This is a genomic window from Streptomyces sp. NPDC005281 (assembly GCF_040607495.1).
Lineage (GTDB): Bacteria > Actinomycetota > Actinomycetes > Streptomycetales > Streptomycetaceae > Streptomyces.
On sequence record NZ_JBEXGX010000019.1, the window covers coordinates 112,733 to 202,140 of the forward strand.

Genomic DNA, 89,408 nt, shown 5'->3' on the forward strand with positions numbered 1-89,408 from the left:
TGTCTGGGGCGACGGCACCCAGAGCGACCGGCAGACCGCCGGTGTCGACGTCGCCTACGGAGCGGCGGCGACCTGGGACTACTACAAGGAAGTCTTCGGCCGCAACGGGATCCGCAACGACGGTGTGGCCGCCTACAGCCGGGCCCACTACGGCAACAACTACGTCAACGCCTTCTGGTCCGACAGCTGCTTCTGCATGACCTACGGCGACGGGACGAACAACGCCAAGCCGCTGACGGCGCTGGACGTGGCGGCCCACGAGATGAGCCACGGCGTCACCAGCGCCACCGCGAACCTCACGTACTCGGGGGAGTCCGGCGGGCTCAACGAGGCCACCTCGGACATCTTCGCCGCGGCGGTCGAGTTCCACGCGAACCTCGCGGCCGACGTTCCCGACTACCTGGTCGGAGAGAAGATCGACATCCGCGGCAACGGCACCCCGCTGCGCTACATGGACAAGCCGTCCAGGGACGGTTCCTCCCGCGACAACTGGGACTCCTCGCTGGGCGGCATCGACGTCCACTACTCCTCGGGGCCGGCGAACCACTTCTTCTATCTGCTCTCCGAGGGGAGCGGAGCGAAGACGGTCAACGGGGTGTCGTACGACAGCCCCACGCATGACGGGCTGCCGGTGACCGGCATCGGCATCGAGAACGCCGCCCGGATCTGGTACCGCGCGCTGACGACGTACATGACGTCGACGACCGACTACCACGGTGCCAGGACCGCGACCCTGCGGGCCGCGGGCGATCTCTTCGGGGCCTACAGCCCCACCTATCTCGCCGTCGCCGACGCCTGGGCGGGCATCGCCGTCGGCGACCGCATCGCCCTGGGGGTCAACGTCGCCCCCGTCGCCGACCAGACCTCGGGGGTCGGCCAGGAAGTCTCCCTCCAGGTGGACGCGTACACCACCAACACCGGCGCGAGCCTGGCCTACACGGCCACCGGTCTGCCCGAGGGCCTGGCCATCGGCGACACCGGACTGATCTCCGGGGTCCCCGTCACCCCCGGGACCGGCGACACGACGGTCACGGTGACCGACAGCACCGGCGCGGCCGTGTCGGTGGCCTTCCACTGGCGGATCGCGTACGTCTACGCCAACAGCACCCGGGTGGACATCCCCGACCTGGGCCCGGCGGTGGAGTCGCCCATCACGATCACGGGCCGGCCCGGCAACGCCTCGGCGGCCACCGAGGTCTACGTCGACATCGTCCACACCTACCGCGGTGATCTGACGGTCGATCTGGTCGGCCCCGACGGAACCGTCTACTCGCTGCTGAACCGCAGCGGGGGCTCGGCCGACAACGTGGACCAGACGTTCACGGTGGACGCCTCCGCGCAGCAGGTCGACGGCACCTGGAAGCTGCGTGTCCGCGATCTCGCGTCGATCGACGTGGGCTATGTCAGGCAGTGGCGGCTCACCCCCTGACCCGGGCCGCCAAGAACCCCTGATCCACGCCCGTCCGGACCGCCGTCGCGGTCCGGGCGGGCTTCTCTTTGTCCTTGCCGTGCCTTCAAGCCTTGACGGATCAAGGTGGACTCCGGCCCGTCCGTGACGCCCCCCGTCCAGGTCACAGCCCTTGGGTACCCCGCCAACGCGGGCGAAGCGCACACGAGTTGAAGAAACTCGTGTCACGGGACTTGCCACCTTGATGGTTCATTACTTAAATCAAAGCGTGAACTAAGAGCGCAGCAAAGCCGGTTCACGGTCACCTTCCTGCAAGCAGCTGTCCCCTCAGCTGCCGATCACGTGTGTCCACTCCCGCTCGTCACCCCACCCGCATGGAGTCACGGCATGAAACTCAGAACCCTGGGTGTCGCGCTGGCCGCAATGGCCGCGCTCATCACCCTGCCCTTGCAGAGACCGGCCGCCGCGGCCGATCTCCCGCTGTCCCAGGGCAAGACGGCCGCGTCCTCGTCGGACGAGAACGGCGGCACTCCCGCCGCCTACGCCGTCGACGGCGACACCGCCACCCGGTGGTCCTCGGCCGCCACGGACGCCCAGTGGCTCCAGGTCGACCTCGGCGCCTCGGCGACGATCACCAAGGTCGTCCTCAACTGGGAGACCGCGTACGGCAGTGACTACCGGATCCAGACGTCACCGGACGGCAGCACCTGGACCGACATCAAGACGGTGACGGGCGGCGACGGGGGCACCGACAGCCTCGACGTCTCCGGCCAGGGCCGCTACATCCGGATGTCCGGCGTCCACCGGGCCACCCAATACGGCTACTCCCTCTGGGAGTTCCAGGTGTTCGGCACCAGCGGGACCACCACGCCCGCGACCTGTGACACGTCCGACGCGGCGCAGGGCAGGACGGCCACCGCCTCCTCCACCGAGAACGCGGCGAGCCCGGCCTCGGCAGCCTTCGACGGCGACACGGCGACACGCTGGTCCAGCGCCTTCGCCGACCCGCAGTGGGTCCAGGTCGACCTCGGGGCGACCAAGGACCTGTGCCGCATCGACCTCAACTGGGAGGCCGCGTACGGCAAGGCGTTCCAGCTCCAGGCGTCCACGGACGGCCAGAACTGGACCGTCCTGAAGTCCGTCACCGACGGGACCGGGGGCACCGCCTCCTACGACGTGTCCGGCCAGGGCCGTTACGTACGCGTCTACGGGACCACCCGGGGGACCGCGTACGGATACTCGCTGTGGGAGGTCGCCGTCCACACCGGTACGGGGAGCAGCACCCCGCCCGTGCAGGGCGGCGGAGACCTCGGGCCCAACGTCATCGTCGTGGACCCCTCCACGCCCGATCTCCAGGGCAAGTTCGACCAGGTCTTCAGCCAGCAGGAGTCGAACCAGTTCGGCGCCGGCCGCTACCAGTTCCTGATGAAGCCCGGCACCTACAACGGCATCAACGCCCAACTCGGCTTCTACACCTCGGTCTCGGGCCTCGGACAGAACCCCGACGACGTCCACATCAACGGCGACATCACCGTGGACGCGGGCTGGTTCAACGGCAACGCCACCCAGAACTTCTGGCGTTCGGCGGAGAACCTGTCGATCACCCCGTCCAACGGCACCGACCGCTGGGCGGTGGCCCAGGCGGCTCCCTTCCGCCGTATCCACGTCCAGGGCGGGCTCAACCTCGCCCCGGCGGGCTACGGCTGGGCCTCCGGCGGCTACATCGCCGACTCCAAGATCGACGGTACGGTCGGCCCGTACTCCCAGCAGCAGTGGTACACCCGTGACAGTTCCGTCGGTGGCTGGACCAACGGCGTCTGGAACATGACCTTCACGGGAGTCCAGGGAGCACCGGCGACGAACTTCGACTCCGGCCCGTACACCACCCTGGACACCACCCCGGTCTCCCGCGAGAAGCCCTACCTCTACCTGGACGGCAGCACCTACAAGGTGTTCGTGCCCTCCAAGCGCACCAACGCCCGTGGTGTGTCCTGGCCCAACACGGCCGGTACGTCCATCCCGCTGGACCAGTTCTACGTCGTCAAGTCCGGCGCGACCGCGGCGACCATCAACGCGGCCCTCGCCCAGGGTCTCAACCTGCTGTTCACCCCGGGCGTCTACCACCTCGACCAGACCATCAACGTGACCCGGGCCAACACCGTCGTCCTGGGCCTCGGCCTCGCGACGATCGTGCCGGACAACGGCGTCGACGCCATGCACGTGGCCGACGTGGACGGCGTCAGGCTCGCCGGATTCCTCATCGACGCCGGGCGGTCCAACTCCGACACCCTGCTCCAGATCGGCCCGGCGGGTTCCTCCACGGACCACTCCGCCAACCCCACCACCATGCAGGACGTGTTCGTGCGGATCGGCGGCGCGGGCCCCGGCCTCGCCACCAACTCGGTCGTCGTCAACAGCGACGACGTCGTGATCGACCACACCTGGCTCTGGAGAGCCGACCACGGGGACGGGGTGGGCTGGGACACCAACCGCGCCGACTACGGCCTCGTGGTCAACGGTGACGACGTCCTGGCGACCGGCCTGTTCGTCGAACACTTCAACAAGTACGACGTGCTGTGGAACGGAGAGAACGGACGCACGATCTTCTTCCAGAACGAGAAGGCTTACGACGTGCCCAACGCCGCCGCCGTCACCCACGACGGCATCGTCGGATACGCGGCCTACAAGGTCGCCGACTCCGTGGCCGTGCACGAGGCCTGGGGTCTGGGAAGCTACTGCAACTTCACCACGGACCCCTCGATCGTCCAGGCGCACGGCTTCCAGGTCCCGGTGAAGACCGGGGTCAAGATGCACGACATCCTGGTGATCTCGCTGGGCGGCAAGGGTCAGTACGCCCATGTCATCAACAGCACCGGTGCGCCCACCTCGGGCACGGACACCGTCCCGTCCAAGGTCACGCAGTTCCCGTGATCCTGAACGGCGCCGGCTGATACACACGGGTGCCGGCACTCCACCCTGGTCCGGGGGAGTGCCGGCACCCGTGCGCTGTCCCCGTCACGCGCCGGCGGCGGCTCCCGGCGGCCGGCGCCCGTTCAGACGGAGCGGTGTCCCGAGCGGGAGTCCGGCACGGACCGTGCCGGACCGGGAGTCGTGCCGAGCGGCAGGTCATGACCTCGGGGCGCCTCCCGGTCGGGCGGCCCGGCCGGTTCGACCCCGGCGGCGTGGGCGATGAGACGGTGGGCGAGTTCACGTGCCTCGGCGGGGGTGAGCGAGGCCCACACCCCGTGCTCGTCACCCTGGTCGGGACCCACGTCCAGGGTCACGCGACCGATCGGCCGGCCCGGCGTGGGCAGCCGAAGTTCCTTCACGGAGATCCTGCGGCCGCAGGACGTCACCAGGGGCAACTCACCTGCCCCGGCAGCCCGAGGCCGCCACTGTCCGGACGCCGTCATCGCTCTCACGCCTTTCCACGAGCAGCACCGCCGGTGGGTCCACCGCACCGGGTGGAACTCCGTGCTCCGGCATCTGCCGGACTGCTCACGTCAGCGTCAGGACGTACGGGTTTGTTCCCGGTCCCGGGGTGCCCGGCGTCCTCGCGGCGGGTCGCCGCGAGCCGTGTGCCGGTCCCGTGCGGCTTGAACACGGCTCGGTGTCCGGGCGGTTGACGCCTGCCCGGCCGGCAGGCGGAAGGGAACGTCCCGCAGACCGACAGACCGACAGACCGACAGACCGGTGACCGGTCCGCGTCAGAGCTGTACGGCGCCGGCGCTCTTGGTGCGCAGGGCCCCGAGGCGCTCCAGGAGCAGGCCCTCCCTGGTGGACCAGGGGGAGATCTCCACGCTCGTCGCCCGGCACGCCTCCATGAGGGCTTCCGCGACGAGCGCCCCGGCCAGGGACTGCCCGGCCCGGTGCCGGGAGATGCCGGGCAGACGGCCGCGGCCCGCGGACCCGTTCTTGGCGAGAACGCGCACCGCGGCCCGTACCTCGTCGAGGGTCAGCCGCTGCGAAGGTGCGGAACGATCACGGCCGGCGGTGGTGTAGCGGGCGAGCTGGGTGAAGGTCTTGGAACAGGCGAGGACGCGCCCGTCCGGATCGGCGCGCGGCAGGTCGGCCACCTCGGCGAGGCGGTCGCTCAGATGGTCGCGCACCTCGGCGAGCCGTCGTTTCGAGGACACGGCCTCGTCGAGTTTCCAGGCGCGGGTGACCGTCCGCGCGCCCAGCGGCAGTGAGTGGGCGGTCCGGGGCTGCTTGGACATGCCCGAAGCGACCTCCACCGTCCCGCCGCCGATGTCGAGGACCAGCAGCGAACCGGCCCGCTCGCCCGCCCAGTGGCGTGCGGCCACATAGGCCAGACGGGCCTCCTCCTCGCCGGACATCACCCGCAGCCGGGTGCCGGTGGCGCTGGCCACCTGGGCGAGGACCTCGTCGCGGTTGGGCGCGTCGCGGATCACCGACGTGGCGAACGCGTACACCTCGGGCAGGGCCCCCCGGTTCTCGGCGAGCGTCTCGGCCACGGCCCGCTGCACGCTGCGTACACCCGACTTGTCCAGCCGTCCCGTGGCGTCCAGTGTCTCGTGCAACTGGAGCCGTACCTTTCGGGACAGCACCTCCTCCATGGCCACCCCGGCGCGGCGCCGCGCAACGGTGAGCAGAGCGCTGTGACACCCGACGTCTAGTACACCTGCCTGCCGCACTGTGTTAACCACCCGTTTTCCTGCCGAAGGAGATCCGCGAACTCACCATTGTCCCGCAAGGCGGCCACAGTGACGCGACACGATTTCGTTTCGGCTCGTCAAACGCCCGTCAAGGGCTCGGCGGGCTCCCGTCGGGGTGCCGCGGCAGCGCCGGGCGGCCGCCCAGGGCGAGTTGGGTTGCGGCCGGGTGCCCGCGGCCGCTCGGGTGACGGGGGTCGGCGTCAGGTGACGGAGTGGCTCATGTCACTGTCCGGGCGTGTCGGCCAGCGTCACCACTGCGGTGATCCGTTTGCCGACGGGTTCCCGGTGCACCTCGAAGGCATGGCACACGGCCATGACGATCTCCAGCCCGTGCTGCCCGACGCGGCCCGCTTCGGCGGCGCGCGCCACCGGAAGGGTGGGGTCGGAGTCCCACACGGTCGCCTTGACAACCCCTTGGCCGACTTCGAGCGACAACAGGCACGGTCCGCCCGCGTACTTGACCGCGTTGGTCACCAGTTCGCTGACGACCAGCGGGACCATGCCCATCACCCGTCCGGAGACGGGCAGCCCGGCGACCGCCTGCACCCGTGCCAGGAAGTCGCGGGTGAACGCCCGCGCCTCGGCGATGCACGCGGAGTCACCGTCGTACGCGACTGATGCCTCGATCAGTGCACCCCGCTGTCCCTGCTGTCCTGCTTCGCTCACCCACTGGCTCATACAATCCGTCCCGCGTCCACCTGTTCGACGTTGCCCGTCTGCCCCGGAAACCGGACTCCACTCCACCCTGTCGCGCGATCGTCCGCGGGGTACGGCTCCGGTCCCGGCGCGGTCAGACGTCGGCGACCGTCACCGTGACGGGAGTACCGGCCTCGATCGTGCGGCTGACCGTGCAGAGCCGGTCGTGCGAGCTCTTGACGGCCCGGGGGAGGATGGCACGGGCGCGGTCGCCGGGCTCGCCGTCCGGGAACGCCACGGAGAAGGTGACCGCGAGGTCGGTCATCCGGTTTCCGTGCTCGTCGCTGATCTTGTCGCCGGTCACGGTCAGGGTGAAGCGCGTGGGCTCCACGTGGCGGGCGGTCGCGACATCGACATCGGCCGCGGTGCAGCCCCCGATGGCGGCGAGCAGCAGCTCGACCGGGGAGAACGCGTCCTCCCCGCCCGGCCCGCCCGTACCGAAGGCGATCGTCCCGCCGCGGGCGTTCGTCCCCGTGAAGTGCCCGGTGCCGGTCCGCTCGACGGTGACGCGGCGCAGATTGTCGTCAGTCATACCGCCGACCCTAATGTCGCGCCGCCCCGCCCGCCTCGGACGGGCCCGCGCCGCGGACGCCCCGCCGGTACGCGGGGCCGTGGTGACCGCGCCGATCGCGTACGGGCCGCGGGGCGTGCGTCAGTCGGGCGGGTTCGGGCGGACGACGCCGAGGTCGTAGGCGAGGATCACCGCCTGGACGCGGTCGCGGACGCCCACCTTCGACAGGACGCGGCCGACATGGGTCTTGACCGTCGACTCCGCCACGACGAGACGCTGGGCGATCTCGTTGTTGCTCCAGCCTTCGCCGATGGCCACGAAGATCTCGTACTCCCGCTCGGTGAGCGCGTGGACGCGGGGGTCGTCCTGGGGCCTGGCGCCCGACGGGTCGTGCGGGAGGTGTTTGGAATAGGCGTCCAGGAGACGCCGGGTCAGGGCGGGGGCGATCACCGCGTCGCCCGCGGCGACCGCACGGATCCCGGCGAGCAGTTCCTCCGGATGGGCGTCCTTGAGGAGGAATCCGCTGGCTCCGGCACGCAGCGCGGCGTAGGCGTACTCGTCCAGGTCGAACGTGGTCAGGATCAGCACCCGCGAGCGGCCGCCGGAGGCGACGACCCGGCGGGTGGCCTCGATGCCGTCCATCCCGGGCATCCGTACGTCCATGAGGATCACGTCCGGGCGGAGTTCGGCGGCCCTGCGGACGGCGTCGCCGCCGTGGGACGCCTCGCCCACGACATCGGTGTCCGGGGTGCTCTCCAGGAGCATGCGGAAGCCGAGGCGTTGCAGCGGCTGGTCGTCGACGATGAGGACGCTGGTCACGCCGCACCGCCCGAGACGGCCGACGGAGCGAGGTCGGTCCCGGCCGGAGGGGTGAGGTCCAGGGTGGCCCGCAGAGTCCATCCGCCGTCGGGGCCGGGCCCCGCGACGACCGTCCCGTCGTAGAGCGCCGCGCGTTCTCTCATGCCGGGGATCCCGTGTCCTTCGTCGTCGTGCGGCCGGGGGCGGGCGGTGCCGCTGCCCGGGCCGGTGTCGTGGACGTCGATGCGCAGCACGTTCTCCTCGACGCTCACCGCGAGATCGACGCGGGTCTCGGGGCCCCCGTGTTTGAGGGCGTTGGTGAGAGCCTCCTGGACGATGCGGTACACGGCCAGCTGGACGCCCCGGTCCAGGGTGCCCAGTTCGCCGCTGCTGCGGTGGACGACCCGTGGGCCGGCGGCCCGGATCCGCTCGCACAGGGCGTCGATGTCCCCGATCCCCGGCTGCGGGCTCAGCTCGGGCGTGCTCGGAGTCGTGGGCTGCTCGCGCAGGACGCCGAGCATGCGGCGCAGTTCGCCCAGCGCCTGGCGCCCGGTGTCACCGATGAGCAGCAGAGCCTGCTTCCCGCGTTCGGGCGCGACGTCACTCGCGTACGCGCCGCCGTCGGCGAGGGTGATGATGACGGAGAGGTTGTGGCCGACGATGTCGTGCATCTCGCGGGCCACACGGGTGCGTTCGGCGGCGGCGGCCAGTTTGCTGCGCTGGTCGCGTTCGATCTCCAGGCGCGCCGCGCGGTCCCGCAGGGCGGCCAGCTGGCCGCGCCGGATCCGGACGGCCAGTCCGAGCGCGACGGCCGCGACTATGGTGTTGAACAGGAAGAACAGCGCGTCCAGGGAATGCACTTCGGGCGGCAGACGCACGGCGACCAGCCCCGACGCGCCGGCCGTGATCGCGCAGGCGGCGGGCAGCCGTCGCAGCTCCCCGTGCAGCACCAGGCTGTAGAGGGCGATCAGCACGGCGACGTCGGCACGCAGCCAGACACCCAGCGCCAGCTGGAGGATGAAGACCGCGGTGATCACGGCGAAGGCGAGAGCGGGCCTCTTGCGCCGCCACAGCAGAGGCAGTACAAGACCGGCCTGGAGCGCGAGTGTCCAGGGCCAGGCCAGGTGGGTGAACTGGCTGTCGAACGGATGGTGCCGGCCGTCCTGGTCGTGCACCAGGTCCGGCACGCAGAAGAGCAGCGCCACGACCGCCGTCACCGAGGCGTCGAGGATCCAGGGGCGCTTGCGGTCGCCCTGCTTGAGCCGGCGGCCGAAACGGGACAGCGCGCGGGCCAGCGGGTGGTTCCACGGCAGTTCCGCCTCCGCGAAGGGCGGTTCGTCCGCCGGCTCGCGCGGGGCGGTGTCGTCGATGTTCATGGGGTCACCGGTCCGCGCTCATGGGTCTCACCTGTCCATTGTGGGTCCGCCGCGTCCTCGTACGCGGCTGCGGGCTTCCTCGTAGGGGTGGCACCACGGGTTCTATGCGGTGCCCGGCGCCGGTGCCCGGACGGCACGGCACCGGACCGGTGATCCGGTCGGGTGCCGTGCCGTCGTGGGACATCGGACGCGGGGTCCGGCGTGCGGTGTGTCAGGCGTCCGTGCGGACGAGACGGTAGGCGGCACCCGCCAGCGCGAGCACGGTCCAGCCGAGGAAGACCACGAGACCGGCGGTGGGTGACAGCGAGGTCGAGTCGTGGGTCAGGGCGAACATGGACTCGCCCGCGTTGCTCGGCAGGTACGGGCTGATGTTGTCCTGCCACGAGCTGGGCAGCAGCGAGATCAGGCCGGGCACCAGCATCAGCGAGGCCACCAGGACCGAGATGCCGCCGGCGACCGAGCGGAGCAGGGCGCCCAGGGCGGTGCCGATCACGCCGACCAGACCGAGGTAGAGGCCGGCGCCCAGCAGGCTGCGGACCACGCCGGAGTGGGACATGGTCAGCGCCGCGGGCGTGCCCGAGACGATGCCGCTGTCGATCGTGAAGGCGACGAAGACGCCGACGGTGGCGACGACCAGCGCGACCAGGCCGAACACCGAGGCCTTGGACCACAGCACCGGCAGGCGGCGCGGCACGGCGGCCAGGGTGGAACGGATCATGCCGGTCGAGTACTCGCCCGCGGTGATCAGCACGCCCAGCACGCCGAGTGCCAGCTGCGCGAAGTTCGTACCGAACACGGAGAGGCTGAGCGCGGTGGCCGCGACGTCGTCCCGGTGCATGGGACGCCCGGAGTTGAGCTCGGACTTGTAGTGCGCGGCGGCGATCACGCCGAAGGCGACGAGGAACAGCAGCCCGAGGCCGAGGGTGATCCAGGTGGAACGCAGGGACCACAGCTTCGCCCACTCGGAGCGCAGCACACGGCGTCCGGTGACCTTGTACGCAGGACGGGCCGCTTGTACGGGTGCGGGCGCGGGGCTGTCGGTGACGGTGACGGTGCTCATGCCGCCCTCCCAGGGGCCTCGACGGTGACGCTGGCGTGGTACTCGACGGCGTCGCGGGTCAGCTCCATGAACGCCTCTTCGAGCGAGACGGTCCGCGAGGTCAGCTCGAACAGCGGGATGCCGTGCTCGGCGGCCTTGAGGCCGATCGCCCGCGGGGTCAGACCCGTCACCTGGAGCTCTTCGGATCCGGCCGCGCCGGTGATCTCGACGCCGGGTCCGGCCAGCACCTCGCGCAGCCTGGACGCCTGGTCGGTCGCCACGGTGACGGTGTCACCGCCGGCCTGCTGGACGAGATCGCGCACGGTGGTGTCCGCCAGCAGACGTCCTCGTCCGACGACGATCAGGTGGTCGGCGACCAGCGCCATCTCGCTCATCAGGTGCGAGGAGACGAAGACCGTACGGCCGTCCGCCGCGAGCCCGGTCAGCAGGTTGCGGATCCACAGCACGCCCTCGGGGTCCAGTCCGTTGACCGGTTCGTCGAGCATGATGGTGGCCGGGTCGCCGAGGAGCGCCGCGGCGATGCCCAGACGCTGGCCCATGCCGAGGGAGAAGGCTCCCGCGCGCTTCTTGGCCACCGACTGGAGGCCCGTCAGCTCGATGACCTCCTCCACCCGGCGGCGCGGAATGCCGTGGGTGTAGGCCTGGGCCATGAGGTGGTCGAAGGCGGAACGGCCCGGGTGGATCGACTTGGCCTCCAGCAGCGCGCCGACCTCCTGGAGCGGTGCGGTGTGCTGGGCGTAGTGCTTGCCGTTGACCGTGACGTTGCCACTGCTCGGCGCGTCCAGGCCGACGATCATGCGCATGGTCGTGGACTTGCCTGCGCCGTTCGGGCCCAGGAAGCCGGTGACGGTGCCGGGCTTCACGACGAAGTCCAGCTGGTCCACCGCCGTCTTCTCCCCGTACCGCTTCGTCAGCTGATGTGCCTCGATCATCGAAGTTCCCTTGCTTTCGGGGGCAGGCCCCCCACCTGAACTGCTCACCAACCACGCTAGGAGATGTCTGTCCCGGATCCGTGGTACCGCAGAGCTCGGTTCAGGTGAGGCGCGTAGTACCGAGGTATCACCCGGCTACGGCGCTCGGATGACGGGACGGGGCAGATGCGGCTCCCGCACGCCGGCGAAATGGCAGGGGTGACAATTGACAGACCCGGCGCCAGTGGTGAGGGTGTCACCATGCCAGAGAGAACCGAGAGGCCCGGTCTGCGTGAGCGGAAGAAGGAAGAGACCCGGCGCGGACTGCGTGAGGCCGCCGGACGGCTCTTCGCCGAGCGGGGTTTCGCGCAGACGACGGTGGCCGACATCGCCGCGGAGGCGAACGTGTCGGAGCGGACGTTCTTCCGCTACTTCGACAGCAAGGAAGCCCTGCTTCTCCCGGACGGGATCGAGCTCTTCGCGCGCATAGAGGAGGCCTTCCTGGCCCGGCCGGACGGTGACACCCCGCTGGAAGCGGCCTGCGGCGCCATCACCGACGCGGTCTCCTACTTCGCCTCCAGCAGTCTGACCGCGCTGGCCCATCCGCTCGGCGAGATCCGCGAACAGGCGCGTGAGGGCCTGTCCCGGCAGTTCCAGCAGTTCGAGGCCCGCCTGACCGCACTCGTCCTTGAGCGCCTCCCGGCTGACGCGCCGGACGCCGACCTCCAGGCCGCCGTGATCGCCAACTGCGCGCTGTCGGCCGCGCGCGCCGTCCTGCGCACCCTGCGCGACCGCCGTACGGCCGGAGTCCCCGTGGAACCCGACCGGCTGCTCCCGCAGGCGTTCACCTTCCTGACCATGATCGGAGCCACCTCCTCGTGAGCCATCGCCGTCGCGTCGCCCTCACCGCCATATGCCTGACCGCCGTGGTCGCGGCTGCCGTGACCACCGACCTCGTCGTGGAACACCAGGTGCGGGGGCGGGTCGCGAAGACCGCCGCGTGCCGTCTCGGCGCGGCCGAAGGGGTACAGGTCGACCTCGACGACACCCTCGCCGGACTCGAGGCGCTCACCGGCACGGTCGGCGCCGTCCATGTCAGCGCCGAGGGCGTGCGCCGTCAGGGCACCGACATGGACGTCGACGTCCACCTGCGTGACGTGTCGACCGGCGGCGCCACCTCGGGCGGGACCGCCACCGCCACCATCGCCTACGACGCCCTGGACCGGAGCGAGGGTGTGCGGAGCGGCTCCGGCGCGGGCGGGCTGAAGACGGGCACGGACGGTACCCGCCTCACGCTCACGGGCGCGGCGGGCGGTGCCGGCCTGCCCGTCACGGTGGTCACCGGGCTGTCCACCACGTCCCACAGCCTCACCATCACCCCCGCGAGCGTCCTGATACTCGGCCGCGAGGTGCCGGTGTCGGAGCTCTCCGCGCTGCCGGGCGCCGCTGCACTCTCCGCGAAGCTCAAGCCGCGCACCATCGACATCCAGAAGCTCCCGCAGGGCACCACGCTCGTCGGCGCCCACGCCGAGAGCGCCGGTCTGGTCCTGGACTTCAAGGTGGCCGCCGCCGGTGGGGAGCGGGCGGTGACGACGGCGCGTGCGGCGTCCGTCTGCGCGTCGGGGCGGGGGCGGGCGGACAGCTGACCGCCGGTGCTCCACGGCGCCGTTGGGCCGGCGGTTGAACGTCGGTAATCCACCGGGCTGTTGGGTCGGCGGCTGAACGTCGTTATTCCACCGCGCTGTTGGGCCGGCGGCTGACCGCCGTCGGCCCATTCGTCGGCGGTTCACCGGGGCGTGGGGCGACTTCGGGTCGCCTCAGACTGCCTCGGTTTGCCTCGGTTGCCTCAGGGTGCCTCGGTCGCTTCGGTTGCCTGGGTCGCCTCGGGGCGTCCCGGTCTCGTTGGGGCTCTTCGGGCTGCCTCGATAAAAATGGCATGACTGTCAATTGACGCCACTGCCATCTTCCCGGTTAAGTTGTGGCAGTCCTGCCACTTCTTCTGGAGGCTCGGTGTCCCTTCCCCCTGCTTCGCTTGCCCCGGCGCCTCTTCCCGTCGCGCCGCGCCCGCCCGCGCTGCACCGCACGGGCGCCTTCTGCGCCCGGCACCCCGTGTGGGTGATCGCCGTCTGGCTGCTGGTGCTGGCGGCCGCGTTCGCGGGCCGGCACGCGGTCGGAGCGACCTTCGGCGACCAGGTCAGCCTTCCCGGAAGCCAGACGGGCACCGGCGCGGACCTGCTGGAGAAGTCGGACCCGGCCGCGGGCGCGGCCGGCGGGAAGGTGGTCTTCCATGTGGGCTCGGGCAAGGCGTCCGACCACGCCGCCGCACTGGAGACGAGCCTCGCCCTTCTGAAGGACCTGCCCCATGTCACCGCCGTCGCCGCGCCGGTGACCAGCTCCGACGGTGCGACGGCGTACACCGCGGTGTCCTTCGACCAGAAGCTCAAAGCCCTCGGCCACGGCTACACCGACCGCCTCGACACGGCGACGGCTCCCGCCAGGGACGCCGGAATCGGCGTCGGCTACGGAGGCGATCTGCACGACATCGTGCGCGCCCCCGCCGACGACGCCGTCGCCGAGGCCACCGGCGTCGGCGCCGCGCTGATCGTGCTGCTGCTCGCCTTCGGCAGCGTGGCAGCCGCCCTCATGCCCCTGGTCACCGCCCTGATCAGTGTCGGCGTGGGTCTCGGGGTGGTCGGCGTCGTGGCCGGCACTCTGACCTTCGCCACCTCGGCACCCACCCTGGCCACGATGATCGGGCTCGGCGTGGCATCGACTACGCGCTCTTCCTGATCACACGATTCCGCCAGTACCTGATCGACGGGGACGATCCCCGGACGGCGGTGGGCCGTACGACCGCCGTCAGCGGCAAGGCCGTTCTGGTCGCCGCCGTCACGGTGGCCGTGGCCCTGCTCAGCCTGTACGCGTGCGGACTGACCATGATCGGGCGGCTGGGTCTCGCCGCGACCATCGCGGTGGTGGTCACGGCCGCCGCCGCGCTCACTCTGGTGCCCGCGGCCATGGGGCTCGTGGGCCGCCGTGTCGACGTACTCCGTGTCCGGCGCACGCCGGTCGCCGAGAGCGCCGGTCACCACGACGGATGGCACCGCTACGCACGCCTGGTCGCCCGGCACCCGTGGAGGTTCTTCACCGCCGGTTTCACCCTCGTCGCCCTCTGCGCGATACCGCTGTTCTCGATGCGCCTCGGGCACATCGACGACGGCGCGGATCCGGCGGGCAGCACCACCCGCGAGGCCTACGACTGGACGGCCCACGCGGGTGGTCCCGGATTCGGGCCGGGTGTCAACGGCCCCTTCACCCTGGTCGTCGACCTCGCCCACGCGACCGTGACCGCCGACCGGATCGCGGACCGGCTCACCGACGTACTGACGAAGACGCACGGCGTCGCCCACGTCACCCCACCGCGTACCGGCCCGGACGGCGAGGTCCTCGTGACCACCGTCGTCCCCACCACCGGCCCCCAATCGGCCGGGACGGCGGCCCTGTTCGCCGATCTCACCGACACCGCCGTGCCCGACGCACTCGAAGGCACCGGCGCGAGAGGGTACTTGACCGGCAGCACCGCGGGTCAGATCGAGTTCCGTGACACCGTCGGCGAACGCCTGCCCCTCATCATCGGCATCGTGCTCGTCGCCGCGTTCCTGCTTCTGACGGTCGTCTTCCGCAGTCTGGTCATCCCGCTCAAGGCGGTCGCCCTGAACCTGCTCACGACCGCGGCGTCGTACGGCGTCCTGGTCGCCGTCTTCCAGTGGGGCTGGGGCGATCGCCTGCTCGGCCTGGGCGAGCCCGTGCCCATCGAGTCCTACGTGCCGATGATGATGTTCGCCATCGTCTTCGGCCTGTCGATGGACTACGAGATCTTCCTGCTCTCGCGCATCGCCGAGGAATGGCGCGCGACCCGCGACAACGAGCGGGCGGTCGGCACCGGACTCGCGCTCACGGGACGGGTCATCACCTGCGCCGCGCTCATCATGACGGCCGTGTTCCTCTCGTTCACCGGCTCACCGGCCGTGGTGGTGAAGATGCTCGCCCTCGGCCTCGCCGTCAGTGTCGTCCTCGACGCCACCGTCGTACGCCTCGTCCTGGTGCCGTCCCTCATGTTCCTCATGGGGCGGGCGAACTGGTGGCTGCCGCGCTGGCTGGACCGCCGCCTGCCCCACACGACCGTCTGACGCCGGAGGAGAGCCGCCCCGCGGAGGCGTCGTCCGTGCGGCGGCGCATGCCCGACCCGATCGGCGACGGCCTCCGCCGGCCGCGCCCCGGGCCCCGGCGCGACGGACCCGGTCCCGCCGATGTCGGGTCCTGCCCCCTTGCTCGCTATCATCCGATAGTGGCGTTTTCTTGACATTTATTTCATCTACGGCTTTTCCTCCGGGGTGGTCGATGTCCCGCAAGCTGCCGACGGGCGACGACGACGAGCTGCTCACCAGGCTCGGATCGCTGACCTCCCAGGCACGTGAACGCGCGGAGTTCCAGCGCTCACAGGTCGAGCTGGCCATCGCGCTGCAACGGGGCATGCTCCCGGGCGACCTGCCCTCGGCCCCGGGATTCGACGTGGCCGTCCAGTACGCGCCGGCCTGCTTCGGCCTCAACGTGGGCGGGGACTGGTACGACGCCTTCCGGCTGCCCGACGACCGTATCGGCCTGTCCATCGGCGACGTGCAGGGCCACAACATCGAGGCCGCCGCGTTCATGGGACAGGTCAGGGTCGGTCTGCGGGCCCTCGCCTCCGTCACGAGCGAACCCGGAGAGCTCCTGGCCCGGACCAACGACCTCATCCTGTCCATCGGCTCCGATCTCTTCGCGACCTGCACCTTCATGCGGCTCGACCCGGCCACCGGCATGCTGGAGAGCGCGCGGGCCGGGCACATACCGTGCGTCTGGGCGTCGGCGGACGGGAAGTCCGGCATCACCGAGGACGAAGGGGGACCGCCGCTCGGCATCGAGGCCGGGCTGCGGTACCCGGTGACCCGGCACCTGCTGACCACCGGCGGAGTCTTCGTCCTGCTGACCGACGGCGTCGTCGAGGGTCCTGCGATGAACGTGGACGAAGGGCTCGACCAGGTCGTACGGCTCGCCGGAATCGCCGCCGTCGCGGGCCTGTCGGCCGGGTCGCTGGCCGCCGCGGTGATCAAGGGCGCCGAGCGCGTGGGGCACGAAGACGACGCGGCCGTGCTCGTGGTCCGCCACGGCGCGCCGACCCTCCGGCTCCCGTGACGAGCCTGCCCCCACCCGCGGCGCGGAGGCGGGCGCTCGCCTCGCCGACGGGGCCCGGGCGGTGTCTGATGGCTCTGTGGTGGCTACACAGGAGATGCGCCGACCGGCCGTCTTGGCTCTTCAGACGCTGGTGATCGCCGCCTGCTACTACGGAGCGGGGCGGCTGGGACTCATGCGGCGGCTCACTGTCGAAGGAGCGGTGTTCACGCCCATCTGGCCGCCCACAGGCGTGGCCGTCGCCGCCCTGCTGATCCTGGGGATCCGGGCATGGCTCGGGATCGCGATCGGCGCCCTGCTCGTCGTCCTGTCCCTCTCCTCGTTCTCCACGCTCCAGCCCTCCGCGACCGGCATCGTCGCGGGCAACACCGTCGCCCCCGTCTGCGCGTACCTCCTTCTGGTCGCCGTGCACTTCCGCACCGATCTCAGCCGGTTCCGCGACGGACTCGCCCTGGTGTTCCTGGCGGCCCTGGGCGCCATGACGATCAGCGCGACCGTGGACGTCGGCCTGCTGGTGGTCACGGACAAACTCGCCCTGGGCGATTTCTGGCCGGTCTGGCTGGCGTGGTGGGTCGGTGACGCGATGGGCGTCCTGATCATTACGCCGATCATCTTGATGCTGTACGCCGTACGCACCCCGTTGAGCCTGACACGGTGGAAGGAGGCCGCCCTGATCCTCGTCGCGGCCGTGATCCTGGTGCCGATCGCCACCCGCAGTTCCATCAGTGTCCTGTTCCTGATCTATCCGCTGCTGATCTGGGCGGCCCTGCGGTTCGAGCTCGCGGGCAGCCTGGTGTGCGCCCTCTTCGCCTCCGTCATGGCCACCGTCGCGGCCACGGATGCCGTCGGTCCGTTCTACCGGCTGAGCCATACCGAGGTCATGATCAAACTCCAGGCCTTCAACGGAACCATGGCCCTGACCGCCCTCCTGCTGTCCGCCGTGATCACTGAACAGCGCAACACCAGGCGTTCCGTGGAACTGGCCTGCCAGGAACTGGTGGAGGTCCTCGAACATCTGACCGCGGGGAATCCCACGCCCAGACCGCCTCCCGCTGAGGAAGAGGGCTACGGCTGAAGGCGAGGCACCTCCGCGCCGCTGTAGCCGTCTCCCCCCGGCTGCCCGGCTGCCTGGCTGCCTGGCCGTCCGGCCGTCCCGTCGGAAGGACCCGGTCCGGCGCACGGTTTCGGCCGTGGTGGCGGCACAGTGCCGCAGCGCGGCTCCGTGGGGAAAGATGGGACCACCAGCGATGAACCACCGACGTGGAGGTGCGGGTACATGCAGCACGAGCGAGCGGGCCGTCCGGCCGGCCCCGAGGACCTCGTCGACGTGGCCCGGTTGGTCACCGCGTACTACGCGCTCCACCCCGACCCGGCCGAACCCGGCCAGCGTGTCTCCTTCGGTACCTCGGGGCACCGCGGTTCGTCACTGGCGACCGCGTTCAACGAGGACCACATCGCCGCCACGAGCCAGGCCATCTGCGAGTACCGCGACGGCCAGGGCATCGACGGCCCGCTCTTCCTCGGCGCGGACAGCCACGCGCTCTCGGAACCCGCCAAGGTCACCGCCCTGGAGGTGCTCGCGGCGAACGACGTGTCGGTGCTCCTCGACAGCGCGGACGGCTACACGCCCACTCCGGCGGTCTCGCACGCCATCCTCACGTACAACCGCGGCCGGTCCTCGGGCCTCGCCGACGGTGTGGTGGTCACCCCCTCGCACAACCCGCCCGCCGACGGCGGCTTCAAGTACAACCCGCCGAACGGCGGCCCCGCGGGCTCCGAGGCGACCTCCTGGATCCAGGACCGGGCCAACGAACTCATCAGGGACGGCCTGAAGGACGTACGGCGCATCCCCTACGCCCGGGCGCTCGCCGCTCCCGGCACCGGCCGCCACGACTTCCTCGGCACCTATGTGGCCGATCTTCCGCAGGTGCTGGATCTGGACGCGATTCGCGCGGCCGGGGTCCGCATCGGCGCCGACCCGCTGGGCGGGGCCTCGGTCGCCTACTGGGGGCGCATCGCCGAAGTGCATGCGCTCGACCTGACCGTGGTCAATCCGCTCACCGACCCCACCTGGCGATTCATGACGCTGGACTGGGACGGCAAGATCCGGATGGACTGCTCCTCGCCCTACGCGATGGCCTCGCTCATCGAGACGCGCGACCGCTTCCAGATCTCCACGGGCAACGACGCCGACGCCGACCGCCACGGGATCGTCACGCCGGACGGCGGACTCATGAACCCCAACCACTATCTCGCCGCCGCCATCGCCTACCTCTACTCCCACCGGGAGCGGTGGCCCGCCGGGACCGGTATCGGCAAGACCCTGGTGTCGTCCGGAATGATCGACCGGGTCGCCGACGATCTCGGCCGCCGGCTGGTCGAGGTGCCCGTCGGATTCAAGTGGTTCGTGGACGGGCTGGTCGACGGCTCCCTCGGGTTCGGCGGGGAGGAGTCGGCGGGTGCGTCCTTCCTGCGCCGCGACGGCTCGGTGTGGACCACCGACAAGGACGGCATCATCCTCGCCCTGCTCGCCTCCGAGATCACCGGCGTGACCGGGAAGACGCCCTCCGAGCACTACGCCGGACTCACCTCGCGCTTCGGAGAGCCCGCCTACGAGCGCATCGACGCCCCCGCGTCGCGCGAGGAGAAGGCCCTGCTGGCCAAGCTCTCGCCCGCGCAGATCACCACCGACACGCTCGCCGGCGAGACCGTCACCGCGGTCCTCACCGAGGCGCCGGGCAACGGCGCGCCCATCGGCGGCATCAAGGTGACCACCGAGAACGCCTGGTTCGCGGCCCGTCCGTCGGGCACCGAGGACGTCTACAAGATCTACGCGGAGTCGTTCCTCGGAACCGATCACCTGCGCCAGGTGCAGGACGAGGCGAAGGCGGTGGTCTCGGCGGCACTGTCCGGCTGAGACCCGCCACCGGCACCGTGGTCTCCGGGCTCCGGCGCCTGGGTGCGCGGTGTTCGGCGTCCGCAGCGCGATGTCCGGTGTGCGGCGCGTTGTTCGGTGTGAGGCATGGAGTCCGGGGGTGGCACGGAGTCCGGGGTGCGGCGGCACGTCTCGCGAGTCTCGCCGCCGGGTGGTTCGGCGGCATGATGGCCCGCATGCGCATCCGTATCGACGCCGTTGAACTGCCCGGCCTCACGTGCCCGGCCCCCGAGGGCCGCACCGTCTCGGTGTACGACAACATCCACGTGGCCGTGCAACGGCGCGACCGCCCGGCCGAGCTGCTCGACCCCCAGCCGGGCGACGGCGCGTCCGCGACCTGGACCCTCGAATGCACCGCGACACCCTCGCCGGAGGGGGTCGAGGTGAAGGGTCCCTACGTGCAGGACCGGCTGGGTCATCGGTTCGTCTATCTGTCGTGGGGAACCGTCGATCAGGCGGGCGTCTTCAGCATGTTCCGCCGCGCCAAGCTCATGCTCGACGCCGTGCCTTTTGACGTCCTGGCAGCGGCAGCGCGCGAGGGTGTCCTCGTCGGGCGCCTGGGCCTGACCGACGAACACGGCAACCCGCGGTGCGCCCGCGTCACGCCGCCGGAGATCGAGTGGAGCGCCGAACCAGCGGCGTAGGCCCCGTAGGCCGCTGTTTCGGCGCTCCACTCAGAGGTGATCGCGGGCCCGCCCGGCATGTCGGCGCCATCGCAGTTAGAACCTATAACGAAAGCTCTTGACGTTCACGCCCATGAGTTATAGCTTCTAACTAAAGCGATAGTTAATAACGGTCAGCGCGCGGAGCGCAGTGGAGGTCGTCATGAACGCCGAAGGGCTCGTCGAGGTCGTCCTGCCGGGCAAGGTGGAGCCGGAGGGCCTGGAGATCCGGACCGGCGCCGTGCCCGTGGCGGGCCCCGGCCAGGTCGTCGTCCGGATGGAGGCGACCGGCGTCTCCTTCGCCGAACAGCAGATGCGCCGCGGTCGGTACTACGACCAGCCGCCGTTCCCGTTCGTGCCCGGCTACGACCTGGTCGGCACGGTTCTCACCACGGGCCCGGGAGTCGACCCGGGACTGTCAGGCACCCGGGTCGCCGCTCTGGTCAAGGTGGGCGGCTGGGCCAGTCATGTGCGGGTGGAGGCGGCCGACGTCGTACCGGTGCCCGACGGGGTCGGGGCGGCCGAGGCGGAGACCGTGGTCGTCAACGGCATCACGGCCTGGCAGATGCTGCACCGCAGGGCGCGGGTCCGTGCCGGGCAGACGGTCCTCGTGCACGGCGCCAACGGCGGCGTCGGTTCGGTCCTGGTCCAGCTCGCCCGTGCCGCGGGCGCCAAGGTGATCGGCACGGCTTCGGCACGCCACCACGACGCCCTGCGGGAACAAGGCGTCGTCCCCGTCGACTACCGCACCGAGGACGTGGCCGCACGCGTACGAGAACTCGCGCCCGGCGGCGTCGACGCCGTGTTCGACCACGTCGGAGGCCGCAGCGCCGTCGACTCCTGGCACCTGCTCGCCCCCGGCGGCACGCTCGTCTCCTACGGCAGCGCCTCCACCCGCGACGACACCGGGTCCAAGCAGTGGCCCGTGCTCAAACTGCTCGGCCGGGTCTGGCTGTGGAACACCCTGCCCAACGGCCGCCACGCGTACTTCTTCAACATCTGGGCCGGCCGGGCCCTGACCCGCAACCGCTTCCGGGCCCGGCTGCGTGCCGACCTCGGACAGGTCTTCGACGCCCTCCAGCGCGGTGACGTCACCGCCAGGATCGCCGCCCGGCTGCCGCTGACCGAGGCCGCCGCGGCACTGCGCCTGGCCGAGTCCGGCACCGTCGCGGGAAAGATCGTCCTCAACGCCTAAGGCCGGACCACCCCTCCGCTCCTCGCCGTGCCGCCCCGACGGGGTACGCCTAGGGCTGTTCCTCGACGACCATCTCGCCCAGCAGGGACCAGTCGTCCTGGGGGATCTTCACGTTCACGATGCGCGGCGTCGCGGTCAGATGGCGGGGCAGGGTCTGCTGAGCGGCCTTGAAGTGCGCGGACTGGACGTGGGACGCCCCGGCCTCGTCGTCCCGGAAGGCCTCGACCAGGACGTACTCCGTCGGGTCGTCGAGACTCCGGGACCAGTCGAACCAAAGGCAGCCGGGCTCGGCGCGGGTGGCGGCCGTGAAGTCGGCGGTGATTTCCGGCCACTTCTCCGCGTCCTCGGGGCGGACGCGGAACTTGACGGTAATGAAGATCATGAATGCTCCTCGGGTCGGTTCCGGGCCATTGTGTGCCGTCCGCGCCGGTTCAACACCATGGGCCCACAGGCCGTTCGGGGGAAGCGTCGCGGCGAGGTCTCCCCTTTCCGGCGCCGACTCTCGAACTGTGGGGGAGACAGGGAGCATGTGAGCCTCAGGGCGGCTCCGGGAGCCGGAGTGGGCCTCGACGCCGACCCGACCTACTGCACCGACCGTCCAGGCACCGCTCGGAGCCTGCTCGACACCGCGACCCGAGGCCCTGATCGACTCCCTGAGCCGGGGCGGCGACGACGGCGCCCTGTCCGGGCTGGTGTCGCGGGACGCCCCCTCACGCCGAGGTCCCCGCTTCCGGTCGATCCTCGGTGAGTTCGGGCTCCAGACCCTCGCCGACGGCGGCAGGAGGCCTGCCCGTGTCGGCCCGCCAGGCCTCGAACGCCCAGGCGGTGAGGGCGACGACGGTCAGACCGAGCAGCCAGCCGCCCAGCACATCACTGAACCAGTGAACGCCCAGCGCGACGCGAGTGAAGCCGACGCCGACGACGGACAGCACTGCCGCGCCCCAGCACAGCGGGCGCCAGGAGCGCGGCACCAAAGGCAGCAGCACCAGCAGCATGACGGCGAACGAGGTGGTCGCGGTCATCGCGTGCCCCGACGGAAAAGAGAACCCGGGCGCCCGCGCCACCGGATCCTCCAGCGACGGACGTGCCCGCTCGACGACCGTCTTCACCAGGAGCCCGATGAATCCACCGGCCACGGCCGTCACCGCGGACCACGCGGCCAGACGCCACGCCCGGCGGTACACCAGCCAGAGGGTCAGCAGCGCGACAGCCGTACGCAAGGTGACCGGGTCCCAGACCCGGTCGGAGAGGAAGCGCAGCACACTTGTCCAGGCGGGATGCTCCAGGGCGGTCCCGTGCAGCCGGCGGGCCGCGCCCGCGTCCAGTCGGCGAAGGGGCCCCCACTGTCCCTCGATCAGGACGAGGAGCAGGCCGAACGGCACCGCGGTGATCGCGGCGGCCGCGGCCGAGCCGAGCAGCCGGGCACCGAATCGACGGTCGGCCGTCGCCCGGCGGCGGTCCCGCAGGCCTTTGACCGTTGCGCGCGCCGTCATTCAGACCCCCGGGTCTCGTCGGACCGGACCGGGGCGCCGGGCGCGCGCAGCCTCCAGCTGCGCGGCGAAGGACAGTCCGAGGAACAGGGCGATCGAGGTCAGATAGGCCCAGAGAAGCAGTGACATGAAGGCGCTGAGGGGGCCGTAGACCGTGTCGAAGTTGCCGCTGACCCTGAGATACAGGCTCAACAGCCAGGTCAGCGCCGTCCAGAGGACCAGGTACACGGCGGCGCCGAAGGCCAGCCAGGTGTAGCCGGGCTGGCGACGACGGGGCGAGCGGCGGAAGATCGCGCTGGCCGAGAGGAGGGCGAGGAGGAGGCCGGAGGGCCAACGCAGTACGTCCCAGGCGGTCTTGGCGGCTCCGTCGAGGTGGTAGACCGTCACGACGGCGGACGCCAGGTCGCCGCCGGCCACCATCAGGACGAATCCGAGGCCGAGCGGGATTCCCGCGCTCAGGGACATCACCAGGCCGCGGAGATACTTCCGGTGGAAGACGCGGTCGCGCTCGTTCCCGTAGATGCGGTTGGCGCCGCGCTCTATCTGGCACATCGCGGTGGTCACGTTGACCAGGGAGAAGGCCAGTCCGAGCCACAGGGCGACCTGCGCCCCGTCGCCCGCCGTGTGCCGGCTGCGGCGCAGCGCGTCGTCGACGACGTCGGCGCTCGGACCCGCGGTGATCCGGCGGATCGTCAGCTCGGCGACTCTGCCGATGTCCTCGGTGTGCAGCGCCGAGGACAGGCCCACGAACGCGATGGCGAGCGGGATCAGGGCCAGCACGGTCTGGAGGGCGAGCGCTCGGGAATGGCTGAACCCGTCGGCGTAGCGGAACCGGATGAACGCGTCGCGCACCAGGGGCCAGCCGCCGTACCGCCGCAGCGACGCCAGGGCCTCGTCGGCGGAGAGCTCGTCGCCGCTCATGGCACGGGTCTCCGGGACCTTGGTCGCGGTACCCATGTCACTTCTCCCTGGAGGGCAGCAGGACGGTCAGCGCGCCGGGCCTGACCTCGGCGGTGAGACGCCGGCCCGGGCCGACCGGATCTCCGTCGAGTTCCCGGGACTGCGGCGTGTCGAAGGTGAGTTCGGCGCGCCGGAAGGCGAAGAACTCGACGGGGACGCCGTCGTGGTCGTCGCCATCGGCCGCGAGGGTGCGCACGACGGTCGGTCTCGGCGGGGTCGCGCGTCCGCGCAGCAGGGTCCGTACGGCCTTCAGCCAGCCGCCCGGTCCGCGCGGGTCGAGGACCAGGAGGTCGAGCAGCCCGTCGTCGGGCCGGGCGGCGGGCAGGAGGGTGACCCCGCCCTGCACGGTTCCCACGTTGGCGACGAGCACCATGCGGGCTGTGCGGCGGAACGCGGGGGAGCCGTCCAGCCGGATCGTCACCCGCATACGGGGTGTGCGCAGTGTCCCGATCCCGGCCAGCGCGTAGGCCGGCCAGCCGAGGGCGGACTTGGCGCGCGGATCGGTGTGCTCCATCATCGCGGCGTCGAGGCCGGCCCCGGCCATCGCCGCGAACCGGGTGGCCGGCAGGCCGTCGCCCTCGATGCTTCCGAGGTCGAGCCGACGCGGAGCGCCGCCCAGCGCGGCTTCGAGCGCGGCGACCGGGGAGAGCGGCAGACCGAGGTTGCGGGCCAGCAGATTGCCGGTGCCGCAGGGGACGACAGCCAGGGGTACGCCGCTGCCGGCCAGGGCGTCGGCGACCGTGCGGACTGTTCCGTCCCCACCGCAGACCACGACGAGCGTCGCGCCCTCGCGGACCGCGCGGGCCGCCTGCCCGGCCCCGGGATCGTCCGCGGTGGTCTCCAGGAACACGGGTTCACGGTGGCCGTGCCGTTCGAGGGTCCTCCGCAGTTCCTGGCGCTCGGACTCGTCGGTCACGGTGGGATTGAGGATCACGGCGGTCGAACCGGGCGGACGCTCGTCGGCGGTCCGGGCGGCGGGAACGCCGCCGACGGACGGTGCCGCGGTCACGGACCGGTCGACCAGCAGGGCCCGTCCCACGATCAGCAGGGACAGCCCGCCGTTGGCGAGGCCGCCGAGGACGTCGGTGGGGTGGTGCATGCCCCGGTAGAGCCGGGCGGCGCCGACGAGCAGCGGCAGGAGCAGCAGCAGCCCGGCCACGACCCTGCGCCACGGCCCGCGGATCCGGGACAGCGCGAGGACCGCCAGACCCGCGTACAGCGCGGTCGCCGCCCCGGTGTGCCCGGAGGTGTAACTCGACGTGGGCGGCGAAGCGTCGAGGCGGTCCACGTCCGGCCGGTGGCGGTCCACCGACTCGGTGATGGCCAGGAAGACCAGTGACTGGAGCGAGACGGCGACGGCGAGGAAGATCGCCTGACGCCACATCGGGAGGCGGGGTATCAGAAGCAGACCCAAGCAGGCCACAAGCGTGATCGAGACGACCGTGAGGGTGTTGCCGGCCTCCGAGGCGATGGACGACAACGTGGTGAGGGTTCCGGTGCGGACCCGTTCGAGGTTCTCGTTCACGGTGTCCTCGGCCGTCAGCGGCCACAGCCCACGGGCGGGACCGGTGATCAGCAGTCCGAGGCCCACCATCGACGCCGCCTGGCACGCGGTCAGCGCGGCGACGCGAGCCGTGGTCCGCCCCGCGCCCCGGGGCAGCCGGCGCGAGGAGCGGGCGGAGCCCACTGTTTCGGTCCGGCTCCCGGTCATTCCGGCAGCTTCGTCCGGTACGGCGGTCGGCATCGGGGACTCCCAGGGGCAGCGCGGTGCGGCCGGATCCGCCCGGGCCGCGCTTCCTCCCGGGTCCAACGCCGTCTGCCCCCGATCCCCTCGGACAGGCCTGGCACGACGTGGATCCGGACGAAAGCCCCCGCCCCCTCGACTACCCCGCCCCCTCGGCCGCCGAGCCCCGGCGAACGGCCGGCGCCCGGCAGCCTTCCGGAGCCCGGTCAACGGGCTCCGGGGCCCCGCTCAGCCGTGGTACGAGATGTAGCCGTTGCCGTCACGGTCGTTGGCCGACTTGGAGTACGAGTGGACGTCGGCCCGGGCGCCGGAGGACTTGTACAGGTAGATGGTGTCCTTGTCGTTGTTCCAGATGAAGTTGCAGTTCTTGCGGTAGACGACGTTGCCGGCGTCCGAGTCGGTGCCGTGGCCGCCGCGGAGCTTGATGTAGTCCCCGGGCTCGAGGTAGTGGTTCGCCGGGAAGGTGAACTTGTTGCCCGTGGCGTCCTTGACGACGTAACCCTTGAGGTTGACGGTCGTGCTCGACGAGTAGTTCTTGATCGTCAGGTATTCGTTCCTGGTGTTGCCGCTGGAGCAGCTGTTGGAGTCCCGGCCGGGCGCGTCGTACTGGACGCCCTTGATCTTCAGCGCGGACGAGTACTCCGTGGCCTGGGCCGGAGCCGTGGCGATGGCGGCGAGCGTGCCGGCAGCGGCGGCGGTGACAGCCAGGGCAGTGCGGATACGCATGAGGAATCCCCCCTCGGTGGTGCGGATGGAGCTCCAGGAGCATAGCGATGATGTGATCAACAGATGGTGGAGATGTGAGGGATGCGTAAGCGTCGTCCGGCTGTGAACGTTCCGTACGGTCCCTGGGGGCGGGCTTCTCGGGTTGCCGCGAGACCTGTCACCACGGCCCCGACCTGCTGTGACTTCGCCCACCTCCTCTTGTCCCGGCAAGAAAGGCATACCTAAGTTCTCACCCATGGCCCCACAAAATCCCCCGCTGCCCGACGGCCCCGACGAAGCCGGAGCCCCGCATTCCGCCGGTCACGGCCGGCCCGACGCCCCCGCGCTGGTCGAGTTCACCGTCGACCTCACCGCCCAGGAGGTCCTGCGACAGGCCCAGGTCCTGACCGTCCTCGGGCCCGACTGGGACCCGATCGAGGTGATGCGCCAGGAGGAGGCCGCCTACGCGCTCCTGTACTCCGGTCTGGACGAGCGGCAGCAGCGCGTGTACGACGACCTCGTCGCGGCCGGAGTGCTTCCCCGCCGTGGAGACGGCCGTGCTGCCGCTTGACCCGCAGGCGGACATCGGGAGGCGCGCCTGGGTGACGTGTCCGAACTGCGCCGACAGCCGCGGATGCGTTTCCTGCGAGCAGCGGAGGTCGTGCTCCGACCACTGGCGCTACCTGCTCTCCACCACTGGAAGTCTGCTCCACCTTCAGTGCCCGTCCTGCACGCACGTCTGGGCCCACGAGACCGGATTCGGTGCCACCCGCTCCCTGTGGAACCGCATCAAGGGCGGCCGTCCCGGCCGCTGACCCCGCGAGCCGGCATCGCGGGAACAAACTTCGCGCACCCCAGAGGACCCGCACGTCACGGCGGGGTTATCCTCAGGGCCCCAGGCGGGTTGAACGCGTCCGACGCGCCGCTGTGGGAAGATCGCAACCCCGCACGGCAGCAGTCCGGGTCCGCGCAAGCCATCGCTCGTAGATTCGAGGACGCTCGCGGCCCACCGGTGAATGACTGACCGGCCTGCGCGGGTAAGAAACTCCATGCGCATCTGCGCGAACATCCCACTGCCGAAGGACTGCCGGTCTTGGACCTCCCACACTCCGAATCACCTGCCGCGCGACGTCCGGGACGCACGTGGACCGTCCGCATCTCCGGCCACAGCGACCGCACCGCTTCGGTCACCTGCTCATCTCCCTGTGCCATGCCGCCGCGGTCCCGTGACCTCGTGGCGCTGCGCCGCTTCGCCGAGGCCCATGTCGGGGCGCACGCCCGCGCGGCGACCGTCCACGCGGACGCCGCCTGCGCCTGCCGGCAGACGCAGTGCGCGTCGCACGAGGGCAGCCAGGTGCACTGCATGGGCAGTGTGCTGCTGGTGCTGCGTCATGATCCGGCCATTGCCCAGGTGTGGGCCCTGATGGAAGTCTGCGCCGCCTGCGCCCCGTTGATGACGCACACCCGCGTCGTGGGCCGTGCGGTGCCCCGCACCCGCACACCGTCCACGCCCTCCGCTCCCACGGCCACCGCCGGTGCCCCCGTGGTCGCTCCCGCGGTTCCCGGCGGCTTCAGCGCCCCGAGCGGGCCCGGTTTCAACAGCGCGGACGCGCCCCCGGCGCCGTCACGTCGCAGTGGCGCCGGACGAGGCCGTACCCAGCCACGACAGGGCCGTCGGGACCAGGGCAGATCGCGCGGCTGACCTCGGTGACGTCCGCGCCTAGCTGACCGGCGGTCCGTCCCGCGCCGGGCCGCCCACGGCCCGGGCCCACCGATCACGCCCCTGGTGTCCGGCCGGGCGGGGTCCGTGCGGTGCCGGTGGCGGGCACAAGGCGCGGATCGGGGCATTTTCATGAACAGCGGTGATTCGGTTGAGAGTTCATCATCGACTGAAAGGTGTTGCATGACTTTGCGCAAGTCTTGCAGGCGTTGCAAGGTGGCATGCGTCGCGGCTCCACGGCCGCCGCTTTCGCCGACATGAAGGACGCCTCCATGGTCACCGTCAGCCGCTTCGTACATCCGCACGGGCTCAGGACGGCTCTTGGCCTGTCCGTCGCAGTTCTGGGGCTGTTGGGCGCCGCCGGCGCACCCGCCACCGCGCGAGAGTCCGGCCAGGGGGTGCTCGCGGGCGATGCCGTCGACGCGCCCACGGTCCCGGACTGCGTCCACTACTACAGCGACTGGCGCTACACGACCGTCGTCGACGACTGCGACACCACCGTGAACGTCACCGTCCAGTACACCGACGGCCAGGACGCCCCCTGCCGCACCCTGCTTCCCCGGGCGATCGCCACCTTCGCCGGTTACGGCCCCCAGCTCAACTACGTCATCGGACTGAGCGGGTGCACGCCGCCGAGCGTCTGAAGTCACCGCTGAAGTCACCGCACGCCGGGCAGGTCCGGACGGGGCCACGCCGCCGAGCGCTTCCTGCGGATCATGGGCAGTGGTAGGTGAGCCTGGTCGAGACGGTTCGGCGCACCGGTGACAGCAGGTGGAGCTCGGCGCGGGCCGCGTAGCGGCCCTCGCCCTGGAACGTCCACAAAAGATGCAGCCGCGCACGTTTCTGATTGTGCGTCAGGTCCTCGTGCAGGATCTTCGATGAGGTGCCGTCGCTGCGGACCCAGCGGTACGTGATCTCGCCGGGTCTGCCGTTGGTGGTGACCGTGCCCGTGATGTCGGCGGTCTCGTCGCAACCGGGGGTGGGCGACGCGGCGGAGACAGTGACGTCGTCCACCCCGAGGGACGGCCCGGTGCGGTGCCACAGGAGGAACGCGACGACGGCCAGCAGCACCAAGGCCGGCAGGACATGCCGCCGCCAGGTCCTGCGGCGTACCGGCACGGCAGAGGGGACCTCGCCGAGGCGGCGCATGGTGTCGGCGTTCACCCCGGGGCCGAAGCGCAGCAGGGTGCCCTCGACCCGGTCGGGCCGGACCTCCCCGGCCGTGGTGTCCGACAGGACGAGGGTCTCCGGACCGCCGGTGAGGGCAAGCGTGTCGGAGGTCTCCGGCCGCTGGATCCAGTGGCTGCCCAGCACGGTCGCGCTGTAGTCGTCGTCGGGGGAGGTGGCGCCCTCGGCGCTCTGGTTCTCGTTCATCCGATCGTGCACCGCCGCGTCAGAAGCTGCTGCCAGGCGCCGCCGTCGGCGGAGGCGGGCTGGGTGCGAGCCTGGACGCCCCAGTAACAGCCCGTCCCCAGGAACGTGTGGTCGAGGGCGATGGTGTACTGGGTCGAACCGCTGCGCCGGTACGTGTCCGCCGCCCCGTCCTGGGTCCCGGCCTGGCCGCTGACCTCACCGGTGAACCACGCGACCGTGATGGTGACCGGCCCGGTTCCGTCGGTGGTGACGGTCGCCGTCGCGGCCGCCGTCGCCGTGCCGGTCTGGCGGAAGCCGCTGAACGCCACCGACTTGACGCCGACCGTGACGCTGGGCGACGGGGACGCCGAGGTGGGCTCGGCCGTCGGTGAGGCCGGCGGCGTCGGAGGTGCCACGGTGGTCGAAGGCGAGGACCCGGCCGTCGCGGACGCCGACACCGACGGCTGCGTGGTGGCGTCCGTCCCCGAAGCGGACGGCGTGGGCGAGGCAGACACGGACGAGGAGGAGGACGGCGTCGGGGAGCCGGGGTCCGGCGTCGCCGTGGGACCGCTGTCGCCGGCCGGCTGCGCGCTGGTGGTGGCCAGTGCCTCCGCGGCCCTTCGGGGAGTGCCGAAGTCCGGGGCGTGCCGGTCGATGCCGTAGGTCAGCAGCAGGGCCGCGACAAGGGCGGCCCCGGACACGAGCAGTCCGCGAAGGCTCGGCCGCCAGGCCCGTAGCCAGTCGGGCGCGCCGCCGAGGACCGTGCGCGCCGCGTCCGTCGCGTGGCGCGGCACCGACGGGGTGGAGGGGAGCAGCAGCAGGGCCAGCGCCGCGAGCGCCGCGAGCCGGCCACGGCCGCGCTCCTCCCAGTCCGGGCCGTACGCGCCGCCGGCCGTCGCCTCGAGTTCCGCGACGAAGTCCTCGGCGTGGGCGGGCCGTTGCTCCGGCTCCTTGGCGAGGCCGCGCAGGACGAGGGAGCGCACCGGCTCGGGGACCTCGTCGGCGGGGATGGCCCCGTCCACGTGCTGGAGGGCGAGTTCGGCCAGGTTCTCGCCCGTGAAGGGCTTGCGGCCGGTCAGGCACTCGAAGAACGTCGCCGTCGCGGCGTACACGTCGGCGGCCGGCGAGGCGGGTGCGCCGGTCCACTGCTCGGGCGCCATGTACGACGGGGTGCCCGCGATACCGGCGGTGGTGCCGTCGGTGGCGGCGATCCCGAAGTCGACGAGCTTGGAGGTGCCGTCGGGGCGGACGAGCACGTTCTCCGGTTTGTAGTCACGGTGGACCACACCGATGCGGTGGGCGTCGGCGAGGCCGAGCAGTGAGCCCTTGAGGAGGACGAGAGCGGCCTCCGGATCGAGCGGGGCCTGCCGGGTGAGAAGGGCTCGCAGACTGACGCCTTCCACGAGCTCCATGACGATGGCCGCGCCCTCCGGTCCCTCCACGTACTCGTAGAGGCCGGCCACATGGTCGCTGCGCAGCCCGCCGAGCAGCCGCGCCTCCGCCCGGAACTCCTGCACGAAGCCCGGACGGGTACGGAGCGACTCACTCAGGTACTTGACCGCGACCGGATGGCCGGTCCCCTCGTGGACGGCCAGCGCGACGCGACCGCTCGCCCCCGAACCGAGCTCGCGGGACTCGGCGTACCCCGGTACCGCCCATGTGCTCATGACCCCATGCCTCCCCAAGACGTGGGCGCGTGAGGGCATCGCGGCCCCCACGCGCTCCAGTCGTGTGCTGTGAGACACGATCGGGGCCGCTTCGGTTGCAGACGGCGCGGAACGGTTCCCCGGGCGTTCGTCACCCCAGTTCGGCGAGGTCCTCGGCGGTCAGTTCGAGTGTTCCGGCGGCGATGTTCTCCTCCAGGTGCGCGAGGGAGCCCGTGCCGGGGATGAGGAGGATGCCGGGCGACCGGGCCAGCAGCCAGGCCAGGGCCACCTGAGGCGTGGTCGCGCCGTGGCGCGCGGCCACGGACTCCAGGTGCTCGGCGGTTACCGGCTGGAAGCCGCCGACCGGGAAGAAGGGGACGAAGGCGACGCCGGCCTCCGCGCAGGCGTCGACGAGCGGATCGTCATCGCGCTGCGAGAGGTTGTAGAGGTTCTGGACGCAGGCGATCGGCGCGATCTTGCGGGCCTCGGCGAACTCGTCGGCCGAGATGTTGGAGATGCCCAGATGCCGGATCAGGCCCTCGTCGCGAAGCGCCAGCAGCGCTTCCAGCGGCTCGGCCAGGGACGCCCCGCCGGCCTCGCCCACATCACCCATCCGGAGGTTCACCACATCCATCCGGTCAAGACCGAGCGAGCGCAGGTTCGCCTCGACGCCACGGCGCAGGTTGTCGGCGGTCAGGCCCGTCTTCTCGGCCGCGGGCAGGGCGATGTCGGCGCCCTCGACCAGCGCGCCCACCTTGGTCACGATCACCAGGTCGTCCGGATAGGGGTGCAGCGCCTCCCGGATCAGCTCGTTCGCCGAGACCCCGTCACGTGCGTAGTAGTACGAGGTGTCGATGTGGTTCACCCCGAGTTCCACGGCGCGGCGCAGAATCGCCAGTGAGGTGTCCCGGTCCGGCCGCTCGCCTCTCGGCCAGCCGGTCAGTTTCATCGCGCCGTAGCCGATGCGCGCGACGCCCAAGTCGCCGCCGAGGTCCCATCGTTCAGTCGTCACGACCACCACCATAGACGTCGGGCGCAAGGCGATATCGGCGGCGCGGGACGGGCTGCTGAGGTGCGGGGCACATGGGACACCGCGCGGTGTACGCCGTACGGCGCAATCCGCGGCGGCGACGCGGCGGTATGCGTCCCGGGTGACGTGTTCCCGTGCGTCGTTCGGGGTCAAGCCGGGGTCCGCGGGAGACGCTGCTCCCGAGCACCTCGCCGGGACCCGACACCGAGTCACCCCCGTCCCCCGGTCTCCACCGCCGCTGCCCCGCACGAAGGAGTCTCCCCGTGACCGAGTCACCGTCGACCCCGGCCGCCGACGACGCGTACCGCTTCGAAGACCTGCGCGCGCTGTTCATCAACTGCACCCTCAAGCCGGCACCCGAGCTGAGCCACACCGAGGGGCTGGTGGACAAGAGCAGCGCGATCATGGAAGCACAGGGGGTCACGGTCGAGGTCGTACGAGCCGTCGACCACGACATCGCTCCGGGCGTCTACCCGGACATGACCGAGCACGGCTTCGCCACGGACGACTGGCCCGCCATTCAGGAGCGGGTCATGGCCGCCGACATCCTCGTCCTCGCCGGACCGATCTGGCTCGGTGACAACAGCTCGGTCACCAAGCGGGTCGTCGAAAGGCTCTACAGCGGTTCGGGAGTGCTCAACTCCGATGGTCAGTACGCGTATTACGGACGCGTCGGGGGCTGTTTGATCACCGGGAACGAGGACGGGGTGAAGCACTGCGCGATGAACCTCCTCTACAGCCTCCAGCACCTCGGCTACACCGTTCCGCCGCAGGCCGACGCGGGATGGATCGGTCCCGCGGGACCCGGACCTTCGTATCTCGACCCCGGTTCGGGCGGCCCCGAGAACGACTTCACCAACCGCAACACCGCGTTCATGACCTGGAATCTGATGCACATGGCAGCGCTGCTGAAGCGGTCCGGGGGCATCCCGGCGCATGGCAACCAGCGTTCGCTCTGGGACGCGGGCTGCCGCCCCGACGCCCCGAACCCCGACTACCGCTGACTCACAGGCTCCGCGTGGGCCACTCCAGCAGCCGGGCGCCGATGACCGCCGTCTGGAGCGTGTAGCGGTGCGCCGGGTCGGCGGGGTCGGCGCCGGTGAGCTGGTGGATGCGTTCGAGGCGGTACGTCAGCGCGCGCACGCTCAGCGAGAGCCGGCGGGCCGCCGCGGCGGCGACACAGCCCGTGTCGAAATACGCGGTCAGGGTGTCCAGGAGCGGCTGGGCGCCGCCGCGGGCGCCGGTGAGCGGGCCGAGCGCGACGAGGACCAGGTCGGCCATCGCCTGGCGGTCGCGGGTCAGTACGGGGTACACCAGCAGGTCGGCGGCGCGCAGCACGGGTGCGTCCAGGCCCAGCCGCTCGGCGAGTTCGAGGGCGTTCAGCGCTTCCTCGTAGGACTGGACGACCCCGCCCGCTCCGGGCTGGGGCCGGCCGATCGCCACCTGTCCGCCGTCGGTCGCCGCGTGCGCCTGCTTGGCGAAGTGGGCGAGGACGTCGTCCTGGTCACCCGGCGCGATGCACAGCATCCGGCCGTCCTTGGTGGTGAACAGGACACTGCGGTCGCCGAACCGGGCGATCAGCGCCCGTTCCACCTGGCGGGTCACGGGCGCCGACTCGTCGTAGGCCTTCGGGCCCTGCGCGACGGCGACGGCGTGAGTGGGGGAGAGCCGCAGACCGAAGCGCTCCGCGGGCTCGGCCAGCCGGCCCAGGTCGCTGCGCCCGTAGAGGAGGTCGTCGATGAACTCGCGCCTGGCGGCCTCCTCCTTGCGTACGGCGAGGAGCTGGGCCCTGCCGTAGCCCTCGGCGAAGGCGTCGACGACCTGCTGGACGGCGGCCAGTGCGCGGTCCGCCGAACCGGGGGAGGGGGGCCAGGCGCCGCGCGCGGCGGAGAGGTGTGCGCTGACGAGGGCGGGCAGTCCGTGACCGGCGTCGGCGGCCCGTTCACCCAGGGATCGCCGGGACTCGATCTCCTCCCGGGTCAGGCGTCTGCCGGTGACGGAGACATCGGCCAGTATCCGGGCATAGCCCTCCAGATACTGCTCGGGTATCTGCCGGTCCATCAGTTCGTCCCCCGGTTCCTCGACGGCCCGGTGACGACTTCTCGGCGGTGACCGGCACGCAAAGCCTAAGCAACACTGCCGGGAACCGGCAATGCGCATGCCACGTACCGCGATGGACGATGTCGGCATGGGAGCACGACGGAGGTCCTGTCCCGGACAGCGGCAGAGTCGCCGGTGTCCGGGACAAGGCCCGTAGGTGCCGGGCGCGGGACCGGGAACGCGGGTGTTCTTCGTGCCCGGCCGGTGGAGGTGCGGGACTCAGGGCGCGGGCCAGGTGCGCAGGAGGGCGTCTAGAGCGTCCAGGACACGCGCCCAGCTTTCCCCCGAGTCGGGGGCGCTGTGGCTGAATCCTCCACTCATCTCCAGGCTCACATAGCCGTGGAACATACTGCCCAGCATCCGGACCGCATGGGTCTCGTCCGGTTCCGTGAGGTCGTAGCCCCGCAGGATCGCTCGCATCATCCGCGCGTGCCTGACGCCCGCGCTCGCCGCCGCCGTCTCCGGGTCGAGCCTCAGCTGCGCGGCGGCGTATCGCCCGGGGTGTTCCCGGGCGTAGTCGCGGTAGACGTTCGCGAAGGCGGTCAGGGCGTCCCGTCCCGCGCGTCCGGCCAGCGCCGCGGAGCCCCTCTCGGCCATTTCGTCCAGCGCCAGCAGGGCGATCCGGGTCCTGAGGTCCTGCGAGTTCCTCACGTGCGAGTAGAGACTCGCCACCTTGACGTCGAAGCGCCTGGCCAGCGCCGAGACGGTCACCTGATCGAAGCCGACCTCGTCGGCCAGCTCGGCTCCCGCCCGCGTCAGGCGTTCGGCGTTCAGTCCCGCGCGACCCATGGCCTACCTGCCCTTCCTCTCCTTGGCATAACCGATTATGCATTTGCCTAAAGTGTTTAGGCAAATTACCGTGAGGCTTATGAAGCCGTTGACCGAGCAAGAGATCCGTGCCGCCTTCGTGAACTGCACCAAGGGTGAGGCCAAGCGCCTCTCCGTCCCGCGCGACCTGGCCGACCGGCCCTGGGACGACCTGGACTACCTCGGCTGGCGGGACCCCCAGGCGCCCGACCGCGCCTATGTGGTGGCCGAGCTGGACGACGGCCTGAAGGGCCTCATGCTGCGCTGCCCCAGCGCGACGGTGGGGCAGCAGCGGCGCAGCATGTGCTCGATGTGTGTCACCACCCACACCGGAGGGGTCTCACTGATGGTCGCGGCCAAGGCGGGAAAGGCCGGGCAGCAGGGCAACTCGGTCGGCGCCTACATTTGCAGCGACCTCGCCTGCTCGCTGTATGTGCGGGGGAAGCGGGACGCGGGCATGGGAGGGCGGTTGCACGAGTCGCTGACCCTGGAGGAGAAGATCCGCCGGACCGTGGCGAACCTCGCGGCGTTCATCGACAAGGTGACGGCTTGAGCGTTGCACCAAGACCGGGGGCCTGAGCGGTGCGTCACGGCTGGGGCCTGATTGGAGCGTCAGGACGGGGGCCTGAGTGGTGTGCCGAGGTGACGGGCTGATCTGTGCGCCGAGGGACAGCCTGAGCGCTGCGCCCAGGTGACGGCCTCAGTGGTGTGTCACGGCGGCGGGCCGCGGCGCGAACGCCGCGGCCGTGGCACCGCACCTCACCGGCTCCGGCGGACCGGGGCCGACCGGTTCAGGCGCCGGCCGTCTTCGCCTCCGCCTTCACCTTCGCCTTGGTCTCCGCCTTCGTCTTTGTCTCCGCCTTCACCGGCTGTTCCACGACGGGCGACGCCACCGACGGCTCTTCGGCGTCGACGGCCGTGTAGAACACGGAACTGCCCTGCTTCGCGCGGTGGGCGTGGCTCTTGGCCACCAGGTTCTCGAGGGTGGTCCGGACGACGTTGGTCTGGATGCGGCGGTCGGGATGGGTCTGGCCCAGGGCCGTCGAGACCTCCGCGGCGGAGCGCGGTTCCCGCTGCTCCGTGAGGTAGCGGCGGATGAGCTCGATGAGAGAGGGGACGGTCGAGGAGGGCTTGGCCGGAGGCTTCTTGGCCGCGGAGGCCCGCGCCGCCGTGTCCTTCCCGGTGTCGGCCTTCCTGCTCCGGACGCGCTTGCCTTCGGCGGACTTGGCGGGAGCCTTCTGACGGGGCACCGAGGCCGCCGCCGTCGGCTCGGGGCCGGTCTCGGCGAGCGCGCCCGTGGCTCCCAGCGCCTGACGAAGGTTGGTGAGGACGGAGTGGTCGTGCCGCAGAGCGTTCAACTGCTCCTGCAACGCCTCCATTTCCGCACCGATGCGCTCCTGCTCCTTGGCGTTGCGCTCCAGGTCGGCGACCACCTGGGCCGTGTACTGCGATGTCAGTTCGGTGGGATTCTTGGTGTCGGGCACGACGGGACCTTTCTTCGGTGCGCGGTCGGTACATGAACACACCGGCAAGGTGCCTCGGGGCATGGCGTGTTGGTGTTGACCGGGCTGTATGGCTGGGCGACGCACTCGATGCGTGTGCCCCGGCTTACAGATAGTACGGACACTGTTGGCCCGTTGTTCCTTTCGCGTGCGGGTTCGCCCCAAAGGGGAGTTCGGGTCGTGCCGCGGAATTGACTCCCGCACATGTCGCGCGGGCTCCGTTCCGGGCACATGAACTCCTGCCCCAACTCGTCCGTGGCGCGGGTGAGGAGGGCCGTCGCGATGTGTGCGGGGCCCTTGGGCGGTGGTGACGACTGTACGGACGGCTTGCGGGTAGACGGGCCGGTACGAGAGAGCATGGACGCCCACGAGCGGAAGCGAGGTCGGGCGATGGCGGTCAAGGCGATGGGCTGGGCGCACTCGTTCCCGGTTTCCGGAGGGGTGAGCGCCGGGCGACGCTGGACCCGCGAACACCTGGAGTCCCTGGCGTGGACGGCGGAGGAGTCCGAGACGGTGGACGCCGTCGTACTGACGGTGTCCGAACTGCTCACCAACGCCCACATCCACGCCCACAGCGACGCGCATCTCGTACTCACCTGGGACGGCGACTGTCTGCATGTGAGTGTCCACGACGAGGACCCCGCACTGCCGCTCCAGCGGGACCCGGAGCCGGGGGCGGTGTCCGGCCGAGGGGTGGGCATCGTGCGGATGCTCGCCGACGAGTGGGACATGAAGTGCCAGCGGCACGGGAAGACGGTCACGGCATGTTTCCGCCCGGCCGGCACCCGGCGGCGCGGCCCCGGCGGCTGAGGCCCCCTGTCTCCTCGTCACCGGCCGCCCGTGCCCGGCGGGCCCGCCCGGACGGCCCACTGACTGCCCGTGCCCGGCGAGTCCGCCCGGCCGGCCCACTCGTCGGGCGCGGCCATGCCCCGCCGCCTATCTTGAACGGGTGAGTGGCTCCAGCGTTCCGCCCGAGGCCGGACATGGCACAGACCGGCCGGCAAGCCACCGAACCGACTACGCGGGCGCCATCTACGGCTCGATCCTCGCCGCCTCCGTGGTGGCCACGGCGGGAGCGACGGGGGAGTACCCGCGGCTCGAGACCGTCGTGCTGCTGGTGATCACCGGAGTGGTGTTCTGGGCGACCCATGTGTACGCGCAGATCGCCGGGGAGCGCATGGTCGGCCGGCCCTGGTCCATGCGCCAGATCCGCCGGATCGGCGCGCACGAGTGGTCCATCGTCGAGGCGGCAACCCTTCCCGCCGTCGCCGTGGCCCTCAGTGCCGTGTTCGGGACGAGTGTGAACACGGGCCTGTGGATCGCCCTGGCCGTCGCCGTGGCCCAGCAGGTCATGTGGGCGTGCCTCGGAGCCGCCCGGGCCGGCGCTCCCCGCGGGCTGGTCGTCGCCGAGGGCTTCGTCAACCTGGCCCTCGGACTGATCATCGTGGCCGCCAAGGTCGTCCTGAAGCACTGATCACCCGGCCCCGGAGGCGCGGCTCGGCCCGGATCCGGGTGCTCGAACACCCCGGACCTCGGCAGAGTCGTTAGCCTGGAGCGGAGGGGGAGGCTCGGGTGACGGCCCAGAGGAGGCCGGTATGGCCGGTACGGCAGACACGCATTCCGGGGTCGGAGCCGACGACGCCACCCATGGCGCGCCCGGTGGCCCGTACGGCACGGGCAGTCCCCGCTACCTGCCGATCGCCGATCACGGTCTGATCGGCGACCTGCGCAGCGCGGCCCTGGTCGGCACCGACGGCACCATCGACTGGTACTGCTGCCCCCGCTTCGACGCGCCCAGTGTCTTCGCCTCGATCCTCGACGCCGACCGGGGCGGCTGCTTCGAACTGGCCGCGGACGTTCCGGCGCGTACGAAGCAGTTCTACTTCCCCGACACGAATGTGCTGATCACCCGGTTCTTCGCGGACGACGGGGTCGGGGAGATCCAGGACTTCATGCCGGTCTTCGACGACTCCCGCGAGGCCGACCGGCACCGCCTGATCCGCCGTGTGGTGTGTGTCCGTGGAACGCTGCCCTTTCGCGCGCGAGTGGCCCCCCGCTTCGCCTACGGTACGGTCCCGCACACCCTGCGCATCGACTCCGGCCAGGCCGTCTTCGCCACGCCGGCGCTCAAGCTCGCCCTGACGGCCACGGTGCCCATCGAGGCCGCGGGGCACGACGTGTGGTCCCTGTTCAAACTGCGCGAGGGACAGTCCGCGGTCTTCGCCCTCGACCAGATCAGCGACGAGGTGGGCCCGCGGTTCTGCGCCCTGACGGAGGCCGAGGAGGGCTTCAAGGCCACCGTGCGCTACTGGCGGCGATGGCTGTCCCAGTCGCGCTACCGGGGCCGCTGGCGGGAGATGGTCCACCGCTCGGCCCTCACACTGAAACTGCTCACCTACGCCCCCACCGGCGCCATCATCGCCGCGCCGACCACCAGCCTGCCCGAGCGGATCGGCGGCGAGCGCAACTGGGACTACCGCTATGTGTGGATCCGCGACGCCGCCTTCTGCGTGTACGCCCTGCTGCGCCTCGGCTTCAAGGACGAGGCCAGGGCGTTCATGGACTTCCTCTGCCGGAACGTCCAGTGCGACATCCCCGCGGACGTCGGCCCCGAAGGCCCGCTCCAGATCATGTACGGCATCGACGGACGCCGTGACCTGCCCGAACGCGAGCTGACCCACCTCGAGGGCTACCGTGGATCAGCGCCCGTACGCGTCGGCAACGGGGCCGTCGGCCAGCTCCAGCTGGACATTTACGGCGCCCTCGTCGACTGCCTCTACCTCTACGACAAGTGGGGCGAGCCGCTCTCCAGCACGCACTGGGACAGCGTCGGCCGGATCGTCGACTGGGTGTGCGAGCACTGGGACCAGCCTGACGAGGGGGTGTGGGAGACCCGAGGGGGCCGCAAGCCCTTCCTCTACTCCCGCCTCATGTGCTGGGTGGCCATCGAACGTGCCATGCGACTGGCCCGGCACCGCGGCCTGCCCGGCGACGTCATCCGCTGGGGCACCGTCCGTGACGAGATCTACCGGCGGATCATGAGCGAGGGATGGTCCACCACCCGCAACGCCTTCACCCAGTGCGAGAACAGCGAAATCCTCGACGCGTCGCTGCTGATGATGCCGCTCGGGAAGTTCATCTCCCCGACCGACCCGAAATGGCTCGCCACCCTCGACGCCCTGGGCGAGGACCTGGTCTCCGACTCGCTGGTCTACCGCTACGACCCGCAGAGCAGCCCCGACGGGCTCAAGGGTGAGGAAGGCACCTTCTCGATCTGCTCGTTCTGGTACGTCGAGGCACTCACCAGGGCGGGCCGGCTCGACGAGGCCCGGCTCGCCTTCGAGAAGATGCTCACCTACGCCAACCACCTCGGCCTGTACGCGGAGGAGATCGGCCACACCGGCGAACAGAGCGGCAACTTCCCGCAAGCCTTCACCCACCTGGCACTGATCAGCGCCGCCTTCAACCTCGACCGCAGCCTCGGCTGACCCTCTCGGCTGTCCACCTCGACGGCCCCTCGGCGACATACGACCGTGGGCTCGGCCCGGCCGCCGGGCCACGCCCGAACCCCTCACGACCGCCGCGAAGACGCGGTCCGCGCGCTCAGGGAGCGGTGAACAGTCCGGGGAAGCGGGGCGCGAGCCACGGTTTGCGGCCCCGGACGAGGATGCGGCCGCGCAGCAGAGGGCTCACCTGGCCCTGGCGGCCGAGCGCCATCAGGAGGAAGGTGACCGGCTCGATGGAGATGGTGCAGTCCGGTCCGGCCGTCGGTCGCTCGTCGACGGTCACCACGCCGTCGGTCAGCGTCACGCCGAACGAGCCACCGCCCCACAGGCGGATGGCATAGCGGGCGTTCATGCCGGCGGTGTTGCGCGGTTCGGTCACGCGTGGCATCGCCCTGAGCAGGAACGGCAGGGCCAGCGCGACCCGGGCCCGGTCGAGCATGTGCGGCCGCCCCAGGGCGCGTGCCAGGTCGTAGCCGTGACCGAGCATGTGCGTGAGCAGGTACGCCCCGAGCTCCGGTGGACTCATCGTGCCCAGCGGAGTGACCACGGTCCCCTCCGGGGCGCCTTCCTCCAGGGCCTTCGCGCAGACCTCGGCGTGCTCGACGATCATCGCGGCCAGGGGTTCCGCCCGCCGCTCCGTGAATTCCGTAAGGGACCGCTCGTTGGCCTCGGCGAGGCTCTGGGGGGTGCCGTCCCCGTAGGGGCGTGGCTGTCCCGCGGCTATCTGGGCCATCAGTTCGTTGGCCAGGGCCAGATGCGCGGCCGCCTCGCCCGCGCTCCACTCGGCCCCGGGGATCCGGCGGACCATGTCGGCGTCGGTCCGCAGCAGTGCGGCGATGTCCTCGGCGGTCCGGCGTATCGCCGAGCCCAGTCCATCGGGCAGCGCCCTGCGCACGTCCTGCCCAGCCACTGAGTCCACGTCGTTCACCTTTCCCGCCGGCCCCGTGTCACCTCGGGCCGTGGGTGGACCGCGATGAAGCGAGGCGCCATGTGCACACCCGGCGTACAGAAGACCAGGCATCTGGAGCAGCGACAAGACCCTGAGCAGGGAGAACGCGTGTGGACGGCGTGACTTCGAGGGATAAAGCGGTCATTCGCCCCAGGGTCGGGACCCGGTGGAGCCGGCTGCCCGGGCGCCGGTGGAGCTGATGGAGCCGGACGGGACACTTGTGGGTGTCCCGTCCGGAGCCGGTCGGATGTCAGCAGGTGCCTTCGTCCTGCCACGGACCCCAGTCGACGCCGGTCGGCGTCTCGTTCTGGGTCCACCACTTGGCCTTCCAGTTGTGGTGGTTGTACGAGGCCTCGTCACCGGCGGTGTAGACCGTGGCCGAGCTCCACGCCGTCTTGCAGCCGCTGCTCGGCGGAGTGGGCGTCGGAGTCGGGGTGGGCGTCGGGGTCGGTGTGCCGGTGGGCGGGGTGGCGCCGGCGAACTTCACCGAGTACTTCGCGAAGTCCCAGGAGTTCTGGGCCACGCTGGAGCAAGTGCCCGACGTACGGCCGCCGTTGTCGGCGGGGGAGCACTGACGGTCGCGGTTGAGGGACCAGAAGGTGAAGCGGTCCATGTTGTGGCTCGTGGCGAAGTCCAGCACCGTCTGGAAGTCGGCCTGGGAGAAGTACTCGCCGCTGTCGCTGCGGCCGTTCATGCCCGAGAAGCCCTCGTGGGCGTACGCGGTCGCCTGGTCCCAGCCGAACGTCGACTGGAGAATCGTGTTGAAGTTGGCGAGCGCGCTGGTCTGGGACGCGGCGCCGTTGAAGCCGCCGTCGAACGGCATGATGGAGAAGTTGTTCGGGGTGAAGCCCTGCGACTTCGCCTCCAGCAGCATCTGCTTGCCGAACCAGCCGGTGCCGTCCGCCGTTCCGGCGGTGGTGACCGACACGTACAGGCCCGGGTTGTTCTGCTGAAGGATCTTGGCGGCGCCGATCTCGTTCTTGATGGCCGCGGTGTTCTCGTACTCCGGCTCCTCGAGGTCGAAGTCGATCGCGTGCAGGCCGTACTTGGTGATGACCTGCTGGTAGGCGGCGGCGGTGGCGGCCGCGTCCGAGCAGGTCTGGCCGAGCTTGGTGCCGCCGTAGCCGCCGATCGAGACGGAGACGTCGCCGCCCTTGGCGCGGATGGTGTTGATGACCGACTGCACGGCGGTGTCCGAGGACACGGCCGACGTTCCGCCCCAAGTGGGCGAGCAGCCGCCGCCGTTGGGGGCCAGGACGAAGGCGAGTTGGAACGCCTTGAGGCCGGTCGCGTCCATGATGGCGCCCGCGTCCGGCGGGTCGTTGTCGGTCGGCATCAGGTAGGGGGCGGCGGCGTACCACCGGTTGCTGAGTGCGGTGGTCGCGCCCGAGGCGCTGCCCGCGACGAGGGCGGTCGTGCCGACCGCGGCCAGGCTCACGGCGGCTGCCGCGCCCAGGCATGCGCGAAGACGTCTCACTGTGCCTCCAGAGGGGTGGGGGAGTCCCCAGCTTCCGGGCTCTGTCGCGATCACGTCAATATGTTGGACTAGACCAAATGGGTCTTTGGACTAGACCAGGCGAACTCTTTACCCGGCCGCACGTCCAGCGCCGATCCCACGCCGATCCCGCGTGGCCGGCGGCTCCAACTGACGTGTCCCGACGGGTGGTTGCCGGTGTCAGTACGGCAGGCCCTCCGACGCCGCGTGAAGGGCGGCGTGCAGGCATGCGGCCAGGTCCTCCTCCGAAGCCCGTGTCTCGTCGGCGAAACGTACGGCGAAGTCCTCCGCCGCCGCGCGTAGCGCGCCGTTGACGGTGGCCGCGTGCACCTTCACCCGCAGATCGTCGGCGCTCCCGCCACAGCGCCGGGCGAGGGCTTCGGTGAGGACGGGCAGCGCGTCGTCGTGCGCCTGGAGCCAGACGGCACGCAGTGCGGGCTCGGTGGGGGTCATGCGGATCAGGTCGAGCACCGCGGGGTCCGCGGACGGCAGGGTCCCGCGGCGGCAGGAGCGGATGAGGAAGTCCAGCAGGCCGGTCTCGGGCGGCCAGTGCCGCAGCTGATCCGTGGCGGCGTCGAGGCCCGCCGTGAGTAGCGGGCGCACGCAGCTCTCCTTGGTGGGGAAGTGACGCCACAGCGTGCGCGTCGATACCCCCACGGCCTGCGCGATCTGGTCCCCCGTGGTGCTGGTGACGCCCTGTGAGACGAACAGGCGCACGGCCTCGCGGGCTATCTCCAGACGAAGGGCTTCCTTGCGTCGTTCGCCCAGTGGCCGCCTCGCGGCCGCCGTGGCCCGGTCCGTGGGTGCAGCATCGCGCACCTCGCCCCACCACCCCTGTCTCTTCGACCGGAGGCAGCATAGCGAGCCGCTCGGAAATGACGCACGCAGACATCTTGTCACTGAGTGACATCCGCTCCTACTCTCCTGATGTGACTCGAGAGTAACTAGCGGGTGTCGAACGGGACTTCGACGTCCGCGGCTACCGAGCGCACACAGGAACAAGGCGGCACGGGACAGCGGGAGACAGCACCGAACGGCGGGGCCGCAGCCACGAGCCCCGGGCTCCGCCGAACAGAACCCAACCCTCACGGCCATACCGCCTCGCCCGGCGTCGTACGACGTGCGGGCGTACACCGAATCGCGCGCCGCCCAGCCGACGGCGCGCGGGCGGTCCCTTCGTCCTGTCCACCTCCGCGACGCGGCTGGGTGCGGTCCCGTGCTGCCCAAATCCGTGTCCGTGCACCGCACTTCCCCCCTCACCGGCCCCGAACCGTCACCGGCAGTCCCGCGGTGACGGCTCGGCCGGCTCCCCAGCCGCACCCGGCGTCACGCCATTGACGCCGAGACCCCAGCCATCACCGGCGTCGCGCCATCGACGCCGTCGGCCACCCGCACGACCCCCACGTTTTGACGAAGCAGGGAGTGAGCCGTATGGAACGACCCCACAACACCCGTCAGCCGCAGCCGGTGTCCGGCCGAGCCCCTCGCGCGGAGCGGCCCTCGTCCTCCACGCGCCCCGGACCCGCCGCACGCAACCGCGGCCGTCTCCTCGCCACCGCGCTCGCGGTTCTCGCCTGCCTGAGCGTCCAGGCGCTCCCCGCGGCCGCCGCGGGCACGGCGGACGTGGTGTCCCGAGGCGTGACCATCCCCTCGTTCTACACCCCGCCCGCGAGCCTCCCCGCGGCCAACGGCGCCCTGATCCGCAGCGAACCCCTCCCCCTCGCGCTCAGCCTGCCCGGTCTCGACGGCCCCCTCCCCGGCACCGCGACCCGCCTGATGTACAAGTCGACCGACTCCAACGGGCAGCCCGTCGCCGTGACCGGTGCCTACATCGAGCCCTCGGCCGACTGGAAGGGCGGCGGGCCGCGCCCCCTGGTGGCCGTGGCCCCCGGCACCATGGGCCAGGGCGACCAGTGCGCGGCCTCCATGGGCCTCCAGCACCCGATCACCTTCAACGGCCAGACGGTCTCGGTCGGTTACGAGGACCTCGCGATGTACCGGCTCCTGGCCTCCGGCGTGGCGGTGGTCGTCACCGACTACGTCGGGCTGGGCGCGACCGACCGGCTCCACACGTACGTCGACCGCCTCGACGGCGGCCACGCGCTGCTCGACGCCGTCCGCGCGGCACGCGGGCTGACCGGGGCATCGGTCGCCGCCGCCTCACCCGTCGGCCTCTTCGGCTACAGCCAGGGCGGCGGCGCCAGTGCGTCCGCCGCCGAACTCCAGCCCACCTACGCGCCGGACATCACGCTGGCCGGCACCTACGCCGGCGCACCGCCCGCCAACCTCACCGAGGTGATCAAGGGCATCGACGGCAGCGCCCTCGCCGGCGCGCTGGGCTGGTCCCTCAACGGCTTCATCCAGTCCGACCCCGACCTCCAGGCCTTCGCCGACGCCCACATCAACGCCGCCGGGAAGGCCGCGCTGAAAGACCTGTCCACGATGTGCGTCGGCGACGCGATCCTCGGATACGCGTTCAAGCGGAGCAACTCCTGGACCACGGACGGCAAGTCCGTCAGTGACCTCGTCGAGAGCACGCCGGCCCTCCGGGCCACGCTCGCCGACCAGCGCATCGGCAACCTGAAGCCGACCAGTCCGGTGCGCCTGGTCACCGGCGTCCAGGACGACATCGTCCCGCACGCCCAGGCGCGTCAACTCGCCGTCGACTGGTGCCGCAAGGGCGCCGATGTCACCTACGACGCCATCATCCTGCCGAACCTCGGCGACAAACTGGTCCTCAACCACGTAGCCCCTCTCATCACCGACCAGGGCGACGCCATCTCCTGGCTGACCGACCGCCTCTCCGGCAAGCGCGCCACCTCCAACTGCTGGACGATGCCCCTTCAGCCCTGACGCACGCGGTGCGGGCCCGGCGCCGAGCCACGGCGCCGGGCCCGCACCACCGCGCGTGTCCGATCCGAAAGACAAGCGGTCGTCATCGCTCAAGGAGTGCCTTTTAGTAGCAAAGCACCGTGAAAACGCCCGGAGATTCCTAGGCTCGCCTCCTGTTTCTCAGCAGCCGGGAGGACCCGCGTGCCACATCCCCATCGGACGAACGAGAACGATCTCGTCCTCCCCAGCGGTTTCGACGACATCGTCCGAGTGATCGACCGGTACGTCATCGACCGCCGGACCGGCGTCCAGCACAGGCGGCAGAGCCCGAGACACCGCCTGCCCGCCCTGCTCCTCACCCGTGAGCCCGCGGCAGAGGCGGCCACGCAGGGTGCGACGGCGACCGGCGCCGCGGCGCCGGACACCGGACAGGGCGAGCCCGACCCGGGACTTCCGGGCCTGGTGCACGTCTACCACCACCGCCTGGTGCGCCTGGACACCGGCGGGGCGGGCCACCTGGCCAGCCTCGCGCCCCACGCGATCGTCGACGAGGAACTGCTCGCCTGCGACCACCCCGCGGAGGACGCCGAGGGGCGCGACGGCCCCCACGTACGCCTGCTCGACCGGGTGGCCAGGCAACTGCGCGCCACCATGCCGGACGGGTCCGGCACCTTGCGGCTCACGGAGTTCGACGCCTGTCTCTCGGTGCTGCGCGCCGCCATCGTCGACGGGGACGTCAGGGACGAACGGCGGGCGCTGCGCGACCGGATCTACGACAAGTACGCCTGGAAGTTCGGGTTCGCCGCCGAGGTCACCGCCCTCGGCGAGGAACTCGGCGCCCGGCAGTGGTCGGCCATCACGAGACTGGTGACCACACCGCTGGCCTGGCTGTGGCGCTGGTCGTACGGCGTACGCGTCGACCGCGGTGCCCGCTTCCGGTGGGTCGGCGGCATGCTGGACGAGCCCGGGCGCAGCTTCCTCAACGCCGCCCTGTCCCTGCGCGACGCCCATCTGCGTTCCCGGGCCCAGCACAGGGCCGACCGGGAGGCACCGGCCGGCGCGGGGGACCCGGCGGCCTCGGCCAGGTCCGCGGCGTCCGCCGTGTCGGCCCGTGACGAGGCCGTGGTCCGACAGGTCCTGCTGACCGCGCTCATCCACGACCTGGCGCGGGCCGCCCGCCCGCCGGTATGGAGCGCCCGCAGGCCACGGCGGCGATGGCCGTTCGTCCTGCTCCTGCCGACGGTCGGCGGCGACGACTCCCCGAGCCGCAAACTCCTGAACTCCTTCTCCGCCGTGTCCGAGGAGACCGCGAGCTGCCCGATGCTCGTCCTGGGCGCGGCCACGGCGGACATCCCGCCGTACGCCGTCGGCCTGCCCCGGCCGGGCATCCCGGGCCAGAACGCCCGGCCGAGCACCTACGGCGCGACGGCTCAGGCGGTGGCCTCAGTGCTCGCCGCGGGTGCTTCCGGGCAGCCGGTCGAAGCGGTGCGCGCGGTGCCGCTGTCCCGGGTGCCCGACAACGGGACGAGCGCCGAACGGCCCGCGGTGCAGCGGACCGTGCGCTCCCGCGAGCGGCGTGGGAGCGACTGGCTGCGGCCCGCCGTGGCGGCCGTGGCCGTGCTGGCGGTGCTGGCTGTGGTCGCCGCCGGACTGACGCGGGTGCCGGGGCTCGGCGGGACCCGGCCCCGCGCCGGAGCCGGGCCCGCGTCCCACGCCACCGACACCTGGTGTCCGCGGGTCGGCACGGGCGAACGCGTGGGGATCACCGACGGCAGCGACGGGTGCGAGCTCGCCCATGGCCTGTACGCATCCGAACTGCGTTCCCTCGAAGCCCGGTTGGGCCGCCAGAACGCGGAGGTCGACCGGACCGGGCCCTATCGCACCCTGGTCTTCTTCGCTCCGCTGAGCGTCGGCTCCACGTCACGCCGGACCGTGCCGACGGGCTTCCAGATGCTGCGGGGTGCCCTGCTCGCGCAGAAACAGGTGAACGACCTGAACCTCAAGTCCCAGATGCCGATCCGGCTGCTCGTCGCCAACGCGGGGGAGTACTTCACGTTCGGATCGCACGGCGGACTGAACAGGAACAACCACACGCGTGTCGACGTGGCCCGCATGATCGTCGACCGCATCCACCGGGACCATGTCGCCGGGGTCATCGGTCTCACCCAGAGCCGTCCGGAGTCCCTTCAGGCCGCCATCGAACTCGACGCCCAGGGCGTCACGGTGCTCGGCACCGGTGTCTCGGGCCAGCCCATGGTCGAGGGCGACTCCCCGGTGTCGTACTTCCAGCTCTCGGCACCGGACGAGCGGGTCGCGCGCGTCATGGCGTCCTTCGCCCGGCGCTCGCCCCGGCTGGCCGCCCTGACCAAGATCCCCCGGGGGCACACCGCCCCCGCCGCGGTCCTGGTCTTCGACCCGCACGACACCTACTTCAGCGCGGACCTGAAGAAGCGCTTCACCGACGCCTACGGTTCGGCGGGGCCGGTCTATCCGGTTCCGTACAGCGAATCGGGCATTGACAGCCAGACGTCCTCCGTCGCGGCCGGTATCTGCGCGCTGATCCACAGGACCGACGGCTTCATCCTCTACGCGGGCCGGGCCGGCGTGATGTACGACCTGTTCTACAACCTCCAGAACGACAAGCAGTGCAGTACCCACCGGGGCCGTATCGCCGTGCTGTCCGAGAGCGCCGCTCCCAGTCTGGTGCTGCATCCGGAGCTGATGGCGCAGCAGTACGGCTCGCTCGCTCTCTTCTACAACCAGTTCAGCCTGCCCGGCGACAAGGGGGCCTTCGGCACCGACTTCCGCAAGGCCTACGACGTTTCCCCCGACAGTGACGCCGCCGCCGGCTACGACGCGCTGAAGGTCTTCTTCAAGGTGATGAACGAAATCGCCGTCACCGACCCGCAGTTCACCCCCAGTGCCGTGGTCACCTTCCTCCAGTCGACCGGAGTCACCGACTACGTGGGCGAGTCGGGGATCATGACCTTCGGAAAGGGCCACAAGTATCCGGTGAACAAGGAGATCGACGTCCGGGAGATCACCGGGAACGGCACCAGGATCACCGACCTGAGGTGCGGAGCCGTGGCCGCGGAGGAGGACCCGGTGACGCGCTGGGGACCCTCCGGCGACTTCCTCTGCCCCGAGGACGACTGAGGACGGCCACACGTCACACGTCCGGGCAGGGACATGAGGCAACCCTCCGGCTTTCTCCTCCGTCCTCGTGGGACGGGGGGAGCGCTTCGGGACCAACGGGGCGACGGGGGTGAATGCCGACCAGGAGGAGAAGAAACTTGTTACGTGCCCGGCGAATAGCGGTCGCCGCTGCGGTGTTGCTCGCGGCGTTCGCAGGATCACCAGGACCGACCCAGGCACAACAGGCACAGCAGAACACGGCCGGACCCGTGCGGTCCGCGGGACCGGCACCGGACGCGGACACCGACGACGCGCTTCCCGCCGGGTGGAGCGTCACCGGCGAGGGAGCGGCGCGACAGCTGGTCTGGCGCTCGGACAAGCCGGTGCCCGTCAGCGACTCGGGCGTGGCCTTCTATTCCGGGGACCGGCTCCTCGGCCGGCCCGTCGGCGCGCCGGACGGCCGTTCCTTCCGGCTCGCTCTCGGCCCGGAGCGGATCGGCAAGGGCTCCGGACTCCAGGCACGGACCGGCGGAAGGCGCCTGGACGCGGCGGGCGCCGGGCAGAACAGGCCCGACCGGCCGGAGGGTCCCGGGGAACGGCCCGGACTGTCGGCCCGGCCCTCGGCCCGGCTTCCCGTGAACGCCGTGGACCCCGGCAAGGCGGGCTCCTACCGGACGGCCACCGGTGACTACAAGCTCCCCTCGGTCCGTCTGCCCGGCCTCGCCCAGCGCGTGGAGATGCGCGCCGTGGTGGTCGCGCCCGTGAACGCCCGGGGACACCGGCCGCTGGTCCTGTTCCTGCACGGCCGCCACGCCACCTGCTACACCGGCCGAGGCCACGACACGAGCGGCGATTGGCCCTGCCACGCGGGTGCCCGGCCCATCCCGAGCTACCGGGGGTACCTCGCCGACCAGAAGCTGCTGGCCTCGCAGGGATATGTGACCGTCTCCATCGCCGCCAACGGCATCAACGGGCAGGACTACGCGGCGGAGGACGGCGGCGCACAGGCCCGGTCCTCCCTGGTGCGGCAGCACCTGGCCCGCTGGGCCGGCTGGTCCGCGCGCCCGTCCTCCGCGCCCCCGATCGTGCGGCGGACGGCCTCCGCCGACCTGTCGCGCGTCCTGCTGGTCGGCCACTCGCGCGGCGGCGAGGGCGTGAACCGAGCCGCGATGGACAGCCTGTACGGCGCCCCGGCGGACCAGGACGGCTATCGCGGGCCGGTGCGCTGGCACATCCGCGGCACCGTCCTCATCGGCCCCACCGTCTTCGGGCAGAACCCCACGCCCGACGTGCCCTCGGCGACGATCCTGCCCGGCTGCGACGGTGATGTGTCCGACCTCCAGGGCGAGATGTACCTCGACGCGACCCGCGGAGTCAGCCGAGGCGCCGCCCTGCACAGCGCCGTCTACATGGTCGGCGCCGACCACAACTTCTTCAACAGCGAGTGGACACCCGGCCAGGCCCAGGCACCGGCGGAGGACGACTTCTGGAGCGGGGACCAGCCCGACCGGGTCTGCTCGCCGGGCACCGCGACGAGGTTGACGGCCCGTCAGCAGCAGACGGCCGGCGCGACCTACATCGCCGCCGCCGCGCGGCTGTTCGTGGCCGGTGACGACCGGGTGCGGCCGCTGCTCGACGGTTCGGGCCGGCGCGCGCCCTCCGCCGGTCCCGCGCGGGTACTCACCCACGCGGTCGGCGGACGCCGCACTCTGGCGTTCCTGCCGGACGGGCGGGTGTCCGTCGACGGGGCCAGGCTGTGCGAGGAGGTGACCGAGGTCGTCTCCGCGGCCTGCCTCGGCTCCGGCGGGGGCGGTGTCTCGCCGCACTTCGCCTCCTGGGCGCCGTCCAAGGAGCCCGCCAGGCGTGCCGTGGCCCTGCGGTGGACGGCGGCCGGCTCCACGGTCAGGGTCCGCTCGGCGAGCCCCGTCCGGATCGCCGGCTCCACGGCTCTGGCGATGCGGCTGATCGTTCCGCCGAACACCGGGGGCACCCGCCTCGACATCGGACTCACCGACACCTCCGGCCACCGGGTGAACCTGGGACAGGTCCGTCTCGACGGACTGCCCGGAACCGACCGCACCGCCTCCTACTGGGGCCAGGAGGTCCGGCTGCCGCTGGCCCCCGCCCTTCGCGCGGGAGTCGACCTCGGCCGGGTGAAGTCCCTGGAGATCGTCCCGCGCACCGGCTCCGGGCGGGCGTGGCTCGTCGACTCGTGGGGGTGGCGCGCCGGAACCCCCGCGGTGAGGGCCGCGGACCTGGCACGCGTCGACATCGGCCGGCTGACCGTCGCCGAGGGCGACACCGGGGTGCGGACGTACCACGTGCCGGTCACGGTCACCGGGCACGGGAGCGGAACGGTGCGTCTGTTCGTCGCCGATCCGGACACGGGCCGGACCACCTCGCGCGAGGTGACCGTACGTCCCGGCGGACCGGGCCCCGATGTACGGGTCGAGGTCAGGGGCAACACGCGCTACGGCTACGACGTGTCCCACGACATCTTCGTGAAGGCGGTCCACGGCGCGGTGACCGGTGCCTACCGGGGTGGTGTCACCGCGCGGAACGACGATCCGGCGCCCACCGTCGAGGTGACCCCGGCCGCCGCCGAAGCCACCGAGGGCGGGCACCTGACCTGGCGGATGTCCCTGTCCGCGGCGGCAGACGTGGAGGTCTCGGCCGGGGTCGTCGTCCTGCCCGTCACCTCCGGTGCCGAACTGTCCACCACCGACGTCGATCCCGAGTGGCTGATGCTGAACTCCGGCGAGGGGCCGCAGCCCTCACGGCCCCTGTCCCGGCTGCGCGGGCTCTCCCTCTACGCCGCCGTCCCGCCCGGCGACACGAGCGCCGAGATCACCATTCCGGTCGTCTCCGACACCGTGACCGAGCCGGCGGAGACGGTACGGCTGCGGCTGCGGTTCTACGACGACGCGACCGGCACGCGCCACGACGGGCCGGAGTTCACCGGCACCGTGCACGACCCGGCGTAGCCCGCCGCCCCGCCCGCCGGCCGGATCGGGTCCCTCCGGGGAACGCCCGTACTCCGGACGGCGGGCCTTGGCGGGTGCACCGGCCCGCACGGCGAGCGTGCGGGCCGGTGTTGTCGGGGCAGGTGGTGTGCAGTGTGAGCCCGTAGCGGTTCAGGATCTCGTTCACGGGCTGGTACCAGGTCTGGCCACCGCCGGTGCGGTCGCTCGACGCCGCGTGCGGCCGTCTCCCGGGCGAGCCGGGCGGTCGCCTGCCGCCTGGTCGGTCCGCCGTGTCGTCGGTGAAGGCCCTGGAGCGGCTTTCGGGGTCACGTTCGGTCAGAGTCCGGTGGCACACCGAAGGGTTCTCCGCGATCTTGTGGTCGAAGGTGAACAGCGTCTGATCACCGTCGTGTTGGCAGTAGGCTCAACCTGCTGCGGCGCCCCGATGATCACTCATGCTCGGTAGGGAATCGACCCGTGGCGTTCGATGAATTCCCAACGGCGTGAGGACGAAGCACAAGTGCTGATAGCGGGGCGGTATCGGCTCCAGACCACTCTCGGGCGGGGTGCGATGGGGGAGGTGTGGCGTGCCTACGACGAGATGATCGGCCGGTCCGTAGCCGTCAAACTGCTTCTCTCCCAGGACGCCGACCCGACGGCCGCGGCCCGGTTCCGTCTGGAGGCCCAGACCGCGGGCCTGCTCAACCATCGTCATGTGGTGGGCGTTCTGGACTTCGGGGCCTATGAGAACCGGCTGTTCCTCGTGATGGAGCTGGTCGAGGGCGACAGCCTCGCCGGTGTCCTCACCGGCGCCGGGACGCTCCCCGCCGACCGGGTCGCGCGGATCGCGGCCGAGGCCGCCGCGGGGCTGGCGGCGGCGCATCAACAGGGCATCGTGCACCGGGACATCAAGCCTGGCAATCTGCTCCTGGACGCCGAGGGAAGTGTCAAGATCGGCGACTTCGGGATCGCCCGCTTCATGGACGATCCGGCGGGCGGTCTGACCGCGACCGGGCAGATCGTCGGCACCAGTCTCTACCTTGCTCCCGAACGGGCCCTCGGCAAGACCGCCGGGCCGCCGTCCGACATGTACTCCTTGGGCTGCGTGCTGTACCAACTCCTCACCGGGCGGCCGCCGTTCCAGGCGAACAGCCCCGTCGCGGTCCTCCATCACCACCTCGACACCGCCCCCACCCCGCCGAGGGAGCTCGGCGCCGATCTGCCGCCCGCCTTCGAGAACTACCTGCTCGGCCTTCTCGCGAAGCAGCCCGGGGACAGGCCCACCGCGCTTCAGGCGGCCGCCTGGTACAGCTCGGGCGCCTGGCAGGGGCGTCCCGAGCCGCTCCCGGCCGCGCTGCCGGAGCCGGGGCGTCACCGGCAGGAGACGAGGGCCACGGGGCCCGCGACCACGTACGCCCTGCCGTCGGTCATGCGGGACACCGCCGGTGGCGGCCACCGGTCGCGCCGGCGCCCGCGTTCGGGGGTCGGCGAACTCCTCGCGGACCGGAGGCGAGTCGTGGGAGCGGCCGCCGGAGCCGTGGTCTTCCTGCTGGCGGTGCTCGTGGGTGTGGCGATGTTCTCCCCCGACAGCAGTTCCGCGGAGACCCCGGAGCCCGGTTCGACCGGCGGGGTCAGCACGTCAGCGCCCGCAGCCACGGTGCCGGCCGGCTCTCCGGCCGGCTCGTGATCCTGGCCGTCGGGCAGAGGCAGGGGGCGGCGGGGGCAGGGGGCGGCAGGGCGGACCGAGAGGTGGGCCGGGGCCGTGGACCGGCGGGGCCAAGAGGGCGGCGAATGAGATAACTCCCCTGTATTTGTGGGGAGTTCGTCGATCTGGCACATGTGAGACGTGGCGCTTTCGTGCCATCGGCCCGCTGTTCCCTCCGCAGGTCCGGGCCGGTAGAAAACGCTCCATGATCTCCCGCATACCTTCCCGCCGAAGAAGCCGAAGGCCGCTCGCGGCCGCGGCCGGCACCCTCGCGGTTCTGACGTCCCTGGCCTCGCCACCCGGCCTCGCACAGGCCGACGTGCCATCAGCCACCTTAAAAGCGAACCCTGTTGCGGCCGCCGGCTCCGGGCAGCACACCGTCACCCTCCTCACCGGTGATGTCGTGCACGTCACCGGCCCCGCCGGCGGCGAGCAGACCGCCGACGTGACCCGCCCGCCCGGCGCTCTCGGAGGCGTGCGCACCGAGACCGTCGGCGACGACCTCTACGTCTACCCGGACGAGGTACTGCCCTACCTGGCCGCGAACCGGCTGGACCGGCGGCTGTTCGACGTCACCGCCCTCATCGAGCAGGGCTACGACGACGCCAACAGCGACGGCATCCCGCTGATCCTGGGCTACGGCTCGAGCACGGCGCCGTCCACCCAGGTCACGCCCGGCGGCGCCACGCGCCTGCGCAACCTTCCCGCCATCCACGCGACGTCCGTCCGCGCCGCCAAGAAGCAGACCCGCAAGCTGTGGCGGTCCGTCGCGCCCGCGGCCTCCGCCGGCGCCACCGCGCAAGCCCCGAACGGTGCGGCGTCCGCCGCTCCCCGGCTCGGCGACGGCCTGTCCAAGATCTGGCTGGACGGCCGGGTCGAGGCGACCCTGAAGGACAGCACCACGCAGATCGGCGCCCCCGACGCCTGGGGCAAGGGCCTCGACGGCAAGGGGGTCAAGGTCGCCGTGCTGGACACCGGCGTCGACACCCACCACCCCGATCTCGCCGACCGGGTCGGTGAGTCGCAGAGCTTCGTGCCCGACGAGACCGTCGAGGACGGGCACGGCCACGGTACCCACACCGCCTCCACCGTCGGCGGCAGCGGCGCCGCGTCCGACGGCGCCGAGAAGGGCGTGGCACCCGGCGCCGATCTGATGATCGGCAAGGTGCTCTCCGACGAGGGCTACGGCCAGGACTCCTGGATCATCGCCGGAATGGAGTGGGCCGCCGGGCACGGCGCCCGGGTGATCAGCATGAGCCTGGGCTCCTCGGAGCCTTCGGACGGCACCGACCCGATGAGCCGGGCCGTCGACCGCCTCACCGACGAGACGGGCGCGCTGTTCGTGATCGCGGCCGGCAACTCCGGCGGCGAGGGAACGCTCGGCAGCCCCGGCGCCGCCGACGAGGCGCTGACCGTCGCCGCCGTGGACTCCGCCGACAAACGGGCGTACTTCTCCTCCCAGGGCCCGCGCTACGGCGACTACGCCCTCAAGCCCGACATCTCCGCCCCCGGTGTGGACATCCTCGCCGCCAAGGCGGGCGGCAGCGCCGCGACCGGCTGGTACCGGACGATGAGCGGCACCTCCATGGCGACCCCGCACGTCGCGGGTGCCGCCGCGATCCTGGCGCAGGAGCACGCGGACTGGAAGGCGCGGGAACTCAAGGACGCGCTGATGAGCACCTCCAAGGAGCTCCCGTCGTACACCGCCTACCAGGTGGGCAGTGGCCGCGCCGATCTCTCCGCCGCCACCGCCGCCACGGTGACCGCGACCGGTTCGGCGTACTTCGGCATGGACGCCTGGCCCCATGGGGGCGAGCGGCCGGTCGACCGCACGGTGACCTACCGCAACACCGGTGACGAGCCGGTGGAGCTGAACCTCGCGCTGACCGCCTCGGTGGGCGGCGGCCCGATCGACGTCGATCCGACCGCCGACAAGGGCAAGCCCGCGCCCGAGGGGATGTTCGCCCTCTCGGCCGACACCGTTACCGTGCCCGCGCACGGCTCCGCCGACGTCACCGCGATCGCCCGGCCGGACCTGGGCGCCGACGGCCGCCGCTACCTGGGCCAGATCACCGCGACCGACTCCACCGGAACCCCGCTCGCCCGCACCCGGGTCGGCCTGTACCGCGAGGACGACCGTCACAATCTCCACCTGACCCTGAAGGACCGTTCCGGCAAGCCCGCCGCGGGGTACGTCGAGTTCCAGCGCCTCGGCGACGAACTGGGCCCCTGGGTGCAGTACGTGGACGACAGCGGCGTGCTCGACCTGCGGCTGCGCACCGGCACCTACAGCGTGCTGACCTACCTGGACGTGTCCGGCGCCCACGGCCCCGACTCGGCCGGCATGGCGCTCATGGGCGACCCGGAGATCGTCCTCGACCAGGACCGGGACGTCGCGCTCGACGCGCGTCTCACCCGTGAGGTCCGCGCGGAGGTCCCACGCCGGACCGAGGACCGGACGCTGTCCATGAACTGGTACCGCGCCGCCTCCGCCGACGACTACGGCAAGGTCGACGAGCAGTACCTCCTCTCCGCCAAGTACGACACCATGTACGTGCTGCCGACCCGCGAGGTGACCCGGGGCGACTTCGAGTACGAGACCCGCTGGCGCAAGGCGTACCCGCTGCTGTCGCTGTCCGACGACGGCCGGCCGGTCGAGCTGGAGGGCCAGGGCGGATCCTCCCTGTACGACGGGAACAAGCGCCTGGACGTGGTGTACGCGGGCACCGGCACCCCCGCCGAGTACGCCGGACTGCGCGGCAAGGGCAAGATCGCGCTGATCACCCGTTCGGACGGGCTGACCGGTTCGCAGCGGGCCCGGGCAGCGGCCGACGCCGGTGCCGCGCTGCTGATCGTCGTCAACGACGGCCCCGGCAAGCTCTTCGAGTACGTCGGCACGGGCGACGGCGGCTACAGCGCCGTCCCGGTGGCCACCGTCACCGCCCGCACCGGTGCCCCGCTGATCGCGGACGCGAGGAGCGGCCGGCTGCGGCTTCACGCCGAGGGCGTGCCCGACTCCCCGTACGTCTACGACCTGTCGGCCCCGCACCCCGGCCGGATCCCGTCCACCGGGCTGACCTACCGGCCCCGCCCGTCCGACCTGGCCACCGTGGACATGCGGTTCCATGGTGGCGCCGGCACGCCGAGCGGCGAGTACCGGACGGGCTGGCGCCCCTACCGCCAGTACGGCTCCGGCTTCCTTCAGCGCCTGGACATCCCCGGCACCCGCACCGACTATCTCTCCGCGCAGCCGGGCACCGCGTGGTCCGAAGGCGTCAACACCGGCCCGCAGCTGGTGCTTTCGTCGCAGGAGGTGCGAACCGCGTACGAACCGGGCTCGTGGCAGGTCCGCGACTGGTTCGGGCCGGTGACGCGTCCCGCCAACGGCGGCACCTACTGGTGGTCGCGTCGTGACAAGGGCTCTCTCGCGTTCAACGTCCAGCCCTGGTCCGACGGCGTCGCGGGGCACGGCGGCGTCATGCAGACGGGTGACAAGCTGAGCCTGAAGGTCTATCAGGACGGCATCCTGCGCAAGACCACCACCTCGCAGGCAGCCAATCTCTACCCCGTCCCGACCACACCGTCGGTCTACACCTTCGACCTCACCGCCGAGCGCGCCGCGGACACCTACCGGCTGTCCACCCGCACCCACTCGGTGTGGCAGGTGAGGTCCGACCCGGTCACCGACCCCACGAAGATCGACCGGATGGCCGTGCTCCAGATGGACTTCGGCATCGACACCGATCTGGCGGGTGACGCTCGTGGCGGCCGCCAGACACTCAGGCTCACCCCGCGTCACCTCGACGGCGCGGAGGGCGCCGGGAAGATCCAGGGTGCCACGCTGTCGGTGTCCTTCGACGACGGCGCGACCTGGAAGCCGGTCACGGCAACGGGCAAGTCCGGTACCTGGAGCGCCTGTTACGACGCCCCCCACCACGGCTATGTCTCCCTGAGGGCCGAGGGCTGGGACGACGTGGGCAACCGCATCAGCCAGGAGGTGATCCGCGCGTACGGCCTGAAGTAGTCCGCGAACGGAGGCTGTCGAGCCCGGCCGCCGGTCGCCCGCCGGCGGCGAAGGGGGGTGACAGCCTCCGTACGCGTGGGCGGTCAGGGCCGTACGCAACCCGATCGACGGCCGGTTTTCGTACTTTTGGGGCAACCAATACGGGTGCTCGGTCGTCCTTTGGACGAGGATCCCGGACGGGAGGCGCCGATGGGCCTGGTGCGTGCACTGCTGCCGTTGTCGCGGGCTGCTGCCCGGCTCGGCCCGGGTCCGGGGCGGCGGCTGCTCGGCGCCGCGCTGACGCGCTGCCTGGCCCCGGACTGGGTGCTGCTGCGGCCACCCCCGCCGGGGCGCCGGCTGGCCTGGGCCGAGGAGGCGACGGCCGTGTACGGGGCGCTGGCCGCGGCCGAGGGCGCCCGTCCGCGGGACCGGGACCTGCTTGCCCGCAGTCTTGTCTGGCACGCCTACACACTGATGCTCGTCAATCGCTGCGAACAGGCGTATTCGGTGCTGGACGCGTCTTCGGCCGTACCGGGCGCGCGATGGCCGCCGGCGCAGCGGGCTCTGCGACTGCATCTGCGGGCACAGGCACAGTTCGGCCTGGTGCGACTGGACGACGCGCTGGGCACGGCGGGGGAGTGCGTGGCCGCCTACCGCGGTCTCGTCCCCACCCGACGGGACCGGACCCTGGGCGGTCTGCCGGGCGCGTTGCGCACCCAGGCTCTGGTGCTGGCCGCGTTGCACCGTACGGAGGAGTCGGTGGTCGCGTACGAGGAGTGCGCCGGGCTGGTGCGGGACATGTCCTTGCGCGATCTGAGCCACACGTTCCTGGTGCGTGTACGCGCGCTGTGTGAACTCACCTCCGGACTGGAGGCTTTGGGCCGGTACGAAGAGGCACTGTCCGTCGGCCGCGAGGCCCGGGACGCCGCCGACCCGGTCATGCTGCGGGTCGCGCCCGAGATCGTACGGCCGTTGAGGGTGAAGCTCTTCGTGGACCTGGCCCGTTGTCTGCAAGTGACCGGAGACCTGGCGGCGGCACGGACGACCGCCGCGGAGGCCGTGGCCGAGGCCCGGACCCTGGCGGCCCGGGACCGTACCGTGGGTGAACGGCTGCTCGTCGCGGCGCTCGACCGTCTCGGCGAACAGCTCGGTGAACTCGGAGACCACGAAGCTGAGTTGACCGCTCGGCGGGAGGCGGCGGAGCTTTCCGCCGCCCTCGCCTCCGAACGGCCGGACGTCTACGACCCTCTCCTCGCCGTCTGTCTCGAGCGGCTGGCCGACTGCCACAAGGCGGTGGGTGACCATGGTGACGCGGTCCGGGCGGGTGAACGCGCCGTGGCCGCGTACCGGCGCGCCTCGGACCGCGACCCCACGGCACACGAGGCACGACTCGCCCGTTCACTGGCGGACTTGAGCCCGCTGCGCCTGGACGAAGGGGACCTCGACGGCGCGATCGGGGCCGCCCGGGAGTCGGTCGCTCTCACGCGCCGCCTGACCGAGTCCGACTGGGCGGTACAACAGCCCCTGACGGCCCGCCGTCTGCGGGTGCTCGGCCGCGCCCTGCGCCGCGCGGGCGACCACGGGGCGGCCGTCGCCTGCTACACGGAGTCGGAGTCCATCCTCGTCGACGAATCGACGGGCGCCGACGCCGGCCGGTACACGGCCTCCCTGGCCGCGGCACGTGTCGGTCTCGCCCGCACGCTCGACGCAGAGGCCCATGCCCGCCTGGCCGACGACCGGGCCGACGACGCCGTCGCCGCGCTGCGTTCGCTGCTCGCGCTCACCCGCCGCACCGCCCAGACGAACGTCCACGCACTCTGTGTCACCTCGTTCGCCGGAGCCCGCGCCGAGTACCCGGAATCGGTCGTGCCCGCCTGGACCCGGGCGACCGGGCAGGACTTCCCGACGTTCGTCTACCGCCTGTCCGCGACCGTGGGCGGGGAGCCGGCGCCGGGCGGAAACTGAGCTCCGGGGTCCCATCGGGCGGATCCGCGACAGACCGGGCGGATTGCGCTCAGAAAGCGGAACGCTCCTTCTTAAGTGCGGGTTAAACGCGTCTTAAGCAACCATGGGCGTCATCCGCTTCAGCAAGTAAGCCCAGGTCAGGGCGACTTGACGCCCATTGGTGACAGTTGGCCTCTCAACAACTCGTGCGTAGCATCGGGGCCCACCGGGGCGGTCCATCGCCGACGGAGAGCGCTCTCAACGCCTTTGCTCTCCTTGGTCGCACACCGGAAACGGACGCCGCACCGGTTCACACTCCCCACAGCCGCACAGACAAGGGGTGTTCAGTCATGGCTGTTCATCGCGCACGCCGATGGTCCCTCGGAGGACTGGCGTTGCTGCTCGCCACAGGTGTCGCCGGTGGTGTCCTGTTCACCACCACGGGTCCCGCCGCGAACCGGGCCCACGCCGCCTCGGCCGCGCAGAGTTGGTCCGACGAGTTCGACGGAGCCGCCGGAAGCGCGCCGGACTCCGCCAAGTGGACGCTGGAGACCGGCGGTTCGGGCAACGGCAATCACGAACTCCAGTACTACACGAAGAGCACCGACAACGCCGCCCTCGACGGGAACGGCCATCTGGTCGTCACCGCGCGCAAGAACGGCGACAGCGGCCTCCAGTGCTGGAACGGAACGTGTCAGTACACGTCGGCCAGGCTCAACACCGCACGGTCCTTCACCCAGGCGTACGGCCACTTCGAGGCCCGCGTCAAGGTTCCGCGCGGCCAGGGTGTCTGGCCCGCCTTCTGGATGCTGGGTGACGACCTGGGCAGCGTGGGCTGGCCGAACAGCGGTGAGATCGACGCCATGGAGAACGTCGGGAACGAACCCGGCACGGTCCACGGGACCATCCACGGTCCGGGATACTCCGGTGCCGGCGGCATCGGTGCCGCGTACACGCTGCCGAACGGCAAGGCCTTCGCGGACGACTTCCATGTCTTCGCCGTCGACTGGAGCCCCACGGCCATCACCTGGTCCGTGGACGGGCAGACGTACGAGACCCGCACCCCGTCCGACGTGAACGGGAACAAGTGGGTCTACGACCACCCGTTCTTCCTCATCCTGAACTTCGCGGTGGGCGGCGACTGGCCCGGCAGCCCGAACTCGGCCACCTCCTTCCCGCAGACCATGACCGTCGACTATGTGCGGGTCACCGCCGCGGGCGGCGACAGGCCCACCACCGGCACCGGCACCACCGGCCTCATCAAGGGCATCGGCGGCATGTGCGTCGACGTGGCCGGCGCCTCCAACGCCGACGAGACGCCCATCCAGCTCCACGACTGCAACGGGGCCGACGCCCAGAAGTGGACCGTGGGCGGCGACGGCACCGTACGAGCCCTCGGCAAGTGTCTCGACGTACGGGCCGCCGCCACCGACGACGGCGCCCCGGTCCAGCTCTACGGCTGCAACGGCACGAAGGCGCAGCAGTGGAACCCCACCCCCGCCGGCGCCCTGACGAACACCGGCTCGGGCAAGTGCCTCGACGCCAAGGACAACTCCTCGGCCGACGGCACCCGTCTCCAGATCTGGACCTGCGCCGGAACGGCCAACCAGAAGTGGACGCTCGGCTGACCTGCGGCCGTCCGGTCCGGCACGCACGGCGAGGAGCCCTCCGGCGCGGGCCGGGCCGATCTCACGGCACCCTTCCTCTCCCCATCCCCCCACCGCCTTCCCCCCAGGCACAAGTACCAAGGAGTGCAGGTCACATGACGCCTCGCCACCAGCGAAACCTGACCCGTCGCAAGGCGCTGTTCGCCCTCGGCGGCGCGGCCGTCGCCGCACCCGCCGTCGCGGCGATCGCGCCGTACGCCATGGCCGGCCAGACCAACGCCTCCACCGAGGCCGCGGCGGGCTCGCTCCCGCTGACGATCGTCAACAACAGCGGCTCGTTCGGCAACGCGTCGGTGTACGTGTACGTCGTGGGCAACCAGGACGGAAAGCAGGTCCGTGTCACCGAGGACGGCAAGCTCGCGCCGATCGCCCTGTCGGACAACGGCGCGGACGGCTTCACCGACTACGCGCTCACCCTGGCCGGGAGCGGGGAGACGCAGCTCGCCCTGCCGTTCATGTCGGGCCGCATCTATGTGTCACTGGGCGCGAAACTGAAGTTCAAGGCGGTCCAGGACGGAAATGGCGACGCCGCCCTCCAGTTCCCGGCCGGCTGGGTCAAGTCCGACCCCAGCTTCGGGGTGCTGCACGACTGCGCCGAGTTCACCTACAACTCGGCGGGCATGTTCTGCAACACGACCATGGTCGACATGTTCAGCGTGCCCATGAACATCCGGCTGAACGGGGCCAAGGAACAGACCACCGGCACCGTCCGCGACGGCGGCCGGGCAGCCGCCTTCGCCGCGGTCAAGCAGAACGAGGACTTCGCGCCCCTCGTGGTCGACGACGTGCGCATCGTGGCCCCCGGCCACGGCCTGGACGCCGGCCTCTTCGCCAAGGACTACTTCGCGCCGTACATCGACCAGGTGTGGAGCACGTACACCGGCAAGGACCTGACCGTCACCACCAACGCGGGCACATTCACCGGGCGGGTGCGCGCGGACAGGTTCACGTTCGACGGACCCGCCTCCGTCTCCTTCGCCAAGCCCTCCACCCGTGACGTCCTGTTCTGCGACGGCAACCTCGCCGCGCCCAACGACGGCACGACCGGACCGGTGGCCGCCGTGCTCGGCGCCGGGTTCAACCGCTCCACCCTGCTCAGCGACTCGGCACAGCCGACCACCGCCGCGGCCGACTTCTACCGGACCGAGCTCACCAACCACTACTCGAAGGCCATTCACGCGGCCGCCGAGGACGGCAAGGCCTACGGCTTCGCCTTCGACGACGTCGCCGACTTCGCCTCCTTCATCCAGGACAGCGCCCCTACGGCGATCCGCCTGACCCTGTCCCCCTTCTAGAGTCCCGGTGCCCTGCCCTACGCGGGGCAGGGCACCGGATCCGGGTGCCCGAGTCGCGCGTGGCCGGTGAGCGAATATGGTGGAAACCTGGCAAACCGGAATGTATAGGTGGTCAACGGGCTACGGAAGTGTCATGGTTGCATCGCTGGGCGGACATGGCCGACCGGGGTCGGAGCTGGACGAGGCCATTCTCGGAGCACTCTTCTCCGAGTCGACCGTGGGTCTGCACGTGCTCGACACACAGCTACGTCTGGTGCGCTACAACACCGCGGCCCGCTATGTCCGGGCGTTCGCCCTGGAAGAGGCACTGGGGCGTCATCCGAGGGAGTGGGCAGGCGACTTCTACGCCGGAAACTATGAGGCGACGCTGCTCGAAGTGCTGGACACCGGTGTGCCGTCGCTGGACGTTGAGGTGCGCGGCCATCTGAGCCCCGACGAGCCCGAGATGGTGCTGTCGGTCTCCTGCTTCCGGCTGGAGGACGCGGCCGGCGGTGTCCTCGGAGTGGCGACAGCGGTCGTGGAAATCACGGAGCGCAAGCGGTCGGCGGCGCGACTGGCGCTGCTGGAGCGGGCGGGCGGGCGCATCGGCACCACGCTGGACATCTTCCGGACGGCACAGGAGTTCGCCGACGAGATGGTTCCCGTACTGGCCGACACCGTGGTCGTCGAGGTGCTGGACTCCGTCCTGCGGGGCGAGGTCAGCGAGCCGGGCACGGTCCTGGAGTACGGGGCGCTGCGGTGCACGAGCCGCACTTCCACCGCCCTGGACGCCGAGCGGTACCTCCCCTCCATCGGCGAGGCCATAGGTCTGTCCTCGGCGACACCGTTCGCGCAGTCCCTGTCCGACCTCCGGCCACGCATCGTCGAGCACCTGAGCGCGGACGCGGACTGGCTGGTGCGCGAGCAGGTACGAGGGCGGCGCCTCACCGAGGCCGGAGCGCATTCGCTGCTCGTGCTGCCGCTCACCGCCCGTGGATCGGTGATCGGTGTGGCCCACTGCTACCGGAGCAGCACCCCGCAGGCCTACGACGCGGGCGAGCTCGCGGTGGCCGCCGAACTCGCCGACCGGGTGGCCCTGTGCCTGGACAACGCCCGGCTGTACGCCCGGGAGCGGTCGGCCGGCCGCCTCCTCCAGCTCAGCCTGCGGCCGGCCCGGGTGCGCGGTCACGGCGCGGTGGAGACCGCGTACAGCTACTGCCCGCTCGGCGCGGGCGGAGACTGGTTCGACGTGATCCCGCTGTCCGGGGCGCGGGTGGCCCTGGTGACGGGCGACACGGTCGGCCGGGGCCTGGAGGCCGCCGCCACCATGGGCGAGGTGAGGGCCGCGATCAGTGCGCTGGCCGTCCTCGACCTGACGCCCGAAGAGGTCCTGGAACGGCTGCACGCCCTGGTGACCCGGCTCCACGGAGAACGCCCACGGCGTACCGACGTCGCGGCGGACGACGAGCGACGGGACACCACGTGCCTCTACCTCGTCTACAGCCCCGTCACCCGCCGCTGCGCCGTGGCGAGTGCCGGGCATCCGCCGCCGGTGCTCGCCCTGCCCGACGGAACCGTCGAGTACGCCATGACACCCTCCGGGCCACCCCTGGGCCGTGGCCTGGCGAAGTACGCCTCCGCCGAGTTCGAGATCCCCGAGGACAGCATCCTCCTGCTGTCCAACACCGCCCTGCTCCGTGCCGTGTCCGACGACCCGGAGGAACAACTGGTCCGCGTCGGCGACGCGTTGCAGCCGACCGGCCGGCCGCTCCAGGAGATCTGCGACGAGGTGCTCTACAAGCTGACACCGGAGCAGATGGAGAACGACGCCGTTCTGCTGCTGGCCCGCACCCGAGGCCTCGGGCCGGACCAGGTCGCGTCCTGGGCGCTGCTCAACCACCCGGCGTCCGTCGCCGAGGCCCGCGCCCGCACCGAGCGCGCGCTGGAGCACTGGGGACTGGAACAGCACGCCTTCACCGTCACGCTCGTGGTCAGCGAACTCGTCACCAACGCGGTCCGCTACTCGGAGGGTCCCATCGGGGTGCGCCTCATCCTCGACGGATCCGTCGTCGTCTGCGAGGTGACCGACGACAGCAGCACCGTGCCGCATCTGAGGCACGCCGAAGAGGTCGACGAGGGAGGCCGGGGCCTCTACCTCACCTGGCAGGTCAGCCGGCGCTGGGGGACGCGGCCCGAAACCCGCGGGAAGACGATCTGGGCGGAGGTCGCCCTGTCCGAGGACGAATGAGGGCGTCGAACGCCCGCCCGGCCCCCGAGTGACGGCCGACGAGGCGGCCCGCACGGTCACCCCGCCCGTACCCGGCGCCGACCGTGTCGTCCGTCCCGGCCCGGACGGGCGTCCGTTACGCTCGCAGCGCCATGGCGGGCCCGAGGTTGCGGAGGACACGACGGCGGGGATCAATCGCGAGCGCCTCGTCAGGACGCTGACGTTCTGGCTGCGTCCCGCGTTCGCGCTGCGGGTCCTCAACCGGTTCCAGAAGATCGTGGGCTTCGACCGCTCGATGGCCCTGGCGTCCAGCGCGCTCACCGCGCTCATCCCGCTCACGATTCTCATCGGCGCCGTGCTCAGCAATTTCTCGGACTACGACGCCGCCGACCGGATCATCCAGCGCTACGGTCTGACTGGTCAGGGTGCCGCGGCGGTCAAGTCGCTGCTGGATCCCGCCGAGAGCGCCAGCGCGAGTGTGGGTGTCTTCGGGAGCCTGTTCCTGATCATCTCCGTGCTGAGCTTCGCGCGTGCCTCGCAGCGGCTGTTCGAGCAGACGTGGGAACTGACCCCGCTGAGCGTCCGCAACACGAGGAACGGCCTGTGGTGGATCCTCGGGCTCGGCGGCTACGCCGTCGTCACCGGATGGCTCCACTCGATTCTCGGGGGGAGCAAGCTGGGGGTGGTGTCCTCGGTGTGCGAGGTCCCGGTGAGCGTCGCCTTCCTCGTATGGAGCGGCTGGGCGCTGTCCGCGAAGCGGATTCCGTGGCGTGACCTGATGCCCTTCGGCGTCACGGCGGCCGCGCTGACCGCGCTCTACTCGGTCGGCGCGGCCGTCTATCTGCCACGCCTGTTCAACTCCTACGCCGGGCGCTACGGGGCGGTCGGCGCCGTCTTCGCGATGATCTCGGCGCTGTTCGCCGCGATGTTCGTCATGGTCGCGTCGGCGGCCCTCGGACGCGAGATGCGCGACGAGCTCGACCGCATCCGCGCGGGGGGCCGCCCCTCCGACGACGAGGTCCGCCGCGAGTGGGACAGCGTCGTCGAACAGGCCAGGTCGCGCTGGCGCACCACCCGCGAACAGGTCTCCTCCCGTCGGCGGGCGAAGGACGCGAAGGACGCGAAGGACGCGAAGGACGCGAAGGACGCGAAGAACCCGGAGGATCCGAACAAGCCGTAGGGCTAATTCGCGCGGGCGACGAGCAGGGCGACGTCGTCGTGGTCGTCGGAGTTGCGCAGGCCGTAGAGGAGAAGGTCGCAGATCTCCTCGAGCGGCCTGTCCGCTTCGTCGAGGAAGGAGAGAAGGACGTTCAGGCGTTCGTCGATGGGATGCAGCCGGGTCTCGACGAGACCGTCCGTGTAGAGGACGAGCAGATCACCGGCGTCGAGCTCGACGGTGGTCGTCTCGAAGGGGATGCCACCGACGCCGAGGGGGGCACCCGAGGGCAGGTCGAGCAACTGGGGGGCGCCACCGGAGCGGACCAGGGCCGGTGGCATGTGTCCGGCGTTGGCGACGCGGCACTGCCTGCTGTGGGGGTCGTACACGGCGTACAGGCACGTCACGATGTAGTGCTCCAGATCGCACGTGATCTTGTCGAGGTGGTGCAGGACCTCGCCGGGGTCGAGGTCGAGGTCGGCGTAGGCGCAGGTGGCGGTGCGCAGCCGGCCCATGGTGGCCGCCGCGTCGATGCCGTTGCCCATGACGTCGCCCACCACGAGCGCGGTCCGGTCGCCGGCCAGCGGTATCACGTCGTACCAGTCGCCGCCGACCTCGCTGGTGGCCTGGGCCGGCTGATAGCGGGAGGCGACCTCGAGACCGGTCAGATGCGGGGGATGATCGGGCAGCAGGCTGCGCTGGAGCGTGACGGCGGTGTTGCGCACACTCTGGAACCAGCGGGCGTTGTCGATGGCCACGGCGGCCCGGGTGGCCAGCTCACCGGCGAGCACGACGTCGTCGTCGTCGAAGGGGAGCGGATTGCGGGTGCGCTTGAGGTCGAGGGCGCCGAGCACCTCACCGTGCGCGATCAGTGGCACCGCGAGATACGAGTGGACGCCTGCCTGCGCCAGGAGAGCCGTTCCCTCGGCGTCGCGGGCGATGCGCGGCAGATCCTGCTCGCCGACGTGCCGCACCAGTACCGGCCTGCCGGTGTGGACGCACAGGGTCACCAGACGGTCGCCGTCGTACGTCGCCAGGTCACCGGGAGGGTCGGCGGCGCGCAGTGCCACGGTGGGGTGCGAGGCCTTGAGGGCGAGGGCGCGGAAGAACTCCGGGCCGTTGTCCGGCCGGCGCTTGCGGCGGCAGGCCAGGACGGAGTCGAGGACGTCCACGGCGACCACGTCGGCCAGTTCGGGGGCGGCGATGTCGGCCAGTTCCCGGGCGGTCTGCTCCACCTCCAGGGTGGTGCCGACGCGGGTGGAGGCGCTGGCGACGAGCGCGAGGCGACGCCGTGCGCGGTCGGCCTCGGCCGCGGCCCGGTGGCGTTCGGTGACGTCGACGACCGAGGCGGCCGCGCCCAGGACACGTCCGCCCGGGTCCTCCAGCCGGTAGAAGGACAGTGACCAGGCGTGTTCGTGGTCGGGATCGGCGGGCGGGCGGCCCACGTGGTACTGGTCGAGCAGCGGTGTGCCGGTGGTGAGCACCTGGCGCAGTGCCGACTCGACGGTGTCCACATCGGGGAACGGCAGGGTCTCCCGCAGATGACGGCCGACATGGTCCTCGGCGGGGATGCCGTCGATCCGTTCCAGTGCCGGGTTGACCATGAGATAGCACAGGTCCGGATCCATCAGGGCGAGTCCGATGGGGGACTGGTTGATCAGCTGCCTGCACAGGGCCAGATCGGTCTCGACGCGCTGGAGCAACGTGTGGTCGGCCGCGATGCCCAGGGCGTAGACGTCCCCGAGGTCGTCCAGGAGCCGCATGTTGCGGAACTCCATGAGACGGGTGCTGCCGTCCTTGTGCCGGACGGGGAACGCGCCCGCCCAACTGCGTCCCGTCTCCAGCACATCGGCGAACAGTTCCGTGACGGACTGCATGTTCTCGGGGTGGATGATCAGGCGGGCCGCGTACTTGCCGAGCGCCTCTTCCGCCGTGTACCCGATGAGCTCCTCTGCCTGCGGGGTCCAGAACACGATGCGCCCGTCAGCGTCGAGGACCAGCGCGCCCACACGCAGGACATCCAGCAGGCCGGTGGGCCGGGACGCTTCGGGTTCGTGGCTGCCCGCGCTCTCGAACTGCCTGGACTCGGCTGTCATCCCTGGCCCTCCTCCACCGGCCGGCATCGTGTGCCGGGCTCCGTGGCCGCCGCCGGGCATCCGCGTGCCGACCCCGGCCCTTCCATGCTGCGCCCTGCCCGCGGGCTTGCGCACTCCAGGGGCTTCGATTGGCATGTTCAGGCCCAGGGGGTGCTGCGCCGGTGGCGTCCGGGGCCGGTGATCGTCCGCCGGGTCTGCACATCGGGCGGACAAGCAGGAACATGGTCCTGTAGAGGATGAGGGCTTCATGGTTTCTGCGCAGGAAGGTTCCGGCGCGCCCGTGTCCGAAGGACCGGGCGAGCCCCTCGACGCGTCCACCGACGCGGCGGCCGTGGTGTCGGCCGACGGGGTGGTGATGGGCTGGACCAGGGGTGCCGAAGCGCTCCTCGGCCACCCGGCCGCCGAGGCGGTCGGCACCTCGGCCGCCCAGCTGCTCGCGCTGCCCAGGGACCCCTCGCGGGTGGCGGCGGTCGCGGAGCGCTGCCGCGGCGGAATGGGCTGGACCGGTCTCGTCCCCCTGCGGCACCGCGACGGCCGGCGCATCGAGGTGGACCTGCGCGTCTCCGCGTCCTTCGGCATGGGCGCGAGCGAGTGCTTCCTGATCTCGGCGCGGGACCGCAGACGGCAGTGGACGGTGGGCCCGTCCTTCCTCGACGGGTTCGTGACCCGCTCGCCGGTGGGCATGGCGGTCCTCGACCTGCAACTGCGCTACGTCTGGATGAACGACACCCTGGAACACCTCGGTGGTGTACCCCGCGACCAGCGGCTCGGACGCCGACTGAGCGAACTGCTGCCGGGGCTCCAGGCGGAGACCATCGAGGGACTGATGCGCAAGGTCCTGGCGACCGGCGAGCCGATGATCGACTACGAGTACCTGGGCTGGAGCTGGGCCGACCCCCACCGCCGGCACGCCTATTCGTCCTCCTTCTTCCCGCTGCTCGGCGTCGACGGCTCCTACACCGGCGTGTGCTACATGGTCCTGGACGTCACCGAGCGCTGGAACGCCCGGCAGCTCCTGTCCCTGGTCAACGAGGCCGGGACCACCATCGGCGGAACCCTGGACGTCATGCGCACGGCACAGGAGATCGCCGATTTCGCCGTCCCGCGGTTCGCGGACTTCGTCATCGTCGACCTCCTGGAGTCCGTCCTCAGCACCGAAGGGCACGGCGCCTGGCTGTCGGACGCGGGACCCGCGCCCGCCAAGCCCATGATGCGGCGGGCCGGCATGAGCTCCGTGCGGGACGGCTGCCCGGAGGCCGTGGCCCGGATCGGCGACCGGGCGGATTTCCTCCCGCCGCCCCACGACGTGCACCTGCTCACCAACGGCGAGCCGTGCCTCATCCCGGTACTCGACCCGGACGACGACCTGTGGATCGCCGAGGAGCCCGAGAGAGCGGCCAGCATCCGCCGGTACGGGCTCCACTCCCTCATCTCCGTGCCCATGCGCGCACGCAACACCGCCCTGGGACTCACCACCTTCCTCCGCTCGCTCAACCCGGTCTCCTTCCAGCCCGACGACGTCCTGCTGGCACGCGAGGTGGTGGCACGCGCGGCCCTGTGCGTCGACAACGCCCGCCGCTACACCCGCGAACACACGGCGGCCGTCACCCTTCAGCGCAGTCTGCTGCCCCAGGCCCTGTCGGGCGGGACAGCGCTGGAGGTGGCCTCCTCGTACCTGCCCGCGGACCCGAGCGGCGGGGTCGGCGGCGACTGGTTCGACGTCATCCCGCTGTCCGGGGCCCGGGTGGGCCTGGTCGTCGGCGACGTGGTCGGCCACGGCATCACCGCGGCGGCCACCATGGGCCGGCTGCGCACCGCGGTGCAGACCCTCGCCGACATGGAACTGCCCCCCGACGAACTGCTGGCGCACCTCGACGACCTCGTGCTGCGGCTCAGCGCGGAGCGCACCCAGGAACAGCGGGCCGATGGGAGCACCCCGGAACAGGAGGCCGACCGGGACACCAGCGCGTCCTTCCTCGGCGCGACCTGCCTCTACGCCGTCTACGATCCCATCACCAGACTCTGCACGATGGCCCGGGCCGGACACCCGCCCGCCGTGGTCGTCGCCCCGGACGGGAGTTTCTCCTTTCCCGAGCTGCCCGCAGGCCCTCCGCTCGGCCTCGGCGGCATGGCCTTCGAGAGCCTGGAGATCGAGCTCGCCGAGAACAGCCTCATCGGCCTGTATACCGACGGCCTCGTGGCGGGAGCGCACTACGACATGGAGCTCGGCATGACACAGCTGGGGGAGCTGCTCGCCCGGCCCGACCCCGACCTCGAAGCGCTGTGTTCGACCGCGGTACGGCAGCTCGTCCCCGTTCCCCAGCCCGACGACATCGCCCTGCTCCTGGCCCGCACCCACACCCTGGGAGACGAGCATGTCGTCTCCTGGGAGGTGCCGGTGGACCCGGCCGCCGTCTCCGATCTGCGGGCCCGCGCCACGAGCGCCGTCGAGGCCTGGGGGCTCGGGGAACTGACCATGACCACCGAACTCATCGTGAGCGAACTCGTCACCAACGCGATCCGCTACGCCGTACCGCCCGTCCGGCTGAGACTGCTGTGCGACACCCGGCTGACCTGCGAGGTCTCCGACGCCAGCAGCACCGCCCCGCGGCTCAGACACGCCCGGAGCACGGACGAGGGCGGCCGGGGCCTGTTCCTGGTGGCCCAGCTCGCCCATCGCTGGGGCGCCCGCTACACGGCGGAGGGAAAGATCATCTGGGCCGAGCAGGAGATTCGGTGAGGGTTCCCCGGCCTCCGGGACCGCACCGGACGGGGCACCGCTCAGCCGAGGCCGGCCTCCGGCCGTTCGGTTCCGCCACCGCCACCGCCACCGCCACCGCCACCGCCCTCGTCGCCCGGATCGACGCCGTGGTCGCGGCACCAGGAGCGGTACGCGGCGACCGCCGTGGGCAGGGTGGGGAAGATCCGGTCCTCGCCGACGGACTCGCTCAGCCCGTAGGCGTCCAGATCGTCCCGCAGATCCTGCTTGACCCGGGCCATCGCGAACTCGACTCCCCGTCCCCGGAGTTGATGACGCAGCTCGTCCAGTGAGTCCAGGGCGGTGATGTCCACCTCCACATTGGCCTCCGCGTTGAGGACGAACCACCTGACCGGGACCTCCTGTTCGGCCACGGCGTCGAGGGCGCTGCGCCGGAAGTCCTCCGCGTTGGCGAAGAACAGCGGGGAGTCGTAGCGGTAGACCAGCAGCCCGGGGATCACCCGGGCGTCCGGGAAGTCGTCGACGTCGTGCATGCCCGCGAGGCCCGGCACCAGCCCCTGGACCGCGTCGTGCGGGCGCGCCACCCTGCTCAGCAGCTCGGCGACCGACAGACCGACGGCCACCAGCACCCCGTAGAGGATGTCCAGGGCGAGGACGCCGATGAGACAGCCGAGGGCCAGCAGGAGTTCCCTGAGCCGGAAGGACGCCAGCCGCCGGAAGCCGGCCAGGTCGATCATCCGGATCGCCGCGTAGACGACCAGCGCGCCGAGGACGGCCGAGGGCGTGTCGGTGAGCAGGGGACTGAGGAAGAGCAGGACGGCCAGCACGGAAAGCCCGGCCGTGAGCCCGTACGCCTGGGTGTGCGCGCCCGTGGACTGCCCGAGTGCCGTACGGCTGGCACTGCTGCTCACCGGGAACCCCTGAAGGGTGCCCGCGCCGAGGTTCGCGGCGCCCAGGGCCAGCAGCTCCTGGTTCGCGTCCATCGTCGTACCGCCGTCGTCGGTGGTGAAGGCGCGCGCGGTCAGGATGAAGTCGGTGTAGCCCACGAGCAGCACACCGACACCGGGCAGCAGCAGCTGGGGCAGGGTGTCGAGCGGGGGGAAGTCGGGGCGGGGCAGCCCGGCCGGGATCTTCCCGATCACCGCGATGCCGTGGTCCTGGAGGCCGAAGGCCGCGACCACGGCCGTACCGGTGACCAGGACCAGGAGCGGCCCAGGGACCCGCCAGTGAAAACGCGTGGCCAGGTACAGGACGACCAGCGTCGCAGCGCTGAGGAGCACGGTGGCGGGATGGATCTCGCCCAGGTTCCCGAGGAAGGAGGCCAGTTTCGGGAAGAACCCCGAACCGTCCGTCGGCACACCGGTGAGCTTCGTCAGCTGATCCACCATCATGATCAGCGCCACGCCCGCCAGATACCCGATCAGCACGGGCCGGGAGAGCAGATCGGCCACGAAGCCCAGCCGCGCCGCCCACGCCACCAGACACATCAGCCCCACGGCGACGGCGAGCGCCGAGGCCAGCACCGCGTACCGCTCCGGATCGCCGCCCGCGAGCGGCCCCACGACCGTCGCGGTCATCAGCGCCGTCGTCGACTCGGGCCCCACCGACAGAAGCCGGGAGGAACCCAGGAGCGCGTAGAGCACGATGGCCGGGAGGATCGCCCACAGACCCACGACGGGCGGCAGTCCGGCGACACTGGCGTACGCCATGACCTGCGGCACCAGATAGGCGGCCACCGTCACCCCGGCCAGCAGGTCGCCGCGCAGCCAGCTCCTCCGGTAGCCCCTGAGCACCGTGAGCCCGGGCAGTGCCGGCACAGGGGGACGCCACCCTCCGCTCGGGGTGCCGTGGTGCTTCGACACGGGCCAGTCCTTCGGATCGCGCCGGCGGGCCGTGGACAGGGCCCGCGCCGTCAGTCGGTGCGCCGCGCCCTGCGGGCCAGGAGCTTACCCACCTCCCACACGAGCAGGAACGCGACGGCGGACAGCAGGGCCCAGCCGAACTGCCGCGCGTCGATCTCGGTGGTGCCCAGGATGCGGCGGAACCCGTCCAGCTGCGTCACCGCCACCGCGAGCACGAACTGCGCCAGTGCCGTCCAGTTCATCTGCTTGCTGTCGAACGTGCTCGTCGTCAGCACCGAGTCGGTTTCGCTGCGGCACTCGAACGCGGCCACGATCAGGCAGAGCGCGAACGCGGTGAACGCGGTCGAACTGCCGATGTCCACGCTGTCGTAGCGGGATTCGCCCAGCTTGATCAGTCCGAGCAGGATCAGCGTGATCGCCAGCCCGCTGAGGCCGACGGTCACCATCACGGGCCGGGTCAGCACCGACTCTCCCCGGGGACGCGGCCTGCGCCGCATCAGTCCCGCGCTCTCCTGGTCGAAGCCGAGCGCGAAGCCGAACGAGGCGTTGACCACGAAGTGGATCCACAGCACCTGCGGCGGGGTGAAGGGCTCACCGGCGGCGATGTTGAAGATGGTCGCCCCGAGGAAGGTCAGGACGAACGTGACCAGCAACAGCAGTACGAACCTGATGTATTTGGTGAGGTTGTCGTAGAGCTTGCGGCCCTGTTCCACGGCGTAGACGATCGTCGTGAAGTTGTCGTCGGACAGGATCATCCGCGCCGCGTTCTTCGCCACGTCCGTACCGCTGCCCATGGCGATACCGATGTCCGCGGCCTTGATGGCGGGGGCGTCGTTGACACCGTCACCGGTCATCGCGACGACGGCGCCCTTCTTCTTGAGCGTGTCCGCGAGCAGCACCTTGTGCTCGGGCGCCACCCGCCCCACCACACCGATGCCGTCGATACGGGCCAGCCGCTCGCTCTCCGGGAGCGCGGCGAAGTCGGCACCGAGGACGGCCTCGCCCTCGATCCCCAGCTGCCGGGCGATCGCGGCACCCGTGGTGACATCGTCCCCGGTCACCATGCGGACCCGGATGTGCGCCGCCTGGGCACTGGCCACGGCGGCCTTGGACTCCTCGCGGGGCGGGTCGACCATCCCGACCAGACTCGTCATCCGCAGTCCGGTGACGTAACCGAGCAGGTCGCCGCCGGGATCGAAGTCGGCCGGGTCCAGGTCCCGGGTGGCCGCCGCCATCACCCGGCGTCCCTCCCCGCCCATGCGCTCGCCCTGTTCGTCGGCACGCCGGCTGAGATCCGCGTCCCACGGTACGGTCGCGTCGCCCGACAGGGCGGTCGTCGCGCGGGCCTGCACCGCCGGAGCCGCGCCCTTGACGAAGCAGCGCACCACAGGCCGCCCGGCGGCGTCCACGGTGGAGTTGAAGGTGGCCATCAGCTTGTAGGTCGGGTCGAAGGGCAGGGTGGCGAGCCGAGGGAGCCGCTCGCGAGTGGCCTCGATGTCCAGCCCGGCCTTGTGGGCCAGCACCAGGAACGCGCCCTCGGTGGGATCGCCGACCACCTCGCCGTCCACCAGCTTGCCGTCGTTGGCGACGAGGTACGGAAGGATCGCGTCATCGATGCTCGCGGACGAGCCCGCCGCGTGCCGGATCCTCCCGGCGAGGCCGTAGCCCGTGCCCGAGACGGTGTAGCGGTCGGCGGGTGTCACCACCTCCACCGCCGTCATCTGGTTCATGGTCAGGGTGCCGGTCTTGTCCGAGTTGATCGCCGACGTGAACGCCAGGGTCTCGACGGACGGCAACTCCTTCACGATCGCGTTGCGCTTCGCCAGATTGAGACTGCCGACGGACAGGATCGCCTGGGTCACCGTGGGCAGGGCCTCGGGAATGGCGGCGATGGCCAGCGAGACCGCGCTGACGAACAGCGCGTCCCACGCCTGGCCGCGGCTGAACCCGAGCGCGAACATCACGATCATGGTCAGGCCCGCGGCGGCCGTGATCCACATGGTCAGCGTGTCCAGCTCCTGGGTGAGCGGCGCCTCCTCCTTCTCGGTCGCCGACAGCATCTCCGAGATCTTCCCGAGCTCGGTGCCCTGCCCCGTCCCGGTGACGACCACGACACCGCTGCCGTGGGTGACCGGGGTGTGCATGAACGCCATGTTCGACTGGTCCCCCGGCCCCAGCAGGACCTTCGGCAGGGTCGTGGCGTCCTTCGACGCGGGGACGCTCTCACCGGTGAGCGCCGACTCGTCGATCTGGAGCGCGTGGGCCTCGACGATCCGTCCGTCCGCCGGAACCTGGTCCCCGGCGGAGATGTGCAGGACATCGCCCACGACCACCTGCTCCGCCGGGATCTCCGACTCGTTCCCGTCACGCCTCACCCGGGCCGTCGCCGTGAGCATGGACCGGAGCGCGTTCATCGCGCTCTCCGCCTTTCCCTCCTGCCGCAGCCCCACGACCGCGTTCAGCAGCGTCAGCAGGAAGAGCAGGATCGCCGTGCTCCACTCGGCGATCGCGAGCGAGACGACCGCCGCCACCACGAGGACGATCTGCATGTAACTGCGGTACTGCTCGGCGAACCTCCGCCAGGCGGGCTTGGTCTTCTCCTCCGGCAGCGCGTTCGGCCCGTTCTCGGCCAGCAGTTCGGCGACCCGGGCCGCGGTGAGTCCGGACGCGGGGTCGACGCCGAAGGCCGACGCGACGTCCTGCGGATCACGCGCGTACCAGAGCTCCGGAGCAGCACGCTCCGGAGCCTTGGGGCCGCTCGACTGCATCGCCATCTCTGCTCTCCGATCAGGATCCGGTCCGCCGTCCGTGTCCCGGGCGGCCTGAGGGACCTACTTCCGCTTGCGTTTCCCGGTCCGCGACGACGTGCCGGAGTCCGGCCGCCCCTTCGCCTTCCGGCCGCTGGCTCGCTGTCCCTCGCCCGCTCCGGAAACCGGATGACCGGCCGCGTACGGATCGGCCGGCGCACCCTTCGGAGCGTCGGCCTCCAGTTCCCGCCTCGCGGCCCGGAGCTCCTTGCGCGCCTCCTTGCCGACCACGGGGTAGGCGGGATCGATGTCCATCAGGGTGTGGGCCAGGATCGCCGCCGTGGAGATGCGCGCGAACCACTTCCGGTCCGCCGGGACGACGTACCAGGGCGCCCATGGCGTGCTGGTGTGCGAGAGCATCTCGGAGAACGCGTGCTGGTACTCGTCCCACCGCCGGCGCTCCCGGACATCGGCGCCGGAGAACTTCCAGTTCCGCTCCGGCAGGTCGAGCCGCTTCATGAACCGGGTGCGCTGTTCCTCCTTGGACAGGTTCAGGAAGATCTTCACGACCTTGAACCCGTTGTCCGTCAGATAGCGCTCCCAGTCGTTGACGGCCCGGTAACGGCGTTCCCAGATGTCCGGCCCGCGCACGTCCGCCGGCAGCCGCTGCCGGTCGAGGACCTCCGGATGGACCCGGACGACGAGCACCTCCTCGTAGTGCGAACGGTTGAAGATCGCGATGTCGCCGCGTGCGGGCAGCCGGGCCGCGTACCGCCACAAGTAGTCGTGGTCGAGTTCCTCGGCGGAGGGCTGCTTGAAGCTGCTGACCTTGACGCCCTGCGGGTTCACCCCGCTCATGACGTGCCGGATCGTGCCGTCCTTGCCCCCGGCGTCGAGCGCCTGAAGACACAGCAGTACGCCGTACGTGTCCTGCGCCGCCAGCCGTTCCTGGTACTCGGCGAGCAGCGACACGCCCGTGCGCAGCAGCTCCACCCCCTGCTTCTTCTTCAGACCCCCCTTGTACCGAGGGTCGAAGTCCTTGCCCAGGTTCACCCGTGACCCGGGCTCGACCCGCAGCGGCTCGATGAGCCGCGCGACGCGTTCGGCCCTGGCATCAGTCATGACGACCCGCCTCTTCTCCTGTCACGGTGAGCACCGCGCGGTCATGGACCCTCACCGGCACCGCCCAGGTCGGACGCGGGCGCCGGCCGGAGCCGTGCGGGTATCCACCGGCCCAGCAAGGGAGAGCGCCGCCGGTGCCCGGCATCCCGCTCCGTCGTCCCCGCGGACGTCGGCTCACCGGTGCCCGCGTCGCCGAGGGCCGCCCGGGTGGCACCTTCCCCGTCGCGGCCGGAGAGCAGCGCCCGGACCCGGCGCTCGACCAGGATCGGGACGTACGTCCTGACCTTCGCCTGCTGGAAGGAACCGCGGGCCGTGGCGACCACCTGGTCCACGACGGACGGGTCGACCGAGGGGTACGCGGCCTTCAGTCTCGCGGTCAGGCGAAGGAGGGCGACCGTCTCGTCGTGACGGACGGCCTCGGGGGCCGCCGGGGCCGCTGTGGGACCAGTGTCCGTGGGCGGGCCGGGGGCGTGACTCGCCCCCCGTGATGCTCTGCTCTCGTCGGCCGTGGCTGCCGGCTCGTCCGTCTTCATCGTTCGACCACCCGCGCGCTCGCAAGTCCCGAGCCTCGAGGGGCGGCGACCGCAAGGCCAACGGTCACGATCCGGCTGCCCCGAGACGGCTCGACGGCCGGGTCACGAGACCGTCCCACTCATTCTGGGTCCGCCCGGTCGAAACCGCCTCACGGACGATCCGCCCTGGGCGGTGGGCCCGTATCTCGGGTACGGCGGCCGGGGCAGGGCAGCTCGATCGTGCACCGCGAGTGGCATGCCACCGTGCTCCGTCTCGATGCCGGCTTGTGCCCCCACCTCCCCGCCCGGCCCGAACCGTCGTGGGCCGCATCGCTCGCGGTGTGGGACGGCCCGCGCCACCCGGCCCGCGCCCGCAGCCGTGATCCGTCCCGAGCGGTCCGGTGGACAACGCGGGAACGAGGGCATGGCTGGGGGCGACGGGGCGGGTGGCGTGGGCTGTGCGACAGGTGGAGCGTGTTGTGCGACGGGTGGCACGGGTTGCGTGAAGCCTTGGCCCCGCATCGGCCGTCGTGACGGACCGGGTGGACCGACACGTCGTCATTAGAGTTCAGGTGAAAGGGAGTTGACTCAAATCACATCAGGGCGCGAGCAGACACATGTGCTCAACGGCTCGCGCCGTGCAGGGGGTTTGCCATGCGGGGGCCGAGCGTCAGCCGAAGGCCTTGACGGCCTGGTAGTAGGTCCAGGCGGTGCTGTCGCAAGTGGTCTTCGTCGCGCCGCTGTAGTTGGCGCAGACTCGCTCCAGGTCCGCGTAAAGCATGCTGTCGAGACGGGACTTGTTGGCATCGAAGGTGCCGGCGGCCTTGTAGTTGCGATAGCCGAAGTCGTGGCGGGCGCACGAGGTCGCGAAGGGGAAGCCGAACGGGTTGTCCGGCGAGTCGGAGCAGTAGTCGGTGGACCAGTCGAACGCATACGCTGACCAGGCCGACTGGTTGGCGCGGGCGGCGACCCAGGTGCTGTAGCTCGACGCGCTGGTCTGCGTCCAGCTGGACAGGACTTGGGGCTTGTCGGCGGGGGCGGCGCTAGCGGCTGTGGCGGTCGCCGTGATGGCGACCAGGGCCATGGCCGAGGCGGCGAAGCCGGTGGCGAGTCTTCGGTGCATCCCAACACCTCCATGAGGCTGCGACCCGCCCATCGGGCAGCAGGTTCATGACAAAGATGATCGGCACGGCGACCCTTCTTGCATAGTGCCTGGACCCCAACAATCAATTAACTCGCGGGAGTTGGGCGGACAGGTTTCATGTCTGCGACCACCATGGCCGCCTATGGCTGGATGTGTTCCTTGAGGGTGGGGGTGTCCCGGTCGGATCCCATCGGCTCCCCTGTCTCCCCTTCGCCTTCTCCCTTTTCGCCGGAGTCCGAGGCGGTCCGGGTCAGCGCGAGGGTCTCTGTGGCGTCCAGCTGTGCGCCGCCGCTCCCGCAATCCTGGATGTGCAACCCGAGGGTTGCGATTAGGACCTCGACGTGCAACCCTGGAGTTGCATCATTGGTCGCTGTGAAGGAGCACCTCATGACCGAGGACCGGATCGAACGCGAAACCCTGATCGAAGCGCCGCTGGAGAAGGTCTGGCCGCTCGTGGCCGTGCCCGGGTTCTGGGTCGCCGACGAGGAGAGCCTGCCGACCACGCAGGGCAAGGAAGGCGAGTCGACCGTGGTGAAGCACCCCGAGTACGGCGAGTTCCCGGTGCGGGTGGAGAAGGTGGAGCCGCCCACGTACGTCGCCTATCGCTGGACCAGCGCGTTCCCCGGAGACGCGCTGAGCGACGGCAACAGCACGCTGGTCGAGTTCACCCTGATCCCGGAGGGCGCGAGCACGCGGCTGCGGGTCGTCGAGAGCGGCTTCGCGGCGCTGACCGGGCCGGCGGAGCTGCGGAACAAGGCCCACGAGGACAACAGCAACGGCTGGCCCCAGGTCCTGGACGCGTTCAAGAAGCGCGCGGTCCAGCCGTCGGTGTGACCGAGGACCGAGGCGAGGCCGGGGAGGTCGACAGCGTCCTTGCCGCGCTGGCCGACCCGACGAGGCGTCAACTGCTCGATCTGCTGGCGGCCGGGGGAGAGGTCACGGCCACGAATCTGGCCGGGGAACTGCCCGTGTCGCGGCAGGCGGTGGTCAAGCATCTCGCCGTGCTGGACGCCGCCGGGCTCGTCACCGGGAGCCGAGTGGGGCGTGAGGTGCGGTACGCGGTGCGGCCGGCCGCGCTGAACGCCACCGCCCGGTGGATGTCCGCGCTCGCCGCCGACTGGGACCGGCGCCTGGCGCTCATCAAGCGCGTCGCGGAGGCCGCGGAGGCCGCCGAGCGAACGTCACGCGGGTGATCGCCCTTACACGGTTCCTGGCCGCCCGGCTCCGGGCGGCCAGGAACCACGCCGGGTGCGGTGCGGGACGCATGCCGGGCGCCGTACGGGTGTGGCGCGGGACGCGTGCCGGGTGCGGGCGCGGGTGCGGCGCGGCGCCCATGCCGGGTGTGGTGTCGGCGTGGCGCGGCACCCATGCCCTACGGCTCCATGTCCCATGTCCGACGCCTGTGCCCCATCTCCTCCGGTGTCCATGTCTCATGTTCTCGTGCGTTCATGTCCGTCCCCATGTACATGTATTGGGCACCCCTCATGTTCATGTGTCCATGGTTCGGCACCCGAACGGGATGAGGTGTGCGGCACCCTCACGGCCGGCCATGTCCTGTCGGCGGGACAGCACACCGCCGGTGTGACAGCCGGTGCGGCCGTCAGTTGCCGCGGCCCCCGAGGCCGGGATCGCGCAGCCGTCGCCGGGTCGGCTCCCGGACCCGCCCTCGCCGTGACCGGATCGGTCCGCACCGGGACCCGATGAGGTCTGTCCCGAGGACACCCGCACCGGTCAGAGTGGAGACATGACCCGAGCACTGATCGTCATCGACGTCCAGGAATCCTTCCGCGCCCACCCTCTGTGGGAGACCATCTCCAACCCGAAGATCACCCACCAGGTGGACCGGCTCGTCGGCCTCGCCCGCCTGGCCGGCGACACGGTGGTGTGGGTCCTGCACTCGGAGCCCGGCAGCGACGGCGTCTTCGACCCCGCCCTCGGCCATGTCCGGCTGATGGACGAGCTCACGCGCCAGGAGGGTGAGCCGCTGATCCACAAGACCTCGCACAACGCCTTCACGACCACCAACCTCCAGCAACTCCTCACCGAGCGCGGTGTCCGCGAGGTCACCGTCTGCGGGATCCGGACCGAGCAGTGCGTCGAGACCACCACCCGCCTCGCGAGTGACCTCGGCTACCGGGTCACCTTCGTCTCCGACGCCACCGCGACCAACCCCATCCCGCACCGGGACGCCCCCGAGGGCCAGAGCGTGGCGGAACTGCTGGCCGACCCCCGCACCCTGAGTGCCGAGGACGTCATCAAGCGCACCGAGTACGCCCTGGCCGGGCGCTTCGCCACCATCGCCACGGTCGAAGAACTGGAGACCTCGGCCGCTTCTCGGGCATGATGACCGGATCGTGAGCCACATCGTCTTCTTCCTGGTGCCCGGAGTCCATCTGCTGGACCTGGCAGGACCCGCGCAGGTCTTCTCCACGGCCACCGACTTCGGGCACCGCTACACCCTCGGCTACGTCGCCGAGCAGCCGCAGATCGTCACCGCCCAGGGGCTGCCACTGGTGACCCGGCTCGACTGGCCCGACCTCGGCCCCGAGGACCTGATCGTCGTGCCCGGCTGGCGCGCGCTCACCCTCGGCGACGGACCCCGAATCGGCGAGGCGAGTCTGCGGGTACTCCGGGAGCATCACGCGCGGGGCGGCACCGTCGCCAGTGTCTGCGCGGGCGCCGACGCCCTCGGCCGGGCCGGGCTGCTCGACGGCCGTCGCTGCACCACCCACCACGACGTCCAGGACGAACTCGCCCGCCGCCACCCACGGGCCTCCGTGATCCGCGACGTCCTGTACACGGAGGACGACCGGGTGGTCACCTCGGCGGGCATCGCCAGCGGGATCGACCTCGCCCTGCATCTGATCGCCACCCGGCACGGTCCGGCGGTGGCCGCGCAGGTGGCCCGGGACATGGTGGTCTACGCACGGCGCAACGGGCACGAACCCCAGGCCAGCGCGATGCTCCGGCACCGGTCCCACCTGGACGACACCGTGCACCGCGCCCAGGACCTGCTCGACGCCCGCTTCGACCACCCGGTGCCCCTGCCGGAACTGGCCGCCGCCGTCGGCGTGAGCGAGCGCACCCTCACCCGCCTGTTCGCCCGCGCGACCGGCGGTCTCACACCACTGCGCTACCAGCAGGCCCTGCGGCTGGAGCGCGCCGAGCACCTCATCAGCCACGGAGTCACCGTCGACTCCGCCGCCCGCGCGGTGGGCTTCGAGGACGCCCGCATGCTGCGCCGCCTGCGAGCCCGGGCGAGCTGAGCTCAGCTCTCCTGGCCCGCCCCCGTGAGCGTCGTCCGCTGCCGGGCGGCGCGTACGGCCGCCGTCAGGGAGGCGATGTCGTAGGCGCCGTGGTGACGGCGGCCGTTGACGAAGAACGTCGGAGTTCCCGATACGCTGCTGAGGTCGGCCGACTCGACGTCCATGGCGATCCGGGCCGCGCCCGCGCCGCCCCGCAGGTCCTCACGGAAGCGGCCGCTGTCGAGGCCGAGCCGGGCGGCGTACCGGAACAGGTCCTTCGGCCCCAGGTCGCCCTGGTGTCCCATGAGCAGGTCGTGCATCTCCCAGTAGCGGTTCTGGCGGTCCGCGGCCTCGGCGGCCTGCGCGGCGAGCTGGGCGTTGGGATGCACATCGGTGAGCGGCAGATGGCGCCATACGTAGCGGACGTCACCGAAGTCGGAGAGCAGTTCGCGCACCACGGACTCGGCCAGACCGCAGTAGGGACACTCGAAGTCCCCGTACTCGACGAGGGTCACCGGTGCCTCGAGCGGCCCGCGCACATGATCGCGCTCCACGTCGACGGGTTCGCTCAGATCGACGATCGTCTGGCCGGTCCCGAGGAGCGCCCGGGCACGGGAGCGCCCGGTGAGCGCACCGATCACCAGGGTGACGACCCAGGTGAGGAGGAACGAGCCCGCGACCGCGCCCAGAATGCCGATCTTCGCCTGCTCCAGCCGGGCGCCGTCGAAGGCCAGCGAGGCGATCAGCAGGGCCACGGTGAAGCCCACCCCCGCCAGCGTGCCCCCCGCCGTGATGGCTCCCCAGCCCACGGGCGGGTGCAGCCGTCCCCGGCCGGCGCGCGTGGTGAGCCAGGTCCCGCCGATGATGCCGATGGGCTTGCCGAGCAGGTAGCCGAAGAGGATGCCGAGGGTGACCGGCGAGGTGAAGGCGTCCGCCAGCTGACCGGAGCTCAGGGTGATGCCGGCGTTGGCCAGGGCGAACAGCGGCACGATCACGTAACTGGTCCAGGGATGGAACATCAGCTGGAGGCGTTCGTTCGGGGAGAGCGTCGAGGCGAGACCGCGTCGCACCGTACGCGCCAGCTCCGGCGTCGGCTGCTCGCGAAAACGCCGGAACAGCCGGCTGGCGTGCTCCAGATCGCTGCGCTCGGCCGCGTACGCGTAGGTCAGCATGCCCATCGCGAGACCCGTCACCACGGGGTCGATGCCCGACTTCAGGAGCGCCACCCAGATGGCCACGCCCAGCACGCCGTACAGGGACGGAACGCGTGCGCCGATTGTGCGCCGCAGCAGCATGACGACCACGAAGAGAGCGAGCGCTGTGAGCAGCGCGGGCAGCGCGATGGTGTCGCTGTAGGCGAAGACGACGACGGCCAGGGCCAGGAAGTCGTCCACGACGGCGATGGTGAGCATGAAGACCCGGAGGCTGCCGGGCAGGCGGGAGCCGAAGACGGCGAGCATGCCGAGGGCGAAGGCGGTGTCCGTCGACATGGCGGCACCCCAGCCGTGCGCCGCCGGACCATGGCCCGAGGTGATGGCCAGGTAGACGACGACGGGGACGACCATGCCGCAGAGTCCGGCCAGCACCGGCAGGGTGACCCGGCGCCGGTCCCGCAGCTCGCCCAGGTCGAACTCGCGCCTCGCCTCCAGACCGACGACGAAGAAGAACAGCGTCATCAGCCCGCTGTTCACCCACTCGCGCAAGTTCATGGACACACCGCCCGACCCGATGCGGATCGACAGGTCGGTGCTCCACACCGTCTGGTACGAGTCGGGCCCGATGTTGGCCCAGGCCAGCGCCATCACGGTGGCGGCCAGCAGCACGGCGGCGCTGCCCGTCTCCGTCCGCAGGAAGGAGTGCAGCGGGCTGCGCGCGCGGTTGCCGCATTGAGTCCGGCCTGACATGGGCGACGCGTCGGAAGGCATGGTCACTCTCCGATTCTCGCCCCGGATCCGACACTTCCCCAGGCGACCCGTCCCCGGACCGGTCGACCGACGGCCGTACGGGAGGGCAGATGGCCGGACTGGAGGGCCGAAGGCCGGTGACCGGACGGGAGGGCCGATGGCCGGTGACCGGACCGGTCAGGATTCGAGAAGCGCCGGCGGCCCTGTCTCACCTAGTGTCGCGGCAGGCAACGTTTGCCCGTGAAGGAGCGGCGCCCGGTGCGTGCTCTCGGTGTGCCGGCCGGAAGCTCTCGTACTGGATGTACTTGGGCTTTCGGCCGGTGCGGCGAGTGGGGGTCCCCCCTGCTCGAAGAGGTCGGGGGAGCGTGCCGGGAGTCGCGACGGGGCGAACGTTGCCTGTCGCGGCACTAGCGTGGCGCAAGGTGGACCCGGCGCGGCGCGCGAAGCTGGTTGGATCGGGGCAGGCGATGACGGCGGGCCCGCGAAGGCGGCTCCGCCCGGCAGATGGAGACACGATGAGCAAGGCCACGAGGACGGACCCGCGGCCGTCCGCGCCGCATGGTGCCGACAGCCACGATCTGATCCGTGTGCTCGGCGCGCGCGAGAACAATCTCAAGGACGTCAGCATCGAGATCCCGAAGCGCCGGCTGACGGTGTTCACCGGAGTCTCCGGCTCGGGCAAGAGCTCGCTGGTGTTCAACACGATCGCCGCCGAGTCGCAGCGGCTGATCAACGAGACCTACAGCAGCTTCGTGCAGGGGTTCATGCCCACGCTCGCGCGGCCCGAGGTCGACGTCCTCGAAGGACTCACCACCGCGATCATCGTCGACCAGCAGCGGATGGGCGCCGACCCCCGCTCCACGGTCGGTACCGCCACCGACGCCAACGCGATGCTGCGCATCCTCTTCAGCAGGCTCGGCAAGCCGCACATCGGCCCGCCCAGCGCGTACGCGTTCAACGTCCCCTCGGTCAGCGCGAGCGGCGCCATCACCGTGGAGCGCGGTGCCAAGAAGGCGGTGAAGGCGACCTTCAACCGCACCGGCGGCATGTGCGTGCGCTGCGAGGGCCGGGGCGCAGTCTCCGACATCGACCTCACCCAGCTCTACGACGACTCCAAGTCGCTCAACGACGGCGCGATCACCATCCCCGGGTACGGCTCGGACGGCTGGAACATGCGGCTCTACAAGGAGTCGGGCTTCGTCGACCCGGACAAGCCGATCCGCAAATACACGAAGAGGGAGCTTCACGACTTCCTCCATCACGAGCCGACCCGCATGAAGATCGCGGGCATCAACATGACCTACGAGGGTCTGATCCCGCGGATCCAGAAGTCGATGCTCTCCAAGGACAAGGAGGCGATGCAGCCGCACATCCGGGCGTTCGTGGACCGGGCGGTCACCTTCGCCACGTGCCCCGAGTGCGACGGAACCCGGCTCAGCGAGGGCGCCCGTTCGTCGAAGATCAAGCGGATCAGCATCGCCGACGCCTGCGCGATGCAGATCAGCGACCTGGCCGAATGGGTCCGCGGTCTCGACGAGCCCTCCGTCGCGCCGCTGCTCGCCGCGCTCCAGCAGACGCTCGACTCGTTCGTGGAGATCGGCCTCGGCTACCTTGCCCTGGACCGCCCGGCGGGCACGCTGTCAGGCGGCGAGGCACAGCGCGTGAAGATGATCCGCCACCTCGGCTCCTCGCTCACCGACGTCACGTACGTCTTCGACGAGCCCACGGCCGGTCTGCACCCCCATGACATCCAGCGGATGAACGACCTCCTGCTGCGGCTGCGGGACAAGGGCAACACGGTGCTCGTCGTGGAGCACAAGCCGGAGACCATCGTGATCGCCGACCACGTCGTCGACCTCGGCCCGGGCGCCGGTACGGGCGGCGGCTCCGTCTGCTTCGAGGGCACGGTCGAGGAACTGCGCAAGGGCGACACCATCACCGGCCGTCACTTCGACGACCGCGCCAAGGTCAAGGAGACACCGCGCGAGCCCACCGGCACGCTGGAGATCCGCGGCGCGTCGGCGAACAACCTGCGTGACGTGGACGTCGACATCCCGCTCGGGGTGCTGGTCGTCGTCACGGGTGTCGCGGGCTCGGGCAAGAGCTCGCTGGTGCACGGGTCCATCCCGGCCGACGAGGGAGTCGTGTCGGTCGACCAGGCTCCGATCCGCGGTTCGCGGCGCAGCAATCCGGCGACGTACACCGGTCTGCTCGACCCGATCCGCAAGGCCTTCGCGAAGGCCAACGACGTGAAGCCGGCGCTGTTCAGCGCCAACTCCGAGGGCGCCTGCCCCACCTGCAACGGCGCCGGCGTCATCTACACGGACCTCGCCATGATGGCCGGTGTCGCCACCACCTGTGAGGACTGCGAGGGCAAGCGGTTCGACGCCTCGGTCCTCGAGTACCACCTCGGCGGCCGTGACATCAGCGAGGTCCTCGCGATGTCGGTGGACGAGGCGGGGGAGTTCTTCGGCGACGGTGAGGCGCACACACCGGCCGCGCAACGGATCCTGGTGCGGCTCGCCGATGTCGGGCTCGGCTACCTCACCCTCGGACAGCCGCTCACCACGCTGTCCGGCGGCGAGCGGCAGCGGCTCAAGCTCGCCACGCACATGGCCGACAAGGGCGGCGTGTACATCCTCGACGAGCCGACCACGGGCCTGCACCTGGCCGACGTCGAGCAGCTGCTCGTACTCCTCGACCGGATCGTCGACTCGGGCAAGTCGGTCATCGTCGTCGAGCACCACCAGGCGGTCATGGCACACGCCGACTGGATCATCGACCTCGGCCCCGGAGCCGGCCACGACGGCGGGCGGCTCGTGTTCGAGGGCACCCCGGCCGACCTCGTCGCCGCACGCTCCACCCTCACGGGGGAACACCTGGCGGCGTACGTCGGCGCCTGACCGTGACCGCTCACCGCGGGCGCGGGGGCGAGTTCCGGCCACCGCCGGGACGTACCCCCGCGGCCGGCGGCCATGGACGGACGGGTCCGCCTCCGGCGGGGGCCCGGCGTCGAACAGCACCTGGGTCGAGCGGAGGTGCGATCCCTCCGGCCGGAGATCCGCCGGGCCAGGACGAGCGCCGGGCCGGGGATGAAGGACGCCGGTCCTGTGGTGATGAGCACCGGTCCGGTCATGACGGCGTCGGTCCGATCATGAGTGCCGGTACGGTGATGACGGGCGCCGGTCCGGTCATGACGGGCGTCCCCCTGCCCAGGCGGCTCCGCGCGCGCCCTGTCCGAATCGCACCTACGGTTGACGCACAGCGGCGCCCGAGGACAGCGACCCCTTCGGCCCTCGGCACCCGTCACCGCATCAGGAGGCCGGCCACCATGACCACAGCATCCGACACCCCTGTCCTCGACACCATCGCCGCCATGACCGTCGACTCCGTCGAGCGGTGCGAACTGCCCCCGGACCAGCTTCTCCTCACGCGCATCGCCGCGCTCGCGGCCTCGGACGCGCCGCCCATCTCCTACCTCGCCCACATCGACCCGGCCATCAAGGCCGACCTGACCATGGCTCAGGTGCAGGACGTCCTGGTGGCCATCGCCCCCATCGTGGGCACGGCCCGTGTCATGACGGCGGCCGGCAACATCGCCACGGCGTTCGGCATGGCGATCGCGGTGGCCGAGCAGGAGCTCGAGGCCGACGGCTAGGGACTGTGCCGAGGGCGCGGACCGGACCTCCCGGTCATCCCTCGTACGGGAGCCCGTCGCCCTCCGCGCCGGGCTCCGGAACGCTCTGCTGGTGCCTGCCCTGCTGGACCGCCGACACCAGGAGCCTGGCCGCCACCCCGATCAGCAGTACGTTCACCACCATCTGCCCCGTGACCAGGAGGCGGCCCGTTTCGGTGCGCGGAGTGATGTCTCCGAAGCCGACCGTGCTGAAGACCGTCACGGTGAAATACAGGGCGTCGGTGCGCGTCAGCGTCTCGCTGAAACTGCCCGGCACGCTGCGTTCCATCAGGTAGTAGACCGTGGCGAACAGGAGCATGTAGAGCGGGGCGCTGGTCGCCAGTGCCTCCATGGCACGCAGTTCGGGCCGCGGGGCCCGGGTGATCTCCCGGATCTGCCAGGCCAGGAGCAGGGCCACCGCCGCGATGCCGCCGACGAGGACGACGAGGGTGGCCGGGGTGAAGGGCTTGTCGAGCGGGAGCACGTAGTAGACGGTCACGAGAACCGCCGAGGTCAGAAGTGATCGCAGGACAGAGCGGATCGCCTCCCGATGGCTCCGCCAGAAACCCCTGCCCACCGCTCCGCCCCGCCGCCTTCCGCCGTGACCGAGCGGCCGTGCCGGCTCGTGCACCCAGCCTTGCCGGTACCGGGAGCCCCAAGCCGGAGGCGCACCCAGATGGTCACCGGGATGGCGGTGTTCTTTCCGCGGAGGACGGGCGCGCCGCGTCGCGGAGTACGGGCCGCGCCGCATCGCCCACGTGTGGTGCGGGCGACGCGGCGCGGTCCGGTCCGTGTTCCCGGGCGGGACTCCGCCGCTAGATGTGCGTGTAGTCGACCTTCGTCAGGCCGTACCGGAGGGCGATGGGATTCCACAGCTCCGCGAACTGCTGCTTCGCTTTGGCTGCCTCGGTGTTGTGGGTTCCGACCGCGTAGTCGGCGCCCGGCGCGCCGTCGTGCCCACATCCATAGACCGGGTCGTCGGTCACGAACTCGACGATGTCCGACGCCCAGGGGGAGTAGGCCCGGTAGGCCTCCGCTGATTCCGTCCAGCCCCGGGACAGTGCGTCCAAGGCCTCGGCAAGGTCGCCGTCCGCCTGAAGCATGAGCGGGCCGATCTTCCGGGCGAAGCCTTCGCGTGCCTCGGCCACCGCCTCCAGATCGTCACGCGCGTCTCTGACGGGACCCGCGCCCTGCGAGCAGTCCTTGGCCATTGCGATGGCCTTCCGCACTCGCGAGAGCAGCGGGGCGTTCTCGTCCAGGAGGCCCTGCACCTGCCTGACGATGCCTTCCGGCGAGTCGGCCGACGCGGACGGGGACGCTCCGGAGACGGACGGGACGGCGGCCGCGCCGGTGGGTGCGACCGAGGCCGATACCGAAGGCGGAGCGGAGGTGCCGGGGGCAACGGCGTCGACCTTGACGCGAGCCGTGTCCGACGGGGACGCCGACCGGTCGGAGGTCAGCCAGATCGCGGCCGCCGTGATGCCTCCGGCGAGAACCGCGCCCGTCACGAGGGTCACCGCGACGACACCCCAGCCGGTCCTGCTGCGTCCCGGCCGGGGCGCGGGGGCCTGAACGACCTGATGGGCGGAGCCGGGGTACCCGATGGTCCCGGTCGGCAGACCGGCGAAGACCGCGGCATGACTTTCCGCGCCCACCGGCACGGCCTGGGGCAGCGCGCCAGGGTGTGCGGCGGCGGGCGCCTTGAGGAGACCGGCGGCAGGGGTGCTTGTCGGTGGTGCCGGAGGTGCCGGGCCGAGTGGCGGGAGAACGGAGTGAAGGTCTCAACTCGATGTTCTCCCGGGCGACTTCGCGCGAGGCGCCCGCGTCCGCGCTTCCGGTCGCCGTAACCACCCGCGCACCCCACGCCACCCTGCACCCTGCGCCACCGGGGCACCCTGCGCCACCCGGGCACCCCGTGCCACCCAACTCGCCCCGTCCCCTCACCTATTGCCGGATGAGTGTGACCTCGCGGCGGTGGGCGTCCTGGACCTCGGGGGACCAGTCGCCCGTGCAGTAGACGGACACCTCGCTCATCGAGCCGTCGCGCACCTCGGCGCGGAGCATTTCACGGCAGTACCAAATGCCCTCGGCGTCCTCCCAGCTTTCCTCGAACTCGATGACGATCCCTGTCTCCGTGACATCGGCACGGTGGCGTTGAACGGTGCCGAGCGCGGGATGGCTGCCCCGGCGCAGCGCCACGAGGTTGTCGCGGCCGGCCGTCTGGAGCCGCCACTGGGGCAGACTGAGGTCCACGAACACGTCGTCCGTGAACAGCCCGGCGGGGGCGCTGTTCGTCTCCAGGAACTCCACGAAGAGATCCGCGAGTTCCTTGGCCCGGTGGGCGTCGAGGGCGCTCATGACGCCGCCCCCCGCGAGATTGCGGCCGACGACCCGCATGGTGCGGTCCAGCTCGGTGGTGGGGCTGAACTCCACGACTTCGCTGCCGGCGAAGAGGAGGGGCAGATGCCCCGGAGCGCCGTAGTAGGCGTCCCCGGCGTGGAAGACCTCGTCGTGGTCGGCGTACCGGAACATGATCCTTCCGGAGATCACCTGGCCCCAGTGCGGGCACTGGCACCGGTCGTCGGGCAGCCCCCGGAAGAGCGGGCCCGGGTCCATGTCCGCCTTCATGGTCTCGTACGAGACGGTGTACGGGCCGATCTCGGCGTACCGGCCCTCGATCACCGGCTCGTCCAGCTTCAGCTCCGCCTCCGCCTTGGCTGTGCGCGGCATGACGTCCTGCCTTTCGTCGCCCGGCCGTACCCGGTTCCGTACGGCGCCTTCACCCCTCAGGCGTGAGGCCGGGCGGCACGATGTGAGGTGAGGGCTCACCGGTTCGGGTGGTCGACCGCCTCGTGGATGTCGTCGCGGATCTCCCAGCGGATCCGTAGCCGTCGCAAGCCGTGGATCCACGCGGTTGGGTCGGCCGCGCGGCGAGGTGCTCACCATGAGGGCGAGTCCTGTTCCGCGCGGCCTCCCGCCGAACCGGACATGACGGTTTCCCGGTCATC

General features: G+C 71.1%; 68 protein-coding genes and 1 pseudogene (1 of these 69 cut by a window edge). 37 read left to right on the plus strand and 32 right to left on the minus strand.

Translation table 11 applies throughout. The features are described 5' to 3' along the window. Both ABZV42_RS25880 and ABZV42_RS25885 read left to right on the plus strand, forming a co-directional pair. Positions 1-1,429: the 3' portion of a M4 family metallopeptidase gene (locus tag ABZV42_RS25880; protein WP_356053730.1), read on the plus strand. 905 nt of this gene lie to the left of the window's left edge; 1,429 of the gene's 2,334 nt are visible here — the last part of the coding sequence; its start codon lies off the left edge, out of view; its stop codon occupies positions 1,427-1,429. A 366-nt stretch (positions 1,430-1,795) separates the two neighbouring features. Then, a complete protein-coding gene (locus ABZV42_RS25885; RefSeq protein ID WP_355987977.1) occupies positions 1,796-4,339 on the plus strand; it encodes a discoidin domain-containing protein in 2,544 nt (847 codons plus the stop codon). A gap of 122 nt (positions 4,340-4,461) precedes the next feature. On the opposite strand, the gene ABZV42_RS25890 is transcribed toward ABZV42_RS25885, so the two are convergent. From ABZV42_RS25890 to ABZV42_RS25925, 8 genes are all read right to left on the minus strand, one after another. Next, a complete protein-coding gene (locus ABZV42_RS25890; RefSeq protein ID WP_355987975.1) occupies positions 4,462-4,692 on the minus strand; it encodes a hypothetical protein in 231 nt (76 codons plus the stop codon). 423 nt (positions 4,693-5,115) lie between these two features. Beyond that, positions 5,116-6,075: a hypothetical protein gene (locus tag ABZV42_RS25895; protein WP_356053732.1), complete on the minus strand. Its 960-nt coding sequence runs from the start codon at positions 6,073-6,075 to the stop codon at positions 5,116-5,118. A 231-nt stretch (positions 6,076-6,306) separates the two neighbouring features. Then, positions 6,307-6,750: an ATP-binding protein gene (locus ABZV42_RS25900; RefSeq protein ID WP_355987973.1), complete on the minus strand. Its 444-nt coding sequence runs from the start codon at positions 6,748-6,750 to the stop codon at positions 6,307-6,309. Between the two features lie 124 nt (positions 6,751-6,874). Further along, on the minus strand, positions 6,875-7,312 hold the full coding sequence (locus ABZV42_RS25905) for an OsmC family protein (protein ID WP_355987971.1): 438 nt from the start codon (positions 7,310-7,312) through the stop codon (positions 6,875-6,877). Between the two features lie 120 nt (positions 7,313-7,432). Continuing rightward, complete coding sequence (locus tag ABZV42_RS25910; RefSeq protein WP_355987969.1) at positions 7,433-8,110, minus strand: response regulator transcription factor; 678 nt, start codon at positions 8,108-8,110, stop codon at positions 7,433-7,435. After that, positions 8,107-9,465 carry a sensor histidine kinase gene (locus ABZV42_RS25915; protein WP_355987967.1) on the minus strand — a complete coding sequence of 453 codons (1,359 nt, stop codon included), beginning with the start codon at positions 9,463-9,465 and terminating at the stop codon, positions 8,107-8,109. Before ABZV42_RS25915 ends, ABZV42_RS25910 begins: the two co-directional genes overlap by 4 nt. A 211-nt stretch (positions 9,466-9,676) precedes the next feature. Then, a complete protein-coding gene (locus ABZV42_RS25920; RefSeq protein ID WP_355987965.1) occupies positions 9,677-10,525 on the minus strand; it encodes an ABC transporter permease in 849 nt (282 codons plus the stop codon). Next, entirely contained in the window at positions 10,522-11,457 is a 936-nt protein-coding gene (locus ABZV42_RS25925; protein ID WP_355987963.1) for an ATP-binding cassette domain-containing protein, read from the minus strand. The genes ABZV42_RS25920 and ABZV42_RS25925 overlap by 4 nt, the downstream gene beginning before the upstream one ends. A gap of 240 nt (positions 11,458-11,697) precedes the next feature. Between ABZV42_RS25925 and ABZV42_RS25930 the strand changes: the two genes are divergently transcribed. The 9 genes and pseudogenes from ABZV42_RS25930 to ABZV42_RS25970 all read left to right on the plus strand — a co-directional run bounded on the left by ABZV42_RS25930 (position 11,698) and on the right by ABZV42_RS25970 (position 21,460). Next, positions 11,698-12,318: a TetR family transcriptional regulator gene (locus ABZV42_RS25930; protein ID WP_355987961.1), complete on the plus strand. Its 621-nt coding sequence runs from the start codon at positions 11,698-11,700 to the stop codon at positions 12,316-12,318. Beyond that, positions 12,315-13,082, plus strand: coding sequence for an LmeA family phospholipid-binding protein (locus ABZV42_RS25935; RefSeq protein ID WP_355987959.1), 768 nt, complete (start codon positions 12,315-12,317; stop codon positions 13,080-13,082). Before ABZV42_RS25930 ends, ABZV42_RS25935 begins: the two co-directional genes overlap by 4 nt. A gap of 643 nt (positions 13,083-13,725) precedes the next feature. Then, positions 13,726-14,510, plus strand: a pseudogene (locus ABZV42_RS25940) (MMPL family transporter); the annotation flags it as partial. A 120-nt stretch (positions 14,511-14,630) separates the two neighbouring features. After that, entirely contained in the window at positions 14,631-15,626 is a 996-nt protein-coding gene (locus ABZV42_RS25945) for an MMPL family transporter (protein ID WP_356053793.1), read from the plus strand. Between the two features lie 211 nt (positions 15,627-15,837). Further along, positions 15,838-16,671 (plus strand): PP2C family protein-serine/threonine phosphatase, encoded by an 834-nt coding sequence (locus ABZV42_RS25950; RefSeq protein WP_355987955.1) that lies wholly within the window; start codon positions 15,838-15,840, stop codon positions 16,669-16,671. A 76-nt stretch (positions 16,672-16,747) separates the two neighbouring features. After that, positions 16,748-17,743 carry an MASE1 domain-containing protein gene (locus ABZV42_RS25955; RefSeq protein ID WP_355987953.1) on the plus strand — a complete coding sequence of 332 codons (996 nt, stop codon included), beginning with the start codon at positions 16,748-16,750 and terminating at the stop codon, positions 17,741-17,743. Between the two features lie 201 nt (positions 17,744-17,944). Next, on the plus strand, positions 17,945-19,585 hold the full coding sequence (pgm, locus tag ABZV42_RS25960; protein ID WP_356053734.1) for a phosphoglucomutase (alpha-D-glucose-1,6-bisphosphate-dependent): 1,641 nt from the start codon (positions 17,945-17,947) through the stop codon (positions 19,583-19,585). 194 nt (positions 19,586-19,779) lie between these two features. Further along, positions 19,780-20,247: a DUF5990 family protein gene (locus ABZV42_RS25965; protein WP_355987949.1), complete on the plus strand. Its 468-nt coding sequence runs from the start codon at positions 19,780-19,782 to the stop codon at positions 20,245-20,247. A gap of 181 nt (positions 20,248-20,428) precedes the next feature. Beyond that, positions 20,429-21,460, plus strand: a complete 1,032-nt coding sequence (locus tag ABZV42_RS25970) for a medium chain dehydrogenase/reductase family protein (protein ID WP_355990277.1) — start codon at positions 20,429-20,431, stop codon at positions 21,458-21,460. 49 nt (positions 21,461-21,509) lie between these two features. Here the strand turns inward: ABZV42_RS25970 and ABZV42_RS25975 are convergent, their stop codons facing one another. The 5 genes from ABZV42_RS25975 to ABZV42_RS25995 all read right to left on the minus strand — a co-directional run bounded on the left by ABZV42_RS25975 (position 21,510) and on the right by ABZV42_RS25995 (position 26,380). Further along, positions 21,510-21,842, minus strand: a complete 333-nt coding sequence (locus tag ABZV42_RS25975; RefSeq protein WP_355990279.1) for a putative quinol monooxygenase — start codon at positions 21,840-21,842, stop codon at positions 21,510-21,512. 328 nt (positions 21,843-22,170) lie between these two features. Beyond that, a complete protein-coding gene (locus ABZV42_RS25980; RefSeq protein WP_356053736.1) occupies positions 22,171-22,953 on the minus strand; it encodes a phosphatase PAP2 family protein in 783 nt (260 codons plus the stop codon). After that, positions 22,954-23,907, minus strand: a complete 954-nt coding sequence (locus ABZV42_RS25985) for a YihY/virulence factor BrkB family protein (RefSeq protein WP_356053738.1) — start codon at positions 23,905-23,907, stop codon at positions 22,954-22,956. It lies immediately after the preceding gene. Between the two features lies 1 nt (position 23,908). Continuing rightward, a complete protein-coding gene (locus ABZV42_RS25990; protein ID WP_355990316.1) occupies positions 23,909-25,504 on the minus strand; it encodes a diacylglycerol kinase family protein in 1,596 nt (531 codons plus the stop codon). Between the two features lie 378 nt (positions 25,505-25,882). After that, positions 25,883-26,380 carry a lamin tail domain-containing protein gene (locus ABZV42_RS25995; RefSeq protein ID WP_356053740.1) on the minus strand — a complete coding sequence of 166 codons (498 nt, stop codon included), beginning with the start codon at positions 26,378-26,380 and terminating at the stop codon, positions 25,883-25,885. Between the two features lie 235 nt (positions 26,381-26,615). Between ABZV42_RS25995 and ABZV42_RS26000 the strand changes: the two genes are divergently transcribed. The 4 genes from ABZV42_RS26000 (at position 26,616) to ABZV42_RS26015 (ending at position 28,723) form a co-directional block, all read left to right on the plus strand. Continuing rightward, positions 26,616-26,930, plus strand: coding sequence for a DUF6400 family protein (locus ABZV42_RS26000; RefSeq protein WP_356053741.1), 315 nt, complete (start codon positions 26,616-26,618; stop codon positions 26,928-26,930). Beyond that, the gene (locus ABZV42_RS26005; protein WP_355990286.1) at positions 26,917-27,174 is read left to right on the plus strand and encodes a hypothetical protein; all 258 of its coding nucleotides are present in this window, start codon (positions 26,917-26,919) and stop codon (positions 27,172-27,174) included. Before ABZV42_RS26000 ends, ABZV42_RS26005 begins: the two co-directional genes overlap by 14 nt. A gap of 395 nt (positions 27,175-27,569) precedes the next feature. Continuing rightward, complete coding sequence (locus tag ABZV42_RS26010) at positions 27,570-28,061, plus strand: hypothetical protein (RefSeq protein ID WP_355990288.1); 492 nt, start codon at positions 27,570-27,572, stop codon at positions 28,059-28,061. 239 nt (positions 28,062-28,300) lie between these two features. Next, positions 28,301-28,723 carry a hypothetical protein gene (locus ABZV42_RS26015; RefSeq protein ID WP_355990290.1) on the plus strand — a complete coding sequence of 141 codons (423 nt, stop codon included), beginning with the start codon at positions 28,301-28,303 and terminating at the stop codon, positions 28,721-28,723. A 70-nt stretch (positions 28,724-28,793) separates the two neighbouring features. Here the strand turns inward: ABZV42_RS26015 and ABZV42_RS26020 are convergent, their stop codons facing one another. The 3 genes from ABZV42_RS26020 to ABZV42_RS26030 all read right to left on the minus strand — a co-directional run bounded on the left by ABZV42_RS26020 (position 28,794) and on the right by ABZV42_RS26030 (position 32,090). After that, on the minus strand, positions 28,794-29,453 hold the full coding sequence (locus ABZV42_RS26020) for a hypothetical protein (RefSeq protein WP_356053743.1): 660 nt from the start codon (positions 29,451-29,453) through the stop codon (positions 28,794-28,796). Further along, complete coding sequence (locus ABZV42_RS26025) at positions 29,450-31,099, minus strand: serine/threonine-protein kinase (protein ID WP_356053745.1); 1,650 nt, start codon at positions 31,097-31,099, stop codon at positions 29,450-29,452. The genes ABZV42_RS26020 and ABZV42_RS26025 overlap by 4 nt, the downstream gene beginning before the upstream one ends. Before the next feature lie 130 nt (positions 31,100-31,229). Beyond that, complete coding sequence (locus ABZV42_RS26030) at positions 31,230-32,090, minus strand: oxidoreductase (RefSeq protein ID WP_356053747.1); 861 nt, start codon at positions 32,088-32,090, stop codon at positions 31,230-31,232. A gap of 281 nt (positions 32,091-32,371) precedes the next feature. Between ABZV42_RS26030 and ABZV42_RS26035 the strand changes: the two genes are divergently transcribed. Further along, positions 32,372-33,112, plus strand: coding sequence for a flavodoxin family protein (locus ABZV42_RS26035; RefSeq protein WP_355990296.1), 741 nt, complete (start codon positions 32,372-32,374; stop codon positions 33,110-33,112). Position 33,113: 1 nt separating this feature from the next. Here ABZV42_RS26035 and ABZV42_RS26040 read toward each other — a convergent pair whose 3' ends face one another. Together ABZV42_RS26040 and ABZV42_RS26045 are read right to left on the minus strand one after the other, a co-directional pair. Beyond that, on the minus strand, positions 33,114-34,172 hold the full coding sequence (locus ABZV42_RS26040; RefSeq protein ID WP_356053795.1) for a helix-turn-helix domain-containing protein: 1,059 nt from the start codon (positions 34,170-34,172) through the stop codon (positions 33,114-33,116). 255 nt (positions 34,173-34,427) lie between these two features. After that, complete coding sequence (locus ABZV42_RS26045) at positions 34,428-34,997, minus strand: WHG domain-containing protein (protein WP_356053749.1); 570 nt, start codon at positions 34,995-34,997, stop codon at positions 34,428-34,430. A 79-nt stretch (positions 34,998-35,076) separates the two neighbouring features. Between ABZV42_RS26045 and ABZV42_RS26050 the strand changes: the two genes are divergently transcribed. Further along, positions 35,077-35,568 (plus strand): FBP domain-containing protein, encoded by a 492-nt coding sequence (locus tag ABZV42_RS26050; RefSeq protein ID WP_355990298.1) that lies wholly within the window; start codon positions 35,077-35,079, stop codon positions 35,566-35,568. Positions 35,569-35,806: 238 nt separating this feature from the next. On the opposite strand, the gene ABZV42_RS26055 is transcribed toward ABZV42_RS26050, so the two are convergent. Then, positions 35,807-36,499, minus strand: coding sequence for a hypothetical protein (locus ABZV42_RS26055; RefSeq protein ID WP_356053751.1), 693 nt, complete (start codon positions 36,497-36,499; stop codon positions 35,807-35,809). 408 nt (positions 36,500-36,907) lie between these two features. Between ABZV42_RS26055 and ABZV42_RS26060 the strand changes: the two genes are divergently transcribed. From ABZV42_RS26060 to ABZV42_RS26070, 3 genes are all read left to right on the plus strand, one after another. Beyond that, on the plus strand, positions 36,908-37,327 hold the full coding sequence (locus tag ABZV42_RS26060; RefSeq protein ID WP_355990302.1) for an ATP-binding protein: 420 nt from the start codon (positions 36,908-36,910) through the stop codon (positions 37,325-37,327). 139 nt (positions 37,328-37,466) lie between these two features. Continuing rightward, the gene (locus ABZV42_RS26065) at positions 37,467-37,991 is read left to right on the plus strand and encodes a hypothetical protein (protein WP_355990304.1); all 525 of its coding nucleotides are present in this window, start codon (positions 37,467-37,469) and stop codon (positions 37,989-37,991) included. Positions 37,992-38,112: 121 nt separating this feature from the next. Further along, entirely contained in the window at positions 38,113-40,005 is a 1,893-nt protein-coding gene (locus ABZV42_RS26070; protein ID WP_355990306.1) for a glycoside hydrolase family 15 protein, read from the plus strand. 115 nt (positions 40,006-40,120) lie between these two features. On the opposite strand, the gene ABZV42_RS26075 is transcribed toward ABZV42_RS26070, so the two are convergent. The 3 genes from ABZV42_RS26075 to ABZV42_RS26085 form a co-directional block, all read right to left on the minus strand. After that, the gene (locus ABZV42_RS26075) at positions 40,121-40,942 is read right to left on the minus strand and encodes a maleylpyruvate isomerase family mycothiol-dependent enzyme (protein ID WP_356053753.1); all 822 of its coding nucleotides are present in this window, start codon (positions 40,940-40,942) and stop codon (positions 40,121-40,123) included. A gap of 280 nt (positions 40,943-41,222) precedes the next feature. After that, entirely contained in the window at positions 41,223-42,449 is a 1,227-nt protein-coding gene (locus tag ABZV42_RS26080; protein WP_356053755.1) for a carbohydrate-binding protein, read from the minus strand. 198 nt (positions 42,450-42,647) lie between these two features. Then, positions 42,648-43,286 (minus strand): helix-turn-helix domain-containing protein, encoded by a 639-nt coding sequence (locus ABZV42_RS26085; protein ID WP_355990312.1) that lies wholly within the window; start codon positions 43,284-43,286, stop codon positions 42,648-42,650. Between the two features lie 612 nt (positions 43,287-43,898). Here ABZV42_RS26085 and ABZV42_RS26090 point away from each other — a divergent pair. From ABZV42_RS26090 to ABZV42_RS26135, 10 genes are all read left to right on the plus strand, one after another. Next, positions 43,899-45,320 carry a lipase family protein gene (locus ABZV42_RS26090; protein ID WP_356053757.1) on the plus strand — a complete coding sequence of 474 codons (1,422 nt, stop codon included), beginning with the start codon at positions 43,899-43,901 and terminating at the stop codon, positions 45,318-45,320. Between the two features lie 180 nt (positions 45,321-45,500). Then, positions 45,501-48,455 carry a hypothetical protein gene (locus tag ABZV42_RS26095; protein WP_355988076.1) on the plus strand — a complete coding sequence of 985 codons (2,955 nt, stop codon included), beginning with the start codon at positions 45,501-45,503 and terminating at the stop codon, positions 48,453-48,455. A gap of 113 nt (positions 48,456-48,568) precedes the next feature. Next, the gene (locus ABZV42_RS26100) at positions 48,569-51,418 is read left to right on the plus strand and encodes a hypothetical protein (protein WP_356053759.1); all 2,850 of its coding nucleotides are present in this window, start codon (positions 48,569-48,571) and stop codon (positions 51,416-51,418) included. Between the two features lie 499 nt (positions 51,419-51,917). After that, complete coding sequence (locus ABZV42_RS26105; protein ID WP_355988080.1) at positions 51,918-53,084, plus strand: serine/threonine-protein kinase; 1,167 nt, start codon at positions 51,918-51,920, stop codon at positions 53,082-53,084. A gap of 223 nt (positions 53,085-53,307) precedes the next feature. Next, positions 53,308-57,126: a S8 family serine peptidase gene (locus ABZV42_RS26110; protein WP_356053761.1), complete on the plus strand. Its 3,819-nt coding sequence runs from the start codon at positions 53,308-53,310 to the stop codon at positions 57,124-57,126. A 189-nt stretch (positions 57,127-57,315) separates the two neighbouring features. Then, positions 57,316-59,070, plus strand: a complete 1,755-nt coding sequence (locus ABZV42_RS26115) for a hypothetical protein (RefSeq protein ID WP_356053763.1) — start codon at positions 57,316-57,318, stop codon at positions 59,068-59,070. 329 nt (positions 59,071-59,399) lie between these two features. Beyond that, complete coding sequence (locus tag ABZV42_RS26120) at positions 59,400-60,677, plus strand: family 16 glycosylhydrolase (protein WP_356053765.1); 1,278 nt, start codon at positions 59,400-59,402, stop codon at positions 60,675-60,677. Between the two features lie 134 nt (positions 60,678-60,811). Continuing rightward, positions 60,812-62,011, plus strand: a complete 1,200-nt coding sequence (locus ABZV42_RS26125; protein WP_355988087.1) for a beta-1,3-glucanase family protein — start codon at positions 60,812-60,814, stop codon at positions 62,009-62,011. Positions 62,012-62,144: 133 nt separating this feature from the next. Then, positions 62,145-64,238 carry a SpoIIE family protein phosphatase gene (locus ABZV42_RS26130; RefSeq protein ID WP_356053767.1) on the plus strand — a complete coding sequence of 698 codons (2,094 nt, stop codon included), beginning with the start codon at positions 62,145-62,147 and terminating at the stop codon, positions 64,236-64,238. 28 nt (positions 64,239-64,266) lie between these two features. Further along, entirely contained in the window at positions 64,267-65,397 is a 1,131-nt protein-coding gene (locus tag ABZV42_RS26135) for a hypothetical protein (protein ID WP_356053769.1), read from the plus strand. 2 nt (positions 65,398-65,399) lie between these two features. Here ABZV42_RS26135 and ABZV42_RS26140 read toward each other — a convergent pair whose 3' ends face one another. Next, positions 65,400-67,469 (minus strand): SpoIIE family protein phosphatase, encoded by a 2,070-nt coding sequence (locus ABZV42_RS26140; protein WP_355988093.1) that lies wholly within the window; start codon positions 67,467-67,469, stop codon positions 65,400-65,402. Between the two features lie 247 nt (positions 67,470-67,716). Here ABZV42_RS26140 and ABZV42_RS26145 point away from each other — a divergent pair, with 247 nt between their 5' ends. Then, a complete protein-coding gene (locus ABZV42_RS26145; RefSeq protein ID WP_355988095.1) occupies positions 67,717-70,209 on the plus strand; it encodes a SpoIIE family protein phosphatase in 2,493 nt (830 codons plus the stop codon). Between the two features lie 41 nt (positions 70,210-70,250). Here the strand turns inward: ABZV42_RS26145 and sulP are convergent, their stop codons facing one another. From sulP to ABZV42_RS26170, 5 genes are all read right to left on the minus strand, one after another. Further along, positions 70,251-72,050 carry a sulfate permease gene (gene sulP / locus ABZV42_RS26150; RefSeq protein WP_356053771.1) on the minus strand — a complete coding sequence of 600 codons (1,800 nt, stop codon included), beginning with the start codon at positions 72,048-72,050 and terminating at the stop codon, positions 70,251-70,253. A gap of 50 nt (positions 72,051-72,100) precedes the next feature. Further along, positions 72,101-74,824 carry an HAD-IC family P-type ATPase gene (locus tag ABZV42_RS26155; protein WP_356053773.1) on the minus strand — a complete coding sequence of 908 codons (2,724 nt, stop codon included), beginning with the start codon at positions 74,822-74,824 and terminating at the stop codon, positions 72,101-72,103. 57 nt (positions 74,825-74,881) lie between these two features. Next, positions 74,882-75,919, minus strand: a complete 1,038-nt coding sequence (locus ABZV42_RS26160) for a polyphosphate kinase 2 family protein (RefSeq protein WP_356053775.1) — start codon at positions 75,917-75,919, stop codon at positions 74,882-74,884. 41 nt (positions 75,920-75,960) lie between these two features. Further along, a complete protein-coding gene (locus tag ABZV42_RS26165; protein WP_356053777.1) occupies positions 75,961-76,452 on the minus strand; it encodes a three-helix bundle dimerization domain-containing protein in 492 nt (163 codons plus the stop codon). 649 nt (positions 76,453-77,101) lie between these two features. Then, positions 77,102-77,554 carry a phospholipase gene (locus ABZV42_RS26170; protein WP_355988105.1) on the minus strand — a complete coding sequence of 151 codons (453 nt, stop codon included), beginning with the start codon at positions 77,552-77,554 and terminating at the stop codon, positions 77,102-77,104. Between the two features lie 408 nt (positions 77,555-77,962). Here ABZV42_RS26170 and ABZV42_RS26175 point away from each other — a divergent pair, with 408 nt between their 5' ends. From ABZV42_RS26175 to ABZV42_RS26190, 4 genes are all read left to right on the plus strand, one after another. Then, a complete protein-coding gene (locus ABZV42_RS26175; RefSeq protein WP_356053779.1) occupies positions 77,963-78,409 on the plus strand; it encodes an SRPBCC domain-containing protein in 447 nt (148 codons plus the stop codon). Beyond that, positions 78,406-78,768 (plus strand): metalloregulator ArsR/SmtB family transcription factor, encoded by a 363-nt coding sequence (locus ABZV42_RS26180; RefSeq protein WP_356053781.1) that lies wholly within the window; start codon positions 78,406-78,408, stop codon positions 78,766-78,768. The genes ABZV42_RS26175 and ABZV42_RS26180 overlap by 4 nt, the downstream gene beginning before the upstream one ends. Before the next feature lie 551 nt (positions 78,769-79,319). Continuing rightward, positions 79,320-79,919: an isochorismatase family protein gene (locus ABZV42_RS26185; RefSeq protein WP_355988111.1), complete on the plus strand. Its 600-nt coding sequence runs from the start codon at positions 79,320-79,322 to the stop codon at positions 79,917-79,919. A gap of 10 nt (positions 79,920-79,929) precedes the next feature. After that, positions 79,930-80,841: a DJ-1/PfpI family protein gene (locus tag ABZV42_RS26190; RefSeq protein ID WP_356053783.1), complete on the plus strand. Its 912-nt coding sequence runs from the start codon at positions 79,930-79,932 to the stop codon at positions 80,839-80,841. Between the two features lie 2 nt (positions 80,842-80,843). Here the strand turns inward: ABZV42_RS26190 and nhaA are convergent, their stop codons facing one another. Next, positions 80,844-82,745 carry a Na+/H+ antiporter NhaA gene (gene nhaA / locus ABZV42_RS26195; protein WP_356053797.1) on the minus strand — a complete coding sequence of 634 codons (1,902 nt, stop codon included), beginning with the start codon at positions 82,743-82,745 and terminating at the stop codon, positions 80,844-80,846. 494 nt (positions 82,746-83,239) lie between these two features. Here nhaA and ABZV42_RS26200 point away from each other — a divergent pair, with 494 nt between their 5' ends. Together ABZV42_RS26200 and ABZV42_RS26205 are read left to right on the plus strand one after the other, a co-directional pair. Continuing rightward, positions 83,240-85,627, plus strand: a complete 2,388-nt coding sequence (locus ABZV42_RS26200) for an excinuclease ABC subunit UvrA (RefSeq protein ID WP_356053785.1) — start codon at positions 83,240-83,242, stop codon at positions 85,625-85,627. A 428-nt stretch (positions 85,628-86,055) separates the two neighbouring features. Further along, entirely contained in the window at positions 86,056-86,382 is a 327-nt protein-coding gene (locus tag ABZV42_RS26205) for a carboxymuconolactone decarboxylase (protein WP_355988127.1), read from the plus strand. A 34-nt stretch (positions 86,383-86,416) separates the two neighbouring features. Here the strand turns inward: ABZV42_RS26205 and ABZV42_RS26210 are convergent, their stop codons facing one another. The 3 genes from ABZV42_RS26210 to ABZV42_RS26220 all read right to left on the minus strand — a co-directional run bounded on the left by ABZV42_RS26210 (position 86,417) and on the right by ABZV42_RS26220 (position 89,130). Further along, positions 86,417-86,899 (minus strand): potassium channel family protein, encoded by a 483-nt coding sequence (locus ABZV42_RS26210; RefSeq protein WP_355988129.1) that lies wholly within the window; start codon positions 86,897-86,899, stop codon positions 86,417-86,419. Between the two features lie 316 nt (positions 86,900-87,215). Next, on the minus strand, positions 87,216-88,055 hold the full coding sequence (locus ABZV42_RS26215; protein WP_356053787.1) for a hypothetical protein: 840 nt from the start codon (positions 88,053-88,055) through the stop codon (positions 87,216-87,218). Positions 88,056-88,344: 289 nt separating this feature from the next. Further along, positions 88,345-89,130: a hypothetical protein gene (locus ABZV42_RS26220; RefSeq protein WP_355988133.1), complete on the minus strand. Its 786-nt coding sequence runs from the start codon at positions 89,128-89,130 to the stop codon at positions 88,345-88,347. Positions 89,131-89,408 lie beyond the last annotated feature (278 nt).

Excerpts from the sequence above, each read along its gene's own strand:
- ABZV42_RS25885 (WP_355987977.1), top strand. The coding sequence starts at position 1,796 with ATGAAACTCAGAACCCTGGGTGTCGCGCTGGCCGCAATGGCCGCGCTC.
- ABZV42_RS25905 (WP_355987971.1), bottom strand. The coding sequence starts at position 7,312 with ATGACTGACGACAATCTGCGCCGCGTCACCGTCGAGCGGACCGGCACC.
- ABZV42_RS25915 (WP_355987967.1), bottom strand. The coding sequence starts at position 9,465 with ATGAACATCGACGACACCGCCCCGCGCGAGCCGGCGGACGAACCGCCC.
- ABZV42_RS25920 (WP_355987965.1), bottom strand. The coding sequence starts at position 10,525 with ATGAGCACCGTCACCGTCACCGACAGCCCCGCGCCCGCACCCGTACAA.
- ABZV42_RS25925 (WP_355987963.1), bottom strand. The coding sequence starts at position 11,457 with ATGATCGAGGCACATCAGCTGACGAAGCGGTACGGGGAGAAGACGGCG.
- ABZV42_RS25930 (WP_355987961.1), top strand. The coding sequence starts at position 11,698 with ATGCCAGAGAGAACCGAGAGGCCCGGTCTGCGTGAGCGGAAGAAGGAA.
- ABZV42_RS25945 (WP_356053793.1), top strand. The coding sequence starts at position 14,631 with ATGCGCCTCGGGCACATCGACGACGGCGCGGATCCGGCGGGCAGCACC.
- ABZV42_RS25950 (WP_355987955.1), top strand. The coding sequence starts at position 15,838 with ATGTCCCGCAAGCTGCCGACGGGCGACGACGACGAGCTGCTCACCAGG.
- pgm (WP_356053734.1), top strand. The coding sequence starts at position 17,945 with ATGCAGCACGAGCGAGCGGGCCGTCCGGCCGGCCCCGAGGACCTCGTC.
- ABZV42_RS25965 (WP_355987949.1), top strand. The coding sequence starts at position 19,780 with ATGCGCATCCGTATCGACGCCGTTGAACTGCCCGGCCTCACGTGCCCG.
- ABZV42_RS25970 (WP_355990277.1), top strand. The coding sequence starts at position 20,429 with ATGAACGCCGAAGGGCTCGTCGAGGTCGTCCTGCCGGGCAAGGTGGAG.
- ABZV42_RS25975 (WP_355990279.1), bottom strand. The coding sequence starts at position 21,842 with ATGATCTTCATTACCGTCAAGTTCCGCGTCCGCCCCGAGGACGCGGAG.
- ABZV42_RS25980 (WP_356053736.1), bottom strand. The coding sequence starts at position 22,953 with ATGACGGCGCGCGCAACGGTCAAAGGCCTGCGGGACCGCCGCCGGGCG.
- ABZV42_RS25985 (WP_356053738.1), bottom strand. The coding sequence starts at position 23,907 with ATGGGTACCGCGACCAAGGTCCCGGAGACCCGTGCCATGAGCGGCGAC.
- ABZV42_RS25990 (WP_355990316.1), bottom strand. The coding sequence starts at position 25,504 with ATGGTGGGCCTCGGACTGCTGATCACCGGTCCCGCCCGTGGGCTGTGG.
- ABZV42_RS25995 (WP_356053740.1), bottom strand. The coding sequence starts at position 26,380 with ATGCGTATCCGCACTGCCCTGGCTGTCACCGCCGCCGCTGCCGGCACG.
- ABZV42_RS26000 (WP_356053741.1), top strand. The coding sequence starts at position 26,616 with ATGGCCCCACAAAATCCCCCGCTGCCCGACGGCCCCGACGAAGCCGGA.
- ABZV42_RS26010 (WP_355990288.1), top strand. The coding sequence starts at position 27,570 with ATGCCGCCGCGGTCCCGTGACCTCGTGGCGCTGCGCCGCTTCGCCGAG.
- ABZV42_RS26015 (WP_355990290.1), top strand. The coding sequence starts at position 28,301 with ATGCGTCGCGGCTCCACGGCCGCCGCTTTCGCCGACATGAAGGACGCC.
- ABZV42_RS26020 (WP_356053743.1), bottom strand. The coding sequence starts at position 29,453 with ATGAACGAGAACCAGAGCGCCGAGGGCGCCACCTCCCCCGACGACGAC.
- ABZV42_RS26025 (WP_356053745.1), bottom strand. The coding sequence starts at position 31,099 with ATGAGCACATGGGCGGTACCGGGGTACGCCGAGTCCCGCGAGCTCGGT.
- ABZV42_RS26045 (WP_356053749.1), bottom strand. The coding sequence starts at position 34,997 with ATGGGTCGCGCGGGACTGAACGCCGAACGCCTGACGCGGGCGGGAGCC.
- ABZV42_RS26050 (WP_355990298.1), top strand. The coding sequence starts at position 35,077 with ATGAAGCCGTTGACCGAGCAAGAGATCCGTGCCGCCTTCGTGAACTGC.
- ABZV42_RS26060 (WP_355990302.1), top strand. The coding sequence starts at position 36,908 with ATGGCGGTCAAGGCGATGGGCTGGGCGCACTCGTTCCCGGTTTCCGGA.
- ABZV42_RS26070 (WP_355990306.1), top strand. The coding sequence starts at position 38,113 with ATGGCCGGTACGGCAGACACGCATTCCGGGGTCGGAGCCGACGACGCC.
- ABZV42_RS26090 (WP_356053757.1), top strand. The coding sequence starts at position 43,899 with ATGGAACGACCCCACAACACCCGTCAGCCGCAGCCGGTGTCCGGCCGA.
- ABZV42_RS26100 (WP_356053759.1), top strand. The coding sequence starts at position 48,569 with ATGCCGACCAGGAGGAGAAGAAACTTGTTACGTGCCCGGCGAATAGCG.
- ABZV42_RS26110 (WP_356053761.1), top strand. The coding sequence starts at position 53,308 with ATGATCTCCCGCATACCTTCCCGCCGAAGAAGCCGAAGGCCGCTCGCG.
- ABZV42_RS26115 (WP_356053763.1), top strand. The coding sequence starts at position 57,316 with ATGGGCCTGGTGCGTGCACTGCTGCCGTTGTCGCGGGCTGCTGCCCGG.
- ABZV42_RS26120 (WP_356053765.1), top strand. The coding sequence starts at position 59,400 with ATGGCTGTTCATCGCGCACGCCGATGGTCCCTCGGAGGACTGGCGTTG.
- ABZV42_RS26125 (WP_355988087.1), top strand. The coding sequence starts at position 60,812 with ATGACGCCTCGCCACCAGCGAAACCTGACCCGTCGCAAGGCGCTGTTC.
- ABZV42_RS26130 (WP_356053767.1), top strand. The coding sequence starts at position 62,145 with ATGGTTGCATCGCTGGGCGGACATGGCCGACCGGGGTCGGAGCTGGAC.
- ABZV42_RS26140 (WP_355988093.1), bottom strand. The coding sequence starts at position 67,469 with ATGACAGCCGAGTCCAGGCAGTTCGAGAGCGCGGGCAGCCACGAACCC.
- ABZV42_RS26145 (WP_355988095.1), top strand. The coding sequence starts at position 67,717 with ATGGTTTCTGCGCAGGAAGGTTCCGGCGCGCCCGTGTCCGAAGGACCG.
- ABZV42_RS26155 (WP_356053773.1), bottom strand. The coding sequence starts at position 74,824 with ATGGCGATGCAGTCGAGCGGCCCCAAGGCTCCGGAGCGTGCTGCTCCG.
- ABZV42_RS26160 (WP_356053775.1), bottom strand. The coding sequence starts at position 75,919 with ATGACTGATGCCAGGGCCGAACGCGTCGCGCGGCTCATCGAGCCGCTG.
- ABZV42_RS26165 (WP_356053777.1), bottom strand. The coding sequence starts at position 76,452 with ATGAAGACGGACGAGCCGGCAGCCACGGCCGACGAGAGCAGAGCATCA.
- ABZV42_RS26170 (WP_355988105.1), bottom strand. The coding sequence starts at position 77,554 with ATGCACCGAAGACTCGCCACCGGCTTCGCCGCCTCGGCCATGGCCCTG.
- ABZV42_RS26175 (WP_356053779.1), top strand. The coding sequence starts at position 77,963 with ATGACCGAGGACCGGATCGAACGCGAAACCCTGATCGAAGCGCCGCTG.
- ABZV42_RS26185 (WP_355988111.1), top strand. The coding sequence starts at position 79,320 with ATGACCCGAGCACTGATCGTCATCGACGTCCAGGAATCCTTCCGCGCC.
- nhaA (WP_356053797.1), bottom strand. The coding sequence starts at position 82,745 with ATGCCTTCCGACGCGTCGCCCATGTCAGGCCGGACTCAATGCGGCAAC.
- ABZV42_RS26200 (WP_356053785.1), top strand. The coding sequence starts at position 83,240 with ATGAGCAAGGCCACGAGGACGGACCCGCGGCCGTCCGCGCCGCATGGT.
- ABZV42_RS26205 (WP_355988127.1), top strand. The coding sequence starts at position 86,056 with ATGACCACAGCATCCGACACCCCTGTCCTCGACACCATCGCCGCCATG.
- ABZV42_RS26220 (WP_355988133.1), bottom strand. The coding sequence starts at position 89,130 with ATGCCGCGCACAGCCAAGGCGGAGGCGGAGCTGAAGCTGGACGAGCCG.